This window comes from Blastococcus saxobsidens (genome assembly GCF_010682065.1).
GTDB lineage: Bacteria > Actinomycetota > Actinomycetes > Mycobacteriales > Geodermatophilaceae > Blastococcus > Blastococcus saxobsidens_B.
Window position 1 is genome coordinate 55223 of sequence record NZ_JAAGWG010000006.1, and the last position, 112130, is coordinate 167352.

A 112130-nucleotide genomic window follows, 5' to 3' on the forward strand; every position below is an offset into this window, starting at 1 on the left:
CACGGCCACGTCCGGCGGCTCGCCGCCCAGCACGTCCCCGACCGGCGTGATGCCGGCGACGCCGTTGCGCTCGGCGTTCACGGTGATCGCGGTCAGCGCGAACGGGTCCACGTCGCTGGCCAGCACCGAGGTGGCGCCGGCACGCACCGCCGCGACGGCCACCAGCCCGCTGCCCGCGCCGAGGTCCAGCACCGACCGCCCCGCCACCAGCCCGGGGTGGTCCAGGAGGTAGCGCGCCAGCGCCTGGCCGCCGGGCCAGGCCGCGGCCCAGAACGGCGGATCGGTGGAGGTGCGACCCTGCTCGGTCTCCATCGCCTCCCACAGGGCGACGACGTCGGCGGCGACGAGCAGCTCCACCTCGGGGACCAGCTCCGGGCGGACCGGGCGGGTGTGGGCGCGCACGAACTCGGGCGGCACGGGGCTCTCGGCGGGCACCCGGGCAGTCAACCGCACGGTCGGCGCGGGTGCGCGAGCCCAGGGTCAGAGCCGCAGCGACCAGGAGGAAAGGTGCCCCGCGGGCACGAACCCGAGGGCCTCGTTGACCGCCACCATGGGGGTGTTGCTGTCGGAGTTGTACGTGCTGATCCGGCGGACCTCGGGGAACTGCGCGGCCAGGTCGCGGAGCACCGCGGCCTTCACGCGGGCGCCCAGCCGGTGCCCGCGGTGCTCGCGCAGGACCAGCGTGCCGGCCTGCGAGGCACGCCCGGGCTGCGCCAGCGGGACCTGGAGGTCGGTGAAGGCGACCAGCCGGCCGTCGGCGGTCACCGCCCCGGCGGAGAGCACCGTCCGCCCGCGGGCGACGTGCGACCGCTCGTACTCGCGGATCCGCTCGCCGTCCCACTCCTCCTCCTCGACGGGCAGGTCGCCGTGCGGCGCATCGGTGGTCATCCGCCGCTCCAGGAGCGCGCGGTCCTCCAGCAGCTCGTCCGGCGTCCGGTCGCGCCAGGTGCGGATCTCGTAACCGGCGCCCGCCCGGGCGGACTCGGCCTCCAGGGCGGACAGCCGGTCGGCGTCCACCGGCAGGACCAGGTCCCGCCGGGTCTCCACCAGGTCGCAGGTCCAGCCGTGCCGTTCGGCGAAGGCCCGCCCCGGCGACGACGGGAGGGCCTCGTCCACCTCGCTGATGAACAGTGTGCGGCCGCGCTCCGCGGCGTACGCGCGCCCCTCCGCGAGCAGCCGGGTGCCGAGCCCGCGGCGGCGGTGCACGGGGTGCACCGCGACGTCGAGGAAGGCAACTGCCGGGTTGTCCCTGAGCGGGAGCAGCACCCGCAGCGCCCCCACGACGGCGTCGCCGGTCACCGCTGCCCGGTGCAGGCCGTCCCGCGAGCCGCCCGGCGCCACGAGTTCCCGCCCCAGGGCGACGTGCTCCTGCGCGGGACGCGGTGGGTCCTCGGGACGGTCGTCGCGCTGCACGGCCGCCCACACCTCGCACCAGGCTGGGAACAGGTCGTCGTCGGGGCCGAGGTCGACGATGCGGGCCGGCGGGGCGGTCACCCCCTGGTTCTACCGCCCGCCGCAACCGCTTTTCGCCTGCGCATGCGGGCGTCGAACGCCCGCATGCGCAGGCGGGCGGGAATCCGGACCCGGGTTCCCGCCCGCCTGCGCACCGGGGCGCGCGGCGAGGCCTACGCGGCGGTCGGCGGCTTCGCCGGGGCGGCCCGCCGGGCGATGAGCTTCCAGTAGCTGCCGGGCAGCAGCCGGACCAGGACGTCGGGCACCTTCGCGCTCCAGCCGATCAGCAGCCGCGGGCGCCGCTTCTCGATGGCCGTCACGATCTGCGCCGCGGCCTGCTCCGGCGGCATGCGCAGCAGCTTGGCGAACTGCTTGCGGCCCACCTCGTACTCCTCGGGCGAGACGCCGGAGCCGGTGCGCGCGCTCTCGGCGATCCGGGTCCGGATCCCGCCGGGGTGCACCACCGTCACGCCGACGTCGTCCTGGGCCAGCTCGTGCCGCAACGACTCGCTGAACCCGCGGACGGCGAACTTGCTGGCGGAGTAGGCCGCCTGCCCGGCGGGGGCGAAGATGCCGAAGACGCTGGAGACGTTGACGACGTGCGCCCCGGGGTGCCTCTTGAGCACCGGCACCAGCGCGTGGGTGAGGCGGACGACGGCGCGGAAGTTGATCGCCATCACCCAGTCGAACTCCTCGAGGGTGACCTGGTCGAACCGCCCGCCGAGGGCCACGCCCGCGTTGTTGACCAGCAGGGTCGTCTCGGGGTGCTCGGCGACCAGCGTCGCGGCCAGTGCCGCGGTGGCCTCGTCGTCGGAGAGGTCCACGACGTGGGTGGCGACCCGCAGCGCGGGCTGGGCGGCCCGGATGCGGCCGGCCACGTCGTCGAGCCGCTCGGCGTCCCGGTCGACGAGCACCAGGTTGCTGCCCCGCTGCGCCAGGTCGAGGGCCAGCGCCTCGCCGATGCCGCTCGCGGCCCCGGTGACGACGGCCGTCCCACCGGCGAACGTGTAGTCCCGCATCACGCCACCGCCTGCTGCGCGCCGGCGGCGGCGGGCTGCCGCTGGAAGGTCATGCCCTCGTCCTCCAGCGAGCCGCGCTTCATCATGCGGACGTCGAGGATGTAGTTCTGGTGCAGCTTCCACGGGGTGCGGCCGCCCTGCTTGGGCAGCCCGTCGAGGCTGCGCTGCACGTAGCCCGACGCCAGGTCGAGGAAGGGCGCGTCGGCGCCCTCCGGCGGGGCCACCGGGGTCGCCGTTCCGTAGCCGTGGGCGTCGAGGTGGTCCAGCAGCCGGCAGACGTAGCGGTTGACCAGGTCTGCCTTCAGCGTCCAGGAGGCGTTGGTGTAGCCGATGACCATGGAGAAGTTGGGGACGCCGGAGAGCATCATCCCCTTGTAGGAGACCGTCTCGGAGAGCTCCACCCGCTCGCCGTCCAGGGACAGCGTCATGCCGCCGGCGGGCAGCAGGTTCAGCCCGGTCGCGGCGACCACGACGTCGGCCTCGAGGGTCGCGCCCGACGCCAGCTCGATGCCGGTCTCGGTGAAGGTGGCGATCCGGTCGGTGACGATGTCCGCCCGGCCCTTGCGCAGGGTGCGGAACAGGTCGCCGTCGGGCACCAGGCAGAGCCGCTGGTCCCACGGGTCGTACGGCGGGTTGAAGTGCGTGTCGACGTCGAAACCGGGCAGCTGCTTGGCCGTCAGCCGGCGGATCAGGGCGCGCACCAGCGCCGGGCGCCGGCGGCTCAGCTGGTAGAGCGCGGTGGAGGTGAGCACGTTCTTCCAGCGCACGATCGGATACGAGATCCGGTCGGGCAGCCGGTTCCGCAGCGCCTTGGCCAGCGGGTCGCGGCCGGGCAGCGACAGGATGTAGCTGGGCGTCCGCTGCAGCATGGTGACCTTCTCGGCCTGCTCGGCCAGGTTGGGCACCAGGGTGACGGCGGTGGCCCCGCTGCCGATGACGACGACCTTCCTGCCGGTGAGGTCGAGGTCCTCGGGCCAGTGCTGCGGGTGGATCAGCTGCCCGCCGAAGCGCTCCTCGCCCTCGAACGTCGGGCGGAAGCCCTCGTCGTAGCGGTAGTAGCCGGCGCAGGTGTGCAGCCACGAGCAGGTGAGCGTGGACGTCTCGCCGGTGTCGGTGCGCTCGACCGTCACCGTCCAGCGGCTGTCCGCGCTCGACCAGTCCGCAGAGAGCACGCGGGAGTGGTAGCGGATCTTGTCGGTGACGCCGAACTCGCGGGCGGTGTCCTCGATGTAGCGGCGGATGTCGGCGCCGTCGGCGATGGACTTGGACTCCTTCCACGGCCGGAAGGAGTAGCCGAGGGTGAACATGTCGGAGTCCGAGCGGATGCCCGGGTAGCGGAACAGGTCCCAGGTGCCGCCCATCGCGGCGCGCGACTCCAGCACGGCGTAGGTGGTGCCAGGGCGCTCGGTCTCCAGGGAGCAGGCCGCCCCGATGCCGGAGAGCCCGGCACCGACGACCAGGACGTCCAGGTGCTCGCTCGTCATGTGCGCATGCTCCGCTTCGCTCGTCCGGCCGCGGCCGGTCTGGTCCGGGCCCGCAGCACTCTGCTCGCCCGACGTTATCGACACCGTGTTGAACGCGTCAACACAGTGTCGAGTTACGGCCGGCCAGCGGTTATCCTTCGCGCTGTGTCGACTGCGAGGGGTGACGTGCCCAGCGCCGGACGCGGCCGACGGCCCGCCCGGCCGTCCGGCGACGACCGCGAGCTGGCGATCCTCACCACGGCCGAACGGCTCCTCGGCGAGCGGCCGCTGAGCGCCATCTCCGTCGACGACCTGGCGCGCGGGGCGGGCATCTCCCGGCCGACGTTCTACTTCTACTTCTCCTCGAAGGACGCCGTCCTGCTCTCGCTGCTCGACCGCGTGGTCGGCGAGGCCGACGCCGCGATGGCCGAGGTGTTCGGCACGCCCGCGGCCACCTCCCGCGAGGGCTGGGAGCGGGCCATCGCCGCGTACTACAGGACGTTCCGCGCGCACCGGGCGCTCACCGTCGCGTGGGCCGAGGCGCGCTCGACCAGCGCGGAGGTGCGCGCCCTGTGGTCCTCGGTGTTCGAGCGCTGGGTGCAGCAGTGCGCCGCGGCCATCGACGCCGAACGGGCGCGTGGGGCCGCGCCCGCCGGCCTGCCCTCCCGCGACCTCGCCGTCGCCCTCACCTCGATGAACGAGCGCGTGCTCTACGCGACCTTCAGCGGTGACGGGCCCTCGGTGGCCGAGGCCGACGTCGTCGGTGTCCTCCTGGGCATCTGGCTGTCGGCCATCTACCGGAGCGCCCCGGCCGCCTGACGGGCGAGGTCAGAGCGCGATCACACCGCGAGAGTGGCCACCGTGCCGCCGGTGAGGCTGCCGAACCACAGCCGTCCGTCGGCCTCCCGGACGCCGGTGAGCATCTCGAAGCCGGGGATCTCCCCGCTGATCCGGTGCACCTCGCGGCCCGACCCGTCGACCGCGAGGACGCCCAGCGTGCGCCCGGGCCTGGGCTGCAGCCACCGCGGCAGCCGGCTGAGCAGGACCCGCAGCGGTGCCGGAAGACGGTGGATGGCGGCCAGCGAGGTCACCCGCGGGCTCGGCAGCGTGATCCACACCAGCCCGTCGGACCCCAGGGCGATGTTGTCCGGGTGCCCGGGGAGGTCGTCGACCAGGTCCTCCGCGACCCCCGACCGCTCCCCCGTCAGCCACACGCGCCGGACCCGGGCCGCGCCGGTCTCCGCCACGGCGACCCACGACCCGTCCGCGGCCAGCGCCACCCCGTTGGCGAATTCCAGGCCGTCGAGGAGCAGCGTCACCGCTCCCTCGGGAGTGCGGCGGAACAGCCGCCCGCTCGCCGTCCGCTGCACCAGGTCCGCCCGCCAGTCGGGGATGCGGAAGCGTTGCGAGGAGTCGGTGAAGTAGATCGTCCCGTCGGCGGCCACCGCGGCGTTGTTGACCGCCTCCAGCGGCGCGCCCGCGACCCGGTCCACCAGGGTGCGCACCGCGCCGTCGGCGAGCGTCACCGCCAGCAGGCCGGCGTCGGAGGCGCAGACCAGCAGCTCGTCCTCGCCCAGGAACTCCAGACCCAGGGGCCGGCCCGGCACGCGGGCGATCGTCTCGACCGGGCCCCCGGGACCGCCGACGCGCACGATCCGGCCGTCGGCGAGGCCGCTGTAGACCCGGCCCTCGCCGTCGACGAGGACGTCCTCGGGACCCTCCCCGACCGCGACCACCGTCGTCCCGCTGAAGTCCCGCACGTCGCTCCTCCGCCCCCCGCGGCCGCTCCGCAGGTCAGCGGCAGTGTGCACGACGCGCGCGACCCCCCTGCGGGGTCACTCTGCGGCGACCACCGGCTCGCCCTGCGCCTCGGTGAACTCGCGGCCGCCGTGGCCGCTGCGGATCACCGTCACCGGGCACGGCGCGTGGTGGACGAGCTGGTCGCTGACCGAGCCGAGCAGCAGCCCGGCGAAGCCGCCCTTGCCGCGCGCGCCCACGACGAGCAGGTTGGCCCCCTCGGCGGCGCCGAGCATGGCCTGCACCGGCGCGCGGTGGACCGCGTGACAGTGCACCCGCACGGCCGGGTCCAGCCCCGCGGCCGCCACGTGCGCGGTCAGCTCGTCAAGGACCGCCTTCTCCCAGTCGGCCAGCGGCGGCACGTAGCCGACCTCCCACGAACTCGGCTGCGGCGCCGTGGTCATGGACCAGGCGCGGACCACGTGCAGATCGAGGTCGGCACGCCGGGCCAGCCGCCCCGCCCACAGGAGTGCCTCCTGAGCGCACTTCGACCCGTCGTGCCCCACGACGACACCGCCGTCGATCTGCACGACCTCGCTGACCTCGTCCACAGCTGACCTCCTCGGAACCGTCCGCCGGCGCCGACCACCGGTGCGGTCAGCGTCTCATTCCCCCCCGGCGAGCGTGCCACCGGCCGCGCCGGGAATCCGGTCCCGGTCAGACCCGGGCGGACTCCGCACCGCCGGCGAGCGCGAAGTCGTCCGGGTCGGGCACGCCCACCGCGCGCAGCGCCTCACCCAGCCGGTCGGTCAGCTCGCGCAGCGCCGCCCGGGCCTCGTCGCGCCGGCGCTGCAGGTCGGCCACCTCCGCGGCCAACCGGTCCCGGTCGCGCACGGTCTCCGCCGCCGCCTGCTCGCGGAGCCCGACGGCCTCGGCGGCCAGCCGGTCCCGCTCCTCGGCCGCCTCGCTCAGCAGCGCGGCCGCACCCTCGCGGGCCTGGGCCAGCAGCGCGGCGGCCTGCGCCCGGTCGTGCTGCGCGGCAACCCGGAGCTGGTCGGCGGAGTGGACGGCCATCTCCTTGATCTCGTGCGCCTTGCGCAGCCGGGCGTCGGCCTCCAGCCGGGCGTCGGCGACCAGCCGGGCCGCCTCCGCGTCGGCGGCCTCCAGCACCTGCGTGGCCTGGGCCTCGGCCAGGCGCAGCACCTCCCCCACCCGGTCGGTCACCGAGGGGCGGGTGGCCGGCTGCTCGTCGAGCATCCGGCGGAAGATCGCCAGGTCCGCCGCGTAGGACGCCATCCGGTCCAGCAGGTGCTCGCGCTCCCGCTGCGCCGTCGCGAGCTCCGCCTCGGCCCAGGCGACGTAGTTGTCCACCTCGAGCCGGTCGTAGCCGCGCACCGCGCCGCGGAAGGCGGGTCGGTGGTCGAGCAGCGTGTCCAGGTCGCCGGTCAGCCGCGGGGGCACCGCGGGCGGCCGCCCGTCCGGTGGCGCCGCGCCGTCCACCACTCGGTTGTCGGCGAACTCGACCTGCCGGACCTTCCGCATGTGCCCCCCTGGGAAGTAGGTGCCTCCGAATCTGCCAGAGGCCGTACACCCAGTGAGCCGCCGTGACAGGTCCGTGACCATCCGACCCGGCCGCTGGGGGACGCCGCGTCGGCGCGTGCAAGATCCGCTACGGAACGCTGCCGTCGCCCTCCTCGCTCCGAGGGGCGCGGCTGGGGCATAGAACGGGACCCGGCCGAGTTCCATGAGATAGTTGCACTCTCAACTAGCCACGGAGGCGGACATGCAGTTCGGCATCTTCACGGTCAGCGACATCACCCAGGACCCGACCAACGGCCGCACGCCCACCGAGGCCGAGCGCCTCAAGGCGGTCCTGACCATCGCGCAGAAGGCCGAGGAGGTCGGGCTCGACGTCTTCGCGCTCGGCGAGCACCACAACCCCCCGTTCTTCTCCTCCTCCCCCACGACGACGCTCGCCTGGATCGCCGCCCGGACGGAGAAGCTCCACCTCTCCACGTCCACGACGCTGATCACCACCAACGACCCGGTGAAGATCGCCGAGGACTACGCGATGCTCCAGCACCTGGCCGAGGGCCGCGTCGACCTGATGATGGGCCGCGGCAACACCGGTCCGGTCTACCCGTGGTTCGGCCAGGACATCCGCAACGGCATCGAGCTCGCGGTGGAGAACTACGCGCTGCTGCGCCGGCTCTGGACCGAGGACGTCGTCGACTGGCAGGGCAAGTACCGCACCCCGCTGCAGGGCTTCACCTCCACCCCGCGCCCGCTCGACGGCGTGCCGCCGTTCGTCTGGCACGGGTCGATCCGCAGCCCGCAGATCGCCGAGCAGGCCGCGTACTACGGCGACGGCTTCTTCCACAACCACATCTTCTGGCCGAAGGAGCACACCCAGAAGATGGTCGAGTTCTACCGCCGCCGCTACGAGCACTACGGCCACGGCGCCGCCGACCAGGCCGTCGTCGGTCTGGGGGGTCAGGTGTTCATGCGGAAGAACAGCCAGGACGCCGTGGCCGAGTTCCGGCCGTACTTCGACAACGCGCCGGTCTACGGCCACGGCCCGTCGCTGGAGGACTTCAGCCGGGAGACGCCGCTGACCGTCGGCAGCCCGCAGCAGGTCATCGAGCGGACCCTGGGCTTCCGCGACTACGTCGGGGACTACCAGCGCCAGCTGTTCCTCATCGACCACGCCGGGCTGCCGCTGAAGACGGTCCTCGAGCAGCTCGACATCCTCGGCGAGGAGGTCGTCCCGGTGCTCCGCCGCGAGTTCGCCGCCCTCAAGCCGGCGCACGTGCCCGACGCCCCGACCCACGCCTCGCGGGTGGCCGCGGCCGGCGGCGCGAAGGACGCGACGGTCCACGCCGGCGGCGACGAGGTCACCGGCAGGACGGCGGAGGCGGCGGCCCGATGAGCACGCGGACCCTGGCCGTGGTGAGCGCCGGGCTCGGCGTCCCGTCGTCCACCCGGCTGCTCGCCGACCGGCTGACGGCGGCGACGGTGGACGCCCTGCGCGAGCGGGGCGTCACCGCCACCGTCGAGGTGGTGGAGCTGCGGCAGCACGCCCGAGACCTGGCCGACAACCTGCTGACCGGTTTCCCGGACGAGGCGCTGCGCGGGGCGGTCGACACCGTCGTGGGTGCCGACGGGCTGATCGCCGTCACACCGATCTTCTCGGCGTCCTACAGCGGCCTGTTCAAGACGTTCTTCGACGTGCTGGACAAGGACGCGCTCACCGGCAAGCCGGTGCTCCTGGGCGCGACGGCGGGCACCGCCCGGCACTCCCTGGCGCTGGAGCACGCGATGCGCCCGCTCTTCGCCTACCTGCGGGCGACGGTGGCACCCACCGCGGTGTTCGCCGCCTCCGAGGACTGGGCGGGCGGCGACGCCGGCACCCCGGCGCTCACCGGGCGGGTCCGGCGCGCCGCCGGCGAGCTGGCCGACCTCGTGGCCGCCCGCCCGCCGACGGCCCCGGCCGATCCGTTCGCCGACCCGACGACGTCCTTCGAGGACCTGCTGCGCGGCAACGGCGGCTGAGTCGCGGCGTCAGTCGTCCTCCTCCTCGCCGCCCTCGTCCTCGCCGCCCTCCTCCTGCTCCATGACCCCGCCCTCCTCGCCGGCCTCGCCGCCGCAGGCGGTCATGGTGAACGACGCGGCGGCGATGGCGACCGCGGCCACGCCCGTGCGCCAGCGTCGGGTGGGGAGGGAGGTGCGGTTCATGAGGACTCCTTCGACGACTCCGACCCACGGGTTGGACCGGAGGTGCTCCCCCGCTGTGCCCCGCAGGCGCCCGGCCCATCCGGATCCGGGACGACGACATCGATCCGATCCGTCGACGGCGCGCGCGGGCCGCCCCGACCTCACCCCACGGCGGTCGAGGACGGCGGGGCGGAGCCTCCGCCGGACTCCTCCCCGGTCATGAGCGCGACGACGGCGGCCCGGTCGGCCGCCGACGGCAGCCCCCAGCCCGCCTCGTAGCCGTACACCTCGCGCAGCGGGCTGGACGTCGTGCGCCCGGTGAGGATCTCCACCGAGTCGGGGTCGATCAGGCCGGGGTGCTCCACCCCGCACGCCTCGGCCACCTTCAGCAGGTCCCGGCGCAGGGTGCGCAGGTAGTTCGCTGCCCGGGTGGACTTCAGCGCCGGGTCGAGCCCGTGCGCCAGCCAGGAGTTCTGCGTCGCCACCCCGGTCGGGCAGGTGTCGGTGTGGCACTTCTGGGCCTGGATGCAGCCGATCGCCAGCATCGCCTCGCGGCCGACGTTGACCAGGTCGCAGCCGAGGGCGAAGGCGACCACCGCGTTGTCGGGCAGCCCGAGCTTCCCGGCGCCGACGAAGACGACGTCGTCGGCCAGGCCGGCCCGGGCGAACGTCGCGTGGACGCGCGCGAAGCCGAGCTGGAAGGGCAGCGACACCGAGTCGGTGAAGATCAGCGGCGCGGCACCGGTGCCGCCCTCGCCCCCGTCGATCGTCACGAAGTCCACCCCGCGACCGGTGCCGGCCATCAGCCCGGTGAGCTCGTCCCAGAACTCCATGTCGCCCACCGCGGACTTGATGCCGACCGGCAGCCCGGTCTCCGCGGCCAGCAGCTCGACCCAGTCCAGCAGGCTGTCGGCGTCGGAGAACTCGGCGTGCCGGGACGGGCTCACGCAGTCGACGCCCTCGGGCACGCCACGGGCCGCGGCGATCTCCGCCGACACCTTGGCCGCCGGCAGCACCCCGCCGAGGCCGGGCTTGGCACCCTGGCTGAGCTTGATCTCCAGGGCGCGCACCGGCGCACCCGCCACGAGGTCCTTCAGCCGGCCGAGGTCGAAGCGGCCGGAGGAGTCCCGGCAGCCGAAGTAGGCGGTGCCGATCTGGTAGACGAGCTCCCCGCCGTTGCGGTGGTACCGGGAGATGCCGCCCTCACCGGTGTTGTGCAGGCAGCCGGCCAGCGCGGCCCCCCGGTTGAGTGCCTCCACCGCCGCCCCGGACAGCGAGCCGAAGCTCATCGCGGAGATGTTGACCAGCGACGGCGGGCGGAAGGACCGAGCCCGGCCCCGGGCGGCGCCGAGCACCTTGGCGCACGGCAGCTCGACGTCCTGGCCGGCCTGCACGTGCGACGCGGGGACGGCGCGGCCGAAGGTGCGGTGCTTGATCACCGGGTAGCCGGCCGTGAACTCCAGATCGTTGTCGGTGCCGAACCCGAAGTAGTTGTTCTCCTGCTTGCTGGATGCGTAGACCCAGCGGCGCTGGTCCCGGGTGAAGGGCCGCTCCTCGTTGTTGCCGGCCACCAGGTACTGGCGCAGCTCGGGACCGATCGACTCCAGCAGGTAGCGGGCGCGGCCCACCACCGGGAAGTTGCGCAGCAGGGTGTGCTCACGTTGCAGGAGGTCGCGGACGGCGACGCCGGCCAGCGCGGTCAGACCGGCCGCGGCTGCCCGCGGGAGAAGCGACATGCCCCACTATCGCGCGGCCGGACCGGCCCTGCAGGCGAAGCCGCCACGGACGGCGTCAGCGATAGGCGGAGCTGCCGCGCAGCCGGGCGCGGACCGCCGTGTGCAGCGGCGCGAGCACGATCCCGTCGCGGGCCAGGCGCGCCCGCAGCTGCCGCCGGTGCCGCAGCACGCCCACCAGGCCGATCGCCCAGAACACGTACTGCACCGCGAAGGCTGCCCGGAACGCCGCGAGGTCGTAGTCGGCCGACGCCCCGGGCGTGCGCAGGTCGAGCACCACGCCGATGGCCAGGATCGTCAGCAGCGAGGCGACGAAGCCGCCGACGTTCACCACGCCGGTCGCGCTGCCCAGGCGCTCCACCGGGTTCTCCGTGCGCGCGTAGTCGAAGCCGATCATCGACCCCGGGCCGTTGGTGCCGAGGACGACGGCCAGCGCCACCAGCAGGGCCAGCGGCGCGGGACCCGGCCACAGCAGCACGACCGTCCACACCGTGACCGTGGCCGCCAGGATGGCGAAGACCAGGACCGACCGGCGCAGCGGCCACCGCCCGCAGAGGCGGCCCAGCAGCGGTCCGACGCCCATCCCGACGACGACCAGCAGGGTCAGCAGCGCCGCCGCCGTCCCGGGGGTGAGCCCCTGCCCGACCACCAGGAACGGGTAGCCCCACAACAGCGCGAAGACCGTGCCCGAGAACTGGGTGACCAGGTGCGTGTAGAGGCCCAGCCGGGTGCCCGGCTCCCGCCAGGTGTCGACGAGCCCGCGGCGCACGGCGGCCAGGCCGACCGCCGGGGCCCGGGTGTCGCCGGCCGGCGAGTCCCGGAGCGCCACCAGCACCAGCACGGCGACGAGCACGCCTGTGGCCGCCGCGCCCAGGAAGGTCGCTTCCCACGAGGTCCCGTGCAGCAGGGCGACCAGCGGGTAGGCCGCCACGACGGAGCCCAGCTGACCCAGGATGCCGGTCAGCTGGGTGACCAGCGGCACGGTGCGGCCGGGGAACCACAGGGACACGACCCGCAGCACGCTGATGAAGGTCATGGCGTCACCGGCGCCGACCAGCACCCGGGCGGCCACCGCGGTCGGCACGTCGACGGCCAGCGCCAGCGCCAGCTGCCCGGCGGCCATGGTGAGCGCCCCGGCGAGGATCATCCGCCGCGATCCGAACCGGTCCAGCGCCACGCCGACAGGCACCTGCAGCCCGGCGTACACGGCGAGCTGCAGCACCAGGAACAGCGACACCGCAGAAGCGCCGGCGGAGAACCGCTCCTGCGCGTCGACGGCCGCGACCCCGAGGGAGGAGCGGTGGAAGACCGCGACCGTGTAGGCCAGCAGACCGACCGCCCAGGCCACGTACGCGCGCGACGTCGTCCGGGCGGGTGTCGGCATGCTCACCCCTACTCCTACACCGGCGCCGCGCCGGTCCTTCCAGCACGGACAGGTGAGTTGAGCCACCTGGACCGTCTCCCGTGAGATTCTGCGCCTCGTGCACGCGCTCCTCGACCCGACCGGCGACCCGGCCGTCGACGACGGCCATCGCCGCGGACGGATCCTGTGGGCGCTGGCCGCGTGCATGGCCGAGAAGGGCTACCAGGCGACGACGATCGCCGACATCGCGCGAGCGGGCCGGGTCTCCAAGACGGTGGTGTACACGCACTTCCGGGACAAGGAGCACTGCCTCCTCGAGCTGTACTCGCGGGCCAACGACAAGGTGCTCGCGACCGTCCGTACCGCACAGGAGGAGGCCCGCGCCGCGGGTCTGCCGTGGCGGGAGCGGCTGCACGCCGGGATCGCCGCCTACATGGGCACGCTTGCGGCCGGGCCGGACGTCGCGTGGGCAGCGCTGGTGGAGGTGCAGGCAGCCGGGCGTTCCGCGCTGGCGCTGCGCCGGGAGGTGTTCGACCGCTACGTGGACCTCATCTGCTCGGTCGCGGCAGAGCTGGCCGAGCAGCACCCCGCCGAGGTACGGCCGGTGGACCGGCCACTGGTCCTGGCCGCCGTCGGGGGGATCAACGAGCTCATGCTCGCCCGCGTCGAGCGGGGCGAGGCCGTGCGGCTGCTGGAGGACGTGGACGCGGCCACCGCGTCGGTGGTGGGGCTGCTCGAGCGTCGCTGAGCGCCCCGGACGCACTGCGGCCCGCCTCCTTCCGGAGACGGGCCGCAGTGCTGTCGGAGTGACGACCCGTCGCCTCGCGGAAGGCGGGGCGACGGGTCGCCGGGCGGTGTCAGGGCGCGGCGTGACCGGCCCGGGAGGACCGGCGGACCCGCAGGGCCGCCATCACCAGGGCAGCGAGCGCGAACGCGAGACCCACGGGCAGGGCGAGCGTGCCGGGCGCGAACGCATCGACCCCCTCGTCGAGCTCCGTCGCACCGTCGGCCAGCTCCTCCTGGCCGGCAGTGAGCTTCAGCTGACCCGCGTCGAGCTGGTCCGCGCCGCCGGCCAGCTCCTGGGTACCGCTGGCGAGCTGCTCGATGCCGGCCTTGAGCTCGGAGCCGCCCGCGCTGAGCTTGGCGCCGCCCTCGGTCAGCTTCGGGCTGTTGGCGGTGAGCTGGCCCACGCCGTCGTCCAGCTTCCGGGTGCCGGCCGCGATCTCACCGACGCCGTCGGAGAGGTCCCCGGCGCCGGTGCGCAACGTGCCCGAGCCCTTCGCGGCGTCACCCAGACCGGCCGAGACCTGCCCGGCGCCGGCGCGGAGCGTGCCCGAGCCCTTGGCGGCGTCACCCAGACCGGCCGAGACCTGCCCGGCGCCGGCGGCGAGCGTGTTGGCGCCCGCGGCCGCCTGACCGATGCCGGCGTTCAGCTGACCGATGCCGTTGGACAGGTCCCGGCCACCGGCGGCGAGCCGGCCCGCGCCCGGCAGCAGCTGGGTGTCGACGCCAGCCTTGAGCTCCCCCAGCCCGTCGCGCAGGTCGGTCACGCCCGCGGCGGCGCCCTGGACGTAGCCCCGTGCCGTGCCCACGTCGAGGCCGACGGCGCTCAGCTTGGTCCCCGCGGCCTGGACGTCGCCCAGAGCCGCCGCATAGAGACCGAGCAGCTCCCCCTGCTCCGCCACGGTGAGCGGGGTCGCCCCGCCGTTGAACTGCGCCGCCAGTGCCTGGAGTCGCGCACCGCCGGCGCCGGCCGCCTGCAGGCTGCTGCCCAGTCCGCCTGGGCCGGTGATGCCGACCAGCGCCTCCGTGGCCTCGGTGTTGGCCGTCGCCAGCGCGGCGGCGAGGCCGTCCGTACCGGTCTGCGCCTCACCCAGCCCGCTGCTGACGGTCTGGGCCCCGTCGCGGAGCGCGGCCCCGCCTGCGGCGATGGCCGCGGCGCCCTGCCCCAGCTTGCTGTCCCTGGTGGTGCTCGCACCGAGCGTGCCCAGACCGGCGGCGACGTCCTGCGCGCCCTTGGTGACCGCACCCGACCCGGTGGAGAGCTTGCCGATGCCGGCGTCGAGATCGGCGGCCCCCTTGGCGACCGCACCCGAGCCGGCGGAGAGCTTGCCGATGCCGGCGTCGAGGTCCGACGCGCCCTTCTCCAGCTTGCTGGCGCCCGCGGCAGCCTCGCTCGAACCGTCGGCGAGCTGCTTCGAACCGTCGGCCAGCTGGCCGACGCCGTCGACGTAGGTGTTCACGCCGGCGCTGTACTCCTGGACGCCGGCCACGTACGTGCCGGCGCCGTCCTCGACCTTGGCCGCGCCGGCGTCGAGGTCCTCGACGCCGTTGGCCAGCCGGTCCCACCCGTCGGCGAACTCCGACTGCCCGGCGTTGAGGCGCAGCGCCCCGTCCCGGACGTCACCAGCTCCCTCGGACACCGTGCCCATGAGCAGCAGGAATGCGGTCGCGGCCGCGCCCGTGCCGAGCAGGACGGCTGGACCCGCGAAGCGACGCCCGCCCCTCTGATCACGATCTCTGTACACAGAACTCCCATCGAATGGCGCCGCGCGACCGTGCGCGGCGTCCCCGGAGCTGCCCGGCCCTCGAACGGGCCGCCAGACTCCCGGTGTCGCAGCCGGTACCGCGTGGTACCGGCAGGGAAAGCTAGATCACAGGGGGGCATGGCCACAAGGGAGGTGGTGTGGCTTCAGTCTCACGGGGCTGCTGGGACACCCCGCCGGAGCCCGCAACCGCCTCCGTCGACCGGCCGGGTGATCCACCAAGCGGTGAACCGAGGACTACTCGACCGCGCACGGGGGCAGGACCAGCGCAGACCCCGGGCGGCCGACACCGACCGCCCGACCTCGCAGCAGCCTCGAGACGAGAGGAGCGCCGCCCATGGCGTCCGTCATCCACTACACGATCGCTACCGAAGCCGAGAAGAGCCCCGACTTCCGTCGCGTGCTCTGGACCGGCAAGAAGACCCAGCTCGTCATCATGACCATCCCGCCGGGTGGCGAGATCGGCGAGGAGACGCACGAGGACATCGACCAGATCCTCACTTTCGTCAGCGGCATCGGGAAGGCCGTCATCTCCGGTTCGGAGAAGAACGTCGCCCAGGGCGACCTCGTCGTCGTCCCCGCCGGCACGAAGCACAACTTCCTCAACACCGGGGAGAACCCCCTGGTCCTCTACACCGTCTACGGGCCGCCGGAGCACGCCGACGGCGCGGTGCACAAGACCAAGGAAGAGGCCGACCGCCTCGAGGAAGAGGGCAAGGACGAGCCCCCGACGGAGTGATCCGCCGCTGACGGCCTCCGGTCGTCGACGCAGGTGTGGCCGGGCCCGACGGTGCCCGGCCACACGTGCGTCCGGGGCCGGATGGAACCGGCCGTCGGGCCCGGACCAGACTCGGTGGCATGAGCGCACCCGCTGCCCCCGCCTCGACCGAGCAGCGCGACGCCGGCCGCGCCGTCGCGGCGGAGCTCCGTCGCGCCGGGCTGACCGACGTCGACGACTCCGGCCTGGCCCGCGCCCTGTACTCCTCGGACGCCTCGCTGTACCGGGTGCTGCCCCGGGCGGTGGTGCGCCCGCGCGACACCGACGAGATCGTGGCGGCCCTGGAGGTCTGCCGGACCCTCGGTGTGCCGCTGACCGCGCGCGGCGCGGGCACCTCGATCGCCGGCAACGCGGTGGGCGCCGGCGTAGTCCTGGACACCAGCCGGTACCTGCACCGGGTGCACGCCGTCGACGCCGAGGCGCGGACCGCCACGGTGGACCCCGGCGTCGTGCAGGCCGCCCTGCAGACCGCCGCGAAGCCGCACGGGCTCCGCTTCGGCCCCGACCCGAGCACGCACAACCGCTGCACGGTGGGCGGGATGATCGGCAACAACGCCTGCGGCTCGCGGGCGCTGGGCTACGGGCGAACGTCGGACAACGTCGTCGGCCTGGACGTGGTGACCGGCTCCGGGGAACGGCTGACCCTCGGAACCGGGGCCGCAACGGCCGCGTCCGGCGGGGTGCTGGCGGACCTGCGGGCCCTGGTGGCCGGTGAGCTGGCCACCATCCGCACCGAGTTCGGCCGCTTCGGCCGGCAGGTGTCGGGCTACTCGCTGGAGCACCTGCTGCCCGAGCGCGGGTTCGACGTCGCCCGCGCGCTGGTGGGTAGCGAGGGGACGCTGGCGGTGGTCCTCGGCGCCACCGTCCGGCTGGTCACCGACGCCCCGGTCCGCGGCCTGGTGGTCCTCGGCTACCCGTCGATGGCCGACGCCGCCGACGCCACCCCGGGGCTGCTCCCCCACGAGCCGACGGCGGTCGAGGGGCTCGACGAGCGCATCGTGCAGCGGCTGCGGGACGTGCCGGCCGCGGTCGTCCCGGACCTGCCCCGGGGCGCGGGCTGGCTGATCGTCGAGCTGACCGGCGACACCGTCGCCGAGGTCGAGGGCAAGGCCCGCGGGGTGCTCGCCGATGCCGGCGCCGTCGACTCGATGGTGGTCACCGACCCGGCGCACGCGGCCGCGATCTGGCGAATCCGCGAGGACGGCGCCGGGCTGGCCAACCGCACGTCCGACGGCCGCCCGGCGCACGCCGGCTGGGAGGACGCCGCCGTCCCGGTGGAGCGGCTGGGCGACTACCTGCGCGGGTTCGAGGCCCTGCTCGGGAACCACGGGCTGCAGGGCGTCCCCTACGGCCACTTCGGCGACGGCTGCGTGCACGTGCGGATCGACTTCCCCTTCGGCACCGGCGACGACGGGGGCCGGAGCGCCTACCGGGCGTTCGTCGAGGACGCCGCACGCCTGGTCGCCGGCTACGGCGGATCGCTGTCCGGCGAGCACGGCGACGGCCGGGCGCGCAGCGCGCTGCTCCCGCTGATGTACCCGCAGGAGGTCCTGTCCCTCTTCGAGCGGGTCAAGGGGTTGTTCGACCCGGCCGACGTGCTCAACCCCGGCGTGCTCGTGCGCCCGGTGCCGGTCGAGGACGACATCCGCATGGCCGTCGCGCCGCGGCACCGCGAGCAGCTCGCCCTGGCCTACCGGCACGACGGCGGCGACTTCTCCGCCGCCGTGCACCGCTGCACGGGCGTCGGCAAGTGCCGTGCGGACCTGCAGTCGTCCGGCGGCGTCATGTGCCCGTCGTGGCCGGCGACCCGCGAGGAGAAGGACACCACCCGCGGCCGCGCCCGGGTGCTGCAGGAGATGCTCGCGCCCGGCGGGCCGGTGAAGGACTGGCGGTCACCGGAGGTCCACGACGCGCTCGACCTCTGCCTGTCCTGCAAGGGCTGCTCGAGCGACTGCCCGACCGGCGTGGACATGGCCTCCTACAAGGCAGAGGTGCTGCACCAGTCCTACCGGCGCCGGCTCCGGCCGATGTCGCACTACACGCTGGGCCGGCTGCCGTTCTGGGCCGACCTCGCCGCGCGGGCGCCGAAGCTGGTCAACGCCGTCCTCGCCTCCCGGCTGGGCGGCCGGCTGGCCAAGTGGGGCGCGGGCATGGACCAGCGCCGGGAGGTGCCGCCGTTCGCGCCGCGCACCTTCCGCCAGGAGTGGGCCGCCCGGGGCCGAAGTGGCGACAATGGCCCTGGGGGCGGTACCCCGGTCGCGCTGTGGGTGGACTCCTTCACCGACCACTTCGCCCCCGAGGTCGCGCACGCCAACGTGCGGGTGCTGGAGGCCGCCGGCTACGAGGTGCAGGTGCCCGGGGCCGACACCTGCTGCGGTCTGACCTGGATCACCACCGGCCAGCTGGACCGCGCCCGGGAGATCCTCTCCGCCACCGTCGAGGCGCTGGCCCCGCTGGCGGAGGCGGGCATCCCCATCGTCGGCGTCGAGCCGTCCTGCACCGCGGCCCTGCGCGGGGAGACGCTGGAACTGGTAGGCGGCCCCGCCGCGGAACGGGTCTCCGCGGGCACGCGGACGCTGGCCGAGCTGCTCGCCGCCACGCCGGGCTGGACGCCGCCGTCGCTGGCCGGGGTGCAGATCGTCGCGCAGCCGCACTGCCACCACACCTCGGTCATGGGCTGGTCGGCCGATGCCGCGCTGCTGGCGCAGGCCGGCGCGACCGTGACCCGGCTGGGCGGTTGCTGCGGGCTGGCCGGCAACTGGGGCGTGGAGAAGGGCCACCACGACGTCTCGGTGACCATCGCCGAGCAGCAGCTGCTGCCCGCGGTGCGCGACCTCGCGCCCGACGCCGTCGTCCTCGCCGACGGGTTCTCCTGCCGCACCCAGCTCGACCAGCTCACCGACCGGCGCGGCCGCCACCTCGCCGAGCTGCTGGCGGACCGGCTGGACTGACGGCGGGTCTGCGACGATGCCGGGCGTGGAGCTCGAGGAGACCCTGCTGCCCGGCGTCGGCGTGCGCTACCAGATGAGGACCCGGTCGGGTCAGCTGCTCGGCATCGTCGTGCAGCGCGAGGGCGGTGCGGAGATCGCGGTGTTCGACCGGCGCGACCCCGACCGCGCCCGGGAGACGTTCCGGCTCGACCCGGAGGAGGTCGACGCCCTGGCCGAGGTGCTGGGCGCCCCCCGCCTGACCCAGCGGTTCGCCGACCTCTCCCGCGAGGTCCCCGGGCTCGAGTCGGCCCGGATCACCGTCCGGGAGGGCTCTCCCTTCGCCGGCCGGACCCTGGGCGACACGCGGGCCCGCACGGTAACCGGCTGCTCGGTGGTGGCCATCGTGCGCGGCGCCGACGTCGTCCCCTCCCCCGCTCCCGCCGACGCGCTCTTCGCCGGCGACGTGCTCGTCGTCATCGGCTCCGCGGCCGGTCTGGAGCAGCTGGACCGGCGGATCGCCGGCCAGGTCTAGGCCCGCGGTGGACCACGTCGCCGCCCTGCTGGTCGAACTGGGCCTGCTCTTCCTCGGCCTCTCGCTGCTCGGGCTGCTCGCCCGGCGGCTGGGCCTCTCCCCCGTCCCGTTCATCCTGCTGGCCGCGCTGGCCCTCGGCGAGGGTGGGCTGGTGCCGGTGGAGAACGCCGCACCGTTCCTGGAGGCGGCCGCTGAGATCGGCGTGGTCCTGCTGCTGCTCACCCTGGGGCTGGAGTTCTCCGCCACGGAGCTGTTCGCGTCCTTCCGCCGGCACGCGCCGTCGGGGCTGGTGGACCTGGTGCTCAACGGCCCGCCCGGCTTCGTCGCCGGGCTGCTCCTGGGGCTGCCCTGGCAGGGGGCGCTCGCGCTGGGCGGGGTCACCTACATCTCGTCCTCGGGCATCGTCGCGCGGCTGCTCGGCGACCTGGGGCGGCTGGCCAACCGGGAGACCCCGGCGGTGCTCTCGGTCCTGGTCCTGGAGGACCTGGCGATGGCCCTCTTCCTGCCGCTGCTCGTGGTGGCGCTGGCCGGCGACGGGCCGGCGCAGGCCGCCGGGGGCATCGCGCTGGCCGTGGGCGCCGTCCTGCTGGTGCTCCTGGCCGCGCAGCGGCACGGGCACCGGCTGGGGCGGCTGCTCAGCCACGACGACGACGAGCAGGTCATGCTGCGGCTCATCGGGCTGACCCTGCTGGTGGCCGGGGCCGCCCAGGCGATGGGTGCCTCCGCGGCGGTCGGCGCGTTCCTCGTCGGGCTGGCGTTGCCGGCCTCCTTCGCCGAGCGCGCCCGGGCGATCCTGGGTCCGCTGCGGGACCTGTTCGCCGCCACCTTCTTCGTCGCCTTCGGACTGGCCACCGATCCGGGGGCCATCCTCCCGGTGCTGCCCGCCGCGCTGGCACTGGCCGCCGTCACCACCGTCACGAAGATCGCCACCGGCTGGTTCGCCGCCCGGCGCGACGGCGTCGCCGTGCCCGGCCGGCTGCGCGCCGGCACCGCCCTGGTCGCTCGCGGCGAGTTCTCGATCGTGATCGCCGGGCTGGCCGTCACCGCCGGGCTACCGGCCGTCGGTCCCGTCGCGACGGGCTACGTGCTGGTGCTCGCGGTCACCGGGCCCGTGCTCACCCGCTTCGTCGAGCCGCTGTCCGCCCGGCTGGTGCGCGCGCCGGCCGCTGCCTGACCGGTCAGGCAGCGGCGGCGTCCCGGCGGGCCCGGGCCGCGGTGAGCACGTAGGGCTCGAGCACCTCGGCGATCCGGGCGTAGCCGGCCGAGGACGGGTGGAACCGGTCGGCGGAGAACAGCGCCGGGTCGGCGACGAACGCGCGGGCGACCTCGCCCGCGACCGGCGCCACCGAGGCGCCGGCGGCCGCCGCCACCTGGGCCTGCCGACGCTGCAGCACCGCGCACGCGCCCTGCACCAGCGGCCGGAGCGCGGGCGGCACGAACGGGACCATCGACATGTCCGGCGCCGGCACCACGACGACGGCGGTACCTGCTGCGCGCAGGGCCCCCACCGCGTCGGCCAGGGCGGCCGTCGCCTGCTCGGCCGGGACGAAGCGGGCGAGGTCGTTGGCACCGACCACGACGACGGCGAGGTCGGGCAACAGCGGCGTCGTCCGCCGGACCTGCGCGGCCAGGCCGGCCGAGACCGCGCCGGGCACGGCGAGCACGTGCAGGTCGACGTCGAAGCCGGCGGCCGAGAGGGCACGGGTGAGGCGGGGACCCAGGGCGTCGGCGGGTCGGCCGGCGCCGGTGCCGAAGGCGAGGGAGTCACCGAGGACGGCGAGGCGGAGCGGCGTGCGGGTCACACCGGGTGCAACGGACCGCGCCCCGGGGCTATGCCGTGCCCCCCGGCGAGCGGAGCTCTCCGGGGGGCACGGCGGTGCGGTGGATCAGTGCAGCGGCAGGGTCTGCTGCTCCTCGGCCAGGCGCTGCGCCCCGGACGTCGTCTTCAGCGCCTTCTCCTTGATGAAGAGGACGACGACCAGCGCGAGTGCGGCCAGCGGCGTCGCGATGAGGAACAGCTCCGCCGTGGCGTCGGCGTAGGCGTTCCGGATCAGCTCACGCACCTGCTCCGGCAGCGCCGACATGTCCGGGGCCGCGGCCTCGCCGCCGCCCTCCATCGGGCCGAGCACGCTGAGGTCGTCGGCGACCCGGGTGGCCAGCAGCGCGCCCAGCACGCTGACGCCGACCGTGCCGCCCAGGCTGCGGAAGAACGAGACCACGCTGGTGGCCGCGCCCAGCTCGTGCGCCGGCACGTCGTTCTGCGCGGCCAGCACCAGGTTCTGCATGAGCGCACCGACACCGGCGCCCAGGACCACCATGAAGACGCCGAGCAGCCACGGGGACGTCTGCGCATCGATGGTGGAGAACAGGGCGAAGCCGACGGTCATCAGGACGCCGCCGGCGACCAGCCAGCCCTTCCAGCGGCCGGTCTTGGTGATCAGCGCACCGGCGACGGTGGAGGACACCAGCAGACCGCCCACCAGCGGGAGGGTCAGCAGCCCGGACTCGGTCGGCGAGTAGCCCAGCGACACCTGCAGGTACTGGGCCAGGAACACGGTGCCGCCGAACATCGCGACGCCGACGAGGGCGCTGGCCACCACCGAGAGGGTCACCGTGCGGCTGCGGAAGATGTCGAGCGGGATGACCGGCTCGGCCACCCTCGACTCGACGAGCACGGCCAGGCCCAGCAGGACGACGGTTCCGCCGACCATGAGGGCGGTCTCGGGAGAGAGCCAGTCGTACCTGTCACCGGCGAAGGTGATCCAGATGAGCAGCAGGCTCACGCCGCCGGTGATGAGCAGAGCTCCCCACCAGTCGATCATCGCCTTGCGGCGCGGGACGGCCGGCAGCTTCAGCGTGCGCTGCACCAGGACCATGGCCAGCAGGGTGAACGGCACCCCCAGCAGGAAGCAGAAGCGCCAGCCGAGCCAGTCGGTGTCGACGATGACGCCGCCGATCAGCGGGCCACCGACGGTGGCGACGGCGAAGATCGCGCCGAAGACACCGGCGTACCGGCCGAGCTCGCGCGGCGGGATCATCGCCGCCATCACGATCTGCACCAGCGCGGTGAGGCCACCGGCGCCCATGCCCTGCAGGACGCGGGCGACGATCAGCGTCGTCGTGTCCTGGGAGAACCCGGCGAGCAGCGAGCCGACCACGAACAGCCCGAAGGAGATCTGCAACAGCAGCTTCTGGCTGAACAGGTCGGCCAGCTTGCCCCACAGGGGGACGGTGACGGTCAGGGCGAGCAGCTCGGCGGTGACGACCCAGGTGTAGATCGACTGGCTGCCGCCGATCTCGGGGATGATCACCGGCAGCGCGTTGGACACGATGGTCGCGGCCAGGATGGCCACGAACATGCCCATGAACAGGCCGGACAGCGCCTGCAGCACCTCGCGCTGGGACATCGGCGCGAGCGCCGGTCCGCTCCCGCCCGGCGTGGCCGCGGGTTCGGCAGTGGTGGACACGGTTCTCCTCGGTTGGCGTGCGGAAAGTGGTGCCCGGGCGGACGTCGTCGTCCGCCCGGGGAGGTCAGCTGCCGGCGGGCCGGGCACCGGGCAGGCCGGCCGCGAGCGCGTCGAGCGCCTCGTCGAGCAGCCGCGGGAGCGGCGTGCGCCCCTCCAGGCGGTGCCAGCGGGTCAGCGTGACGCGGACGGCGCACCCGAGGACGGCACCGAGCAGCCCCGGGTAGAGGTCGCGCTCGACGTCCTGGCCGAGCCGGGTCGCGATGGCCTCGGCCATCTCCCGCTCGTTCGTGGCACCGAGCTGGACCAGGCGCGGGAGGAGCGTCTCGTCCTGGGCGATCACCGTCAGCCGGCGGTGCCAGGCGGCGCCGTCGTCCTCGAGCGCGCTCAGTTCCTCGTGCAGGGCCGCCCGGGCGGCGTCGAGCGGGGCCAGCGAGGCGTCCTGCGCGAGCAGGTGCGCCCCGAACGTGCTGCCCCCGCCGCCGGTGGGCCGCAGCAACGCCTCCTCCTTGGCGGAGAAGTAGTTGAAGAACGTGCGGTAGGAGACGCCGGCGCGGGCGGCGATCTGCTCGACGGTGACCGCGGCCAGACCGTGCTCCTCGGCGAGGTCGAGGGTCGCGGCCGCCAGGGCGGCGCGGGTGTCCTGCTTCTTGCGCTCGCGCAGGCCGGGTCCGGTCACGGAGCTACTTCAGCACAAAGGTGCACACCGTGCAATGTTGCTCGTTGTGCAACGCATCACCGAGGGTGTCGGGTGGTCAGCGCCCCCGCCACACCGGCGCCCGCCGCTCCGCGAACGCCGTCGACCCCTCGCGGGCGTCCTCGGAGCCGAAGACCGGGCGGACGATCTCCTCCTGCCGCTCCCAGGCCTCGTCGGCCGGCCACCCGGGCGCGGACCGCACGACCTCCTTGGTGGCCGCGACGGCCAGCGGGCCGTTCGCGGCGACGACACCGGCCAGCGCGACGGCGGCCTCCAGCGCCCCGCCCTCCTCGACCACCCGGTTCACCAGGCCTGCGGCGGCGGCCCGCTCGGCGTCCACCGGCTCCCCGGTCAGGAGCATCTCGAGGGCCACGGCGCGCGGCACGCGCTGCGGCAGCAGCAGCGCCGCCCCGCCGGCGGCCACCAGCGAGCGCTTCACCTCGGGGACGCCGAACCGGGCCGTCCGCGCGGCGACGACCAGGTCGCAGGCGAGGACCAGCTCGAACCCACCGGCGAGCGCCCAGCCCTCCACCGCGGCGATCAACGGCTTGCGCGGCGGGGTCCGGGTGATGCCGCACAGGCCGCGGCCCGGGATCGCCGGGCTCTCCCCGCGCAGGAACGCCTTGAGGTCCATGCCGGCGGAGAAGGTGCCGCCGGCGCCGGTGAGCACTCCAGCGCGCAGCTCGTCGTCGCCGTCGAGCTCGTCCATCGCGGCGGCCACCTCGCGGGCCACCGCGGCGTCCAGCGCGTTCTTGGCCTGCGGGCGGTTGATGGTGACGACCTGCACCGCACCGCGGCGCTCGACGAGGACTGGCTGCTCGGACACGGGACCTCCGGGACTGGAAAGACACGAGGCCGGGCAGCCTATGCGGCTGCCCGGCCCAGGTGACGTGCTGGAACGGCCCCGTCCCGGGTCCCGCCCTGAGCCTGCGAAGGGTGGGGAGGACGGGGTCCTTCGTCAGGCCTTGGGGCCGCCGGCCGCGTAGACGACCTGGCCGGACACGAAGCCCGCGCCCTCGGAGACGAAGAACGACACCAGGTGCGCGATGTCCTCGGGCTGGCCGACGCGGGCCACCGGGATCATCGAGGCCGCGCCCTTGATGAAGTCGTCGAAGGGGACGCCCATGCGGTCGGCGGTCGCCTTGGTCATCTCGGTCTGGATGAACCCGGGGGCGATGGCGTTGGCGGTGACGCCGAACTTGCCCAGCTCGATGGCGAGGGTCTTGGTGAAGCCCTGCAGACCGGCCTTGGCGGTGGAGTAGTTGGCCTGACCGCGGTTGCCCAGCGCCGAGGTGCTGGACAGGTTGACGATCCGGCCCCACTTATGGTCGATCATGTGCTTCTGGGCGGCGCGGGTCATGAGGAAGGCACCGCGCAGGTGCACGTTCATGACGATGTCCCAGTCGGAGTCGCTCATCTTGAAGAGCATGTTGTCGCGGAGCACACCGGCGTTGTTGACCAGGACGGTCGGGGCGCCGAGCTCGGTCGCGATCCGCTCGACGGCGGCCTCGACCTGCGCTGAGTCGCTGACGTCGGCGCCGACGGCCAGCGCCCGGCCGCCGGCGGCCTCGATCGCCTCGACGGTGCCCTTGGCCGCGCCCTCGTCCAGGTCGAGGACGGCGACGGCGAAGCCGTCCTGCGCCAGCCGCTGGGCCGTCGCCGCGCCGATACCGCGCGCCGCGCCGGTGACGATCGCCACGCGGGATGCCGTGGTGCCTGCCTCGCTCATGGGGGTTCCCTTCATGTCGGATGCCAGCGGTCACCGGGTGCCCGGTGCGCGGCGAGCTGCGCCCGACACGTTACGGCCGCCCTCTGCGGTGCCCGTCACTTGGTCGGCCCACGGCGGCCCGCCGCCTCCCGCCGGGCGACGGCCGGCCGCGCCGCCTGGTGCTCCGCGGCGGGATCGGTGGTGCCGGCGACGACGCTGCGACGCTCAGCCCTCGCGCGGCTCGTCGGCCGCTTGCGACTGCGCCGAGCGGCGGTGCGGGTGGTGCGGCAGCCGCCGCATGGACGCCAGCGCCGCGCGGCGGGCGTCCATCCGCCGCCGCGCCCGCATCGTGCGCGGCGCCCGGGGTTCCTCGCGGAGGAGGGCGTCGAGCCAGTGCCCGCGCGGGTCGACGTCGACCAGGAGCGCCTTGACCAGCAGGGTCAGCGGGATGGCCAGCAGCGCGCCGAGGGCGCCGAGCACCCAGCTCCAGAACAGCAGCGCGATGAAGGTGACGGTCATCGACAGCCCCACCGAGTCGCCCACGAAGCGCGGCTGGATCAAGGTCTGGACGACGAAGTTCAGCAGGGAGTAGACGACGAGGATCGCGACGAACTCGCCCCAGCCACCGGCGAGCAGCCCGAGCACCGCCGGCGGCGCGACACCGAGCACGAAGCCGATGTTGGGCACGTAGTTGGTGATGAAGGCCAGGAGCCCCCACAGCGGTGCGGCCGGCACCTCGAGCATGGCGAGCGCGATGGTGTCCCCCACCGCGACGATCGCGCCGAACACGGTGCTGACCAGCAGGTAGCTGCGGGTGCCGCGGGTGAACAGCGTCAGGGCGACCGGCAGGTGCGGCCGCTCGGAGGCGACCAGGGCCATCCGCCGGCTGAAGCCGCTGGACTCGATGGCCATGAAGACCAGGGCCGACAGCAGGAGGAGCAGGGTGCTGGCCGCGGAGGTGAGCCGGCTGAGCAGGTCGGTGGCCAGGCCGACCAGCGAGCCGTAGTCGATCTGCTCGACGAGGTCGGAGAGCTGCCCGGAGACGATCCCCCGACTGTTCAGGTCGGCGACGACCTCGTTGATGAGCAGCTGCGCCTGGCCCGCGTAGTCCGGCAGCAGGGCGGCGAACTGGGCCACCGACACCACGAGCAGGCCGACGAAGGCCAGGAGCACTGCCCAGACGAGGAGCAGCAGCACGGTGGTGGCCAGCCAGTGCGGCACACCCACCCGGCGCAGCCAGCTCTGCACGGGGGCCAGGGCGATGACGACCACCAGTGCGAGGAACACCGGAGCGACCAGCCAGGCCACCGCCTGCAGACCGGCGATGGCGATCGACGCCGCCGCGGCGCCACCGATGAGCAGCAACCAGCGCGGGATGGCCGACTGCGGCGGGTCGGTGTCCAGCGCCTGGATCGCGGCGGTCCCGACCGCAGCGTCCTCGGCCTCGGCGGCCTCGGCGGCCGGCGGATCCAGGGGCGGGTCCAGCGGCGGCTCGGGCGCGGCCGGTCCGGGCGCGGCCCGCTCGCGCCGGGCGAGCGCGCGGGGACCTGCGCCCGCCAGGTCACGTGGTGCTGCCATTCCCGCCCCTCCCCCTCCGGTGGCGCCTGCCGTCCCGTGCCGGTCGCCGTGGAGCGACCCCGGTGCTAGGCGGGCCCGTCCAGCAACGCCGCCATCGCGGGCAGGTCGAAGAAGGTGGCCATCTCGCGCGCGCTGGGTCCACCGGCGTCGGGGTCGGCACCGGCGGCGAGCAGCGCCTGCACGGTCTCGGCCGACTGCTTGAACACCGCGGCGGCCAGCGCCGTCTGCCCACGGTCGTTGGCCCGGGCGTGGTCGGCGCCCCGGGCCAGCAATGCGGCCACGGTCTCCGGGTGCCCGTGGTACGCCGCGAGGATCAGCAGCGTGTCGCCCTTGTCGTTGGTGAGGTTGGCGGGCACACCGGCGTCCACGTAGGCCGCCAGCTCGTCGGTGTAGCCCCCGCGGGCCAGGTCGAAGACCCGGCCGGCGAGCTCGATGACGTCGGGGTCGATCTGCTGGCCGCTCACGGGACCCAGCCTAGGAGACCGCCGCCCCGTCGGCCCGGTGCGGCCCGCCCGCCTCCAGCGGCAACTTGTAGCCGGCGTGCGAAGGGGTGAACCCCAGTCCCTCGTAGAAGCGGTGCGCCTCGGGCCGCGAGCGGTCGGTGGTGAGCTGGACCAGGGCGCACCCGCGGCGGCACGACTCCGCGATCGCCCACCGGAGGAGTGCGCCGCCGAGGCCGGCACCCCGCCGGTCGGCGCGGACCCGGACGCCCTCCACCTGGCCCCGCAGCGCGCCGCCCCGCGAGAGCCCGGGCACGAAGGAGAGCTGGAGGGTCGCCACGACGCCGTCGTCACCGGCGGCCACGACGAGCACGTGGGCCGGGTCGGTGTCGATCTGCCCGAAGGCCGCCCGGTACGGCCGCAGGTCGCCGGCCTGCTCCCGCCCGCTCCCCAGCCGGTCGTCGGCCAGCAGGGCCACGAGGGCGGGCAGGTCACCGGAGGTCGCCGCACGCACGGCGACGTCGGTGCCGGGCAGCGGCCCCCAGGCCGGCGCGTAGGGAGCGCTCACCGCGTCAGTCGCGGCCGACGCGGTCGGTCAGGGCGAGGACGTGCTCCCAGGCGTCCCGGCAGGCGTCGGCCCAGTCGGCGTGGGCCCGGTCGAAGAAGGAGTGCGGCGCGCCGTCGTAGACGACCGCGTCGACCTCCGCTCCCGCGGTCCGCATCCGCTCGGCCAGGGCGAGCTGGTCGGCCACCGGGGTGGCGGTGTCGGCACCGGCGATCAGCATCACCGTCGGCAGGCGCGCCCGGTCGGCGGCGTCGCCGACCAGCGACGGGCGCCCGTAGAAGCCCACGCACCCGGCCAGGTCGAGATCGCCACCGGCCTGCCGCCAGGAGATGCTGCCGCCGAGGCAGAACCCCACGGTCACCACCGGCAGGTCGCCGCCCACCCGCTCGCGCAGGTAACCGATCGCCGCGGCGACGTCGGCGTCGATCCCCTCGGCCGTCGCCGCCTGGACGTGCGGCTCCCACGCGAAGTCCGCGTCCCGGACCCCGCTCTCGGCCACCCCGGCGGTGCGGCCGAAGTAGTCGATCGCCACGGTGGGCAGGCCCGCCGTCGCGAACTGGTCGGCCAGGGCGACGTAGAAGGGGTGCAACCCGCGGACGTCCGGCAGGAGCACGACCCCGGTCCGGGCCGGCCCCGCCGGTGCGGCGTACGCCGCGGAGAAGTCGGTGCCGTCGGCAGCGGTCAGCGTGAGCACACCGCGTTCGGCGACGTCCCCGCTGCGCGGCGGGGCGGGCGGGCGGCTGTCGTGGTCGTGGCACATGGGGCGGCGCCGGCTCAGGTGTCGGCGGCGTCGCCGGCGGCCTCGGCGTCGCCGCCGAAGACCGACGCCGCGACGTCCCGCCGGGCGTCGGACAGCCAGTGGTGCTGCCGGTCGGCCTGGTCGATCAGCCGCTCGAAGAGGGCCGCGTCGATGCGGGGGTCGGCCGCGCCCAGCGCGCGCAGCGTCTCGAACCCGGCGCGCTTGGCCAGCACGGCGGTGGCGATGAACTCGAACTCCACCAGGTCGCTCAGCGGCGACCGCGAGACGAGCCGGCCGTTCAGCTTGGCCCGGCTGAGCTTCTCCGCGACCCAGCTGGCGACGAGCTTGTACTGCCGCACCGGCAGGTCGAGGTCGTCGATCGTCCTGCGGACCGCTGACCGCTCCTCGCGCAGCTCGTCGAGCAACTGCTCCAGCGGGGCCTCGTACCGGTTGCCGCGGTGCCGGCCCAGCATCCGGCTGACCAGCTCGATGCCGCCGGCGGCCGCCGCGAGGTGGTCGTTGCAGTAGATGGCGAGCAGGTCGGGGTTGCGGGGAGCACCAGTGGCGGGCGACTCGGGCACGAGGCCTCCAGGTAGGACGACGGGGTCGCCGCCATTGTCTCCGCCGGGTGATCACCCCGCTCGACGTGGCCTCAGCCGCGGAGCAGCACCGCCACTCCTGCGCACGACGCCGCCCAGAGCCCGCTGGCCAGGGTGCCGACGATGAACCGCTCGGCCGCGGCCGGGGCCCGGAGCTCGGAGAACCGGCCGAGGCCCTTGACGGCGAGGATGACTGCCAGCCCCTCCGGCCAGCCGGCCAGCAGCGTGCCGGCGATCGCGGCGCGTTCGAGCACGCCGATCCAGGCTCCGCCACGCAGGATGTCGGGGTCCTGCGGGCCGCCGGACACCCCGGCCGCCGCGGGGTCCGCCGCGTGCAGCACCGCCGTCGCCACCGGGCTGCCGCCGGTGACGGCGGCCAGCACGGCGAGCACGACGCCCGCCTGCAGCGCCGCTCCCGCGGCGCCGTCCTCCGCCCAGGCGAAGGCGGCGGCGACGGCCAGCGCGCCGACCAGCGCCACGGCGCCGCCGGTGACGATCGGTCGCCGCTCCCCCCGGACGGTCAGGACCGACCCGGCCAGCGCGGCCACGGCCAGCAGGACGAGCGCGGCGACGGTCATCCCGCCGCCCGCGCCAGCAGCCGGGCCGCGGTGGGGCGCAGCTCGCGCTCCAGCTCCCAGGAGGCGGCGGCGAGCCGCTGGCCCACCGCCTGCCGGGTGATCCCCAGCTCGGCGGCGGCCTCGGCCTGGGTGCGTCCGGCGTCGATCAACCCGATCGCCTCCCAGGCCTGCTCGCTGCGCCGGCCGAGGAGCACGGCGAGGGCGCTGAGCACCGCCTGGGCGTCGGCCGCGTCCGGTGGCACGCTGCCGCGGACGGCCAGGCGCACCGGTCGCTGCTTCGCGGCATCGACCGCGCGGCGGGCGCAGAGGAAGGCCGGCCCCGTCGCCGCCCGGGTGCTGGATGGCAGCGGGTGCTGGACGGGGCCGGCGCCGATGCCGATGCTCCAGCCACCGAGGCGGACCAGCCGCAGGGCGACGTCGACCACGGCCTCCGGCTCACCGAGCACTCCCTGGAACTCGTCGCCGGCGGTGCGCTCGAAGGTTAGGAGCGGGTGCACCCCGGTGCCCAGTTCGGCGAGGGCCTCGCCGACCCGGTCCGGACCACGGCGACTGGCTCGCTGGTCCACGGTGAGTACGTACGGCATTCGACAAGCCTGACAGCTTTCCCTGCCCAGAGCAAGGCTCAGAGCTTGTCGACAACCGGGGCCGGGAACCCGCCGGTGGCGATCGGCCCCCAGCCGGTGACGGTGATCCGCAGCAGCGACTTGCCCTGCCGCGTCATCGCCGCCCGGTACTCGTCCCAGTCAGGGTGCTCCCCGCTGATCGACCGGTAGTACTCCACCAGGGGCTCCAGCGCCTCGGGCAGATCGAGCACCTCCGCCTCCCCGTCGACCTGGACCCACGGCCCGTCCCAGTCGTCGGAGAGCACGCACAGCGATACGGCCGGGGACCGCCGGGCGTTGGCGACCTTCGCCCGCTGCGGATAGGTGGAGACGACGATGCGCCCCTCGGCGTCCACCCCGCAGGTGACCGGCGACAGCTGCGGCGCGCCGCTCCCCCGGCGGGTGACGAGCACGGCGCGGTGCCGTGGGCGGAGGAACCCCAGGAGTGCGTCGCGGTCGACCCGGTCGGCGGTGGCGATCTTCGGCATGACCCGAACGCTACGACTCGGGTGTGATGATCGTTTCCCAGCCGGTCCGCGACCGGCAACTGTGCTGTGATCGGTGCATGAGGATCCGCCTGCCCGGCCGCACCGACCCGCCGCCGGACGAGGGCACCCGCGACGTCGAGCCCGACCAGCCCACGCCGGAGGCCGGCGTCGTCCCGGCCACGCACGCGCCCGCCCCCACCAACGAGCGCGGGGTGCGTCTCAAGCGGGCCAGCCGCTCGCTGGCCGTCGCGTCGGCCGAGCTGCTGCTCATCGTCGGCGGGCTGATCATCGTCGGGTACGTCCTGGGCAAGCTCTGGATCATCCTGCTCCCGGTCGTCCTCGGGCTGCTGTTCACGACCGTCCTGTGGCCGCCCACGCGCTTCCTCCGCAACCACGGCTGGCCGGCCGCGCTCGCCGCGCTCACCGTCCTCATCACGTTCCTGGCGGCCTTCGGCGGCATCATCGCGCTGATCGCGCCGCCGGTCGTCCGGCAGGTCGAGGAACTCGCCGACGGCGTCAGCATCGGCCTCCAGCAGCTGCAGGACTGGCTGACCGGCCCGCCGTTCAACCTGGGTCAGGAGCAGATCGGCAGCGCCGTCGACCAGGCCATCGACTCCATCCAGGGGAACGCGCAGAACATCGCGCAGTACGCCGTCACCGGCGCCACGGCCATCGGTGGCCTGCTGATCAACCTGGTCCTCGCCCTGGTGCTGACCTTCTTCTTCCTCAAGGACGGCCCGCGCTGGGTGCCGTGGCTGGCCGCGCAGACCGGCCCAGCGGCCGCGCCGCACGTGGCGGCGCTGTCCTACAAGACGTGGTCGACGCTCTCGGAGTTCATCCGGCAGCAGGCCATCGTCGGCTTCGTCGACGCGTTCTTCATCGGCCTCGGGCTGTGGATCCTCGGGGTCCCACTGGTGCTGCCGCTGGCCGTGCTCACCTTCTTCGGTGCGTTCATCCCGATCATCGGCGCCTTCGTGGCCGGTGGTTTCGCGGTGCTGATCGCCCTGGTCGACAGCGGCTTCACGACGGCGCTGATCGTGCTGGGCATCGTGCTGGTCGTCCAGCAGATCGAGGGCAACGTCCTGCAGCCGATCCTGCAGGGCCGCGGGCTGAACCTGCACGCCGCCGTGGTCATCCTCGCGGTCACCGCCGGCAGCAGCCTCGCGGGCATCATCGGGGCCTTCCTCGCCGTGCCGGTGACCGCGCTCATCGCCGTCTCCTACCGGTATGCCCGCGACCAGCTCGACGGGAAGTCGCCGGAGATCCTCCCCGACGGCACGCGCGCGCAGATCTCCGCCGACGAGACCGGCGCCCACCTGGTCCGGGAGCCGGCCACCACGCCGGAGGGTGACGGGGAGGAAGCGGCGGCGCGCTGACCCACCCCGCCGGGAGGACGCCGGTGGTCGGTGGGAATGCGGCCGGGCTCGCCACGGCTGTACGGCAGGCGCGTGCGCGTGTCGCGTCCGCCGAACACCGACAGGAGGTCCCAGCGTGCCGCAGCGACCGGAGGAACTGGTCGAGCTGCTCCCCGCGGCGGATCCGTTCCTCGCCCGGGAATCAGCCGTCACCGACCCGTCGGAGCGCCGCGGGCTGGTGCTCGTGCACGACCTCGGCGGCGACTTCGACGCCGCGTCGGCGGGCAGCCTGGCCGGCGCCCACCTGCTCGACGCGCTGCCGTCGGAGGTGATCGCCCGCTTCGACTCCGACAGCCTGGTCGACTACCGGGCACGGCGCCCCCGCATGACGTTCAACAGCGACCACTACGAGGCCTTCGCCACCCCGGAGCTCCAGCTCCACGCCCTCGAGGACGACGCCGGCGAGACCTTCCTCCTGCTGCACGGGACCGAACCCGACTACGCCTGGGAGCGGTTCGTGGCCGCCGTCGCGCAGCTGGTCGAGCGGCTCGGCGTCACCTCCGTCGTGGCCCTGCAGGCGATCCCCATGCCGGTGCCGCACACCCGCCCGGTCACCGTCACCGCGCACGCGACCCGCCGCCAGCTGATCGAGCCCTATCCCGTGTACTGGGGCGAGATGCGCATCCCCGGCAGCGTCTCCGCGCTGCTCGAGCTGCGCCTGGGCGAGGCCGGCGTCGATGCGCTGGGCGTGGCCGCGCACGTGCCGCACTACCTGGCGCAGGCCACCTACCCGGCCGCCTCGCTGACGCTGATCGAGCACCTGGAGCGGCTGACCGGCCTGCGGCTGCCCGGCGAGGCGCTGCGCGAGGCCGCCGAGGCCAACCGCACGGAGATCGACGAGCAGATCGCCCGGTCCGCCGACAACACCGCCGTCGTCGCGGCGCTCGAGCAGCAGTACGACTCGTTCACCGCCGCGCGCGAGGGCAGCGACCTGCTGGGTTCGGGCGGCGAGGTGCCCAGCGCCGACGAGATCGGCGCGGAGTTCGAGCGCTTCCTGGCCGACCAGGACCGCAAGCGCGACTGAGCACATCGCGGTCCTCCGGACCGCACCGCGGCCACGTGCCGTCCCCCGCTGGGCGGAGCCGATGCGTCGTCCCTACGCGGACCCTCCGGGCCCACTCGGGACGACCGGACGAACGGCCAGCGGTCCGGAGGACCGCGAAGTAACGGTCACCGCCAGGGCGGCGGCGCCGAGCAGGCCGACGACGGCGAACATGTAGAAGCCCCACGGGAAGGCGATCCCGGCGCCGACCAGCAGCCCGGCGAGGATCGGGCCGACGATCGCGCCGATGCGGCCGGCTCCGGCCGACCAGCCGAGCGCCGTCGCCCGCACCTGCGGAGGGTGGTTGGCGCTGACCAGTGCGTACACCAGCACCTGCGCGCTGAACACGAAGCAGCCGGTCAGGAACACCATCACGTAGATGCCCGCGAGGGGCAGTTTGATCGACAGCAGCGCCAGCAGCAGCGCGGCGGCGGCGAACCAGGCCACCCCGGCCCTGCGAGCGCCGATCCGGTCCGCGACGCCACCGGCGACGAGCAGCCCCGCGACGGCCCCGACGTTGAGGACGGTCAGGAAGGTGAGCTGGGCGCCGAGGTCGTAGCCGGCCTCCCGCATGATCCCCGGCAGCCAGTTGTTCAGGCCGTAGACCAGCAGCAGGCCCATGAACGAGGTGACGCCGATGGCCACGGTGGTGCGCAGGTACCCGCTGCTGAACAGCGCCCGCAGGGTGGCGGTCGCCCCGCCCGTGCCGGCCTGCGCGTCGACGGGCGCGGCCGGCTGCTCCAGCTCCAGCCCGTAGCGACGGGCGACGTCCTCGGCCTCCGCGCGACGGCCGTGGGTGGCCAGGTAGGCGGCCGACTCGGGCAGGTGCCGGAGCATGAGCGGCACCAGGACGAGGGCCGGCAGGGCGCCGATGACGTACATCCAGCGCCAGCCGATCGACCCGACCACGACGATGCCGAGCGCCGAGGTGGCCACCGCGCCCACGTGGTAGCCGGTCATCATCGTCGTCGTCGCGCGCCCGCCGCGGGCACCGCGGCTGAACTCGTTGACCATGGCGATCGCCGTGGGGAGGGCGCCACCGAGCCCGAGGCCGGCCAGGAAGCGCAGCAGGCCGAAGACGAAGGGGTTCGGCGCCAGCGCGCACAGCGCCGTGAGCGCGGAGAACGCGATGACGGCACCGATCAGCGCCTTGCGGCGGCCCACCAGGTCGGTGAGCGTGCCGATGCTCAACGCGCCGACCATCATGCCGACCAGGCCGATGGTGATCAGCGCACTCGCCCCGCCGGCGTCCAGGTCCCAGTCCGCCGACAGGCCGCTGAGCGTGGTGGGCACGACGACGAGGTCGAAGCCGTCGAGCAGGACGGCGAACCAGCAGAGCGCGGCGACCCAGCCTGCGGCGCGGGCACTGGTGCCACCGGCGGTGGTGGAGGTGGAGCTCACGTCGTTCCCCTGCGGTTCAGCGATGGTTGCCCCGAAACGGTAGGGCCCCGCCGCCGTGCCGGCCCGCTCGGGCATCCGCTGGGTGGAACGACAGCGGGCCGCGACCGGGAGATCCCGGTCGCGGCCCGCCGCACGGTGCAGGTGCCGGCGGTCAGCCGGCGAGGTGTCCCCTGGAGGTCAGGCGACGACGACGTGCTCGTTCGGCACGCAGTGGGTCATGACCAGACCCGTGACGTCGCGCGGACCGTTCTTGCCGAGGTTGGCCGCGCGGGCCAGCTCCTCCTCGGACAGCGTCTGGCTCTGCAGCGGCTCGAGGCCACGCACGTCGTCGGCGGAGATGCCGAGCGCGTCGCCGACCCGCTGACCCCACTCGTCGTCGCACATGAAGAAGTGCCAGACCATCCGCTCCTGGATCTCGCGGCGGCACTGCTGCAGCGCCCCGACCAGGTTGGTCACCAGGTCGTCCTTCTCCCACTGGTCGGACAGCTGGTAGCGCTCGCCGGCCTGCTTGTAGTCGTTGGTGCGCGGGATCCGCTTGCGGGTGAGCCGGCCGGTGACGACCGGGCCCTGCTCGTCGTGCGTGGGGTAGGTCGCCTCACGCAGGCCACCGGTGATCGACGGCTCGTAGTTGACGTGCGGGTTGTCCCCGACGACGTCGCGGCCGTAGGACATCTGGCCGCCCTGCTGGTTGGTCCGGACGTCCACCTTGGGGCGGTTGACCGGCAGCTGCAGGTAGTTCGGGCCGACGCGGTAGCGCTGGGTGTCGGAGTAGGAGAACGTGCGCCCGACCAGCATCTTGTCGTCGGAGAAGTCCAGACCGTCCACCAGCACGCCGGTGCCGAAGGCGATCTGCTCGTTCTCGGAGAAGAAGTCCTCGGGCATCCGGTTCAGGGTCATCGTGCCGACCTTGCGGAGCGGGAAGACCTCCTCCGGCCACACCTTGGTGTCGTCCAGCGGGTCGAAGTCGAGCTCGGGGTGCTCGTCGTCGCTCATGATCTGCACGTGCAGGTCCCACGACGGGAAGTCGCCGTTGGCGATCGAGTCGTACAGGTCCTTGGTGTGGGCCCCGGTGGTCTGCCCCTGGATCACCGCGCCGTCGGCTGCGGTGTAGGACTTCACGCCCTGCTTGGGCAGCCAGTGGTACTTCACCAGGACGGTCTCGCCCTGGGCGTTGACCCACTTGTAGGTGTTCACGCCGAAGCCCTGCATGTGCCGGTAGGAGGCCGGCAGGCCACGGGGGCTGAAGACCAGCGAGACCATGTGCATGGCCTCGGGGGTCTGGCTGAAGAAGTCGAAGGCACGCTCGGCGACGTTGGCCTCGAAGGTGACCGGGTCCGGCTTCTGCGAGTGGATGAAGTCGGGGAACTTGATCGCGTCGCGGATGAAGAAGACACCGAGGTTGTTGCCGACGAGGTCCCAGTTGCCGTCCTCGGTGTAGAACTTCACCGCGAAGCCACGGGGGTCGCGGGCCATCTCCGAGGAGTCGCGGCCACCGGCCACGGTGGAGAACCGCAGCGCGACGTCGGTGCGCTTGCCCTTCTCCTGGAACAGCTTGGCGCGGGTGTACTTCGAGACCGGCTCGTCACCGACGGTGCCGTCGGCCTCGAAGTAGCCGTAGGCGGTCACGCCGCGGGCGTGCACCACGCGCTCCGGGATGCGCTCCCGGTCGAAGTGGCTGATCTTCTCGAGGAACTGGTAGTTCTCCAGCGTGGCGGGGCCACGGGCGCCCACGGTGCGCTGGTTCTGGTTGTCGTAGACCGGGTGGCCCTGACGGTTGGTCAGGACCGGCTTGCCGGCCTGGCTGGGCGCGGTGCCCTGCGATGCGACGTCGGTCATGCTCCTGCTCCTCCTCGGTTGTGGTGCTGTCCAACCTGCGCTGGTGCTGCGGCGCCGGCGACCCGGCGGTCACCGGCCCGGCAGTTCGAGCAGAGCCCCCAGAACACGACCTCGGCCTCGTCGACGACGAAGCCGGCCGTGTCCGACGGGCTCAGACATGGGGCCGCCCCGACGGCGCAGTCGACATCCGCGACCGCGCCGCAGGAACGGCAGACCAGGTGGTGGTGGTTGTCGCCCACCCGCAGCTCGAAGAGCGCGGGCGCCCCGGCGGGCTCGATGCGGCGGGCGATGCCCGCCGCGACGAAGGCCTTGAGGACCCCGTAGACCGCCTGCGGCGAGAGCGAGGGGTGCTGCTCCCGCGCGCCGGTGACGATGGCGTCGGCGTCGGCGTGGGGGTGGTCCGCCAGCACGCTCAGCACCGACAGCCGGGGCCGCGTCACGCGCAGCCCGGCCTCCCGCAGCTGGTGTGCCCAGGTGGTCTCCATCGGTGATCATCCAACGCTGCTTTCTTGACTGAGTCAAGAAAGCGACACGCGCGCGTGCTGCGGGTCACCTCTGCGGACCCGTGCGCTGACGCCCCGCACCCACGCCCGCCGGAGGCCTCAGACGGCGGGTAGTGCCGGGCGCCAGCGACGTCGAACGGCCGCCGCCGGTCTCGACGCGCTCCGGCGGCCAGCCGGGTGCGCTTCCCCGTCCCTGGCGGCAGCCCGTTCTTCCCGTCAGAAGGGTGGTGGGGAGTCGTCCGGTGGTGGTCTCGGGGGCGCCGACAGCGCCGGCTGGTCGTGCGGGTCACGCAGGCCTGGCGGCCGGGTGCTGCGGGTGATCCCGGACGGGGTGGTCACGGTGAGCGTCCCGTCGGAGGCGAGGACGAAGCGCCAGCCACGGGCGAAGGTCTTGAGCCGATGATGGGTGCGGCACAGGCAGCACAGGTTGTCGCAGCCGGTGCGCCCGCCGCAGTCGTAGGGAACGACGTGGGCCAGATCGGTCCGCCCGGCCCGCTGGGAGCAGCCGGGGTGGCGGCAGGTGCGGTCAGGCAGCCGGATGAACCGGTCCTGTGCGGCTGTCCGGTCGTAGCCGGCCACCTCGGGGGGGCATCGCGAGCACCGGGCAGGAGCAGTCGGACTGCGCGCCGTGGTCGGGGCAGTCACGGGCGACCAGGCGGGCCAGCTCGGCCGGGGTGGCGGTGGCCAGCAGCGCCCCCCTCTCGTCGGTGACCGCCACCGCCATGCTGCCCCCGGGCGGGGCCTGCAGCCCCAGCGCGCCGATCTGGGTCAGGAGCTCGCGCAGGTGACCTGCGGTGATCGGATGCCCGTCCACCGTCGGCCCGGACTCCGGTTCCGACATTCCCCCAGTGGCACCTGCGCCGGCGCCTGGGCTCCGCAGTGCCGGGAGCGGCGCCAGCACGGTGACGTGTCCGGTGAACCCCGCACCAGCCGCGCCACGGGGGTCGAGCACCAGAGCGGCGTGCGCCTCGGCGCGCAGCACCCCGATCGGCCGGTCGTCCCCGGCGGTACGGGCCAGCTGCGCGGCGTGGTCGACCACCGACCACATCGCCGCCGCCACCGCCACCGCCAGCTCGCTCACCAACGCCGACATGCCATCGGCGGTCGGATACGTGCGCACTCCCGCCCGGCGCTGCGCCTCCCGTCGGCGCCGCTCCGAGAACTCCTCGTCCGCCGCGATCGCCGCCGCCACCAACCGCTTCCGCAACCGCCCCGACGACAACCCCGGCGCCACCGGCAGCACCTGAGCCACCACCGCCGCGGCCACCTCGTCGGAGGCGGCCTCCAGCACGTCGGCGAACACCCGCGCCCGGAACCAGTCCAACCGGCCCTCGCCGCTGGCCTGCCACACCGCCGGCATCCGCTCGACCAGCTGATGGGCATCGGCCAGCACACCGGAGGCGAACGACCGCGAACAGTTCAGCAGCTCCGCCAGCTCGTCGGGCAGGAATTCCGACGTTCCCGGCACCGGCGACCCATCCCCGCGACGCCGTGCACCCGGATGACCCGGCGACGGATCATCGACATCGGGCCGCTGCGCCGCCAGGGCCATCACCAGCTCTGCCTCGTAGGCGGCATCCATCGCCCGCCGGGCCTGCACCCGCTCCAGCTCCGCGGCGATCTCCCCGTCGCTCAGCACCCCCACCGGCAACCGGATCACCGACGGCCTGCGCCCCTGCAGCCAGCTCACCAGCGCCCCCTCCCCCGGGGAACGCTCGGCCACCGCTGCTGACATGACCCGAACATACGTTCGAGGTGCGACGATTCCCGGCCAGGGATGCGCCCCTACCGACGCCGAGGACCCTGGGCTTCCCGCAGGGTCGGACGTCAGACCTCCGGCAGCGGGGCGCGCCGGGCACCCGCGACGTCGAACAGGTCGCCGTACTCCTCGACGCGGGCGAGCACGTCCTCGGTGGTGAAGCGCAGCGCGGCGGGATCCAGCGAACCCTCCCGCACGGCGTCGACCTCGTCCCAGCCGATCGGCGTGGAGACGGTCGCCCCCGCTCGCGCGCGCAGCGAGTACGGCGCCACCGTCGTCTTGGCCGGGTTGTTCTGGCTCCAGTCGATGAGCACCTTGCCGGGGCGCAGCACCTTCTCCATCCGCCAGACGACGTCGTCGGGGGTCTCGGCCGAGAGCTCCTGGGCCAGCTTCTTGGCGTACCGGCTCGGGTGGTCCCGGTCGGCGGCCTCGATCGGCGCGTAGACCTGCATGCCCTTGGACCCCGAGGTCTTGACCACCGGGTCCAGCCCGTCGGCCTCCAGCCGCTGCCCCAGCCGCTCGGCCACTGCACAGCACTCGGCGATGCCGGTCTCCGGACCCGGGTCGAGGTCGAGCACGAGCAGGTCGGGCAGCCCGGCCTCGCCGTCGGCGTCGACCCGCCACTGCGGGACGTGCACCTCCAGAGCGGCCAGGTTCGCCGCCCAGGCCAGGTCGGCGACGTGCTCCAGCAGCACCATGTCGAGGGTCTCGCGCCCGCGTGAGCTGCCGGGACTCGGGACGGTCACCCGACGCACCCACTGGGGGGCGTGCCGCGCGTTGTTCTTCTCGAAGAAGGTCTGGCCCTCCACGCCGTCGGGCCAGCGCGTGAAGGTGACCGGGCGGCCGGCGACGTGCGGCAGCAGCACCGGCGCGATGCGCACGTAGTAGTCGATGACCTGGGCCTTGGTGAACCCCACCTCGGGGAAGAGCACCTTGTCCAGGTTCGAGACCGCCAGCTGGCGGCCCGCGATCTCCACCCGCTGCCTGGCCGGGCTCATGGTTCGCTCCCTCGGAGCGCTCCGCTCCTCGCTCGTTCCTCGCTGCGATGCTCACTCGCCTGTCCGCTCACGGTGCTCACGGCTCGATCACCACGTCGTCGGGCTCCAGGTCGTCCCGCACGCCCCGCCACGCCGGGTGCCGCAGCCGGTTCTCCGCCGTCCACACGGCGTAGGCCACCTCGCCGACCAGGTCCGGCTCCACCCACTGCGCATCGCGGGTCACCTCGCGGGGCAGCGCGCCGTGGAACGGCGCGTCCCGTCGCGGGGTGAGCACCCGCTGCAGATCCCGCAGGTGCTGGTCGCTGAAGCCGGTACCGACGTGCCCCACGTAGACGAGCCGGCCCTCGTCGTCGGGCACGCCGACCAGGAGCGACCCGATCCCGCCGTCGCGCCGTCCCTGCCCCGGCCGCCAGCCACCCACGACGACGGCCTGGGTGCGGATGTTCTTGATCTTGCGCCAGTCGGGGCTGCGCACGCCCGGCCGGTACGGGGACTCCAGCCGCTTGGCGACGACTCCCTCGAGACCGTTCTCCTCGCTGGCGGCCAGCACCTCTGCCCCGCCTCCGGGGAACCACGGCGTCGCCACCCAGCGGTTCCCGGCCAGGCCCAGGGCTGTCAGCCGTTCGCGCCGCTCCGCGTAGGGGCGGGCGCGCAGGTCCTCGCCGTCCCAGGCCAGCAGGTCGAAGACCAGGTAGCTCACCGGCCGCGCCGCGGCCAGCCGGGGCACCTCCGGCCCGGTGCGGTGCATCCGGTTCTGCAGGGCGCCGAAGTCCGGTCGGCCGGCGGCGTCCATGAGCACGATCTCGCCGTCGACGACTGCGTCGTGCCCGGCCAGGACCGTGGGCAGCCGGCCGACCTCGGGGTACCGGACGGTGATGCCGGTGCCCTTGCGGGAGGTCAGTGTCAGCTCGCCCCCGCGCACGCCGGCGAGCGCGCGCACCCCGTCCCACTTGAACTCGTACCCCCAGCCGGCGTCCTCGCCGGCCTCGGGCAGCGCCCCGGGGGTGGCCAGCATCGGCAGCGGGAGGTCGGACGGCTCGAGAGCCGCCACCTCAGGCGCTGCGGCGGGCGCGCTTGGCCGGCGGCTTGTCGGCGCCCGCCGTCTTCTTCGCCGCCGTCGTCTTCTTCTCGGCGGCGGGGGCCTTCGCGGGGGCCTTCTTGGCCGGCGCCTTCTCCGCCGGGGCGGCCTTCTTCGCCGCCGCGCGCTTGGCCGGCGCCTTCTTGGCGGGTGCGGCCTCCGCCCCTGCGTCGGTCTTCGCGCCGGCCTCCGCCTCGTCGGCCGTGTCGCCGCCGGCGCTCCCCCGGGCCCGCTCCACGCTGCGCCGCAGGGCGCTCATCAGGTCGACCACGGCGGCGCCGTCGTCGGGGGCCTCGGGCACCTGCTGGACCTCGCCGCCGCTCTGCTTGGCCTCCAGCAGCGCGGTCATCGCCTCGCGGTAGTCGTCGGTGAACTGCGTGGCGTCGAACTCCGCGGTCATCGAGCCGATCAGCGCCTCGGCCATCTTCAGCTCCTGGGGGCGGACCGAGATGTCCTCGTCCAGGAACGCGAAGTCCGGACGCCGGATCTCGTCCGGCCAGCGCATGGTGTGCAGGACCAGCACCCCGTCGCGCACCCGCAGCGCGGCCAGGGACTCCCGCTGCCGGATCGCGATCTTGGTGATCGCGACCTGACCGGCGTTCTCCAGGGCGTCGCGGAGCAGGACGTAGGGGCGGGCGGCCGGGCCGTCGGGCTCGAGGTAGTAGGTCTTCTCGAACATGATCGGGTCGATCTGGTCCTGGTCGACGAACTCCAGCACCTCGATCTCGCGGCGGGTGGTCAGCGGGAGCTCGTCGAAGTCCTCGTCGGTGAGGATCACGACCTCGCCGCTGGGCAGCTCGTAGCCCTTGGCGATGTCGGAGTACTCGACCTCCTCGCCGTCGATCGAGCAGACCCGCTTGTACTTCACCCGGCCGCCGTCGGTGGCGTGCACCTGGTGGAAGCGGATGTCCTTGTCCTCGGTCGCGGAGTAGAGCTTCACGCCGATGCTGACCAGGCCGAACGACACGGCGCCGCGCCAGATCGATCGCATGACGCTCCTCCCTCGCGCCCGGCCACCGGGCGCTCCCGGACCCGTTCCCGGGTCAAGATCGCAGAATAGGTCCGGAGGCCTACCCGCGGCAGCCGGAACGACGCGCCCCGTCCCCCCTACGGAGGACGGCACCCGCGCTCAGGTCTGGACGCCCGCCTCGTCCTCGGCGGGCTCCGCCGGGGCCAGCGCGCCGTTCTGGATCGCGTCGTAGACGAACTGCAGGACGTCGGAGCCGGCCACCGTGGTCATGGTGAGCGCTGCCAGGCGGGTGGCCCGGGGCGCGGTCACGTAGCCGAACACGAAGGCGGTGCCCACCCACTGGGCCAGGCAGAACGGGCAGGTGAGCAGCTCGCCGACGGCGTGCTTGACCCCGCCGTGCTCGCGGACCTCCTCGGCGACCTCGGCGTGCCCGGACGGGCCCTCGAACTTCACGAACGGTGCCCGCACCGGAGCGGTCACCGGGTCCTTGGCGATCCGTCGGGCCAGCCGGAAGGTCGCGACGGTCAGCAGCGCGGCGTCCCCGAACGGGATCCGCTCCGGCAACTGCGTCCCCGAGGCCCGCACGGCGGCGGCACCACCCGCCACGAGGCTCATGTACACGCCCATCGCGCCCAGGTCGGCCCCCAGCGGACGGGCCTCCCCCTGGGTGTACTCGCGCTTCTGGGTCCGTGCCCAGCGGCGGATGGGAGCCCCGACCCGCTGCACCTCGTCTGCGATCGCCATGGCCCCCCGCTACCCCGCGCGCGCCGACCCATGCCGACCCCGCGCCGGAGTGCCGCGACCCACACCGGCGCATGCCCGCCGGGCACCCGGGTAGGGCCGAGGTCCGACGCCGGTCCACCGACCGGCTCCGGCGTCCACCCCGACGCCACTGCACGCACCGCGCGCACGCCGCGCAGAGACGGAGGCACCGCATGACGCAGCCCGAGGGCCAGACCGCGCGCGACGTCTTCCCCGAGGACGGGGGCATCCCCGAGACCGCACAGGACGACTCGCCCACCATGGAGCGCGCCGAGGACCCGCAGTTCGAGGCGCTGCCCGGCGAGCGGCCGGGCGCCAGCACCGACTTCGGCACCACCGCCTTCGAGCAGTCCGAGGGCGAGTCGCTGGCCGGGCGCCTCGACCGCGAGCTGCCCGACGACGCACCGGACGTGCGCCCCGCGGAGGACCCGCAGCGGGCCGACGCCCAGCTGGAGCAGGACACCTCGACGACGCCGTTCAGCGACTCGGGCACCAACCGCACGGCCGACGACGTCGAGGCCACGGCCGACCTGCCGGTGGGCGGCGATGGGCCGGAGGAGAGCGCGGTCCACGTCATCGACGGCTGACCGCCGATCCCGGGCACGGCGACCCGCTCCCCCACCACACCCCGCGAGGGTGGGTCCGCGGGGGGCGGGTTGGCGCGCGCGCGGGAGGTTGTCTACGTTGGGTCAGCGGTTCAGCAGGTAGCCGCACCGTGCCGGACCGGATGGTCCGGCGCGTGACACGTTCGACCACCCGTGCACCGGGGAGCCCGACCCCCCGGCGCGCACAGCGGTAGATTGTCCGGGCGGCCCGCCGTCCGGGTGCCGCCGAGAGGAGCCACTGTCCGTGACCACTTCCGACTTGCCCGCCGAGGGGCAGCCCGACGTGTCGACCGAGAACACGGAGGCACCCTTCGACGACGTGATCACGCTGTCGACCTCCACCGGTGAGGACGGCACGGTCACGGTCACGGTCGTCGGCGAGGTGGACACCTTCACCGCGCCGGTGCTCCGTTCGACGCTGGACAGCCAGCTCGAGCAGCAGCCCCGCGAACTCGTGATCGACCTGTCCGGCGTCCAGTTCCTGGGTTCGGCCGGTCTCGCCGTGCTGGTGGAGACGCAGAAGTCCGCCCGCAGCCGCGAGGTGGCGCTGCGTCTGATCGCCACGACCCGCGCCGTGACCCGCCCGCTCGAGGTCACCGGGCTGATCGACCTCTTCACGATCGCCGACAGCCCCGCACGCTGAAGGAGGACCTCGTCCCTCGCACCTCCGCACGCGCGGGGGTGAGAGGGACGAGGCCGACGACGAAGGCCCCGCCGGTCATCCGGCGGGGCCTTCGTCGTTCAGGCCGACAGGAGCTGGCAGACGGCTGACTCCAGCACCTTCTGGGTGTCCCGGTCGGCGTCCGCCTCCTCGGCGGTCCGCAGGGCGTGCGCGACCGTCTCCCCGTGCTCGAACCGGTCCACCACCCGGGGATCGACGTAGCTGGCCTTGCACACCGCCGGGGTGTTCCCGAGCTGCTCGCTCACCTGCTTGTAGGCGGCGCTGACGACCTTCTTGCGCGCGGTCCTCGACGCCGGCGGGGGCGACTCCGCCAGCGCGGCGGCCATGAGCACCGTGGCGGTCCAGGTTCGGAAGTCCTTGGCCGAGATCTCCGCCCCGCTGATCTCCTTGAGGTAGGCGTTGATCTCGGTGCTGGTCACGTCACGCCACTCGCCGTCGTCGGTCTGGTAGGCGAGCAGGTCATCCCCGGCGTCGGCGGGGCGCTCCAGCAGCTGCCGGACGACGGTGGCCGTGGGCCGGTCGGTGATCTCCACCTCCCGCTCGATGCCGCCCTTGGCCGTGTAGGAGTAGAACGTCCGCTCCCCGCGCACCGACACGTGCGCACGCTTGAGCGTCGCCAGGCCGAAGGTGCCGTTCTCCTCCTCGTACTGCTCGCTGCCGACGCGGAACGCGCCGAGGTCGAGCAGCCGGATGGCCGTGGCCAGGACCCGGTCCCGGTTGAGCCCACGGGTCCGCAGACCGGCCTTCACCGCGTCGCGCACGTCGGGCAGCTGCCGGGCGATCTCGAGCACCCGCTCGTGCTTCTCCGCGTCCCGCCGGGCCCGCCACTGGTCGTGGTAGCGGTACTGCCGGCGTCCGGCGGCGTCCAGTCCGGTGGCCTGGATGTGGCCGTTCGGCCACGGGCAGATCCAGACGTCCTTCCAGGCCGGGGGGATCGCCAGGGCCCGGATCCGGTCGAGCCGCTCGTCCCTGACGAGCGACCCGTCGGTGTCGTAGTACGCGAAGCCGCGCCCGGCCCGCCGCCGCCCGTAGCCGGGGCCGTGCACGTCGCTCCGCCGTAGTCTCACCGCCGTTGGATGGGCACCCGGGACGCTCCGCAAACGCTCGGCGGCACCCGGTCACACCTCAGCGCAGGTCGACCAGACCGTCGAGACCGCTGATCTCCAGCACGTGCCGGGTGACGCCACCCTCGGGCGCGTCGACCACCAGCCGCCAGCCCTCGTCCCGGGCGATACGGGCCATCGCCAGCACCACCCGCACGGCCGCGCTGCTGAACAGGCTGACCGCCGTCAGGTCCAGCTCCATGGGAGCCGCCCCGCCGTGACTGGCCTCCAGCAGCCGGATGCGCAGCTGCTCGGCGCACAGCCCGTCCACCGCGCCCCGCGCCCGCACCACCGGCCGGTCGCCCTCGCGGTCCACGACCACGTCGACGCTCTCGGTGGACCGCGGCGTCTCCAGGTCCGCGTCCGGCGTCGCCCGGAGCCGGAAGCTCAGCGTGACGGTCGTCCCGTGGTCCTCCTCCAGCGTCACGCCGTCCACCAGCTGCCGCATGATCAGCAGTCCGCGGCCACGGTCCCCCGGGTCGCGGTCCGGCGGGCGCCAGGTGCCCTCGTCGTGCACGGTCACGGTCAGCACGCCGTCGACGTCGACCCGCGCGGTCACCGACATGGGCCCGGGCTCGCTGCCGCGGTAGGCGTGCTCCGCCGCGTTCGCGCACGCCTCCCCGACGGCGACCATGACGCCGACGCGGTCCTGCTCCCCCATGCCCAGCTCGGTGAGCCAGGCGTTGATCCGCCGGCGCACGCCCGGCAACGCCTGGGGCACCGCGGTCAGGTCCAGCCGCAGCGCCTGCTGCGTCGTCGACCGCCGGTGCGCCACCAGGACGGCGACGTCGTCCAGCCAGCCCTGCGGACGGCGCACGCCCTCGGCGACGGCGTCGGCCAGGGCGCTCTGCCCGTCGGCGTCGCCGGCATCGGCGAGGACCTTGCGCGAGACCTCCGCCAGCCGCTCCAGCGACGCGGAGGGTGGCTCGTCGGTACCTGCCAGGGCCCCGTTGGAGAACAGGACCAGGGTCGCGCCCGGGGGCAGCACGTCCTCGTGGACCGGGGCGGGCGCGTCGGGCAGGCTGCCCAGCGGCGGCCGCGGGGTGACCTGGAGCCAGGCGGTGCTCCCGTCGGCACGGACGACGAGCGGTGCGGGGTGCCCGGCCGCGCTGTAGACCAGCCGCCCAGTGGCGGCGTCCAGCACGCCGTAGAACACCGACGTGCCCTCCACGTCGTCCATCTCGGCGGCGAACGCGTCGAGGCCGGCGAGGACGGCAGCGGGCTCGCTCTCCCGCAGGAGCGTCGAGCGCATGGCACCGCGCAGCCGGCTCATCGCCCCGGCCGCCGCCACGCCGTGCCCGACGGCGTCCCCGACGACCAGCGCCAGGCGCCCCTTGCCCAGCGGCACGGCATCGTACCAGTCACCCCCGGCCACCGAGCCGTCGGTCGCCCGGTGGTAGCTGCCCGAAAGCCGCAGGTCCGGCAGCATCGGCAGCGCGGCCGGCAGCAGGGCCAACTGGGCCCGGTGCAGGTCGTCGGCGCCGTCGGGACCCACGGCCTCGACGACGACGACTGCCCCCGGCTTCCCCCCGACGGTCATCGGCCGGGCGGTGACGGCGGTGGTCGGGCCGCCGCGGCCCAGGGAACCGAACATCGACTCGGCGCGACCGCTGCGCACCGCCGCCTCGACCAGTTCACCCAGCGGCCGGCCGGCCACCTCGGGCAGCCCTTCGGCATCGCCGCGCAGTTCCCGCGCCCGGGCGTTGAGCCACAGGGGCTCGGACGAGGACGACTGGAGGCAGAAGATCGCCTGCGGCGCCGACTCCAGCGCGCGCACGAGTTCGGCGGAACCCTCGTCGAGGGAACCGTCGGATGCGGGTGGCAGACTGCCGGAAGTGGCGCTCATGTCGGGCCCAGACAACAACAGGGTCCAGGCCGCGGCAACCGCGCCCTGGGTGGGAGAACCCGTGGTGAGACCCACGTTTCCCGGGGTGGGGCTGCCGGGTAACCAGCTTCCTTGGGCAGGTCGCGCCACCGGGCCGGCCCACCCGGCAGGATGCACCGCCGCGACTCGAGAGCCGAGCGCGCCGGCAACGAAGGAGCGGACGACGGATGGTCGACTCGAGGGGCACCCTCGCGCAGGACGGGCGACGCGCGGAACGACTGGAACTGCGCGTGCCCACCACGGCGACCCAGCTCCCCGCGGTCCGCGCGATGGCCGGTGACCTGGCCATGCGCATGGACTACGACCTCGACGCCGTCGAGGACCTCCGCCTTGCCGTCGACGAGGCCTGCGCCACGCTGACGACGATCGCCGAGGGCGACGCCCCGCTGACCGTCGTCTTCGAGACCACCCGCTCCGGTCTGCACATCGACGCGTGGGTGCCGACCGCCGACGGCACCGAGGTGCCCACCGACGGCTTCGGCTGGGTGGTCCTCGCCGCGCTCGTCGACTCCGTCGAGGGACGCCGCTCGACGCAGGGCGGGGTTCCGGCCGGCGACGGAAGCGACGCCTCGGTCGCCGTCATCTCGATGGACAAGTACCTGCCCGGCCAGCACCCGGTCGAGGTGGACAGCGGCTCCGGCGAGAACTATTCGGTGGCCCGGTGAGCCGGTCGGCTGCCACCGACTCGGTGGAGGAGCCGCTCGAAGCCCCCGCGGGCGTCGAGCCGACGTCACCGGCGCCCGCCGGTGACGAGCCCACTGCCGTACCGGTCGCCGACGCCCCGGCCGTCGAGCCCGACGCCCCGCCGCTGTCGGAGAACCGGAAGCGCGCCGAGCGCACCGCGCCGCTGTTCGTCGAGCTGGCCACGCTGGAGAAGGACGACCCCCGCCGGGAGCGGCTGCGGGAGATCCTGGTCGAGGAGCACCTGCCCCTCGTCCGGCACTTCGCCCGCCGGTTCAGCAATCGCGGCGAGCCGTTCGACGACCTGCTGCAGGTCGGCACCCTCGGCCTGATCGCCGCGATCGACCGGTTCGACCCGACCCGAGGCGTGGAGTTCCTGTCCTTCGCCGTGCCCACCATCACCGGTGAGATCAAGCGGCACTTCCGCGACCAGGGCTGGTCGGTGCGGGTGCCGCGCCGGCTGCAGGAGCTCCACCTGTCGCTGAACGCGGCGGTCGGCGAGCTGGCCCAGAAGAACGGCCGCGCGCCGACGCCGTCGGAGCTGGCCGAGCACCTGCGCATCCCGCGTGCCGAGGTGCTCGAGGGCCTCGCCGTGGCCAACGCCTACCGGAGCAGCTCCCTGGACGAGCGGCTCTCGGGCGAGGACGACTCCCCCACCCTGGCGGCGACGCTGGGCGAGGAGGACGCCGCGCTGGAGGGCGTGGAGTACCGGGAGTCGCTGCAGCCGCTGCTGGCCACCATCCCGGCCCGCGAGCGCCGCATCCTCATCCTGCGGTTCTTCGGCAACATGACGCAGTCGCAGATCGCCGCCGACATCGGCATCTCGCAGATGCACGTCTCCCGCCTGCTGAGCCAGACGCTGGCCAAGCTCCGCGAGGGCCTGCTCAAGGACTGAGACACTGCGGTCCTCCGGACCGCACCGCGGCCAGGAGCCGTTCCCGACCGGACATGAGCCGTAGCCCATGTCCCGGTCGGGAACCCTCCGGGCCCCGCGACCGGCCCACCGCGGCCAGGAGCCGTTCCCGGCCGGGCATGAGCCGTAGCCCATGTCCCGGTCGGGAACCCTCCGGGCCCCACGACCAGTCCACCGCGACCAGGAGCCGTTCCAGACCGGACATGAGCCGTAGCCCATGTCCCGGTCGGGAACCCTCCGGGCCCCGCGACCGGTCCGCCGATCTCAGTTCCTCGCCGGGGGCACCCCGTTGTTGTCCGGCTCGCGACCGGTCGAGATGGCGCGGGCCTCCTCGGTCACCTCGCTGAGCGGCGGCGGCGTGGGAACGTCCGGCGTCGGGATGGCGGGAGCGGTGTCGTTGATGCTCGACAGCTCGATCTTCGCCTCGGGCTGGTCGGCCGCCCGCGGCAGCTGGGACTCGAACCAGCTGCTGGTGTCGAGCCCGCCGTCCTTGGGCCCGGTCCGCCCGTCGCCCGAGGGCTCGACGTCCATCCAGGACTTGCTGCCCTCGGCGCCGCCGAGGTTGGCCAGCCCCTCCAACGCCTTGCTGAACTCGCTGGGGACGATCCACATCTTGTTGGCGTCGCCCTGCGCGATCTGCGGCAGCGTCTGCAGGTACTGGTAGGCCAGCAAGCCCTGGTCGGGCTTGCCGTCGTGGATGGCCTGGAACACCGTTTCGATGGACTTGGCCTGCCCCTGCGCCTGCAGGAAGAGGGCCGCGCGCTCACCCTCGGCGCGCAGGATCCGGCTCTGCCGCTCGGCCTCCGCCTCGAGGATCGCGGACTGCTTCTTGCCCTCCGCCGACAGGATGGCCGCGGCCTTCTCGCCCTCGGCCGTGGTGATGGCCGACTGCCGGGCGCCCTCGGCGGTCAGGATGATGGCGCGCTTGTCGCGGTCGGCGCGCATCTGCTTCTCCATCGAGTCCTGGATGGACGGCGGCGGGTCGATGGCCTTGATCTCCACGCGGGCCACCCGCAGTCCCCAGGGGCCGGTGGTGCCGTCCAGCACCGAGCGCAGCTGGCTGTTGATCCCGTCGCGGCCGGTGAGCGCGCCCTCCAGGTTCAGCCCACCGACGACGTTGCGCAGCGTCGTCGTGGTCAGCTGCTCCATGCCGGTGATGTAGTTCGCGATGCCGTAGACGGCCAGCCGCGGGTCGGTCACCTGGAAGTAGACGACCGTGTCGATGCCCACCTGCAGGTTGTCGGCGGTGATCACCGGCTGGGGCGGGAACGAGATGACCTGCTCGCGCAGGTCGATGGTCGCGCGGACACGGTCGATGAACGGCACCAGGAGCGACAGGCCCGGCGACAGCGTGCGGCTGTAGCGGCCGAGCCGTTCCACGACCTTCGCCTGGGCCTGCGGAACGATGGTCACGCTCTTGGCGATCACGAGAATCACCAGGGCGGCGATGACGAGCAGTGCGATGAGCGCCGGTTCCACGGCAGGCTCCCTTCCTCGAGGGTCGTACCGATCCTGCCCTGCCGGGTCCGCCGCGGTCAGCACCCCCGGCTGTCGTTCACTCCAGCGCGTCCCCCACGACCGCCGTCGCGCCCTCGACCTGGAGGATGCGGACGGTCGTGCCGACGGCGAAGGTCTCCCCGCCGTGCTGGCTGCGGGCGGTCCACTCGTCGGCCCCGAGCTGGATGCGCCCACCGGTGACGTCCACGTGCTGGGTGACCTTCGCCGTCCGACCGACGAGGGTGTCGACGCCGTCGAGCTGCAGCGGCGTGCGGTTGGTCAGGTGCTTGGTCGCGATGGGCCGGACCAGGACGAGGAGCAGGCCGGAGACGACGATGAAGGTGACGATCTGCAGGATGGCGGCGCCGCCCAGCAGGGCGACGGTCATCCCGCCGAGCGCGCCGCCGGCGAGCATGAGCAGCATCAGGTCGAGGGTGAGGACCTCCCCGACGGCGAGCAGACCCGCACCGATCAGCCAGAGCAGCCAGGCAGCCATGCCCGGAGTCTGGCAGACGAGTGGTCCTCGTCTCACCTCCCGTACGCCGACCTGCGGAAACAGCCATCGAGGTCCGCGGGCACGTGGCGTGCGGCCGTAGCCTCGCTGCCGTGCACGACTTCCCCGCCGGCCGGTTCGCGGTCTGGGCCACCGCCTGGCTCACCGGCCGCGTCTCCTTCGACGAGGCGCTCGACGGCATCACCGGCGACACCGCCCACCGGGTGAGCGGGCTGCCGGGCACCGACGGCGCCGTGCCTCTCGGCGAGGCGCTGGCCGGGCTGCGTGGACTCGGCGAGGGCCGGCTGCGCCTGGTGCTCCCCGCGCCCGGCGACGTCCGTGGTCTCCCCGCGGTGCCCGGCCTCGCGCCGGTGGCCCTGGAGGCAGGGCAGGCCGCCGTCGGCGACCGGATCGTCCTGGTGCCCGAACCGCTGGGGCCCGAGGTGGTGCAGTGGACGGCGTTCGCCCTGGACGGCGTCGCACCCCCGCCCCCGCCGGTCGAGGGCACCCTGCGCGCGGCGTCGGGCGCGCTGGACCTGGCGATCACCGACTCCGCCCGCACCCTGGCCGAGCTGGACCTGGCCCGGTGGCACCCCGAGGTCCCGGAGCTGCTGGCCGGGCTCGCCCGCCCACGGCCCGCGCCCGGCCTGCCCGACGGCCACGACCCGATCGCGCTGTCGATCCTCGGCCGGGCGCTGCGGGTGGCCGCCGTCCTGGACCTGGCGATGACCGATGCCCCGGGTGCGGCGGTCAACCATGCGCAGGCCGCACGGCGGGACGCGGCGCTGCGGCCCCTGGGCACGGCCGTCCGGGAGGCGGTGACGGCCGCGTACAACGCGGTCCCCCGCTGAGCGTCCGCACCCCGGTGCTGCATGGTCATGCATCGTCATGAATACTTGTGCTCGTGTCCAAGGTGCTCACTTCTCTCCCGGTCGGCGAACGCGTCGGCATCGCGTTCTCCGGCGGTCTCGACACGTCGGTCGCGGTCGCGTGGATGCGCGACAAGGGAGCGGTGCCCTGCACCTACACCGCTGACCTCGGGCAGTACGACGAGCCCGACATCGGCTCGGTGCCCGGCCGCGCCACCGCCTACGGCGCCGAGCTCGCCCGGCTGGTCGACTGCCGGGCGGCGCTGGTCGAGGAAGGCCTCGCCGCGCTGACCTGCGGCGCGTTCCACATCCGCTCCGGCGGGCGCAGCTACTTCAACACCACGCCGCTGGGCCGCGCCGTCACCGGCACCCTGCTGGTGCGGGCGATGCTCGAGGACGACGTCCAGATCTGGGGCGACGGGTCCACCTACAAGGGCAACGACATCGAGCGGTTCTACCGGTACGGGCTGCTCGCCAACCCGGGCCTGCGGATCTACAAGCCGTGGCTGGACGCGGACTTCGTCACCGAGCTCGGTGGGCGCAAGGAGATGTCGGAGTGGCTGGTCGCCCACGGCCTGCCCTACCGCGACAGCGCCGAGAAGGCCTACTCCACCGACGCCAACATCTGGGGCGCCACCCACGAGGCGAAGACGCTGGAGCACCTGGACACCGGCATCGAGACCGTCGACCCGATCATGGGCGTGCGGTTCTGGGACCCGGCGGTCGAGATCGACCCCGAGAACGTGACGATCGGCTTCTCCCAGGGCCGGCCGGTCAGCATCAACGGCCGCGAGTTCGACTCCGCCGTCGACCTGGTGAACGAGGCCAACGCCATCGGCGGCCGGCACGGCCTGGGCATGTCCGACCAGATCGAGAACCGGATCATCGAGGCCAAGAGCCGCGGCATCTACGAGGCGCCGGGCATGGCGCTGCTGCACATCGCCTACGAGCGGCTGGTCAACGCCATCCACAACGAGGACACCCTGGCCACCTACCACTCCGAGGGCCGCCGCCTCGGCCGGCTGATGTACGAGGGCCGCTGGCTGGACCCCCAGGCGCTCATGCTGAGGGAGTCCCTGCAGCGCTGGGTGGGCATGGCCGTCACCGGCGAGGTGACGTTGCGGCTGCGCCGGGGTGAGGACTACTCGATCCTCGACACCGCGGGCCCCGGGTTCAGCTACCACCCGGACAAGCTGTCGATGGAGCGCACGTCGGACTCCGCGTTCGGCCCGGTGGACCGGATCGGTCAGCTGACCATGCGCAACCTGGACATCGCCGACTCCCGCGCCCGGCTGGAGCTGTACGCGCGGATCGGCATGGTCGGCGGGGCGACGCAGGCCGCGATCGGCGCCGCGCAGGCGGCGTCCACCGGTCTCATCGACGCCTCGGAGCAGGGCGGCGCCGAGGCGATCGCCTCCCGCGGCACGGTCTCCAAGCACGACGAGCTGCTCGACCGCGCCGCGATGGAGTCCGGCACCGACTGAGCGAGGCACCGACCGGCGCGCTGCGGCGGACCGGGCGGCGGGGCCGAAAGCCCCTCCCGCTGTTCGCGGGAGTCGCTAGCGTTCCGGCATGACCGAGCAGATGACGATGAACCGGGTCATCCACGCCGCGGTTCGACGGGACCTGCAGCGGTTGTCCGCAGCGCTCGACGACTGGAGGGACGGCGACCGCGCCCGCGGCGGTGAGCTCGAGCGGGCCTTCGGCTACCTCCGGGCGGAGCTCACCCACCACCACGAGAGCGAGGACACCCACGTCTGGCCGATGCTGGCCTCGGTGGGCGTGGACCGGGAGCTGCTCGACACGATGGAGTCCGAGCACGAGGCGATGGCCGACGCCCTGGGCCGGACATCCGCGGCGCTGGGCGCGCTCGCGCGGACCGGCTCGGTCGCCGACGCCGCCGCGGCGAGCGCGAGCGTGGGCCGGACGCAGGAGATCACCGAGCAGCACCTCCGGCACGAGGAGGACGAGCTGGAGCCGCTGCTCGCACCGCACCACGACTCACCCGCGTGGAAGGCCGTGGAGAGGAGGCTGCGCAGCCGCCCGCTCGGCGAGACCGGGCGCTTCTTCGCCTGGCTCACCGACGGCATGGCCGAACCGGAGCGACAGTTTCTCCGGTCGACCGTCCCGCCACCGGTCATCTACGTGCTCAGTCAGGGGTTCGGGCGGGGCTACCGCCGCGAGGTGGCGCCGCTGTGGCGGACGCCTACCTCGCGGGGGTGACGCTCTGGGAGTCGAGCCCACGCACTACGGGCCGTGCAGCACTCGCGGAGCCCGGGGAGCACCCCCAGACCGCGCGGGCCCGTCAGGCGGTGGGGCGGGGCGGGCGCGGCGGGACGAAACAGCAGGACGCCGGGCAGTTGGTGCCCAGGCGCGGCTCGCCCCCGGCCCGGCGCTCGGCCAGCAGCCCGACCAGCGAGCGCACGAAGTCCGGGTGCGTGCCCGCCGTCGCCGCCCGCGCGAAGGCCAGTCCCAGCTCCTCGGCGGTCTCCTTGGCCTCGTTGTCGAGGTCCCAGATGACCTCGAGGTGGTCGCTGACGAAGCCGACCGGGAACAGGACGACGGCCCGCTCCCCCGCCCGCGCCAGCGCCTTGAGGTGGTCGTTGACGTCGGGCTCCAGCCACGGCACCGACGGCGGGCCCGACCGGCTCTGCCACACCAGGTCGAAGTCGCGGCCATGCGCCACGAGGTCGACGACCTGGCGGGCGGCAGCCTGCAGCTCCAGCTCGTAGGCGTGCCCCTCGGGCCCGGCGACGGCGGCCATCGAGTCGGGGATGCTGTGCGCGGTGGCGACAAGCCGGGCGCCGTCCCGCAGGCCCTCAGGCAGCTCGGCGAGCGCGGCCGCGAGCGCGTCGGCGTTGGCCCGCACGAAGCCCTCGGCGTCGAAGTAGTGCGGCAGCTTCTCGGCGGTCGGCCCGCCCGCGGCACCGGCGTCGCCGGTCATCGCGGCCCGCGCCCGGGCGATGTCCTCGTGGTACTGCCGGCAGCCGGAGAACGAGGCGTACGCCGAGGTCGCGAGGACGTAGGCGTGCTGGATGCCGTCGCCGGCCATCTGCTGCCAGACGTCCTCGACGTAGGGCGCCCAGTTGCGGTTGCCCCAGTAGACCGGCAGGTCTACCCCGGCCGCCCGGAGCTGCCCCTCCAGCGCGGCGAGCAGCGCCTTGTTCTGGTCGTTGATCGGACTGACGCCGCCGAAGTGGTGGTAGTGCTCGGCCACCTCCTCCAGCCGCTCCCGAGGGATGCCGCGACCACGGGTGACGTTCTCCAGGAACGGCATGACGTCCTCGTGACCCTCGGGACCGCCGAAGGACAGCAGGAGCAGCGCCTCACGGCGCCCGGCCGGGGCGGGGGCGGACGACGGCTCGAGGCCGCCGTTGTTGCGGACTGCGAGCGAAGGGTCCTCGTCGGGACGCTGACCGGCAGGGGTGATGTCGACGATGGCGCGGGGCACGTGTGTTCTTCCTGTTGCGGGGCGTTGCTGGATGCACTCACACGCCGACGGCGTGGCTCTACGACCTTCACACGCCTACGGCGTGGAATCCCCCGTCGACGTGGAGGATCTCGCCGGTGGTGGCCGGGAACCAGTCTGACAAGAGCGCGACCACGGCCTTGCCGGCGGGCTCGGTGTCGGTCACCGACCAGCCGAGCGGTGCGCGCCCCTCCCAGGCCTCCTCGAACTGCTTGCTGCCGGGGATGGACTTCATGGCCATGCTGCGCAGCGGGCCGGCGGCGACGATGTTGGACCGGACGCCCTCGGGCCCGAGCTCACGCGCCACGTAGCGGGAGGTCGACTCCAGCGCGGCCTTGGCCGCGCCCATCCAGCCGTAGACGGGCCAGGCGACGGAGGCGTCGAAGGTGAGCCCGACGACCGACGAGGGGTTGGCGAGCAGCGGCCGGCAGGCCTGGGTGAGCGAGGCGTAGGACCAGGCCGACACCTGGAAGGCGGTGGCGGCGTGCTCCCAGGCCACCTCGGGGAACCCCTCCCCCATCGCCTCCTGCGGCGCGAAGCCGATGGAGTGCACGACGCCGTCCAGCGAGTCGAAGCCCTGCTCGCGCAGCCGGTCGGCCAGCGAAGCCAGGTGCTCGGTGTTCGTGACGTCCAGCTCGACGACGGCGGCCTCCTGCGGCAACCGCTTGGCGATCCGCGTGCACAGCGACAGCGCACGGCCGAAGTTCGAGAGGACGACGGTGGCGCCCTGCTCCTGGGCCAGCCGGGCGGTCGCGTACGCGATCGACGCCTCCGTCAGGACGCCGGTGATCAGGACCTTCTTGCCGTCGAGAATCCCGCCACTCATCAGTGCCCCATCCCCAGTCCGCCGTCGACCGGGACGACCGCCCCGGTGATGTAGCCGGCCGCGTCGCTCGCCAGGAAGCGGACGACACCGGCGATCTCCTCCGCCGAGGCGTACCGCCCCAGCGGCACCTGCCCCAGGATCTCCTTCTGCCGGGCCTCCGGCAGCTCCGCGGTCATGTCCGTCGTCACGAAGCCCGGTGCCACCACGTTCGCGGTGATGTTCCGGCTGCCCAGCTCCCGGGCGATGGACCGCGCCAGCCCGACCAGCCCCGACTTGCTCGCCGCGTAGTTCGCCTGACCGGCCGAGCCCAGCAGGCCGACGACCGAGGACACGAACAGCATCCGCCCGCTGCGGGCCCGCACCATCTTCGCCGTGGCCCGCTTGGCCACCCGGTAGGCGGCGGTCAGGTTGGCGTCGACGACGTCGGTGAAGTCCTCTTCCTTCATCCGCATCAGGAGGCCGTCCCGGGTGATCCCGGCGTTGCTGACCAGGACCTCGACCGGGCCCTGGTGCTCCTCGACCTCGCTGAACGCGCGGTCGACGTCCTCGCTGCTGGTGACGTCGCACCGCACCCCGAACAGCCCGTCGGGCGCGCCGCTGCCGCGGTGGGTGACGGCCACCGAGTCGCCCTGCTCGGCGAAGGAGCGGGCGATCGCCAGTCCGATCCCCCGGTTGCCACCGGTCACCAGAACCGATCTGCCCACGTGCCACTCCCCTGCGCCGACGACCCGGTGTCCCGTCGAACCTATCCCCTGGTCGCAGGTCACACCGCCTACCGGCCAGTACGGCCGGCGCGCACGGGCGGTCCCCTCGCGTCAGGAGGCGACGGGGGTGAAGTCCAGCTCGAACCAGACCGTCTTCTCGTCGGCGTGCCGGCGGCGTCGCGCCCCCCACCGGTCGGCCAGCAGGCTGACCAGCTGCATCCCGCGGCCGCTCTCGGCCGTGACGGCGGGCGTCCGCAGCACCGGCAGCCCGGAGCTGGTGTCGGTCACCCCGACCCACAGCCGGCCCTCCTCCGGGAAGGTCTGCACCTCCACCACGAACTCGTTCCCGCCGGCGTGCCGCACGGCGTTCGTGGCCAGCTCGGAGACCAGCAGGCCGGCCGTCTCGCACAGCCCGGCCGGCGCGCTGTCGAGCTCGGCGGTCACGTAGCTGCGAGCGGCCGGGATCGAGTCGGGGAAGGAGCCGAACCTGCGGGAGGGCACGGCCCTCACCCCTCGCCCAGCCCGAAGCGGCCGGCGAGGCCGAGGACCTCCAGCACCCGCCGGACCGGCTCGGCGGCCCCTCGGGTCCGCACCGTGCCGAAGTGGTTGGCGATGCGGATCAGCAGGGAGACGCCGGTGGAGTCCAGGAACGTCAGATCATCCAGCGCCAGGACGACCGGCTGCCGCGGTAGCGCGAAGACGTCGTCGAGGGCGGGTGCCAGACCGGGCAGGCCGGCCAGATCGAGCTCGCCGCGCAGCACGAGCACCAGCCCGCCCTCGGGCTCGTGGGTGATCGCGAGCGCGGCCCGCGCAGGATCAGTCATCCCCACCGCACCCCCAGCAGCACCGTGTCGTCCTTGTTGCCGGGGCTCACGAGCGCTCCCAGCAGGTCGTCCAGCATCCCGTCCAGCGGCCGGGACACGACCCCACCGGCAGCGGTGCGCAGCCGGTCCAGGCCCGTGTCGATCGTCTCCCCGCGCCGCTCCACAGCGCCATCGGTGAAGGCGAGCATCGTGGCCGCGGACGTCACCGGGACGGTCACGGCGGAGTCGGCGACCGACGGCGAGACGCCGACCGGCGTCCCGACGGGGCAGTCCACCAGCATGACCTCGCCGTCGGCGAGCAGGGCGGGCGGGAAGTGCCCGGCCGACACCAGCCGCAGCCGTCCCGCGGGCACGTCCAGGTCGCCCAGCAGCACGGTGGCGAACTGGTGGTCGGTCTCGATGTCGAGCAGGCCGCGCAGCCGGGCCAGCACGTCCTCGATGGTGTGCCCCTCGGCCAGGTAGGCGCGGACGGCGAAGCGGAGGGCGGCCATCGTGGTGGCGGCGGGCAGGCCACGTCCGGAGATGTCGCCGACGACGAAGACGCAGCTGCCCGGTCCGCGGCCGATGACGTCGAACCAGTCGCCACCGACCTGCAGCTCGTCCTCACCCGCCACGTAACGGGCGGCGACCTCGAGCCCGGGGAGCTCGGGCACCGCGGGCAGCAGCGCGTGCTGCAGGGTGCCGGCGATGCCGCGCTGCTGGCGGTAGAGCCGGTCGTTCTCGGCGGCCAGCCGCTCGGCCTCGGCGCGCCGGCGGGAGACGAACTCGAACGTCGCCGCGCCACCGAGGGCCAGCAGGCCGCCGACGCCGAGCACGACCCAGGGCAGCGCGGCCGACTGGATCCCGGTCAGGGGGCCCTGCGACGCGCCGACGATGGTCAGCGTGCTGTTCCCGAACGGCACGGACGTGGTCTCGGTGCGGCCCTCGATCGGGACGGGCGCCGTCGCCTGCAGCAGTTGCTCCGGGGCGGCGTCCTCCCCCAGGTAGAGCCCGAGGTCCAGGCCCGCCAGCGGCGACCCCTCTGCAGGCTCCACGCGGCCGTTCGGGGCGAGGGGCGCCTCGCCGTAGACGACGAAGTCGGTGTTGTCCTCCCCCGGCATGAGCCCGTAGGCCAGCCGCCTCGGCTCACCGGGCAGGATCCCGAACATCACCAGCCGGCCGTCGGGCTCCAGCTCGGTCAGCCGGTCCGCCCCACCGTCGGGCAGGAGCGGCGGGACACCCTGCAGGGCGACCTGCTCCATGTCGTCGCCGTCGACCCGCCACAGCGAGAGCGACTGCCCCGTCTCGGTCAGCTGCCGGTCGGCGAACGCGGCGAACGCCGACGGGTTCCCGTCGGTGGCGACCGCCACCTGCCCGATGTCGGCCAGCTGCACCTGCAGGACGGTGGCCTGGCTGCCCAGCAGGGTGCCGACCTGGGCCAGCTGCCGCCGCAGCAGGTTCTCCTCGCTCTCGGCGTGCGCCAGCCACGCGAGAAAGCTGAGGGCCGCGGTGATCAGCAGGAGCACGACCCCGACGAGGATGCTGAGCCTGCGCGGCGCCGAGGTGACCATGACCGGGTCAAGCTAGCCCGACTCGGCAGGGACCGCCCGGGACGCGCCGCGCTCGTGCCGGGCGACCCGGCCCGCGGGCCGGCGCACCCGCGGCCCCGGCCTGCCGGCGCGGTCACCGGGACGAGTCGTCCTCAGGGGGTGTAGGTGACCTGCTCGGCGATGGCGAGCAGTTGCTCCTGCGTCACGTCCTGCGGCGCCACCAGCAGGAACATGGGCCCGTCGGGGAACTGCCCGACGAGACGCCAGAAGTCGGGGTCCCCCTCCACGAGCGCCAGCCGGGCCTCCAGCCCCTTCACCGTCACCGGCACCGCGGGGCCCACCGAATCCTCCCCGAGGAGTGCCGTGTCGATCGTCAGACCGCCTTCCCGGCCGATCAGGCTGAGTCGCAGCAGCTGCTGAGGATCGGTGTCGCTGACCAGGTCGAGGCTGCGGCTCTCCTCGTAGCCGCCGATCGACCACCCCGCCGGCGCCAGACCGAACTGCAGGCCCACCGGCTGCGGTCGGTCGACGATCGACTCCGCCACGGCCCGCGCCGCCTCGGTCCCGCCGTAGGCGCCCTCGCCCAGCACCTGCGACCACCGGCCGTCCGGGCGTTCCCACAGCAGGGTCACGTACCCGTCGCCCTGACGGACCTCGGCTGTCGCGCCGTCGACGCCCACGGTTCCGGTCACCGGCCCGTCCACCGACCACCCGGAGTCGGGCCACGCACGCGGGTCGTCCGGGAACAGACGCACGAGGAACCGGTCGCCGTCCTCGGACGAGTAGTCGGCGGAGAAGACCAGCGGCTGCCCCGGGTAGAAGGCCACGCCGCCCCACCGGCTGAACGTGGGCGTGAGTCCCTCCGGAACCGGGTCGACCGACAACGGGAAGGTGACCGCCTCGGCGGCGACCAGCCTGATGCCCTCGACCGGTGCCTCGATGCCCACGCTGGGCGTCGGACTCGCCTGTCGCGGGCCCGGCCGGTCGGGTGTGTCGACCACGACGGCTGCGGTCCACGCCGCGGCGATCACGAGCAGGCCGGCGCCGGCACGGGCGAGGAGCTTCCGGCTCGGGCGCCGACGCCGTGGACGCACGCGGGCGCCCCGCGCGTCGGCCACCAGCTGCCGGGCGGCGACGACGGACGCCGGCTCGTCGGCGTCGACCCGCAGTACCGCGAGGAAGTCGTCGGGCAGGGCCGGCAGATCGGCGTCCCGGACCCCGGCGGCAGCCGCGAGGCGGTCGTCCAGCTCTCGGTCAGTGCTCATCGGAGGTCTCCTCGGGGGATGCAGGGGTGTCGAGTGCCGCGCGGAGGCGGCCGCGGGCGCGGTGCAGGCGCACGCGCGCGGTGCCGGCGGTCAGGCCGAGGGCAGCGGCCACCTGTGCGGGCGTCAGGCCCTCCCAGGCGATGAGGGCGAGGAGTTCGCGGTCCTCCTCCGACAGCGTCGCGAGCGCCGCGCGTACCCGCCGGGCGTCGGCCGACTGCTCGTGCAGGGCGGCGGGGTCCGGCACGGCGCCAGGGGTGAACGCGCCGGCCAGCCGCTCGCCCAGCCGGCCGGCCCGGTCGCTGCTGCGCAGGGAGTTGGCCAGGCAGTTGCGGGCGATGCCGAACAGCCACGGGCGGGCGTCGCCGGGATCCGGCGGCATGTCGGCGCGGCGCCGCCAGGCGGTCGCGAAGGTCTCGGCGACGACGTCCATCGCGTCCTCCCGGGACGCCGCCCGCCGCAGCGCGTAGCCCAGCACCGCGGTGCCCGAGCTCCGGTAGACCTCCTCGAAGAGGTCGCCCCTCCCCGGGGCACCGGTCATGGGTTGCGGCCCTTGCATCGCGATCACGTGGAGTACATGTCCGGTCGCGGCCGATCGTTACAGGACGACCGGGCACCCGCGGCTCAGCGCACCCCGCGGACGTCAGTCGTGCCGGGTGCGGCGGCGCAGCCAGCCTCCGCCGTACAGCGCCCAGAGCACCAGCAGCGGCTGGAAGAACAGCCGGACCAGGCGCTTGCGGTCGGTGTCGAGACCGAAGGCGTCGGTGCCCTCCAGGTACTGCGCGACGTTGCCGGGGAAGATCAGCACGAAGAACGCCGCCAGCAGCGCGCCGATCAGCCGACGCTTCCTCGGCAGCGCGAGGAACGACGCGCCCAGCGCGATCTCGACGACCCCCGAGCCGAGCACCGTGAGGTCCTCGTCGAGGGGGAACCAGGCCGGCACCTGCGCCCGGAACTCCTCCCGCTGGACCGTGAGGTGCAGCGTGCCCGCCCCCACCATGGCTGCGCCCAGGAGCAGGCGGGCGGCGGTACGGGCGGCGGCGGGCATACCGGCACCGTAGACGGCCGGTCCGGTGCCGGACGGGGACCGCCGGTCGGGCAGAGTGGGCCGGCCGCGACTCCCGCGTCCGGCAGGGAGGAACCCAGAAGTCACATGCCCACCACGGCGCTGCTGATCCTGGATCTCGTGGGCACGTTCGCCTTCGCGCTCAACGGGGCCCTGATCGCCGTCCGGTCGACCCGGCTCGACATCGTCGGCGTCATCACGCTCGGCATGATCACCGCGCTCGGCGGCGGCACGATCCGCGACGTCCTGCTCGGGGCCCTGCCACCGGCCACCTTCGTGGACTGGCGGTACCTGGCGGTGGCTGCCGCCGGCGGGCTGATCGCCTTCTTCACCGGGCACTACCTGGAGCGGATCTACGGCGCGATCAACGTCCTGGACGCCGCCGGGCTGGGCCTGTTCGCCGTCACCGGCGCGCTCAAGGCGCTCGACCTCGGCTTCGGCCCGGCCCAGGCGGTCGTCGTCGGCGGGATCACCGGGGTGGGCGGCGGCACGCTGCGCGACGTGCTCATCCGCCAGGTCCCGTCGGTGCTGAGCAGCGGGTTGTACGCGGTGCCGGCGATCGTCGGGGCGACCGCCGTCGTCGTCGTCGAACTGCTCGACGTCCGTGGCGCGATCGCCACGGTGGGGGCCGCCGTCCTGTGCTTCGCCATCCGGATGCTGGGGGTGCACTTCGACGTGAACGCGCCCTTCCCGCCGGGCCGCAGGTGGCACGAGCAGGAGTGAGCGCTCAACCGAGCGCGCCGGTCACCCTCGTCCGGCGCCTGCCCGCCGCGCCCGGGACGCCGCGGCGAGCTCGGCGAACAGCGCCTCGGTGGTCGGCAGGTCGACGCAGGCGTCGGTGACGCTCTTGCCGTACTCGAGCGCCTCCGGGTGCCGCTGGTCGAGGTCCTGCCGCCCGGCGACCAGGTTGCTCTCGATCATCACGCCGCGGATCGCCCGCTCGCCGCCGGCGATCTGCCCCGCGAGGTCGCGCACGACGTCGATCTGGCGCAGGTGGTTCTTCTGGCTGTTGCCGTGCGAGGCGTCGACCACCAGCACCTCGGGCAGCCCGCGCGCGGCCAGCTTCTGCCGGGTCTCGGCGATGTGCGCCGCGGAGTAGTTGGGCCCGTCCTTGGTGCCGCGCAGGATCACGTGCCCGGTCTCGTTGCCCGTCGTCGACAACTGGGCGCTCACGCCGTGCTGGTCGACGCCGAGGAACTCGTGCGGCGCCCGCGCGGCGACGACCGCCTGGATCGCGGAGTCGACGCTGCCCTCCGGCGAGTTCTTGAAGCCGACGACGGAGGAGAAGCCCGACACCCGCTCGCGCGCGGTCTGGTCGGTGACGTTGCGGGCGCCGACACCGTTGTAGGTGATCAGCCCGTCGACGTACTGCGGGGTGAGCGCGTTGAGCGGTTCGGCCGCCACGGGCACGCCCTGCTCGGTGATCCGGCACATGAGCATCCGGGTGGCCACCAGCCCGACGCTGATCCGGCTGGAGCCGTCGAGGAACGGGTCGTAGGCGAAGCCCTTCCAGTCGACCTCGGTGCGCGGCTTCTCGGTGTAGGTCCGCATGAGGATCTCGAGGTCCTCGCCGTGCCGCTCGCGCATGCGCGCGAGGAAGCCGGCGTACTCCAGCGCCGCGGCCGGGTCGTGGATCGAGCACGGGCCGGCGATGACGGCCAGCCGCTCGTCGGCGCCGGCCACGATGTCGGCCGCGGCCTGCCGCCCCGCCTGGGTCGTGCCCAGCGACTCCTTCGACAGCGGCACGACGGTGGCGACGGCGGCCGGCGTGACGACGACGCTCAGCCCCGTGATCCGGGTGTTCGCCAGGCCCGGGAGCTCGGCCGGCTCCGGCTGCGCGACACCGAGCCGTTCCCGGACCTCCGGCAGAAGCTCGGTCAGCGTGGCGTCGATCTGCGCGTTCACCCGGGTCTGCACCTCGACCAGCAGGTCGGCGATCTGCGTCGCGGTCCCGAGGATGTCGTCCACGGGAGCGGTCGGCTCGTCCATCGTCACGGTTCTCCAGCAGCTCGGCGGTGCCGGTCCCGGTCGGGATCCCGGCCCGCACAGCATGGCCGGGGCGGTTGCCCGGGACGCCACGCACCCCCCCGGCCGCGCCTCCCGGAGACCTCGGCCGGGCAGTTCCGGACCGGGCCGGCCCCGCACGCGCGGTGCCGGCCCGGTCCGGTGCCTCAGGACGCGGGCGCCGTCTTCGCCAGGTGCAGCCAGGTGTCGACGACCGTGTCGGGGTTCAGCGACATCGACTCGATCCCCTGCTCCACCAGCCACTGGGCGAGGTCGGGGTGGTCGCTCGGGCCCTGACCGCAGATGCCGACGTACTTGCCCCGCTCCAGGCAAGCCTTGATCGCCATTTCGAGCAGGGCGAGCACCGCCGGGTCGCGCTCGTCGAAGCCACCGGCGACCAGGGCGGAGTCGCGGTCGAGCCCCAGCGTCAGCTGGGTCATGTCGTTCGAGCCGATGGAGAAGCCGTCGACGTGCTCCAGGAAGTCACCGGCCAGCAGCGCGTTGGACGGCAGCTCGCACATCATGACCACGGAGAGGTCGTTCTCCCCGCGGCGCAGGCCGTGCTCGCCGAGCAGCCGGACGACGCCCTCGATCTCGGCCACGGTACGGACGAACGGGATCATGATCTTGACGTTGGTCAGGCCCATCTCGTCGCGGACGTAGCGCAGCGCCTCGCACTCCATGGCGAAGCACTCGGCGAAGTCGGCCGACAGGTACCGCGAGGCGCCGCGGTAGCCGATCATCGGGTTCTCCTCGTGCGGCTCGTAGGCCTCACCGCCCAGGAGGTTGGCGTACTCGTTGGATTTGAAGTCGCTCATCCGCACGATCACCGGCTCGGGCGCGAACGCCGCGGCGATCATCGAGACGCCCTCGGCGACCCGCTGCACGAAGAAGTCCCGCGGCGAGGGGTAGGCGACGATCCGCTCCTCGATCTGCCGCTTGAGCTTCCCCTCGAGCTGGTCGAGCTCGAGCAGCGCGCGCGGGTGGATCCCGATCTGCCGGTTGATGATGAACTCCAGCCGGGCGAGCCCCACCCCGGCGTGCGGCAGCCGGGAGAAGGCGAAGGCCTGCTCCGGCGTCCCGACGTTCATCATGATCTTGGTGGGGATCTCCGGCATCGAGTCCAGCTCCGTCTCGGCCACCTCGAAGCCGACCTCGCCGGCGTAGACGAAGCCGGTGTCGCCCTCCGCGCAGGAGACGGTGACCGGGTCGCCGTCGGACAGCGCCCGCGTGGCGGTCCCGGTCCCGACGACGGCGGGGATGCCGAGCTCCCGGGCGATGATCGCCGCGTGGCAGGTCCGCCCGCCGCGGTTGGTGACGATGGCCGAGGCCCGCTTCATGATCGGTTCCCAGTCGGGGTCGGTCATGTCGGCGACGAGGACGTCCCCGGCGGTGAAGGAGTCCATCTGGTCGATGTCGTCGAGCACCCGGACGGTGCCGGCGCCGATCTTCTGGCCGATCGCCCGCCCCTCGACGACGACGTCGCCGCTGCCGGTCAGCCGGTACCGCTCGGTGGTGTTGCCGGAGCGGGACTGCACGGTCTCCGGGCGCGCCTGGAGGACGTACAGCTGACCGGTCAGCCCGTCCTTGCCCCACTCGATGTCCATCGGGCGGCCGTAGTGCTCCTCGATCCGCAGCGCCTGGCGGGCGAGCTCGAGGACCTCGGCGTCGGTCAGCGAGAGGAGCCGGCGCTGCGCGGGGTCGACGTCGACGAACTCCGTCGTCCGGCCCACCTCGGCGTGCTCGGTGTAGACCATCTTGGTGGCCTTCTCCCCCACGCCCCGCTTGAGGATCGCCGGGCGCCCGGCGGCCAGCGCGGGCTTGTAGACGTAGAACTCGTCGGGGTTGACCGCGCCCTGCACGACGCCCTCGCCGAGGCCGTAGGCCGAGGTGATGAAGACGGCGTCGCGGAACCCGGACTCGGTGTCCATGGTGAACATGACGCCCGAGGCGCCGACGTCGGAGCGCACCATCCGCTGCACCCCCGCCGACAGGGACACCGCCTCGTGGTCGAAGCCGTGGTGCACCCGGTAGGCGATCGCCCGGTCGTTGTAGAGCGAGGCGTAGACCTCGCGGACGGCCTGCAGCACCGCGTCGATGCCGCGCACGTTGAGGAACGTCTCCTGCTGCCCGGCGAAGGAGGCGTCCGGCAGGTCCTCGGCGGTGGCGCTGGAGCGGACGGCGAAGGAGGCCTCCGCGTCGTTCCCGGCAAGCGTCTCGTAGGCCTTGCGGATGTCGGCCTCCAGGGCCGGCGGGAAGGGCTGCTCGACCACCTCGCGGCGGATCTCCTCACCGGCGGCGGACAGCGCCCGGACGTCGTCGGTGTCCAGCCCGCGCAGCCGCTCGGCGATCCGTCCCGCCAGGCCCGTGTCGCCCAGGAAGCGCTGGTAGGCCGCGGCCGTGGTCGCGAAGCCGTCGGGCACGCTCACCCCGGCGTCGGCGAGGTGGGAGATCATCTCGCCGAGCGAGGAGTTCTTCCCGCCCACCACCTCGAGGTCCGCCAGCCCGAGCTCCGCGAACCAGCGGACGTTGTCGCCGTCGTCGGGCGTGCCCCCGGTCGGTACCCCGGACGCGGTGTCGGTGCTCATCAGCGGTTGGTCCTTCCTCGGTGGAGGTCGTGGCCGGACTGCGCGCGCGCGAGGCTGCGCCGTTGCCGGGCCAGGGTCTGGATCACGACGGCGGCGATCTCCTCCACGGAGGCCGCCGAGGTGTCCACGGTGGGCAGATCATGCCTGTCGTACATCGCCGACGCCCGGCGCAGCTCGAAGCGGCACTGCTCTTCCGAGGCATACCGGGAGTCCGGGCGCCGCTCCTGCCGGACCCGGCTGAGGCGGGCCACCGTGGTGGTCAGCCCGAAGCAGCGGTCGGCCAGGTCGCGGACCGGGCGCGGCAGGTCGGTGGTCTCCAGGTCCTCGTCGACGAGCGGGTAGTTGGCCACGAACAGGCCGTGCTGCAGGGCCAGGTACATGGCGGTCGGCGTCTTGCCGCACCGCGACGGCGCCAGCAGGACGACGTCGGCCCGGTCCAGGCCGCGGGGGCTCAGCCCGTCGTCGTGCTCGATGGCGAACTCGATCGCCGCCATCCGGTCGTTGTAGCGGCGCACGTCACCCAGCCCGTGCAGCCGCCGGGCCTCACGCAGGCCGCGGGCGCCGAGCTGGGCCTCCACGCGGTCCATGTGCAGCCCGAAGAAGTCGATGATCGGGGCCTTGGTCCTCATCAGCTCCGCCCGCACCTCGTCGACGGCGGCGGTGGTGAAGACCAGCGGGGCGACCGGCCCGGCCATCACCTCGTCGAGCTGGGCCACCACCTCGCGCGCCTCCTCGACCGAGGAGATGAACGGGATCACGGTGCGCTCGAAGCGCACGTCCGGGAACTGGATGAGCAGCGCGTTGCCCATCGTCTCGGCGCTGATCCCGGTGCTGTCGGACAGGAAGAACACCGGGACGACGACCTCGTCGTCGCCCTCGGTCGCGGGACCCGGGGGGCGCTCGGTCAACGGGCGCCCCCCGCGGGGTTCCCGGCGTCCCGCCGTCGTGGATCGGTCGTCATGTCAGCACCTCGGGATTCCTGCGTCGTCGTCCCCGCGTCGTCGCAGAGCGGCTCGGGCGGAGAGTGTCCCCCGAGCGCGGCGTCCCGGGCACCTCCGGCGCCCGGTCAGCGGCCCGCCGCCTCCGGGGGCCCGGAGCGGACGGTGAGCACCATGGCGGTGGCGGCCACCCCGAGCAGCAGGGCCGCCACGATCACCGCCAGGTACTCGCCCGTCGCGCCGATCACCACGCCCGCGGCGGGCGGCCCGATCGCCGAGCCCACGGCGGCGGACGTGTAGAGGATCCCGAGCAGCCCACCGAGACCGCGCAGGCCGAACAGCTCGGCGACCAGGGTCGGGCCGAGCGCGACGAAGCCCCCGTAGCCGATCCCGAGCAGCGCGGCGAAGACGACCAGGCGGGGATAGCCGGGCTCGCCGAGCCAGAGCAGGAAGCTCCCGGCCATCAGCGCGAAGCAGGCCTGGTAGGTGCGGAGCACGCCGGTGCGGGCGGCGGCGGCGCCGAGGGCCAGGCGCCCGAGGATGCTGGCCGCCCCGATGACCCCGACCAGGGCGGCCGCGGCCACGTCCCCCGTCCCCCGGCTCACGGCGTACGCCGGCAGGTGCACGAACGGGACGAACAGCCCGATGGAGATCAGCAGGCCGCTGGCGTAGAGGCGCCGGTACGTCGGGGTGCGCAGCCGGGGGCCCAGCGGTGCGCGGTCGGCCTGCGCGGCTCCGGGGGCCGGGCGGACGAGGAACGCGCACCCGACGAGCGCGACCGTGCCGACGGCGGCGAGGACGAGGTAGGCGTCGCGCCACCCGTGGCGGGCGATGAGGTCGGCAGCCAGCGGCGCGACGAGCAGCGTGCCGAGACCGATGCCGGACACCGCGATGCCGACGGCCAGGGTGCGCCGCCGGGTGAACCACCCGCCCACGACGGCGACCAGCGGCACGTAGCTGCAGGCCACCGCGAGCCCGACGCCGAGGCCGTGCCCCACGTAGGCGTGCCACAGCGCCGTCGCCCGGGAGGTGAGCACCAGTCCCAGACCCAGGGCGAGGGCGCCGACGAGCACCACCCGCCGGGGACCGAACCGGTCGACGGCCGGCCCGGAGAGCGCACCGAGACCGAACAGGGCGATCAGGGTCAGCGAGAAGACGCCGGCGGTCGCTCCCGGGCCGGAGCCGAGCGCGTCGCTCACCGGCAGCAGGAAGGCCCCGAAGCTGTAGGCCACCCCGAAGCTGACGAACATCGCGACGAAGGCCGCGGCGAGCACCGACCAGGCCCGCCGGCCGTCCTGCACGTCGAGCGGGGACGGTGTCCGAGCGCGGTCGGGGCCTGTCGTCACGTCGTCGTCCGGACCTTCCACCTCGTCACCGGATGGCCGTCGGCGTGGTCAGGGGCGGTGGTGCGACGTCACCAGCCGGACGGTCTCCGGCAGCGCGCGCAGCTGCGCCAGCAGTTCCGCCGGCAGCGCCCCGTTCACGTCGGTCACGACGTAGCCGAAGGGGCCGCGGGTGGACAGCATCTGGCCGTCCACGTTGAGCCCGTGCTCCCCGACCAGCGCGTCGACGCGGGCGAGGACGCCCGGCACGTTGCGGTGCAGCAGCGCGAACCGGGAGACCGAGGAGCCGTGCAGTGCCACGGCGGGCATGTTCACGCTGAGCGTCGTGGTCCCGGTGCGGGAGTAGTCCACCAGCTTGCCGGCGACGAAGCGCCCGATGTCGTACTGCGCCTCCTGGGTCGACCCGCCGACGTGCGGGGTGAGGATCACGTTGGGCAGGCCGCGCAGGACGGAGCCGAACTCGTCGCCCTGCTTCTTCGGCTCGTCGGGGAACACGTCGACCGCCGCACCGGCGATGTGGCCGCTGAGGATGTGGTCGCGCAGCGCCTCGTGGTCGACGACGAATCCGCGGGAGAGGTTGAGGAAGAGGCTGCGCCGGCGCATCTTGGCGAACTGCTCCGCGCCGAACAGCCCGGCGTTGCCGCCCCGGCCGTCCACGTGCAGCGTCACGGCCTCCGCCCGCTCGAGCAGCTCGTCGAGGCTGTCGCAGCGCTGCGCGTTGCCCAGCGCCAGCTTGTCCTCCAGGTCGTAGAAGACCACGCGCATGCCGAGGGCCTCGGCCAGCACCGACAGCTGGCTGCCGATGTTGCCGTAGCCCACGATGCCGAGCGTCCGGCCCCGGATCTCGTGGCTGCCGGTCGCCGACTTGTCCCAGATCCCCGCGTGCAGCGCGCGGTCCCGGTCGGTGAGCCGCCGCGCCAGGCTGATGATCTCCGCGATCGCCAGCTCCACCACGCTGCGGGTGTTGGAGTACGGCGCGTTGAAGACCGCGACCCCGGCCTCGGCCGCCGCGGTGAGATCGATCTGGTTGGTGCCGATGCAGAACGCACCCACCGCGGACAGCGCCGGCCGGCGCGCCAGCACCTCCGCGGTCACCTGCGTCTTGGACCGGATGCCGAGCACGTCGACGCCGTCCAGCGCGGCGATCAGGTCGGCCTCGTCCAGCGCCCCGTGCAGCGACTCGACCTCGAAGCCCGCCGAGGACAGCAGCTCGACCGCGACCGGGTCGATGTTCTCGAGCAGCAGAGCTCTGGGCATGTCGGGTCCGTCTCCCTCGGGTAGCCAGTCGCGGGCCATCCTCTCAGTCGCGCCCCCGGCCCCGACCAGGCGTGGGGGCGACCGGCCTCAGCGCCCCTGCCCGGCCGGTGACGGCGGGCGGGTCGCGACGGCGTCGCGTACGGGGGCGGTGAGGGTGTGCAGGGCCGCTCCCAACGTCGCGACGTCCTCCAGCGGGGTGGCCGAGCTGCAGCTCACGCGCACCGCGCCGGGCACCCGGTCGGTCCGGCCCGATCGGGCGTCGTCGTGGAACCGCGCCACCTCGTCCGGGCCGAGACCGAGCAGCCGGCCGAGGTAGGGGTGGGCGCAGAAGCACCCGCTGCGGACCCCGATGCCGTGCTCCCGGGCCAACCGCTCCGCGACGTCGGCGTGGTGCATGCCGTCGAGGACGAAGGTGGCCACGGGGAGGCGGTCGCCGGACACCGGGCCCAGGCGGCGCAGCCCGGGAACGGTGGCCAGCTCGTCGTCCAGCGCGCGGACGAGTGCCTCCTCGTGGAGCCGGCGCCGCGCACCTGCGCTGAGGAGTTCCTCGGCGGCGGCGGCGAGCGCCACGGCGCCGACGACGTTGGGCGTGCCCGCGTCGTCCCGGTCGGGGGTGTCGGCCCAGATGACCTCGTCGTGCGAGACCGCCTTCACCGCTCCGCCCCCGACGAGGAAGGGCTCACCCTCGGCGAGCAGTCGCCGGTCGACGACCAGGCCGCTCGCCCCGAAGGGCGCGAACATCTTGTGGCCGGACCACACGAGCACGTCGATGCCGAGCGCGGTCATGTCCACCGGGCGGTGCGGCACCAGCTGCGCCCCGTCGACCACCACCAGCACGCCGCGCTGGCGCGCCGCCGCGGCGATCCCGGCGAGGTCGGGCAGCCAGCCGGTGACGTTGGACGCGCCGGACACCGCCAGCACGCGCGGGGTGGGGCGCTCGTCGAGGGCGGCGACCACGGCGGCGACGTCGTAGGTCCCGGACCGGTCGACGTCGACGATCCGCACCTGCGCGTGGCGCTGCCAGGGCAGCAGGTTGGCGTGGTGCTCGACCGCGGTGGTGACGACGACGTCGTCCCGGGTCAGACCGAGCCGGAAGGCGATCTGGTTGAGGCCCTCGGTGGTGTTGCGGGGGAACAGGGCCACGTGCGTCGCCGGATCGGCGCCCACGAAGCGGACGAGGGTCTCGCGGGCCTGCTCGTACCGGGCGCTGGAGTACTGCGACTTCGCCCCGGCCCCCCGGTGGACGCTGGAGTACCAGGGCAGGAAGTCCTGCACGGCGCGGACGACCGCCTCCGAGGGCGACGTGGTGGCCGCGGCGTCGAGGTCCACGTAGCGCCGGGGCTCCCCGGCGACGGAGACCTGCAGGTCCGCGCCGACCAGTGGTTCCTGCCTGGCGGAGATCCCGGTTCCGAACAAGGACGTCATGGTCACCGCACTCCCGTCACGACGCGTTACCGTCCGGTGACACTTCGCCAGCTTCTTACCGCCAAGGCGGTACGACGGCGGACGACACCGCACGTCCTGGCATCGGGCCGGTGAACGTCGCCGACGGCCGGGGTGGCCGCGGCCGCTCTCCGCCCGGCGACCGCTCCGGAGGGGGTGCACCATGGGCGCCGGGCCCGTGAGCGACGCGATCCGGTCCCCCGGCAGCGGCTTCCCGGGCGGGGACCGCCCGCCACGGCCCGCCACGAGATCCCCACGGAGCGGAGCACCCATGAAGGTCGGGGAGATCGACATCCACCCCATCGCCGACGGCACCTTCCGGGCGAGCCCCGGCTACTTCGGCGACCACGTCACCGCGCACGGCCATGAGGACTTCTTCGACCGGCACGGGCAGGCGTGGATGCCGATCGGCACGTTCCTCGTCCGGACCGGTTCCTCCGTGGTCCTGGTCGACACCGGCCTCGGGCCGGATCTGCACGACGACGGTCCCGAGCGGATGCTCGTCGGCGGGCAGCTGCCGGTGGGGCTGCGTGCCGCCGGGGTGCGCCCCGACGAGATCGACGTGGTCATCTGCACCCACCTGCACCTCGACCACTGCGGCTGGCTGTTCGACCTCGCCGGCCGGCCGGTCTTCCCGCGGGCCGACATCTGGTTCGGCGCGGCCGACTGGGAGCACTTCGTCCTCGATCCGCGCAGCAGGATGCTCGACCACATCCGGCACGGTCTGCTGGGAACCGACGCCGCCCGGCTCCGCCTGGTCAGCCGCGACACCACCGTCGTCCCCGGGATCGACGTCACCATGACCCCGGGGCACACCCCCGGGCACCTGTCGGTCGTCGTCTCCTCCGGCGTGCACCGGGCGCTGCTGCTCGGCGACGCGATCACCTGCCCCCTGCAGCTGGAGGAACCCACGTGGCACGCCATGGGCGACATCGACCCGCAGCTCGCCGCCCAGGTGCGCGAGCGGCTGTTCCGGGAGCTCGAGGGAGACACCACCTACGGGGCCGGCGCGCACTTCCCCGAGCTCCAGTTCGGCCGGGTCATGGCCGGCGAGATGCGCCGGTGGATCGGCTGACACGTCGGCCGGACGACGCGGGGTCGGGACCGCACCGACCCGGACGCGCCGGGCGCACGGTCAACATCTGACGAACCGGACCAGTCCGTCTCGTCCTCGGTACACCTCGCGGGCGCAGCCACCTCCGCCTACCGTCGGTGACAGCACGGGCGCGCACCGTCGCCGGCGATGAGCCGGCTCCGCGACCCGAGAGTCCCCACCGAGGAGTTCGACGTGCCCCTGACCCACCGCTCCCCCGCTCCTGTCCAGGCCCGTCCGGTCGCCTACGGCCAGCGCCCCGCCACCCGCTTCGCCGCCCAGCCGGTCCCCGCGGCCCGGGGCCCCGTGGGCGGGCACCCCGCCCCCGGCCGCCCGGCGCCCGGGCACCCGATGGGGGCTGTCCCGTCGATCCAGCGACCTGCTCCTCGCCCGACCGTCTCGTTCCTGACCGTCACCGAGGTCGCGGCGATCATGCGGGTCTCGAAGATGACCGTGTACCGCCTCGTGCACGGCGGGGAACTGGCCGCGGTGCGTGTCGGCCGGTCCTTCCGGGTTCCCGAGCCGGCGGTGCGCGACTACCTGACCGGCGCCCGCACCGACGTCGCCTGACGCCTCCGCTCACCCGCGGCCGCGGGTCTCGCCCGAAGCGGGTCGGCAGTGGTCATCGAGGCGCGATGACCAGCTCTGCGACGAGATCGCCCGCCAGGGCGAAGCGGTAGGCGAGGTCCACGGCCCCACCCGGGAAGTTCCCCTCCAGGTGGTTGACCGCCACCCAGTGCTCCTCGTCGATCCGCTCGGCTCCGGTCAGCTCGGTGGTGTAGCTGAACTCCGAGCCCGAGTGCCGGAGGAAGCCGAGGATCTCCTCGGTCCCGCGGAAGGTGCGCCCCTCGTCGGTCACCACGGCGTCGGGGGTGAAGGCGCCGATGGCGGTGTCGGCGTCACGAGCGGTGTGCGCGGCGAGGAAGCCCTGGATGAGGGCCGGGAGCCGGCTGGGCTGGATCGTGGTCGGGATCGTCATGCCCCGACCGTGGGCCGTCCCGCCGCGGGAGGGTCAAGCGCTGGACCCTCTCCCGGGGAGAGGGTGCAGAGTGCACCCGTGCTGTCGATCGGGGAGTTCTCGCGGCTGACCCACCTCAGCGTCCGCACGCTGCGCCGCTACCACGACGCCGGCCTGCTCGAGCCCGAGGACGTGGACCCCGTGACGGGCTACCGCTACTACGGCGGGGAGCAGATCCCGACCGCGCAGGTCATCCACCGGCTGCGCGAGCTCGACGTCCCGCTGCCCGACGTCCGGCGCATCCTGGACTCCCCCGACCCGGGGACGCGTGCCGCCCTCGTCGCCGATCACCTGCAACGGCTGGAGTCCGAGCTCGACCGGACCCGCACCGCGGTCGCCTCGCTGCGCCGGCTGCTGCACCCCGAGCCGGCGACGCTGGACGTCGAGCTGCGGGCGGTGCCGGCGACTCCGGTGGCCGCCGTGGAGGACGACGTCGACCTCGACTCCGTCCTCACCTGGTACGCCGGCGCCATGGCCGAACTGGACGCCGCGGTGCCCGACCCGACCGGGCCACCGGGCGGCCTGTACGACAACGCGCTGTTCGAGGCCGGCCGCGGGCACGTGCTGGTGTACCGGGCGACGGACCAGCCACCGCGCAGCGGTCGGGTGCATGCCGCGACCCTGCCGGCCGTCGAGCTGGCCGTCACCACCCACGTCGGTGGGCACGACGACATCGACGTCACCTACGGCGAGCTCGGCGCGTGGGTGGTCGCCAACGCGCTCGTGGTGAGCGGGCCGGTACGGGAGACGTACCTGGTCGGTCCCCGCGACACGGCCGACCCGGCGGCGTGGCGCACCGAGATCGGCTGGCCGGTCTTCCGGGTGGCCCCGCACTGACCTGACGGGGACCCAGGTGGGCTGGTGCTCCCCGGGCGGTCCGTGGGCCGTCCCGCAGCGGTGAGTACGTCGTCGCGCTCAGCAGGGGGCCCGTTCCGGGCCGTCACGCCCCCGGTGCCGGGAACACCACCCGCACGCACAGCCCGCCCGCCGACGGGGCGGAGAGCTCCAGGGTTGCGCCGTGGACCTGGGCCACCCGGGCCACGATCGCCAGCCCGAGCCCGCTCCCGCCCGGCCCCGGGTCGTGCCCTCCGGAGCTCCGGCCGGTCGTCCGCGCGTCGACCCGGACGAAGGGCTCGGTGAGCGTGGCCAGCAGGTGCGCCGGGACCACCGGGCCGGTGTTGACCACCCGCAGCTCGGCCCGGCCGTCGGAGGTCGAGCCGGTGGCGACGTGGACGGAGCCGCCCGCGCCGATGTTGTGGCGCAGCCCGTTGACCACCAGGTTGGTCACCAGCTGCCGGACCAGGGGCTCGACACCGTCGAGGTCGCCCTCGCCCAGGTCGGCGGAGAGGGTCGGCCCGCCGTGGTCGGCCAGCGGGCTCAGATCCGAGACGACACCGGCGGTGAGCTCGGCCAGGTCCACCGGGGTGCGGGGCGGGGTCCGGCCCTGGTCGAGGGCGGCCAGCGCGAGCAGCGCCTCCACGGTCTCGGTGCCGCGGCGGTTGGTCTCGTCGAGCCGGCGCAGCAGCCGGCCGACGTCCACGCCGGCCGGATCGGCGAGCGCCACGTCGAGCATCGCCCGTTCGACCGCGTAGGGGGTGCGCAGTTCGTGGGAGGCGTTCGCGGCGAACCGGCGGTGCTCGTCGAGGGAGGCCTGGAGCCGGTCGAGCATGGTGTCGAAGGTGTCCGCGAGTTCCCGGAACTCGTCGCGGGTGCCGTCCAGGCGCACCCGGTGCTCCAGCGAGCCACCCGCGACCTGCTGGGCGACGGCATGGATGTGGGTCAGCGGGCGGAGCATGTGGCCGGCCAGGAGCCAGCCACCGACCAGCCCGATCACCGCGAGCACGGCGAGCACCACCTGCAGCTTCGGCAGCAGGGCATCGATGAGGTCGCTCCGGTCCGGGACCGGAGCACCGACGTCGTCGTAGAGGTTTCCCTCGGGGACGAAGCGCAGCACGTACCAGAGCAGCGCGATGGTTCCCATGCCGGCGACGACGAGGAAGCCGGCGTAGCTGAGGGTCAGCCGCAGCCGGGCACTCACCGGAGGTCGGTACCGCTCGTGCCGTCGCGGGCGGTCGTCGGTTCGCCCACCCGGTAGCCGGTGCCGGGCACGGTGTGGATGAGCCAGGGATCGCCCAGGCGCTTGCGCAGGGAGGAGATGGTGATCCGGACGGCGTTGGTGAACGGATCGGCTTTCTCGTCCCAGGCCCGCTCGAGCAGCGACTCCGCGCTGACCACCCCGCCGCGGGCGGCCATCAGCACCTCCAGGACCGCGAACTGCTTGCGCGTCACCCCCACGTACCGGCCGTCCCGGAACACCTCCCGGCGGAAGGGGTCGAGGGTGAGTCCGGCGAACTCCACCACCGGGGGCGCCCCGTCGACCGGACGGCGGCCCAGTGCGCGCAGCCGCACCACCAGCTCCCGCATCGCGAAGGGCTTGGTGAGGTAGTCGTCGGCGCCGAGCTCGAAGCCGGCGACCTTCTCCTCCAGCCGGTCGGCCGCGGTCAGCATGAGGATCCGGCACGGCCGGCCGTCGGCGATCATCCGCCGGGCGACGTCGTCGCCGGAGGTGCCGGGCAGATCGCGGTCGAGCACGACGACGTCGTAGCCGTTGACCGCCAGGTTCTCCAGCGCGCTGTCCCCGTCGTGGACCACGTCGGCGGCGATGGCCTCCAGGCGGAGGCCGTCCCGGATGGCGTCGGCCAGGTAGGGCTCGTCCTCGGCGATCAGCACCCGCATGGGGCGAGGGTAGGGATGCCGACGTATCGGCGGCGTATCGCCGCGCCCTCCCGGGGGACGGGCGAGCGGCCGGCGACGCTCGTGCGCCTCTGCGGCGAGCTGCCGGGCCGCGACGACGCTGGCCGGCTCGCGGGTGGCCGTCACGCGGTCAGCCGACGCTGGGGTCGGTGGACGGCGCGGGGCACCGGCCGCCGCGCTCGACGGCGAGCTCGAAGTGCCACATCTCGTTGCCGTAGGTCTGGCACAGTCCGTAGTCCGACCCGTGCTGGGCCAGCCAGCTCATGGCGTCCGTGGGGCCGATGTCGACCGCGTCGCCGGTGACGTGGGCGGACTCGTCGGGGCGGAGCACCCATTCCCGGGCCGCCTCGGGGCTGCCGTACCGGTCCACCGCGGCGTCGAAGAGCGCCTGCTGGTAGGCGGCGCTGCGCCATCCGCTGGACACGTGGAAGTCGACGCCGTCGGCGGTCGCGTCCCGGGCGGCGTCCTGCACGGCGGTGCGCAGCGCGCGGTCCAGGCCGGTGATGGCCGGGACGTCGGCGAACGCCGAGAGCTCCTCGCCGTCGGCGACGTGCCCGTTCTCGGCGGTCATGACCTCACCGGTCGCGGCGTTCAGCGGCGGTGCGTCGGCGCCGCGGACCGGCCCGGGAGAACCGGCCGACGAGCACCCGGCCACCCCGGCGACGAGCACGGGCGCGGCGACCAGCGCGGCGAGGTGCCACCGGCGGGGACGGCGCGCCCGGCCCCGGCGCCGGGCGGTCCGCCGCGATGCCACCCGGCACAGGGTGGCGAGCGCGACCCCTCCGACCGTGCCCGCCGTGTTGGCCGCCACGTCGACGAGGTCGGGCACGCGCCCGGGCAGCACGGTCTGCGCCAGCTCGATCCCCAGAGACAGCGCGGTCCCCAGCGCCAAGGGCAGTGCGGGGCCGGAGCGCCGCAGGACGAGGACGGCCAGCGCACCCACGGGGACGAAGAGCAGCGCGTTCGCCACGGCCTCGACCTGGGCCCGGTGCACGGTGCCCGGCCACGGCGCGGCCAGCGCCTCGACCCCGGCCACCGCGGCGCGCCGGGCGTCGGCGACGAACTCCGCCGGCCCGAGCGTGATGCACCCGACTCCGAGCAGCACGGCGAGCGCGACCGGGAGGAGCACCCCCGATCGCCCGGGGACCGGCGAGTCGGGGACGGCGGCCTGCGCTGTCCTCCTCGCCCGGGCGGCGGACGGGTGGCGCGTGCTGGTCATGGGGAACTCCTCCCCGCTCGGCGGAGCCGGTGCGGCAGACGGAACTGGCGGACGGGTGCCAGTGCACGCGGCCGGCGGTTGCACCGGCGTCTCCGATTCCGCATACGCCCACGACATCCCCGGGCCGCACCGGGCGTGGAGCCACTGCCCCACGGCAGCGCCGGACCGTGGACGTGAGGCCTGTTTTCCCGGGCGTGGTGTCAACCAGAGGTTGACACCACCCGGCAGAGCCCTGTGACATGAGGGCATGCGCCATCACCTGCCGACGGCCGCCGTCGCTGCCGCTGTCACCGTCGCGGTGGGGCTGCTCACCGACGCGGGATGGCCCGGCTTCGTCATCGGCGCGGGGCTCGCGCTGGCCCTGTGGATCATGCTCTTCCTGGGCCCGTTCGAGGCCACGCAGCGCGGTGCTGCCCCGTGGGCGACGTACGCGGGGGCGGCCGTGCTCGCGGTCGCGCTCGGCTACGCGTTCTTCCGGCTCGGGAACGGCAACGGCGCTTGGTGGGCACCGGCGTTCATCATGGCCGGGGTGATCATGGCCCGGACCTCGCCCGGTGCCGGCGAGACCGACAGGTCAGGGGCGACCGACGACCGGGGATGAGGCCGGCCTCGACGACGTCGCCATCGCCCAGCAGCGGCTCGAGCAGGCGCGGGCCGACCTGCAGGCAGCTGTCGCCCGGGCGCACGCGAGCGGCCACACGTGGAGCGAGCTCGGCAGGGTCCTGGGCATCACCCGGCAGGCGGCGTTCAAGCGGTTCGGGTCGCCTCGCGACCCGCGGACAGGAGGAACCATGCGCCCGGCGACGACGACCGACGACGTGGCCGCGCTGACCGAACGGGTCTTCCGCCTGGTCGACGCCGGCGACCACGACACGTTGCGCACCCTCATGACCGAGGAGACCGCCGCAGTCCTGACCGCCGACCTGGTGCTCGGCACCTGGGCGCGGGCGGTGGCCGACACCGGCAACCTCATGGGCTGCCGCGGGACCGGGGTCGAGCTGCTCGACGGCACGCCGGTGGAGGCCGGCGAGACGGTGCTCGGCTCGCTCGTCGGCCACACGGTGCTGGAGTGCGAGGCCGGGCACTGGCTCGGCCGCGTCGCGCTCGACCCCGAGCGCCGCATCGTCGGACTGCTCGTCGTGCCGCCCGACCACGGCGAGCTGCCGTTCTAGGCCTGCTCACAGGACCTCGAGGGCGGCATCGGCTCACCCCCGCCGTCCCGTCGGGTGATCACCACCCCTGGCACGAGGGCGCCGGCGGGCTCAGACGGTCGGATCGCCCTCCGGCACCTCGGTCGCGACCACCTCGGCCACCTTCGCGTCCTCCCCGGACAGCCCCTCGGCCTCCTCGTGCTCGTCGTGGAAGGCCAGCCAGCGCATCCCGAGGGCCTCGCGCTGCTCGTCGTCGACGGCCTCCTTGAACGACGGGAAGAAGTCCGTCTCCTCCTCCGCCATGTGGTCGGCGTTGACCTGGCGCGCGTTGCGCACGGCCTCCCACCAGTCGTCGCTGCCGACCTCGTGCTCCTCGACGGCAGCTGCGGCGTGCCGGATCTCGTTGTGGTCGTGCACACCTTCCGCCGTCTCCTCCTCGCCCCCGGGCGCCTCCTGGGCGAGCAACGGGTAGAACAGCTCCTCCTCGGCGACGGCGTGCACCTCCAGCCTGGCGTGCAGCGCCTCCCAGGCGGCGCCGAGCTCCTGGCCGGACAGATCCTCGAGCGTCGAGAACTCCCGCCGGAAGACCTCGTGCTCGGCCAGAACCAGGGCGGTGATCTCGAAGTCGGACATGCCGGGGCACCTACCCGCCCCGAGGGGATGTAGGCGGACGGAGCGGGCACCGGACCATTGCCCACCGCGCCGACCGGTCACGGCCGGTCCGGGTCGCCCGGGGCGGCAGTGGCGGCGGTGGCGAATCGCTCGGACAGCGTCCGGAAGGCCTCGGCGAGGGCCGGCGGGTCGACGGTGAGGACGTCGGTGTCGTAGCGGGCGACGGCAGCGGCGAGGCCCACCCAGGACCAGGCGCCGAGCGTGAGCCGGCAGCGGTCGGGGCCGAGGGCCTCGACGACGCCGTCGGAGGCGAACGGGGCCACCCGGGCGGCAGGCAGACCGAGCTCGACCGTGCCGGTGCACGGCCAGGCGTCCACACCGCCGGTGCTGCCCTTGAAGACGGCGTTGACGAACGTCGTCAGGTCGCCGCCCGGCAGTGCCCGGGGGGTGAAGCGAGGTCCGGTCGGCACGCGGGGAGTGATCCGGTCGCAGCGGTAGGTCCGCCAGTCGGCCCGGTCGAGATCGAAGGCGACCAGGTACCAGCGTCCGCCCCGGGCGACCAGGGAGTGCGGTTCGGCTCGCCGGGGCGGGACGATCTCCTCCCGCCCCGGGACCCGCCCATCGACGGTGGCGTACTCGAAGCGCAGGATCTCGCGGGCCCGGATCGCTGCCGTCAGCGCCATCAGCACCGCCGGGTCCACCTCGACGGTCGCGCCGGAGGCGACCGGAGCGACCTGGACGGCGTCGATCCGGTGCCGGAGCCGAGCGGGCATCACCTGGCGGACCGTGGTGAGCGCCCGGGCGGCGGCCTCGCCGATCCCGGCGCCGCTGGTGGTGGCCAGCCGCAGTGCCACGGCGAGGGCGACGGCCTGGTCGTCGTCGAAAAGAAGCGGCGGCAGCTGGGTGCCGGCGTCGAGGCGGTAGCCCCCGTCCGGGCCCTTGAACGCCCGGACGGGATAACCGAGTTCCCGCAGCCGGTCGACGTCGCGGCGCACGGTGCGCGGGTGGACGTCGAGCCGCTCGGCCAGGGTGGCTCCGGGCCAGTCCCGGCGGGCCTGCAGCAGCGACAGCAGGGTGAGCAACCTGGACGAGGTGCCGTTCTTCTCTGGCATGCCCGTCATGCTGTCCACGATAGAGGACCCAACCTGTCCGCTACCATCGACATGCTCCTCCCATCGCCACCACGGGGTGGCGGACGAGCGAGGAGCGCGACATGAGCATCACCACCACGACGCACCTGAACTTCCGCGGCAAGGCCCGCCAGGCACTGGACTTCTATGCCTCGGTGTTCGGCGGTGAAGTGCTGGCCTTCACCTTCGCCCAGGGCGGCGACGAGCAGGACACCGCCGACGGCGCGGTGGCCGAGCAGATCAAGTGGGGCGGCATCCAGGCGCCCAACGGCTTCGCCGTCATGGCCTTCGACGTGCCGCCGGGGCGGGCGTACGACGCCGGCACCGACGCCGTCTACGTCTCGGTGCGTGGCGACGATCCTGCGGAGATCACCCGGTACTGGCAGGCGCTGGTCGTGGGTGGGACGGTCCGGGCCGAGCTCGCCCCCGCCGGGTATGCGCCGCTCTACGGGATGGTGACCGACCGCTTCGGCGTCACCTGGGTGCTCGACGTCCTCCCGCCCCACAACGGCTGACATCTGCTCCGGGGGCGGTCGTCGCACCGTCCACCCCGCCCCCGGAGCCTTCGTCGACGGCGACCCCTCAGGCGGTGCCGGCAGCCTCGGACGTCGCGCGATGGGCGAGGACGTCGTCCATGTGCGCCTCGGCCCAGGCCTTCACGCCCCGGACCATCCGGTGCAGCGAGAGACCGAGGTCGGTGAGCTCGTAGGTCACCGTGACCGGCACGGTCGGCGTCACCGTGCGGGTGAGCAGACCGTCCCGCTCCAGGGAGCGCAGGGTCTGGGTGAGCATCTTCTGGCTGACCCCGGCCAGCGCACGGGACAGCTCCGAGTAGCGCATCGGCCGGGGGCCGGCCGGGCCGTCGGCGCCCGGACCGCCGCTGCCCAGCGCGCAGAGGATCAGCGCGACCCACTTGTCCGAGATCCGGTCGAGCAGCTGACGGCTCGGACAGGCCGCGAAGAAGGCGTCGTACTCGGCCTTCGCCTGCGCCCGCTGCTGCGCCGCGGTCGTCGTCGCCATGCCGTCCTCGTTCCCTGGCGGAGAGCTACGCACTCTCAGGTTCCTACTTCCCGTCGGGAAGTAACCCGGTCAGAGTAGCGGTCGGCCGCCAGGCCATCCCCCTTCGACCACGGGCAGGACCATGACGACGATCCCCACCACGCTCCCCGGCGGCACCTGGAGCCTGGGCGACCTGACGGTCTCCCGCTTCGGCTACGGGGCCATGCAGCTCGCCGGCCCCTGGGTCATGGGACCGCCGGCCGACCGGGACGGCGCTCTCGCCGTCCTCCGCGAGGCCGTCGAGCTCGGCATCACCCACATCGACACCAGCGAGGCCTACGGGCCGCACATCACCAACCAGCTGATCCGCGAGGCGCTGCACCCCTACCCGGGCTCGCTGCACCTCGCCACCAAGGTCGGCGCAAACCGCGACGCCCAGGGCGGCTGGCCGACCGCGCGCCGGCCGGAGGACATCCGCCGCCAGGTCCAGGAGACCTCGAGACGCTCGGACTGGACGTCCTCGACCTGGTCGACCTGCGGCTGGGCGACGCCGGGGGGACGCAGGCCGGTTCGCTCGCCGAGCCGTTCGAGGCGCTCGTCGAGCTCCAGCGGGAGGGCCTGGTCCGGCAGCTCGGGGTCAGCAATGCGACGGCGGAGCAGGTCGCCGAGGCGCGGTCGATCGCCCCGATCGTCTGCGTGCAGAACATGTACAACCTCGCGCATCGCCAGGACGACGAGCTGATCGACGCGCTCGCCGCCGACGGGATCGCCTACGTGCCCTTCTTCCCCCTCGGCGGGTTCACCCCGCTGCAGTCCTCAGCACTGTCGACCGTGGCCACCCGGCTGGGGTCGGCGCCGATGTCGGTCGCCCTGGCCTGGCTGCTGCAGCGCTCGCCCAACGTGCTGCTCATCCCAGGGACGTCCTCGGTGGCCCACCTGCGGGAGAACATCGCCGGAGCGGGCCTGTCCCTCTCCCCCGCCGACGTCGCCGAGCTGGACCGGATCGGCCGGTAGGCGGCGGGCCCCGGCGACGGGCACCCCCGCTCAGACGGAGGGATCGCCCTCCGGCACCTCGGTCGCGACCACCTCGGCCACCACAGCGTCCTCGCCGGAGAGGCCCTCGGCTTCCTCGTGCTCGTCGTGGAAGGCCAGCCAGCGCATCCCGAGGGCCTCGCGCTGCTCGTCGTCGACGGCCTCCTTGAACGACGGGAAGAAGTCCGTCTCCTCCTCCGCCATGTGGTCGGCGTTGACCTGGCGCGCGTTGCGCACGGCCTCCCACCAGTCGTCGCTGCCGACCTCGTGCTGCTCGACGGCAGCTGCGGCGTGCCGGATCTCGTTGTGGTCGTGCACGCCCTCCGCCGTCTCCTCCTCGCCCCCCGGCGCCTCCTGGGCGAGCAACGGGTAGAACAGCTCCTCCTCGGCGACGGCGTGCACCTCCAGCCTGGCGTGCAGCGCCTGCCACGCGGCGGCGAGTTCCTGGCCGGACAGGTCCTCGAGCGTCGAGAACTCCCGCCGGAAGACCTCGTGCTCGGCCAGGACGAGGGCGGTGATCTCGAAGTCGGACATGCCGGGCACCTACCCGCGCGGAGGGGAGGTAGGCGGGCGTGCCTGCCCGGCTTCTGAACCGCCCACCCCGTCCGCTCCGGCGGGTCGGGAGTCAGCCGCCGGTCGCGCCGATCGGCCGGTAGCGGAGGTTGATCTCCTCGACCGGGTCACCGTTGACGAACTCCAGCGACACCGGTGAGCCGCCCGGGTTGTCGTAGAGCCGCACACCGTCGCCGAGCAGCACGGGCAGGACGTGCAGATCCATCTCGTCGAGCAGGCCGCGCTCGAGCAGTTGCCGGCCGATGCTCGGGGACAGGACCTCGACGTTCTTGCCTGCGGCGGCGCGCCGGGCGATCTCCACGGCCTCGGCGACGTCACAGCTGAGGAAGGTGACCCTGTCCGCGGGCTCGGCATCCTCGGGGTGGGAGGTGAGGACGAAGACGGGCCCGCTCCACGCACCGCTGTACACCGCCCCCGCGTGCGGGAACGCGTCCCATCCGTCGCGGCCGCCGAGGACGGCTCCGGTCGTCGCCACGTACTCCTCGATGAGTCCTGGCCGGTTGGTGGCCTCGGGCATCCAGTCCATGGCGTGCCCGGGGCCGGCGACGAACCCGTCGAGCGACATGGAGAAGTGCCACAGCACCTTGCCGTCGGCCGTTCGGGGGCTGGTGTCGTGCATGGCGTCCTCCTCGGGTCTGTGGTGAGTCGCTCGACTCACCACTTCGAGGTTATGGGTGGGTCAGAGGTGAGTCAAGCGTCTCACCTCTGTGTCAGACTGGCCTCATGTCCCGCGAGCTGACCGATTACCACCGGCGCGTGGCCGACGAGAATCGCGCGGCCGTCCTCGCCGCCGCCGAGGCCCTGTTCCTCGAGAGCGGGTACGACCGGACGTCGCTGGCCCGTGTCGCCGAGCGCGCCGGCGTCTCCAAGGCGACCCTGTTCAAGCAGTTCCCGACGAAGGCCGCACTGTTCGAGGCGGTCGTGCTCGCGGTCGGCCCGGCCCCTGGCAGCGAGGTGCCCGCTCCCCTCCCCGGCGATCTGCACGCCGGCCTGCTGGCGCTGGGACGGCAGTACGCCGAGGTGCTCGTGCACCCCCGCACGGCCGAGGTGATGCGACTCCTGATCGCCGAGGGGGCCCGCTTCCCCGAACTGCGCGAGCGGACCTTCGACTTCGGGACGCTTCCCGCCGTGGTCGCCCTCCACCGCTACCTGCGGGCCGAGCAGGACGCGGGATCGGTGACGGTTGACTCCTCCGAGACCGCAGCCGCGCAGTTCCTCGGCATGATCGCGAGCGCCATCTTCTGGCCCCGGCTGGTCCGCCCCGGCTCGTCGATCGACGACGAGGGGATACAGCACGCGATCGAGGAGGCCGTGCGGACGATGGTCGCGCGCTACTCCGCGTAGTCCTGCCGCCCCAGCACCGCTGCCGAGGCCCGGAAGCTCGCGCTCGGGCGACCCGCTCGTCCCTCCCTCGGTGGTCAGGTCGACCAGGCGTTCGACCTCGGGGCCGACCGGCTCGTCGACGGTCCCGGAGGACACCGTGAGACAGCGCCCCCGGTCACACCAGCGAGCGGTAGAGCCCTCGGTGCGCCGTCGCAGCGGCGTCCCAGGTGTGGCGCGCGGCAAGCCGTCGTCCGGCGGACCGGCGGGCCGGGTCGGGCCGGTCCGCAGCGGTCAGCAGCACCCGTCCCAGCTCCCCCGCGTCGCCGGCGAAGACCGCCGCACCGCCGAAGACCTCCCGCAGCACCGGCAGGTCGCGGGTGACCACCGGCACCCCCGCGGCGAGGGCCTCCATCGCAGCCAGCCCGAAGCCCTCCTTGGTCGACGGGAAGGCGAAGACGTCGGCCGCGGCCACGAGGGCCGGCAGCGCGTCGTCGGGCACCGGGCCGAGCACGACCGGGTCCACGCCCAGGTCGGCGGCGCGGGCCTCGACGAGGGCCCGGTAGTCGCGGTAGTCGAACAGGGTCTCGCCACCGGCGACCACGAGCGAGAGGTCCGGTCGCCCGGCCCGGACGGCGGCCATCGCCTCGACCAGGTCCAGGGTGCCCTTGCGTGGCTCGATGCCGCCGACGGCCAGCACGTAGCGGCCGAGCCGGTTGCGCCACTCCCGCCGGCCCGGCTCCCCCGCGGAGCCGGCGGCGTCGGCGAACCGGGCGGCGTCCACGCCGTTGGGGATGACGGTGGCGGTCCTCCCCCAGCCGGCTGAGACCTCGGCGGCCACCGCCGCGGAGACGCACACCAGCGCCCGCGGACGCGTGATCGCGCGCTCGTGGCAGGCAGCCAGCGCCGGCGTGGTGAAGGTGTCCAGGTGGTGCACCGTGCGCACGCAGCCCGGGACGGCGTTGGCGCTGATGCAGTCCTGGGCGTGCACGACGTCGTAGTCCTCGTCCCGGAACGCTGCCCCGAGGACCTCGATGGATCGCAGGATGCGTGCTCCGACGTCCTCCCCCGCGCCGTCGGCGAACGGCACCAGCCGCAGCGTCACCGCGCTGTCGACCGGCCGGAAGAAGGCGGCGTCGCCCCCGCGGCCGAGCGACCACACGGTGACCTCCTCCCCCGCGCGCGCCAGCGCCTCGGCCAGCGCGAGCGTGTGCACCACCCCGCCCCGCGGCTTGGTCGAGTAGGTCAGCAGGGCGATCCTCACCGGTAGGCCTCCGGGCGTCGTTCGGTCAGGTGCGACAGCACGAGCCGGGCCCGGCCCACCTCGGCGGCCGGATCCACGTCGGCCACCGCCAGCCCCGCCTTGGCCCAGGTGCGAGCGAGCACCTCGCCGCCGGGGCCGACCACCTTGGACTGCCCCAGGAACCGCAGCCGGCCCATCGACCCGGTCTGGTTGGCCGACACCCACACCACCTGGTTCTCCGCAGCCCGAGCGCAGTCGTAGAGGTCGAACAGGCGGGACTGGCGGTCCTGCACCAGCCGCGGCGCCCGGTTGGTGAGGCTGGCCGGCCACGCGGACAGGCAGGCGATCAGCTGCGCGCCGTCCTCCGCGAGCGTCCGGGCGGCCTCGGGGAAGGTCTTGTCGTAGTCGATGAGCAGGCCCATCCGGCCCACCGGGGTGTCGAAGGCGTCGAACCTGCTCCCCGCCCGGTAGGCCCGCTGCTCCCCCGCGGGCTGGTGCACCTTGCGGTGCCGCCCGAGCACGCCGTCCCCGGTCAGGCAGACCGCCGCGTTGAAGTGCCGGCCGTCGTCGTCCGTCTCGCGGTAGCCGAGGCAGACCACCATGTCGCCTGCCATGGCGGCGACCCGGCCCAGTTCGGGGGCGTCGGCCGGCAGCGACGGCGGCAGCCCGGTGCGGTCGACGTCGGCGAAGGTGCCGAGGTACCCGCCGATGGTGGCGTCGGGGAAGACGAGCAGGGCCACCTCCCGGCTGCGGGCGGCCTCGATGATCGCCTCGATCCGGGACAGGCACTGCTCCAGGTCGCGGCCGAAGTGGGCCGAGACCGCGGCGACGTTCACCGGCACACGGTCACGCCACTGCCCGGCCGTGACCGCGCACGCTCCGCTCCGCTCGCGTTGCTCACTGCGCCGCGGTCATGCGATCCGGGCCGCCGACGAGGCGGCCGCCACGGCGAGCGTCCGGCTCAGGCCGGTCGGCGCGCCGGCCGAGGTGAGCTCGGTGATCCGGTCGGCGAGGAACTCGGCGTCGCGGGCGATGCCGGCGAACCGACCGGACCCCCACGTGTGCAGCCACGGCAGGCCCAGCACGTACATCCCGGGCGCCGCGGTGACCCCGCGCGCGTGCGTCGGGTAGCCGGCGCCGTCGAACACCGGCACCTTCACCCAGCTCCAGTCGGCGCGGAAGCCGATCGCCCAGACCACCGCGGCGATCCGGTCGACGTCCAGCGACTCCGGTTCGGTCTGCGGGGCCCACACCGGCGTGTAGCGGGGTTCGGCCGGGGCGTCGGCGCCGGTGCGCTCGATGTGCGCGTCGACCAGGTCCTTGGCGTTGTCGTCCACCCGGTCGGCCCGGTCGAGGTTGGCCGTCAGCTCGGGCGCGAAGGTGAACCGCCCGCCCCGTACCCCGGTCAGCGGACCGTAGAGCTGCATGCCCTCCAGCGCGAACCGGCGCAGGTCGATGTCCCGCCCGCCGTCTCGGCCCGTGACGTAGTGGTTGGTGCCCATCCGGGCTGCCTCGCCGTCCCGGTGCTGCTCGACCGGCATGTCGTAGTGGCCCATGTCGTGCAGCCAGTCGACCATGTCCCGGCCGCGGTAGCGGCGCGCGATGCGCGGCGCGCTCCCGACGGCGAGGTGCACCCGGCGTCCGGCGAGGTGCAGGTCCTCGGCGATCTGCGCGCCCGACTGCCCGGTGCCCACGACCAGCACGTCCCCGGCCGGGAGCCGGCCGGGACTGCGGTACTGCTGGCTGTGGACCTGGACGACGGTGTCGGGCAGCGCGGTCGCGTAGGGCGGGACGACGGGCAGGTGGTAACCGCCGACGGCCAGCACGACCTGGTCGGCGGCGATCTGCCCGGCGCTGGTGGTGAGCGTGTAGCCGCCGTCGGTGGACGGCGTCAGCTTCGTGACCGCGACCCCCTCGTGCACCGGCGGGCGGAAGGACGCGGCGTAGTCGCGCACGTACTCGACGACCTCGTCCTTCAGCATGAAGCCGTCGGGGTCCTCGCCGCGGTAGGGCCAGCCGGGCAGCCGGCACTGCCAGTTCGGCGTGACCAGGCAGAAGCTGTCCCACCGGGCGTGCTGCCACTCGTGCGCGATGGTGTGACGCTCGAGGACCACGTGCTCGATGCCGCGCTGCACCAGGTGCCAGGAGATCGACAGCCCGGCCTGGCCGCCGCCGACGACGGCGACGGGCACGCGGGCAGGCAGGGCGCGGGACCTGCTGGGAGCAGTCGAGGGAAGCGTCATGGTCAGACCCCCGCCAGCACGCCGTAGGTGTCGGGCCGACGGTCGCGGAGGTGCGCCATCGACCGCCGAGCCCCGTCCAGGAGCGCACGGACGTCGACGTCGGCGATGGCCAGGCCCGGCTGCACGCCGGTGGTCGCCAGCACGTCGCCGCCGGGCCCGACGATCTTGGCGCTGCAGACGAAGCGCAGGGAGCCGAACGTGCCGGCCTGGTTCGCCGAGACCCACACGACCTGGTTCTCCAGCGCCCGCGCCTGGTCGAACAGGTCGAAGCGGCGGGTCCACCGGTCCTCGGCCAGGTCGGCAGCGGCACCCGTGCGGGAGCCGGGCCAGGCCGACATGCAGACCACGACCTCGGCGCCGTCCATGGCCAGGGTGCGGGCGGCCTCGGGGAAGGCCTTGTCGTAGCAGATCAGCATGCCCATCCGGCCGATCGGCGAGTCGAAGGCGCGGAACCCGTCCCCGGCCGCATAGGAGTTGTTCTCCCCCAGCGGCTGGTGCACCTTGCGGTGCACGCCGAGCACGCCGTCGCCGCAGACGGCGACCGCGGTGTTGTAGCGCTCGGCGCCGTCGGACTCGCAGAAGCCGGCGGTGACGACCATGTCGCCGGCCAGCGCGGCCAGCCGGGCGACCTCCGGGCCGTCGACGTCGAGGGCGGGCGGCAGGGCGTGCTGGTGCAGCACCTGCTCGACGCCGTGCTCCCCGAGATCTGCCAGGTAACCGCCGAGCGCGGCCTCCGGGAGCGCCAGGAGCGAGGCGCCGCGCGCCCGGGCCAGGCCGACCAGGTCGGCGATCAGGGCGAAGGTCTGGTCGAGGTCGCGCCCGAAGGGGGCGGCGGCCGCGGCGAGGGTGAGGGTCACGGGTGGTCTCCGGGGGTCGGGCGGCTGGGGAGGCCGGCGGTGCCCAGCCCGGTGACGGAGCCGGGCAGGGCGGGGGTCAGGGATCCGTCGGGCCAGCGCAGCCGCACGCCGGTTCCGGGCACGAGCTCGCCGCAGGCGGCGGTGGTGGCGGGGCCGGCGTCCGCGACGGAGGCGCCGGGGACGTCGGTGGTGAGGAAGGCGGTGCCGGGGAAGCAGCTGAACCAGTCGCCGACGCTCGCGCCGGCGGGGCGCGGGACGGCGGCCACGTCAAGGACGGCCCCGCAGCCGCTGGCCTCGGCGAGCATGCCGAGGGTGCCGACGAGGCCGGCCATGCTCACGTCCTTGGCCGCGGCCGGGGCGGTGCGGGCCACGACCGAGCCCATGTGCTGCAGCTGTGCACGGGTCCGGCTGCTGGTGGAGTCCCACTGCCGGCCGGTGTGCCCCCGCCGCCAGCCACCACCGAGGTCGGCGGTGAGCGAGACGACGTGCCCGGGGCGTCCACCCCCGGCCGGGACCGGCCGGTCGGTGCGGCCCAGCGCGGTCACGCTCAGCGCGGCCGGAACGCCGAACTGGGTGTGCCCACCCAGTACCGGCACGCCCCACGCGCTGCTGGCGGCCTTCAGGCCGGCGAGGACACGGGCGGCGAAGGATTCGTCCCGGGCGCCGACGGCGTCGAGCAGCCCGAGCGGCGTGGCGCCCATCGCGGAGAGGTCGTTGACGTTGACCAGCACCCCGCACCAGCCGGCCCACTCGGGGTCGCGCTCGACCATCGAGGGCAGGATCGCGTCGCAGGCGGCGACGACGTCGGTGCCGGGCACCGGCGCACCGTCGTCTCCGACGAACCCGCTGCCGCCCAGGTGCAGCCCGGCGAGCAGCCCGCCGAGCGGGGCCTTGGTCGCCCGGGCCAGGGCGGCCAGCCGGCCGACCGGCCAGGTCATCGTGGTGTGACCGACCCCGGCCACCTGCGCCGTCCCCGTCGGCTGCCAGCCCAGGCGGGAGAACAGCCGGGCGTGGCGGTCCTGCACGGTGGCGTCGAAGCGCAGCACACCGGCCTCCTCCGCGCGGGCGCACGCCGCCGTCACGAGGGCCGGCCCGACGCCCGGCGGGGTGCCCGGGGCGGCGACCAGCCGGGAACCGGTCCACCACCCCACGTCGGCCGCGCCCGGATCGACGGGGCCGAGCCGCACACCGCCGAACACCTCCCCGGTCGCCGCCCGGGCGACCAGCACGACGGTGCGCGGGTCGTCGTCGGCGTCGTCCCGGTCGCTGCCGGCGAACAGGCCCTGGTCGTGGACGAAGGCGCCGTGCCGCAGCTCGCGGTGGGCGGCCACGCCGGCGGCGTCGGCCTCCTCGATCTGCCAGGTTCCGGGGCGGGGTGGAACGCGGAAGTCCACCAGCAGGACGCTGCGCTCGAGGCTCGCCCGGTCCGCGGCCTCCTCCTCCCGTACGGGCGCCGCGGTCATGCGCCGGCCGCCTGGAGCGCGCTGCAGGCGCCGCAGGCCGCGCAGCCGGCGCCCTGGTCGGCGCCGCGCATGCCCAGCCGGCGCAACCCGGCGGCGACCCGGTGGGTCACGTCGCCGAGCAGCTGCGGGTCCGGGGCGCCGACGCCGTCGGCCATGGCCAGCGTGCCGGCGAGCGGACGGTAGGGGACGACGAAGGGGTAGACGCCCCGCTCGGCCAGCCGCAGCGCACCGGCGACCAGTCCGTCGGGGTCCTCCCCCAGCCCGACCAGCAGGTAGGTGGAGACCCTGTTCGGGCCGAAGACGCGCACCGCCTCGTCCCAGGCGGCGTCGTACTGGCTCATCGGCACGCTCGCCTTGCCCGGCATCCAGCGCGCCCGGACCGCGTCGTCCAGGGACTCGACGTGGATGCCGACGGCGGTGGCCCCGGCATCCCGGAGCTCGGTGAGGGCATCGAGGTCCTCGGGGGCCGGCGGCTCGCACTGAACCTGGATCGGCAGCCCCGGCACCGCGGCCGTGACCGCTCGCACACACCGCGCGAGGTGCCGGGCTCCGCGGTCGCGGCCGTTCGTCGTCCCGGTGGTCATGACCATCTGCGTCACGCCGTCCAACCGGACCGCGGCCTCGGCGACCTCCGCGAGCTGCGCCGGGGTCTTCACCGCGGTGGTGGTCCCGGCGGCCAGCGACGCCTCGATCGCGCAGAACCGGCAGCGGTCGGCCTCGGCGTACCGGATGCAGGTCTGCACCACGGTGGTGGCCAGCACGTCCCTGCCGTGCAGCCGGGCGAGCTGCTCGTAGGGCACGCCGTCGGCGGTGGTCAGGTCGTAGAAGCGGGGGCGCTCGATCGCCTCCGCCTCCAGACCGAGGTCGGCGCCGTCGAGCAGCAACCGGCCGTTGCTGATCGAGTAGGGCGAGTCCGGGTTGAGCGGCAGGGCGGCACCGGAGCCGCCGAGCAGCACGTGCCCGTCGTCGCTGGGACCCGCCCCGGCCCGTCTCCGGACCGGGGCGTCGACCCGGACCCCGAGGATCGCGACGTCCACGCGGGTGGACGTGCGTCCGGGGGCCCCTGTCGGTGAACTCGCTCTCTCCGGGGCCTGGGTCACGATCGGGCCCTCAGAGGTTGTAGGTGGAGTTGATGATGGCGCCCTTGCGGGCGTAGTGGATCAGCGCGTCCTGCACGTCGAGCGGGTGGCAGGGGATGCAGCCGGCGATCAGGTCCTCCTCGCGCAGACCGTGCAGGCTCAGCCCGAAGCGGCAGACGTAGACCGTGCCGCCCTCCTCGATGAACCGCTCGATCTGGGTGTTGATGTTGTGCTCACCGGGGAAGGCGGAGTCGCCGGTCGTCGGGAAGCCCCGGGTGGCCATCGCGTTCATGGCGGCCGGGCCGTAGAAGTAGAGGACCGACTCGTAGCCCTTGCGCAGCGCCCGCAGCGCCTGGAGGCAGGCGACGAAGCTGACCGAGGACTCGTGCGCGATGCCGTGCACGAGGGTGAAGTACGACTCGCCCTCGCCGGCCTGGTAGTCGGGGAAGATCTTGGTCGAGCCGTAGAGGTTGCTGCCCGGGGGCAGCGAGGGGTGCGGGATCTCCCCCAGGCTCTGCAGCTGCCTGGCCTTGAGGTCCTCGTCGTCGATCAGCGGGGTGCCGGTGGTGGCGGGCATGGTCTGGGTCACGGGAGTGCTCCTTCTTCTCGGTGGGTCGGGCTGGTCGGGTACGGGGTCAGAGGCCGTGCAGGGCCTCGAAGTTGCGACGGAAGACCAGGTCGGTGAGCTCGGTCCCGGCGGTGGCGGCGAGCAGCCGGGCGTGCTCGCCCTCGAAGTCACCCCAGGGCTGGTCGGAGGCGAAGAGCACGCGGTCGTGGCCCATGCCGTGCCGCTCGATCTCGGCGGCGAGCCAGCGCGGCGCGAAGCCGATCGCCCAGCTGGTGTCGGTGTAGACGCGCTTGCCGGCGGCGATCCACTCGAAGAACCGCTGACCGATGAGCTTGATGTGGCCGCTCATCCCCCCACCCATGTGGACGAGGTGGACGGCGACGTCGTCGGCGTACCGGTCGACCAGGCGGCCCACCTGGTCGATGTCGCTGGCCGCACCGGGACTCGTGTGCACGTGCACCACGAGGCCCCGTTCGCGGGCGGTGGTGAAGACGGCGTCCAGCTGCGGGCGGCAGGCCTCGTCGTCGACCCCACCACCGAGCAGGAAGGAGAGCTTGAGCGCGGTGACGCCGTCCTCCTCGGCCAGCGCGAGCGCCCGGGCCGTCGCCGCGGCGTCCTGCGGCCGGGGGCTGGTCCAGATCCCGGCGCGGATCCGGTCGTCCTTCTGCGCCGCCTCGACGACCAGCTCGTTGAGCGCGAAGGATGCGCTCACGTCGGGAACGCCGTAGTTCGGGATGACCAGGGCGCGCTCGGTGCCCTCGCGGTCGAGGTCGGCGATCAGCTCGGCGATGGTGGCCCGGGCAGTGGTGTCCGGGTTGACCGGCGGGCCGCCGTAGAAGGGGTGCGCGGGAAGCACGCCGAGGTGCCGGTGCGCGTCGTGCACCCGAGCCGGACCCCGCGTCGTCATGCGAGAAGGCTCGTGCCGGCGTGTGTCCCCGTGGTGACGACCGGAAACAGTTCCCGTTGCGTTATCCGGCCCGTCGGGGTGCTGCGTTTCAGCGCAGTTGCCCGGGGTGCCCGGAGTCACCCGGGGCCGGCCCGTCCATCGACCAGACTGACGGGATGCCCGAGGTGCTGATGGACGTGGAGTGGCCCGACGGCGGCCGGGAGTGGTTGTACTCGCCGTCGACGGTGGTGGAGGACGTCTTCGCCGCCGGCGCCGAGTACCCCCTGCCCGTGTTCCTCGAGCTGACCCGGCAGGCGATGACCGAGGCGAGCGACCGGGTGCAGGCCCGGTTCGGATTCCGGTGCCCGCGGGCGGCGGCCACCCTGGCCGGCGTCGAGGCGACCGCGGCCCGCCTCACGGACGGGTCGACCGACGGAGTCGTCCGGGTGGCCGGTTTCCGCCGCTGAGCACGGCGCCGACGCCCCGCCTCGCCGTCCTGTCGCGCGTCCACCGAACCGCCGATACGGGGGCACGTCCGGCCCGCCTTCTCCGGCTCCACTGACACCAGCCGGCGACCGGTCGACGTCGCCGGGATCCAGCAGCCGCCGCCCGGACCGCGTAGGTCGTCGCCCGGGCCGACCGGCGGGTCCAGGAGACGCCGGCCGTCCTCACCATCACCATGGCACCCGCCCCGCCGTCGGCACCGCCGGCTGACGGCACCGTCGGACACGAGGAGTTGCCGTGCGCGTTCGCCGCTGGGCAGAACTGAGCAGCCGCCAGCAGACCGCCGTCCTGGTCGCCGTCTCGGTGCAGCTGTCGCTCGCCGCCACCGCATACGCCGACCTGATCACCCGTCCGGCCGAGCAGGTCAACGGGCCCAAGGGACGGTGGGCCCTGGTCATCGCGGTCACCGGCATCGGGCCGCTGGCGTGGTTCAGGCGGGGCCGCCGGACTGCGGGCCGGTGAGGCAGGCGAGACCGGCGCGCGGCACGTGCGCGGGGCGTTGGAGCGGCTGTCGACGGCGAGCCCGTCGACGGCCACCGATCAGCCGGGACCGGGCCCGACGCTGCCCGACCCAGAGGTGCCGCGGACCCGACGGTGAGGGCAGTGCAGATCACCCGCTTCCTCGGGCCCGAGGTCCTGGACGTCGTCGACGTCCCCGAGCCGGAGGCCGGGCCCGGTGAGCAGGTCCACGACGTCTCCACCGCCGGCGTGACCACGCCGACACCCACCACCCGCTGTCGTGAGAACCGCCTGGGTGGCGAGGGTCGGGCAACAGCGCTGGTGCTCGCGCAGCGATCGCGCCCACGCACGACAGTCACGCCGCGCCTGCGGCCCCGGCCGACCGGAGAAGCGGGTAGGCGTCTCGTCGGTCAGGCCCGCAATCGGGTCAGTCGGTGGGCGGGAGCGGCTCCGACAGGTCCCAGATCCCCTCGAAATGGGCGGCGACCAGTGGCCAGACCAGGCGACGACCGTCCTCGATCGAGCAGACCTCGTCAGCCAGTGGCGGGAGGACGACGAAATGGTGAGGGATCACCCGGCCTGCGCGATCCTGCCGCCCCAGCGGATCCGGGAATCGCAACGCCACCACCTCGGGCAACTCCGCCGTCCCGGAGACCCGGGCCCAGACTTCCGGACCGTCGTCGATCTCGGAGAAGGCGACGTCGTAGACCCGGAGCGGCTCCTCGAAGCCTCCGTCCCGGAGGAACCGGAAGCCCCAGGTCCGCCCGCGGGTGGCCCAGATCAGGGTCATCGCAGGCTCCGGAGGAAGATCTTCTGCTCCTCGCCCCGGTCCAGGTCCAGCCTGAAGCCGGTCAGCGTGGCCTTGAGGTTCTCCCCCTTCGCGCGCGCCTTCTCGTTCATCTCCTTCAGCGCGTCCCCCGCCATGCCGGCCACGAGCTGCAGGCTGGGACCGGCGGCACCGAAGAAGTAGCCGAGCGGGCCCGGCAGACCGGACAGCCGCTTGAACAGCACGTCCACCACCGGGGTGATCCCGCCCAGCAGGTTCTCCGCCACCTGGGCCGGCAGCTGCTGCGACTCGGCCCAGTCGATGTGCCGCTCGAGGGGGAGCATGGCGGCCAGCGGCAGGATCAGGTCCAGGCCGACCCGATCCGTGAGCTCGATCCGCCCCGCCTCGAAGCGTGCCGACGAGAGGAGGGCGAAGTCCTCACCGACGGACAGCGCGGCGCGCCCCTCCACCATGTCCGCGATGACCTCGCGCAGCAGACCGATGTCGTCGCTGGCCTTCTCGATGAGCAGATCCCGGAAGGCGAAGACGTCCAGGTCCGGCAGCAGGTCCGACTTCGACAGCGCCAGCACCCAGATGCGCGGGAACTCCACGAGGGGCTTCCCGTCGTCGAGCAGGTCGTCCCGAAGGCTCAGCAGGCCGTTCTTGAGGTTGGCGAACAGCGACTTGAGGTAGCGCTCCTCCTCACCGGCGTTGTCCAGCAACCGCTGCGCGTCGACCAGCAGCAGGGCGACGTCGGACCGCACCAGGGATCTGAAGGTGTCGACCCGGCGCTGTCCCTCCTCCGGCCCGCTCACGTCCTGCTCGAACCACTCCCCCGGGTAGTCGTGCCAGACGAGGCGGAGCGCGTTGGGCCCCGCCTCCGCATCGGGCCCCGGCTTCAGCTTGACGGAGAAGGCGTAGGACGTGGCCGCGAAGTGGTTCGCCGCCGGTACGCGTGCCGAGCTCTTCATGCCGAGGTAGTTCCGGTGCAGCCGGCTGCCCTGCCCGATGTCGTCGGCCACCACGTGGAAGAGGCTGTCCTTCAGGTACTGGGGTTCCTGCGTCGCCCCGTAGAACGAGGACAGCAGCACGGTCTTGCCGCTGCCGCTCTCGCCGAACACCGCGATGTGCTGTTCCAGCGCTGCGCTTAGTTGCATTCGAGGACGATAAGGCGGGCGGGGCCGAGCGGCCCGATCTCCGGAAGGCGCCTCCCGACGTCCGCTCCGATGCCGACGACCGCGCCCGCTGCGGACCGGCGCCGTGGGCGTCGCCACGCAGCTGCGCACCGAAGGGAAGCACCTGCCCGGGTTGCGGTGTTCACCCGTCGTACTGGACAGAGAGGGAGGCACACGTGACCACTGAGACCGCGATCCTCGCCGGGGGCTGCTTCTGGGGCGCCCAGGACCTGCTGCGCAAGCGCCCGGGAGTGCTCTCCACCCGAGTCGGCTACTCCGGCGGCGACACGCCCAACGCCACCTACCGCAACCACGGTGACCACGCGGAGGCGGTCGAGATCGTCTTCGATCCCGACGTGATCTCGTTCCGCGAGGTGCTCGAGTTCTTCTTCCAGATCCACGACCCCTCGACCCGGGACCGGCAGGGCAACGACGTGGGGCGCAGCTACCGCTCGGCGATCTTCTACCTCAGCGAAGAGCAGAAGCGCGTCGCCGAGGACACGATCGCCGACGTCGACGCCTCGGGGCTGTGGCCGGGCAAGGTCGTGACCGAGGTGACGGCGGCCGGCCCGTTCTGGGAGGCCGAGCCGGAGCACCAGGACTACCTGCAGCGGATCCCCTTCGGGTACACGTGCCACTACGTGCGGCCCGACTGGGTGCTCCCCCGCCGGGAGACCCGGACCGCCTGAGGGTCCGAGGTCCGCGACAGCGGACCCCGCTGCGAGGGGACGCCGACGCCGACGGGTCGCCCATCCCTCGTCGGCTCGGCCCCGACCGTGGGATCGGATGGTGTTCCGCTCGGCGCGGCGTCAGTCGCCGGGTCGACGCCGCCCGACCCTCACCACGGGTCCCGGTTGCCCCGGCTGGTCGGCTCGAGCCTGTGCCGGGACTTCCCCGGGGGTCACCCGGTTCGGATTCGGACGCCGCCGCTGGGGCGCAGATCCTGGCCCCAGCCTCGCAGGCATGCGTGCTGGGCAGATCACCCGCTCCGGCGGTCCCGAGGTCCCCGACGTCGTCGACGTCCCCGAGCCGGGGGCCGGTCCCGGCCAGAAGGCCTACGACGTCTCCACCGCGGGCATGAACTACGCCGACACCCACCACCGGCTGTCCCGGAACTGACCTGGCCGCCTACGGGCGGGCGTCCGGCGGGACGCTGCGCCTGCGGCGCGTCGGTGTCGTCACGGTCCCGCGGAGCTGGTCCATGTCTTCGCGTTCGTCCATCCGGGAAACGGCCGGCCAGTGGAACGGCGCTCATCCGAGCGACCTCGGGCAGGGTCACGCGCACACGCCAGGCCGATCCGACGGGACGAGGCCTGACGAGGTGCGAGGCAGGGCAAGCTGACCCCGTGCATCACATCGGGATCGATCTCGCCTGGGGGCTCAAGCAACCCACCGGCCTCGCCGTGCTGGACGACGCCGGCCGGCTGGTGCACGTCAGCGCGGTGCGCACCGACGAGCAGATCGAGACCGCGCTGGCCCCGTTCACCGCCGGCCCGTGCATCGTGGCGATCGACGCCCCGCTGGTGGTCACCAACGCCACCGGGAACCGGGCCGCCGAGCGGGCGCTCAACGCCGACTTCGCGAAGTTCCAGGCCGGGGCGCACCCGACGAACACCGGCAAACCGGAGTTCACCGATGGTGACACGCGCGGCGGGCGGATCAGCCGGCGCCTGAAGCTGGACCTCGACCCCCGCTCGGGCCGCGACCGCCGGGCGATCGAGGTCTACCCGCACGCCGCGACGGTGGCGCTGTTCCGGCTGGGCCGCACGCTGAAGTACAAGAACAAGCCGGGCCGGACGCTCGAGCAGATGCGCGCGGAGCTGCTGCTGCTCGTCGACCTGCTGGGCGCGGTGGTCGAGCTCGAGCTCGGGGCACCGTTCGCCGCGCTGCGCGAGCAGGTGCAGACCGCCACCCGCAAGAGCGAGCTGCGGGTGGCGGAGGACCAGGTCGACGCCGTGGTGTGCGCCTACGTGGGATGGATCGCCGTCCGGCGCCCGGACGAGGTGACCACCTACGGCGACGCGGCCGGCGGCGCCATCGTGACCCCGACCCTGCCGCCGGACCTGCAGCCCGGCCCCCGGGTCGCCGCCCCCTCACCCGACCCGGTGCAGCAGGCCATCCAGGCGTACGCCGACGGCCGGCCCGAGACCCTGGTGGCCGGGGCGCAGGCGCTCGCGCTCGTCACCGCGGTGCTCGACGACGCCGGGATCAACTACCTGTCGGTGACCGGGCGGACCAAGACCATCGCCTCGTTCGCGGAGAAGGCCGCGCGCACGGTGGACGGCGTGCCTGCCTACCCGGACCCGGCGCGGGACATCACCGACCAGATCGGCGTGCGGGTGATCACCTACGTGCAGAGCGACGTCGAGGCGGTCGCCGACCTGCTGGCCGCGCAGGTGCGGGTGATCGACGACCGCGACATGGGTCGGCGGACCGCGCAGCAGGGTCGGTTCGGTTACTCTAGCCGGCACCTGCTGATCGGCGTGGACCCGGACCGGGCGGCCGAGCTGCCGGAGTTGGTCGGGCGCGTGGTGCAGGTGCAGGTGCGCACGGTGCTGCAGCACGCGTGGGCCGAGTTCGAGCACGACATCCGCTACAAGGGCACGGTGCCGGACGAGCACGCCTCCGAGTTCGACCGCCGGTTCACCCTGGCCGCCGGGCTGCTGGAGCTGGCCGACAAGGAATTCACCGCGATCCGCGAGCGCCTCCGGGCACCAGTTCCCGGCGACGAGGCCGAGGACACCGACCCCGACGATCCTCGGATCGCGCCCCGGGAGCTGGCTGCGTTCCTGGCCGGGCAGTACGCCGACGCCGGCTGGTCGCGCCCGGACCACTACACCTGGATCTCCGGTCTGCTGCTCGAACTGGGCGTGACGAGCCTGGTGGAGCTGGGCGACGTGCTGCGCGGCGCCGACGACAGCGGCATCACCGCCCGGATGGACTACCGCTATCCCCCGGGTGCCGTGCGCCGGCTGGACGACACGCTGCTGGCCGGCTTCGGGCAGCGGTACGTGGACCTGCACGGCAACGCCGACCGGCGGACCGCGCTGACCACCCGGCTGCAGCGGCTCGCCGGCGGCTGACCCGCGGCCGAGCACCCGGCGACCGGCGGGGCTGGCCGGAACGACGCTCGGGCGTGAGCAGGTCATAGCCTCACCGCATGCGTGCTGTGCAGATCACCCGCTTCGGCGGCCCCGAGGTCCTCGACGTCGTCGACGTCCCCGAGCCGGAGGCCGGTCCCGGCCAGAAGGTCTACGACGTCTCCACCGCCGGCTTCCTCAGCAGCCTCAGCCGTGCCGCGACCAAGCCACCCTGTCCGCCTCTTGCGCCCCGCCACCGGGCAGCGGCCCCTGGCATTTCCGATGCGTGAGTTGCTGCGCCGCCGGCCGGCCGGCTGCTGGCCGTACGGGAGCACGGCAGCAAACGCTGCTGTCGACCGCGCCGCGCCGACGGCAGGTTGCCCGGGCCGCCGACCGCGTCGCCCGCCACAACGGGCCACCGACGAACAGTTTGCCCGAAGCGCTCAAGGCACTTGATAGCAAGAGCCTTCGGAGTGTCCGTAGAGACTAGACCCTCGCCGCAACATGAGAATGGAGATGCGTTGCCACCCACATATGACCCGAATGACTGGGTAAGGACCGACGTCGAAGGTCTTCCTGCCGTGCCACGACAAGCTCAACGAGTGTTCTTCGGTGAACTGATCGTCCGCGACCAAGAGACGCGCAACTACTTCTCGCGACAGGTCCACGAGCGGACCGATATCGCGAAGATGATGGTCGCCTCAGACCTCGTCTGGGTACGAACTGACGAGTGGACCGGACTCGCCGGGTGGTCGATTATCGCAGGAATGGCCTGGGAGGCTGCCGCAGACCTTCCGGCGGAAGCGTCCATACCAGCGGGTGTCGTTACTGGCGCTCTGGCTCAGTTCAAGCGATTCGTCCCCCTTAGCCGAGAACAGCGCGACGTCATTATTGCTTGGCGCGTTTGGTTGGGCCACAAGAGCATCTACACCACGACTGTCGACGCGGACGGAATCGCCGAGATCGACAAGCGGCGGGCAATAAGGTCAAGCACGATCGACGACGTACTGTACGAACTGAGGAAGAAGGGCATTGTGGATGAGAAACCCAGCGGGTGGCACGTCGTAAAATGAAGCAATAGTGACTGCTATTGGAATGCGTCGACTTGCGCTACTGGCCGCAGACATCAGTTCCCGGCTGACGCAACCCACACCGGCCGGCATGACCGACCCCAGTTGAGCCCGCTCCGACCGCCGCACCTCGCCACCGATAGCTCGGCCGCCAACGACCCAAGGTGCTGTGGGCCGAACGCCTACCCGGCTCCAGTGGGCGCGAGTCCAAGAGGTCGACCGGGCCGGCCGACGGCTTACCAGGTTTGCTACTGAGTGCTACCTTCCAGTCTTCACTGTCGTGGAGGCTACCTTGCGCGTTCGCACGCTTTACGTACGTTTCTTCAGAAGCTTCAACTTCGACTATGAGAGAAAGTTCCACCCAGACGCAGACATCCGTCCGTGGGAAAATTACGAAGGATCCCACTACCCGCACGTCTCAGTTCGGCTCGACCCAGACGTGACAGCCATCGTAGGTGCCAACGAGTCGGGTAAGAGCCAACTTCTTGATGCGCTCGAGATACTGATCAGCGGTACCGAGCTTAAGCGGCAGGACTTTTGCCGCTACTCGGCGCTATTCTCGGTCGAGCGGGGCGAGCTTCGCACGCCGGAAGTGGGCGGGAAGTTTGCATGCACTACGAGTGACGAGGAGGCTGCATTGCAGAATGCAGGTATTCCTCTAGAGTCCCCCGAGTTCTACTATTTTCGACCGGGCACGAAGACGCCCTATTTCTTGGGAAGCAAGAAGTCAGTACCACACGAACTAACTCCGGCACAGGTTTCCACCCTCTCCTCCCTCTTCCCTCGCGTTTACCGCCTCGAGACTGAGGTGGCCCTACCCAACTCCATTCCTATCGCCGAACTGGCTGGGCGTGAGATCGGGCCATTGTCAGACCGGAAGCGTCGCGCCGGGGCTATGGCGATTCTTGACCGGGCATGGACTGCCGCCTCCGAGTTGTCCCCACATCTTCCGGATCTTTACTCGACCATCACGTCAACGATCGACGCTACCGAAGCTGCCGAGACGGGGCTAGCAAAACAATTACTGCTGGACGTGGCCCAGATTGAACCGGTCTACTTCGCCGACCTGATGGACGCCATGGACGACGGCAGAGACGGGCAAGCGAATGGCATAATCGAACGCATGAACTCCAGTCTCGCGCGGCACCTGAATCTCCGGCGGTGGTGGGCGCAGGACAAAGAGTTCAAGCTGCGCTTAACGTCACGCGAGCGCGACCTCGTCTTCACCATCAGCGATAGAACTGGGACAGACTACTCCTTCAAGGAAAGATCTAGAGGTCTTCGCTACTTTCTTAGCTACTACGTACAACTGAAGGCGCACTACAGCTCCGTGAGTCGCCCCGAGATTCTTCTCATGGATGAACCAGACGCGTACCTGTCTAGTGCCGGTCAGCGAGACCTACTCCGCATTCTCGAAGACTTTGCACTGCCGGAGGACGGATCAACACCCAATCAGGTCGTTTACGTGACTCATAGTCCTTTCTTGCTTAATCGCAATGCTGGCCAGCGCATTCGGGTTCTAGACAAGGGCAACGAGGATGAGGGTACGCGCGTCGTCCATGATGCAACCCGTAATCACTACGAACCCCTGCGATCATCCCTGGGGGCTTACGTAGCGGAGACAGCATTCATTGGAGGGTCCAACTTGTTCGTGGAGGGCCTCGCCGACCAAGTGATACTTTCTGGCACGTCGGTGCACCTACGAGCCACCGGCTCGGCGCCCAGCGGCACCTTGGACCTAAATAGTGTGACCATTGTTCCGGCGGGATCGGCGGACAGCATCCCATATCTCGTCTACCTGGCTCGCGGACGGGACCAGTACAAGCCGCCCTGTGTTGCACTACTCGACGGCGACCAGGCCGGGATTCAGGCCGAAAAGAAATTGCGGCGAGGCGAAGCCTCCAATAAGAGGGTTCTGTTGGACGAAAACATCGTTCGACTGGATATATGGGGCGCGAGTCAATCGATCCTCGAACTGGAACCAGGGATCGAGCTGCGCGAGACGGAGGATATGATCCCGGCCGAGATCGCGACCAGCTCGGCTCGTTATTATGCGAACGAGATTCTCGAGCCGTTCAATTCTACCGCCTTCGATGAAGTCTTCACGGTGCAACGGCTCCGAACCGAGATTCCGCTACGCGGTGGCTCCATGTGGGACGCCGTAGAGGCGCTATTTGAGCGAGCCACTGGTGGCGGGCATATCGACAAGGTCGGTTTCGCCAAGGCGGTAGTTGCACAAATGGAGCATGCGCGCCGAGTGGGCCTCGATAAGGTTCCAGCAGTGAATGCTTTGTCAGTAAACTTCAGCGCGTTGCTGAGCGACCTAAGTCGACGACTACGATTCGCGGAGACATACGAGGAGCGACAGCGTCGAGACAACCGTCTTCGCCGCGTCGTTAAGGGTTTCCTTGACGACTATACAGATGCTCCAAGCCGGGATACCGCCCTCTCTTTTCTCGAGCAGGTGGAGTCGGCTTTAGACGACAGCGACGCGAGCGACACACCTCGGGCGCTTGTGGCGAAACTGCGTCGGCAATTCGAGTTGACTAGTGAGCCACTGGAACCGGTACACCAGTACAGCAAGTTCAGGGACGAGTTGCAGGGTCTCCTTTACCAGGAGCGGCTCGAAGATCAGGCGCGCGCGGATCACGCCTTGGTCAACACCCTCGCAGCCGTGACTACTGATGGCGGAGCGACGCAGGCGACCGGGAAGCCCAGACGCTCGCGGCGAGCTCAGGGCCCTGGAGAAGCGACCCAGACGGCATCTCAAGCCCCCCGTCGGAAGAAGCCAGCCGGACAGCGTGAGACAGGGCCGACGGACTCGCCTGGCGCGGAGTGACACCGCTACTGCAAGTGGCGGGCACCCAACACTGTCGCCGTGCGGCTCACGTCGAGCGTTTCCCAGGCGCGCGGCGACGAGGCATTACGGAGCCGAGCGCCGCGTCTCCCGGCCTGACCAGCCGGCCAGCGGAATGCCGCTCGGGGTGCGATGGCCAGGCAGCCACCACACCCCGAGCGACGCTCACACGGGAACGCGCAGCAGTTGACCTACCTGGATGACATCGGGGTTGGCCAGGCTATTGGCGGCCACAATCCGTTCTACGGCGGACCCCAGGCGGTCTGCGATCGAAGTTAGCGTGTCGCCGGCCGCGACCTGGTGCGGGATGTAGCCAGTGGCGCCGGGGATGCTGATCACCGGCACGCTGACAGTGTCCAGCCCGTCGCTCTGACCCGACGGGTCGTCACCGAAGAGCTCGAAAGTGGCAGGACCCAGGTAGTCCGTCCCCACGGTCGCTTCATGAACGAAGGCTTCGACCGTCCCCATGGAGCCAGCTTGGAACCAGTCGCTCGCGACGACGGAACCGTCGGCGACGAGCCGCCAGCCGTAGCTTGCCTCGAAGGCAGTCCCAGTCGCCGCGATGGCCAGTCGTTGACCGACGAGATCACCGACGACCGGCTGGCGGACGGATATGCCGTATGGATTCATTGACCTGTCCCCTTGCGCTGAGCGCCGACCATGAAGTTGACGCCGTCGATTCGAACCTTCGCGACGACCATGGCACCGAGCACTGACACTTTCGGGATGTCGACGAGCCACGTGGGGACATAGCTGGTGCGCGCTTGACCGGAAGGCTGCTCAGGGCGTTGGACTCAACCGTCCGCCGCCCGAGGGACGAGGCCCTAGCCTGACCTGCATGCGCGCTGTCCAGATCACCCGCTTCGGAGGACCCGAAGTCCTCGACGTCGTCGATCTCCCTGACCCCGTCCCCGGTGAGGGCCAGAAGGTCTACGACGTCTCCACCGCCGGCGTGAACTACGCCGACACCCACCAGATCGAGAACAGCTATCTCGCCGCCCAGCAGCTGCCGCTGATCCCGGGCGCGGAGTTCGTCGGCACCCCGGTCGGTGGCGGCCAGCGCGTCGTCGGCCTGCTCGACGGCGGCGGCTACGCCGAGAAGGTCGTCGCGAACGACGTCCTCACCTGGGCGGTGCCCGACGGCGTCAGCGACGAGCAGGCGCTGGCCACGGTTCTGCAGGGCTCGACCGCCTGGCACCTGCTGCGCACCAGCGCGCACCTGGCCGAGGGCGAGTCCGTCGTCGTCATCGCCGGCGCCGGCGGCGTCGGCTCGCTGGCCGTGCAGCTCGCCCGCCGCTGGGGCGCCGGCCGGGTGATCGCCACCGCCTCGAGCCCGGAGAAGCGGGCACTGGCCGAGGAGCTCGGCGCGCACGCCACCGTCGACCCGGCACTGGCCGACGACGACCCGAAGCAGTTCACCGGCGCGCTGCGCGAGGCCAACGGCGGCAAGCCGGTGGACATCGTGCTCGAGATGACCGGCGGCAACGTCTTCAGCGGCTCGCTGTCCGCGCTCGCCCCGTTCGGCCGGCTGGTCACCTACGGCATGGCCGCACGGCAGGAGACGCCGTCGGTCCCGCCGGGCATGCTCATGCAGAAGAGCCGCGCGGTCATCGGCTTCTGGCTGGCCCACTGCATGGCCCGTCCGCAGATGATGGACGCCGCGATGAACGACCTGCTGGCCATGGTCGACGCCGGCGAGCTGAAGCCCGTCGTCGGCGGCCGCTACCCGATGTCCAACGTCAAGGACGCCCACCAGGACCTGCTGGCCCGCCGCACCACCGGCAAGCTCGTCCTCGACCCCGCGCGCTGAGCGTCCCGGGGGCTGTCGCGCGTCCGCTCAGGAACGAAGCCGCGACAGCTCCCGGGCCTTCACGGCCAGCCACAGCTCCGCGCGCACGTGCGCGGACTCGAGGTCCTTGCCCAGCAGCGACTCCGCCCTGCTGATCCGGTTCCGGACGGTGTGCCGGTGGACGCCCAGTGCCACCGCCGCGGTCTCCCACTGGCCGTTGTGCGCCAGGAACGCCTCGAGCGTGGCCACGAGTTCGCCGCCGCGCGCGGCGTCGTACTCGTCGAGCGGCCGGAGCGCCGCCGAGGCGACGGCGCTGAGCGCCTCCTGGCTCTGCCCGCCCAGCAGGACGTCGTAGGTCCCGAGCTCGTCGAACCGGTTCAGGGCCCGCCCGCTGGTCCGGCTCACCCGCGCGGCCGCCTCGGCCTGACGCCGGCTGACCGCCGCGCGGCCGAGCGGCACCGGGCCGCCCAGCCCGGCACTGACACCGCGCCGCAGACCCGCCCGCAGCGCCGACTGGATGCGCTCGGGCAGCCCGGCGTCCGCCTGCGCGGGGAGCAGCACGGTCACCGTGTCCTCCTCGGCCGCGCTCAGGTGCGGCACCCCGGCGCTGCCCAGCGCCTCCGCCAGCACGCGATCGGCGGTGAGCACGGAGCCGGTCTCGGTCAGCACGAGGACGACGACCTCGCCGTCCGGTGCGAATCCGAAGTGGCGGAGCTGCCCGAGGTCGTCGTCCAGGACCCCGGACAGCAGCGCCTCCAGCAGACGGGCCTGCAGCCGGCGCTCCACGGTCACCAGCTCGGCCGGCTTCTCCAGCTCGATCGAGATGAGCGAGACGGCGTGGCTGACCAGCAGCCGCTGCGTCGAGGTGAGCGGCGCCGGCGTCGCCACCAGGATCCGCCCCAGCCGCACCGTGCTCACGCCCAGCGCCTGGCTGGTCAGGCACCCGGTCGCGTCGACGTGCACGCCGTTGGCCCCGGAGCGCCGGGCGCGCGCGAGCAGCGCCTGCTGGCGCTGCGCCACCTGGCGCCCGGCGGATGCCAGGACGTGCTCGCGGACGTCGAGGACCAGCACGTCCGCGCCGAGCGTGACCGCCAGCGCATCGACGAGTGCCGGGATACCGCCCTCCAGCGTCGCCCGGGCATGCCGCTGCTGCTGGTCCACCACCCGCTTGGCCGCGGCCTCGTCGTCGGCGGCCAGCGCCTCGGCGACGGCCCGGCCGATCGCGATGAACGGCACCTGCGCGTCGACGGCCAGGACCGGGAGGTCCAGCCGATCGGCCTCGGCGACCAGCTCCTCGGGAACGACGTGTGGCGGGTGCCGGTGTCCAGCGCGAGGGCGGTGACACCCCGGGCGTGCAGCCGCCGCACGTAGGCACGCTGCTCGGCGGGGTCCGCCGACAGGCGCAGGCCCGTCGTCATCACCAGCTCCCCGCCGCCGAGCCAGGGAGTGGGGTCCTCCAGCTCGATGGCGTGCGCCCAGGTGATCGGACGGTCGGCGCCGCGCGCCCCGGCGACCAGCGTGAGCCCCAGCCGGCGGTCGGTGAGCAGCCGGCCGACGGTCACCGCCATGTCGCCTCCCGTTGGACGCCGTGGCCACTGTCCGCGGCCGACCGGGACACAGCGTAGAGCCGCAGATGGCCGGGGACGGCGCACTCCGCGACAGCGGACCTGATCGGGCGACCGGGGCGCGGCGGAGTCAGGACCCGAGCGCGGGCGGCGGGAGGCGGTACGTCGCCGGCGTGGCCGACATCCGCACCGGGTGCGCCGTTCCGGGCACCGGCGAGCCGGGGACCGTCACGGTCGGCTCCAGCCCCAGCCGGGCGGCGAGCGCGAACGCGTCCGCGAGGTCGTTGATCGGACCGGCCGGCACGCCCGCGGCGGTCAGCCGGTCGAACCACTCGTCCGCCCCGGCCCGCTGCAGCAGACCGCTCAGCTCGTCGGCCAGCGCGGCGCGGTGCTGCACGCGCGTCGTGTTCGTCGCGAACCGGTCGTCCGTCGCCAGCTCCGGCGCACCGAGGACGGCGGCCAGCGCGGCGAACTGCCGGTCGTTGCCGACCGCGAGGACCAGCGGGCGGTCGGCGGTCGGGAACACCTCGTACGGGGCGATGCTCGGGTGCCGGTTGCCCATGATGGTGGGCACCACCCCGGCACCGAGGTAGCCGCTGGACTGGTTGGTGAGCGCCGACAGCAGGCTGCTCAGCAGGTTGACCTCGACGTGCTGCCCCTGGCCGGTCCGCTCGCGGTGCCGCAGCGCCGCGAGGATCCCGACGCCCGCGTGCAGCCCGGTGATGACGTCGACCAGGGCCACGCCCACCTTGGTCGGCTCGCCGGGGTGCGGACCGGTGATGCTCATCAGTCCCCCGACGGCCTGCACCAGCAGGTCGTAGCCCGGCATCGCGGCGCCGTCACCGCTGCCGAACCCGGTGATCGAGCAGTAGACGAGCTCCGGGCGCTCCGCCAGCAACGTCTCCGGCCCCAGCCCCAGCCGCGCCATCGACCCGGTGCGGAAGTTCTCCACCACCACGTCCGCCCGGGAGACCAGCTCGCGGGCCGCCCAGGCCCCTTCGGGCGTCCGCAGGTCGAGCGAGACGGAGCGCTTGTTGCGGTTGACCCCGGCGAAGTACGTGGCCGTCCCGTCCGGTCCGAACGGCGGCCCCCAGGCGCGGGTGTCGTCACCGGAGGGGTGCTCCACCTTGACCACCTCGGCGCCGAGGTCGCCCAGCAGCATGGTGACGTACGGGCCCGCCAGCACCCGGCTGAAGTCGGCGATGAGCAGCGAGTCCAGCGCTCCCGGCGTCACGCCGGGCCACCACCGCGCAGGTAGACCGTCGTGGTGTGCGTGAAGAACTCGCGCGAGGCCCGCCCCTGCTCCTTGGGTCCGTAGCCGCTCTGCTTCGTCCCGCCGAAGGGCACGTGCGGGTCGGCGCCGGCCGTCTCGGAGTTCACGTGCAGCATGCCGACGTCGATCTCGTCGACGGCGTCCAGCGCCCGCGCCAGGTCGTTGGTGAAGACCGCGGCGGACAGGCCGAAGGCGCTGTCGTTGGCCAGCTCGAACGCCTCGGCGGTGTCGCGGGCCCGCACGACCCCGACGACGGGACCGAACAGCTCCTCCCGCCACAGCTCCAGGTCGGTCGACGGCAGCTCGAGCACCGTGGGTGCCATGAACCAGCCGTCGGCGAGCGAGCCGCCGGGGAACGCGCTGCCGCCGGCCAGCGGAACCGCCCCCTGGGCCAGCGCCGCCTCGACGCCGGAGTGCACGGTGGCGCGCGCGTCGGCGCTGACCAGCGGGCCCATCTGCGTCCCCTCGGCCACCGCGTCCCCGACCACGAGCGACCGGGCGCGGCGCGCGAAGGCGTCGACGAAGGCGTCGGCGATCCCGTCGGTGACGATGAGCCGGGACGTCGCGGTGCACTTCTGGCCGGTCGACCGGAAGGCGCCGAGCAGCACCTGCTCCACCGCCAGGTCGAGGTCGGCGTCGTCCAGCACGACGGCGGCGTTCTTGCCGCCCATCTCGGCCTGGATCGGCACCCCGCGGGCCGCACAGGCGGCCGCGATGGAGCGGCCGACGCCGGTCGAGCCGGTGAAGGTGACGGCGTGCACGCCGGGATGGTCGACGAGGTGCCCGCCCGTCGCGCCGCCGCCGAGAACCAGGTTGAGCACCCCCGGAGGCAACCCGGCGTCGTGCAGCGCCTGCGCCAGGCGGAGCGCCAGAACCGGCACGAGGCTCGCCGGCTTCCAGACGACGGTGTTGCCGTACGACAGCGCCGGGGCGATCTTCCAGGCCGGGATCGCGATCGGGAAGTTGAACGGCGTGATGACGGCGACGACGCCGACCGGGCGCCGGGTCACCAGGATCCGCTCCCCACGGCGCGGCGACGCGTACGTCTCCCCCGCCTCGCGGTCGGCCTCACCCGCGAAGAAGCGCAGGATCTGCGCCGCCCGGAGCACCTCCCCGATGCCCTCGGGCCGGGTCTTGCCCTCCTCCGCGGCCAGCTCGTGCCCCCACGTCTGGGCGTTCTGCTCCACGATCGCCGCCGCCCGGGAGAGCACACCGGCCCGCTCGTGGTGCGGCGTGCGCCGCCAGGAGGCGGCCGCGCGGGTGGCGGCGGCGACGGCCTGGTCCACCTCGTCGGTGCCCGCGAGGGCGCCGGTGCCGACCGCCTGGTCGGGGCGGGACGGGTTGGTGGACACCAGGTCCTCCCCGTGCCCGTCCTGCCACCGGCCGTCGATGAGGTTCTGCAGCGCGACCGTTGGCGTGGGGGTGGTGGTGGCGGTCAAGGTTCCGGCTCCCGGGTCCGTCGTCGGCGTCAGAGGGCGGCGAAGGCCTCGGACAGGATGTCCAGGCCCTCCGCCAGCAGGTGGTCGGGCATAACCAGCGGCGGCAGGAAGCGCAGCACGTTGCCGTAGGTGCCGGCGGTGAGCACCAGCAGCCCGCGCTCCTGGCAGTACTTCACGACGGCGGCGACGGCGGCCGGGTCGGGCTCGGTCGTACCGGGGCGGACGAGCTCCACCGCGATCATCGCGCCGCGGCCCCGGACGTCGCCGACGACAGGCGAGGAGGCGGCGATCTCGCGCAGCCGGCCGAGGAAGGCGGTGCCGATCTGGCGGGCCCGCTCGACCAGCCCCTCCTGCTCGATCGACTCGATCACGCCGAGGGCGGCCGCGCAGGACACCGGGTTGCCGCTGTAGGTGCCGCCGATCCCGCCGGGGTGCACGGTGTCCATGATCTCGGCCCGACCCGTGACGGCGGCCAGCGGGAGACCGCCGGCCAGCCCCTTCGCGGTGGTGATCAGGTCCGGGACGACGCCCTCGTGCTCGCAGGCGAACATGTCGCCGGTGCGGGCGAAGCCGGTCTGCACCTCGTCGGCGACGAAGAGGATCCCGCGCTCGCGGCAGAGCTCCGCGACGGCCGGGAAGAAGCCGGGCGAGGGGACGATGAAGCCGCCCTCCCCCTGGATGGGCTCCAGCACCACGCAGGCGATCTGGTCGGCGCCCACCTGCACGTCGATGAGGTCGCGCAGCGCGGCGAGGGCGTCGGCGGTGGCCCGCTCGGCACCACCGGGCGCGCGGTAGGGGTAGGCCATCGGCGAGCGGTAGACCTCGCCGGCCAGCGGACCGAAGCCCTTCTTGTAGGGCGTGTTCTTCGCCGTCATGGCCATCGTGAGCATGCTGCGGCCGTGGTATGCGTGGTCGAAGACGACCACGCCGGTCCGGCCGGTGGCCATCCGGGCGTACTTCACGGCGTTCTCCAGCGCCTCGGCGCCGGTGTTGAACAGCGCCGTCCGCTTCTCGTGGTCGCCGGGCGTCAGCCGGTTGAGCGCCTCGCACACCTCGACGTAGCCCTCGTAGGGGTTCACCAGGAAGCAGGTGTGGGTGAACTGCTGGAGCTGCTCCGTGGCCCGCGCGACGACCCGCGCCGCGCTGTTCCCGACGCTGGTCACCGCGATGCCGCTGCCGAAGTCGATGAAGCTGTTGCCGTCGACGTCGACGAGGACGCCACCGCCACCGGCCGCCGCGAAGACGGGCTGGGCGCTGGTGAGGCCGGCGGGGAGGGCCGCGGCGCGGCGCGCGGCCAGTTCGCGGCTGCGCGGGCCGGGGATCTCGGTGACCAGCCGGCGCACCTGCTCCAGCTCGGGTCCACCCACGGCAACTGCCTGCTCGACGACGCTCACGGTTCCTCCTCGATGTGCGGTGCTCGAACGGTAGGCGCGGGTTCCGTTGCCGGGTGATGGACGGCGCGTCCAGCGCGCCCGGCCCGGCTGGACGGGATGTCGAGGAGCGGCGGCGCCATGGCGGCGTGCGGGCTCCTCCGTCGGCGGGTCACTCCTGCGGGTCCGGCTCGGGTGCGGGGACCAGCACGATGCGGTGCCCGAGGTGCTCCAGCACCCGCTCCCGGCTGTAGAGCAGCGGGAACGACTCGTCCCGTCCCCACGGGCCGAGGAGGTCCTGGTAGTGCTCGCTCGTGGGCACGCCGGACTGGCCCGGCGAGTTCATCGCCACGCTGTCGTCCCAGCCGCCGACGTCGACGACCAGCCGGAAGCTCGCCCCCACGGTCTGGGTGAAGTGCCGGTCGTAGGTGCAGCAGCCGACCGTGTCACCGCTGCCGCCGCGGGGCACCGTCTCGAGTTCGCTCCAGGCGGCGTGCTCGGGACCGAGCAGGTCGGCCTGCGGGTGGCGCAGCCGGGCACGGTGCACCGCGCCCCACTCCCACGCCGCCGGGTCCTCCCCCAGCAGTTCCCGCACCTCGCCCCACGCCGACGCGAGCGAGCGCGCCAGCACGTCGGCGAGGACCCGGTCCGGGTCCGGCCCGAGCCGGTCGCCCGGACGCAGCAGCAGGTCCAGGTCCACCCGGCAGTCCGCCGAGGTGTCCTCGACCGGCGAGATCCGCGCCAGCGCCTCCGCCCGCCGGTCCTCCGGCAGCAGCCGGGCCAGCGCCGCGCCCAGCAGGCCCGGACGCAGGTGCCGGCGGTACCAGATCTCGAACAGCGCGGCCGCCGCCGACCGGGGCCCCTCCTCGCCGTCCCAGCCCAGCAGCAGGTCCAGGGCTCGCTGCACGACGTCCTCGCTGCTGGACGGCACCAGCCGCGCCAGCTCGGCCACGATGCGCCGGGCCGGCACGCTCACGTAGTCGGTCTGCAGCTCCACGCAGTCCTGCACCGACCAGGCGTCCCGCGAACCGAGCCGCTCGGCGATGCGCTCGTGGCGCACGGCCGCGTACCAGTCGTAGCTGACCGTCCGCTCCGCGTTGGGGTGGTCGGCCGGCAGGTTCATCTCGTTGGCGGTGGCGAACCAGCCTTCCTCGGGGTTCCTCGCCGAGGGCAGCTGGTCACCGTCGTAGAAGCCGTCCCACTCGTACCTGCCGTCGCCGGGCACCGGCAGGGTGCCGTCCCAGTTCGGCCGGACCGGGACGAGCCCGGCGGGCTGCCAGCCGATCGTGCCGTCCGGTGCGGCGTAGATCTGGTTCTCCCCGGGGGCACCCCAGCGGTTCATCGCGGTGACGAACGCGTCCGGGTCCGGCGCGCCCATGTAGTCCATGCTGCCGAGGTAGGGCGCCATGCCCGGCTGCAGCCAGGCCGCCCGGACGGCGAAGGCCGTGTGCCGGTCGGGATCCTCGAACACGACCGGGCCATGCTGGGTGAACACCAGCTCCACCGGCTGCTCGTCGTCGGGGCCCGATCGCACCGTCTCGCGCACCACGCGCATGCGGGACCAGCCGCCGTCGTACCAGTACTCCCGCGGGTCGTCCGGGTTGGTGCGGTAGACGTAGAGGTCCTCCTGGTCGATCGCGAAGATCGTCAGCCCGAAGGCGATCCGGCCGTTGTGACCGATGGAGATCCCCGGCAGGGCCGGCTCTCCCCCGCCGATGACGTCCAGGCCGGGTGCGGACAGGTGGGCCAGGTAGCGCAGCGCCGGCAGGGTCAGCGCGCGGTGCGGGTCGTTGGCCAGGATCGGCCGCCCCGTCGCCGTCCGGGACGCGGCCAGCACCCAGTTGTTGCTGCCCTCCGGGTCGTACCGCGGGCCGGGGTCCGCGACGACCTCCGAGAGCACCGGCGGGGTCGTGGCCAGCCGGTAGACGCGCAGCACGTCGTCCGGGATCAGCGAGAGGTCCAGGCCGTCGGGGACGACGAGCGGTGCGGCGGGCTCGCGCACCCGGCGCAGCTCCTCCACCTCGGGGCCGAAGTCGCGCAGCGTGCGGGCGCGCGCCACCTCCTGCTCCAGGTTGTAGAACAGCCCGTGGCTGCGGATCCGCGCGACGTCGGCCGGCTCCCACAGTGCGGGCAGGTAGCCGAGCTCGACGAACTCGGGCGGCAGGTGGGCCGGATCCGCCCGCGCCAGGCGCACGAACGCGTTGATCCCGGCGACGAAGGCGCTGACGACCCGCTTGGTGTCCGAGCCGTAGGAGAGCCACTCCGCGCGCATGTCCCCCCGGTAGAGGAACAGCCGCGCGGCACGGTCGCGCTCCACGTGCTCGGCGCCGAAGACCTCGGACAGCTGCCCGAGACCGCGGCGGCGCCACAGATCGATCTGGAACAGCCGGTCCCGGGCGGCGTTGAAGCCCTGCGCCAGGAAGACGTCGTCCCGCGAGCCGGCGTACAGGTGCGGGACGCCCCACTCGTCGACGAGGATCTCCACCGGCTCGGACAGGCCGGGGACCGGGTACTCCACGCCGTCGGCCACGTCTGGTGCTCCTGCCGTGCTCAGTCGTCGGTCCACACGTCGTAGATGTCGCTCAGCGCGGCGAACCACACGCCGTCGTGCCCCGCCATGTGCTCCAGCAGCCGCTCGAGCATGAGGATGTGGTGCGCCCGGCCGATCGTCTGCGGGTGCACGGTGAGGGCCAGCACGGCGTTCGGGACCCGCTCGTAGGCGTAGTCGAAGTGGTCCTTCCAGCGCTGGAACAGCACCTCGGTCGACCCCAGCCCCGGGCTCACCCGGGGTACGTACTCCGTGGGCGGGAAGTCGTCGAGGAACCAGGAGACCGGGAACTCCAGCAGCCGGCTCGGCGGGCCGAAGACGTTCCCCTCCTCCCAGCGGACCTCCACCGGACGCGGGTGGTACGGCTCGAAGTCCCGACCCATCAGGGAGGAGTCCCAGTCGAAGCCGTTCCCGCGTCGCTACCCCAGAGGTCATCCATGTCGCTCCTCCCGGTCGAGCACCTCCGCCGCTACTACGACGGGCTGGTGGCTGACGAACCGGACGCCAAGCGCCACGCGCTCTCCC

At 73.4% G+C, this 112130-nt stretch carries 113 protein-coding genes and 2 pseudogenes (2 of these 115 running past the window's edge); 36 read left to right on the forward strand and 79 right to left on the reverse strand.

The window, feature by feature from the left end:
- The 4 genes from GCU60_RS04440 to GCU60_RS04455 all read right to left on the reverse strand — a co-directional run.
- A protein-coding gene (locus GCU60_RS04440) for a class I SAM-dependent methyltransferase (protein WP_345770389.1) crosses the window boundary here: on the reverse strand, window positions 1–435 show its 5' portion. 213 nt of this gene lie to the left of the window's left edge; only the first 435 of its 648 coding nucleotides appear in the window; it begins with the start codon at window positions 433–435; its stop codon lies beyond the left edge, outside the window.
- A gap of 45 nt (window positions 436–480) precedes the next feature.
- The gene (locus GCU60_RS04445) at window positions 481–1494 is read right to left on the reverse strand and encodes a GNAT family N-acetyltransferase (RefSeq protein ID WP_163202640.1); all 1014 of its coding nucleotides are present in this window, start codon (window positions 1492–1494) and stop codon (window positions 481–483) included.
- A 131-nt stretch (window positions 1495–1625) separates the two neighbouring features.
- Window positions 1626–2471 (reverse strand): SDR family NAD(P)-dependent oxidoreductase, encoded by an 846-nt coding sequence (locus tag GCU60_RS04450; RefSeq protein ID WP_163202643.1) that lies wholly within the window; start codon window positions 2469–2471, stop codon window positions 1626–1628.
- Complete coding sequence (locus tag GCU60_RS04455) at window positions 2471–3955, reverse strand: flavin-containing monooxygenase (protein ID WP_163202645.1); 1485 nt, start codon at window positions 3953–3955, stop codon at window positions 2471–2473. Before GCU60_RS04455 ends, GCU60_RS04450 begins: the two co-directional genes overlap by 1 nt.
- Before the next feature lie 144 nt (window positions 3956–4099).
- On the opposite strand from GCU60_RS04455, the gene GCU60_RS04460 reads away from it, so the two are divergent.
- A complete protein-coding gene (locus tag GCU60_RS04460; protein ID WP_163202648.1) occupies window positions 4100–4753 on the forward strand; it encodes a TetR family transcriptional regulator in 654 nt (217 codons plus the stop codon).
- A 20-nt stretch (window positions 4754–4773) separates the two neighbouring features.
- Here the strand turns inward: GCU60_RS04460 and GCU60_RS04465 are convergent, their stop codons facing one another.
- The 3 genes from GCU60_RS04465 to GCU60_RS04475 all read right to left on the reverse strand — a co-directional run bounded on the left by GCU60_RS04465 (window position 4774) and on the right by GCU60_RS04475 (window position 7213).
- Entirely contained in the window at window positions 4774–5694 is a 921-nt protein-coding gene (locus GCU60_RS04465) for an SMP-30/gluconolactonase/LRE family protein (protein ID WP_163202650.1), read from the reverse strand.
- A 75-nt stretch (window positions 5695–5769) separates the two neighbouring features.
- A complete protein-coding gene (locus tag GCU60_RS04470) occupies window positions 5770–6282 on the reverse strand; it encodes a universal stress protein (RefSeq protein ID WP_163202653.1) in 513 nt (170 codons plus the stop codon).
- A gap of 106 nt (window positions 6283–6388) precedes the next feature.
- A complete protein-coding gene (locus tag GCU60_RS04475; RefSeq protein ID WP_163202655.1) occupies window positions 6389–7213 on the reverse strand; it encodes a DivIVA domain-containing protein in 825 nt (274 codons plus the stop codon).
- A gap of 241 nt (window positions 7214–7454) precedes the next feature.
- Here GCU60_RS04475 and GCU60_RS04480 point away from each other — a divergent pair, with 241 nt between their 5' ends.
- Complete coding sequence (locus tag GCU60_RS04480; protein ID WP_163202657.1) at window positions 7455–8600, forward strand: LLM class flavin-dependent oxidoreductase; 1146 nt, start codon at window positions 7455–7457, stop codon at window positions 8598–8600.
- Complete coding sequence (locus GCU60_RS04485; RefSeq protein WP_163202659.1) at window positions 8597–9223, forward strand: FMN reductase; 627 nt, start codon at window positions 8597–8599, stop codon at window positions 9221–9223. Before GCU60_RS04480 ends, GCU60_RS04485 begins: the two co-directional genes overlap by 4 nt.
- A 9-nt stretch (window positions 9224–9232) precedes the next feature.
- Here GCU60_RS04485 and GCU60_RS04490 read toward each other — a convergent pair whose 3' ends face one another.
- The 3 genes from GCU60_RS04490 to GCU60_RS04500 all read right to left on the reverse strand — a co-directional run bounded on the left by GCU60_RS04490 (window position 9233) and on the right by GCU60_RS04500 (window position 12502).
- Window positions 9233–9406, reverse strand: a complete 174-nt coding sequence (locus GCU60_RS04490; RefSeq protein ID WP_163202662.1) for a hypothetical protein — start codon at window positions 9404–9406, stop codon at window positions 9233–9235.
- A 140-nt stretch (window positions 9407–9546) separates the two neighbouring features.
- Window positions 9547–11121 carry an FMN-binding glutamate synthase family protein gene (locus GCU60_RS04495; RefSeq protein WP_163202664.1) on the reverse strand — a complete coding sequence of 525 codons (1575 nt, stop codon included), beginning with the start codon at window positions 11119–11121 and terminating at the stop codon, window positions 9547–9549.
- Window positions 11122–11176: 55 nt separating this feature from the next.
- Window positions 11177–12502, reverse strand: a complete 1326-nt coding sequence (locus GCU60_RS04500; protein WP_163202909.1) for an MFS transporter — start codon at window positions 12500–12502, stop codon at window positions 11177–11179.
- 97 nt (window positions 12503–12599) lie between these two features.
- Here GCU60_RS04500 and GCU60_RS04505 point away from each other — a divergent pair, with 97 nt between their 5' ends.
- On the forward strand, window positions 12600–13229 hold the full coding sequence (locus GCU60_RS04505) for a TetR family transcriptional regulator (protein ID WP_163202666.1): 630 nt from the start codon (window positions 12600–12602) through the stop codon (window positions 13227–13229).
- 109 nt (window positions 13230–13338) lie between these two features.
- Here the strand turns inward: GCU60_RS04505 and GCU60_RS04510 are convergent, their stop codons facing one another.
- The gene (locus GCU60_RS04510) at window positions 13339–14904 is read right to left on the reverse strand and encodes a hypothetical protein (RefSeq protein ID WP_163202668.1); all 1566 of its coding nucleotides are present in this window, start codon (window positions 14902–14904) and stop codon (window positions 13339–13341) included.
- Window positions 14905–15364: 460 nt separating this feature from the next.
- On the opposite strand from GCU60_RS04510, the gene GCU60_RS04515 reads away from it, so the two are divergent.
- From GCU60_RS04515 to GCU60_RS04530, 4 genes are all read left to right on the forward strand, one after another.
- On the forward strand, window positions 15365–15766 hold the full coding sequence (locus GCU60_RS04515) for a cupin domain-containing protein (protein ID WP_104529322.1): 402 nt from the start codon (window positions 15365–15367) through the stop codon (window positions 15764–15766).
- A gap of 119 nt (window positions 15767–15885) precedes the next feature.
- Complete coding sequence (locus GCU60_RS04520) at window positions 15886–18756, forward strand: FAD-binding and (Fe-S)-binding domain-containing protein (protein ID WP_163202670.1); 2871 nt, start codon at window positions 15886–15888, stop codon at window positions 18754–18756.
- A gap of 25 nt (window positions 18757–18781) precedes the next feature.
- Window positions 18782–19267 (forward strand): cation:proton antiporter regulatory subunit, encoded by a 486-nt coding sequence (locus GCU60_RS04525; protein ID WP_163202673.1) that lies wholly within the window; start codon window positions 18782–18784, stop codon window positions 19265–19267.
- A 7-nt stretch (window positions 19268–19274) separates the two neighbouring features.
- On the forward strand, window positions 19275–20441 hold the full coding sequence (locus GCU60_RS04530; RefSeq protein WP_163202675.1) for a cation:proton antiporter: 1167 nt from the start codon (window positions 19275–19277) through the stop codon (window positions 20439–20441).
- Between the two features lie 4 nt (window positions 20442–20445).
- Here the strand turns inward: GCU60_RS04530 and GCU60_RS04535 are convergent, their stop codons facing one another.
- The 13 genes from GCU60_RS04535 to GCU60_RS04595 all read right to left on the reverse strand — a co-directional run bounded on the left by GCU60_RS04535 (window position 20446) and on the right by GCU60_RS04595 (window position 30725).
- Complete coding sequence (locus GCU60_RS04535; RefSeq protein WP_163202677.1) at window positions 20446–21069, reverse strand: GDSL-type esterase/lipase family protein; 624 nt, start codon at window positions 21067–21069, stop codon at window positions 20446–20448.
- 84 nt (window positions 21070–21153) lie between these two features.
- Window positions 21154–22734 (reverse strand): MDR family MFS transporter, encoded by a 1581-nt coding sequence (locus GCU60_RS04540; protein ID WP_345770390.1) that lies wholly within the window; start codon window positions 22732–22734, stop codon window positions 21154–21156.
- A 64-nt stretch (window positions 22735–22798) separates the two neighbouring features.
- On the reverse strand, window positions 22799–23410 hold the full coding sequence (locus tag GCU60_RS04545) for a TetR family transcriptional regulator (protein WP_163202680.1): 612 nt from the start codon (window positions 23408–23410) through the stop codon (window positions 22799–22801).
- Window positions 23411–23486: 76 nt separating this feature from the next.
- Window positions 23487–24254: a crotonase/enoyl-CoA hydratase family protein gene (locus GCU60_RS04550; RefSeq protein WP_163202682.1), complete on the reverse strand. Its 768-nt coding sequence runs from the start codon at window positions 24252–24254 to the stop codon at window positions 23487–23489.
- A gap of 132 nt (window positions 24255–24386) precedes the next feature.
- The gene (gene fabG, locus GCU60_RS04555) at window positions 24387–25157 is read right to left on the reverse strand and encodes a 3-oxoacyl-ACP reductase FabG (RefSeq protein WP_163202684.1); all 771 of its coding nucleotides are present in this window, start codon (window positions 25155–25157) and stop codon (window positions 24387–24389) included.
- A 204-nt stretch (window positions 25158–25361) separates the two neighbouring features.
- Window positions 25362–26714, reverse strand: a complete 1353-nt coding sequence (locus tag GCU60_RS04560; protein WP_239520434.1) for an AI-2E family transporter — start codon at window positions 26712–26714, stop codon at window positions 25362–25364.
- Window positions 26715–26779: 65 nt separating this feature from the next.
- Window positions 26780–27178 carry an ankyrin repeat domain-containing protein gene (locus GCU60_RS04565; protein WP_163202686.1) on the reverse strand — a complete coding sequence of 133 codons (399 nt, stop codon included), beginning with the start codon at window positions 27176–27178 and terminating at the stop codon, window positions 26780–26782.
- 10 nt (window positions 27179–27188) lie between these two features.
- Entirely contained in the window at window positions 27189–27722 is a 534-nt protein-coding gene (locus GCU60_RS04570; RefSeq protein ID WP_345770391.1) for a GNAT family N-acetyltransferase, read from the reverse strand.
- A gap of 4 nt (window positions 27723–27726) precedes the next feature.
- Entirely contained in the window at window positions 27727–28479 is a 753-nt protein-coding gene (locus GCU60_RS04575) for a dienelactone hydrolase family protein (RefSeq protein WP_163202688.1), read from the reverse strand.
- A gap of 14 nt (window positions 28480–28493) precedes the next feature.
- Window positions 28494–29039 (reverse strand): hypothetical protein, encoded by a 546-nt coding sequence (locus GCU60_RS04580; protein ID WP_163202690.1) that lies wholly within the window; start codon window positions 29037–29039, stop codon window positions 28494–28496.
- A gap of 71 nt (window positions 29040–29110) precedes the next feature.
- A complete protein-coding gene (locus GCU60_RS04585; protein ID WP_163202692.1) occupies window positions 29111–29635 on the reverse strand; it encodes a hypothetical protein in 525 nt (174 codons plus the stop codon).
- Window positions 29632–30219 (reverse strand): hypothetical protein, encoded by a 588-nt coding sequence (locus GCU60_RS04590; protein WP_163202693.1) that lies wholly within the window; start codon window positions 30217–30219, stop codon window positions 29632–29634. Before GCU60_RS04590 ends, GCU60_RS04585 begins: the two co-directional genes overlap by 4 nt.
- A gap of 38 nt (window positions 30220–30257) precedes the next feature.
- Window positions 30258–30725, reverse strand: coding sequence for a PPOX class F420-dependent oxidoreductase (locus GCU60_RS04595; RefSeq protein ID WP_163202695.1), 468 nt, complete (start codon window positions 30723–30725; stop codon window positions 30258–30260).
- Between the two features lie 77 nt (window positions 30726–30802).
- On the opposite strand from GCU60_RS04595, the gene GCU60_RS04600 reads away from it, so the two are divergent.
- Window positions 30803–32101 (forward strand): AI-2E family transporter, encoded by a 1299-nt coding sequence (locus tag GCU60_RS04600; RefSeq protein WP_204261449.1) that lies wholly within the window; start codon window positions 30803–30805, stop codon window positions 32099–32101.
- A gap of 115 nt (window positions 32102–32216) precedes the next feature.
- Window positions 32217–33164 (forward strand): PAC2 family protein, encoded by a 948-nt coding sequence (locus GCU60_RS04605; protein ID WP_163202697.1) that lies wholly within the window; start codon window positions 32217–32219, stop codon window positions 33162–33164.
- A gap of 72 nt (window positions 33165–33236) precedes the next feature.
- Here GCU60_RS04605 and GCU60_RS04610 read toward each other — a convergent pair whose 3' ends face one another.
- From GCU60_RS04610 to GCU60_RS04650, 9 genes are all read right to left on the reverse strand, one after another.
- Complete coding sequence (locus GCU60_RS04610) at window positions 33237–34583, reverse strand: MFS transporter (protein WP_345770392.1); 1347 nt, start codon at window positions 34581–34583, stop codon at window positions 33237–33239.
- A gap of 177 nt (window positions 34584–34760) precedes the next feature.
- Window positions 34761–36419, reverse strand: coding sequence for a catalase (locus GCU60_RS04615; protein WP_163202714.1), 1659 nt, complete (start codon window positions 36417–36419; stop codon window positions 34761–34763).
- Complete coding sequence (locus tag GCU60_RS04620) at window positions 36416–36904, reverse strand: Fur family transcriptional regulator (protein WP_163202716.1); 489 nt, start codon at window positions 36902–36904, stop codon at window positions 36416–36418. The genes GCU60_RS04615 and GCU60_RS04620 overlap by 4 nt, the downstream gene beginning before the upstream one ends.
- A gap of 234 nt (window positions 36905–37138) precedes the next feature.
- Window positions 37139–37501, reverse strand: coding sequence for an HNH endonuclease signature motif containing protein (locus tag GCU60_RS04625; RefSeq protein WP_163202718.1), 363 nt, complete (start codon window positions 37499–37501; stop codon window positions 37139–37141).
- Entirely contained in the window at window positions 37449–38657 is a 1209-nt protein-coding gene (locus GCU60_RS04630; protein ID WP_163202720.1) for a DUF222 domain-containing protein, read from the reverse strand. Before GCU60_RS04630 ends, GCU60_RS04625 begins: the two co-directional genes overlap by 53 nt.
- Window positions 38658–38749: 92 nt before the next feature.
- A complete protein-coding gene (ligD, locus tag GCU60_RS04635; protein WP_163202722.1) occupies window positions 38750–39679 on the reverse strand; it encodes a non-homologous end-joining DNA ligase in 930 nt (309 codons plus the stop codon).
- A 76-nt stretch (window positions 39680–39755) separates the two neighbouring features.
- Window positions 39756–40730 (reverse strand): non-homologous end-joining DNA ligase, encoded by a 975-nt coding sequence (gene ligD, locus GCU60_RS04640; protein WP_345770393.1) that lies wholly within the window; start codon window positions 40728–40730, stop codon window positions 39756–39758.
- Between the two features lies 1 nt (window position 40731).
- Entirely contained in the window at window positions 40732–41748 is a 1017-nt protein-coding gene (locus GCU60_RS04645; protein WP_163202724.1) for a Ku protein, read from the reverse strand.
- Between the two features lie 138 nt (window positions 41749–41886).
- A complete protein-coding gene (locus tag GCU60_RS04650) occupies window positions 41887–42471 on the reverse strand; it encodes a DUF1360 domain-containing protein (protein ID WP_163202726.1) in 585 nt (194 codons plus the stop codon).
- A 191-nt stretch (window positions 42472–42662) separates the two neighbouring features.
- On the opposite strand from GCU60_RS04650, the gene GCU60_RS04655 reads away from it, so the two are divergent.
- Together GCU60_RS04655 and GCU60_RS04660 are read left to right on the forward strand one after the other, a co-directional pair.
- Window positions 42663–43076, forward strand: coding sequence for a hypothetical protein (locus GCU60_RS04655; RefSeq protein ID WP_163202728.1), 414 nt, complete (start codon window positions 42663–42665; stop codon window positions 43074–43076).
- A gap of 262 nt (window positions 43077–43338) precedes the next feature.
- Window positions 43339–43737: an anti-sigma factor antagonist gene (locus GCU60_RS04660; RefSeq protein WP_163202730.1), complete on the forward strand. Its 399-nt coding sequence runs from the start codon at window positions 43339–43341 to the stop codon at window positions 43735–43737.
- A gap of 98 nt (window positions 43738–43835) precedes the next feature.
- Here GCU60_RS04660 and GCU60_RS04665 read toward each other — a convergent pair whose 3' ends face one another.
- The gene (locus GCU60_RS04665) at window positions 43836–44843 is read right to left on the reverse strand and encodes a DNA topoisomerase IB (RefSeq protein WP_345770394.1); all 1008 of its coding nucleotides are present in this window, start codon (window positions 44841–44843) and stop codon (window positions 43836–43838) included.
- Between the two features lie 58 nt (window positions 44844–44901).
- Window positions 44902–46725 carry a SpoIIE family protein phosphatase gene (locus GCU60_RS04670; protein WP_163202732.1) on the reverse strand — a complete coding sequence of 608 codons (1824 nt, stop codon included), beginning with the start codon at window positions 46723–46725 and terminating at the stop codon, window positions 44902–44904.
- Between the two features lie 206 nt (window positions 46726–46931).
- Here GCU60_RS04670 and GCU60_RS04675 point away from each other — a divergent pair, with 206 nt between their 5' ends.
- Both GCU60_RS04675 and GCU60_RS04680 read left to right on the forward strand, forming a co-directional pair.
- The gene (locus GCU60_RS04675; protein ID WP_163202734.1) at window positions 46932–47429 is read left to right on the forward strand and encodes an ATP-binding protein; all 498 of its coding nucleotides are present in this window, start codon (window positions 46932–46934) and stop codon (window positions 47427–47429) included.
- The gene (locus GCU60_RS04680; protein ID WP_163202736.1) at window positions 47426–48340 is read left to right on the forward strand and encodes a SigB/SigF/SigG family RNA polymerase sigma factor; all 915 of its coding nucleotides are present in this window, start codon (window positions 47426–47428) and stop codon (window positions 48338–48340) included. The genes GCU60_RS04675 and GCU60_RS04680 overlap by 4 nt, the downstream gene beginning before the upstream one ends.
- 282 nt (window positions 48341–48622) lie before the next feature.
- Here the strand turns inward: GCU60_RS04680 and GCU60_RS04685 are convergent, their stop codons facing one another.
- Together GCU60_RS04685 and GCU60_RS04690 are read right to left on the reverse strand one after the other, a co-directional pair.
- Entirely contained in the window at window positions 48623–49837 is a 1215-nt protein-coding gene (locus GCU60_RS04685) for an SPFH domain-containing protein (RefSeq protein ID WP_163202738.1), read from the reverse strand.
- A 76-nt stretch (window positions 49838–49913) separates the two neighbouring features.
- Window positions 49914–50351: an NfeD family protein gene (locus GCU60_RS04690; protein WP_163202740.1), complete on the reverse strand. Its 438-nt coding sequence runs from the start codon at window positions 50349–50351 to the stop codon at window positions 49914–49916.
- Between the two features lie 110 nt (window positions 50352–50461).
- On the opposite strand from GCU60_RS04690, the gene GCU60_RS04695 reads away from it, so the two are divergent.
- The 3 genes from GCU60_RS04695 to GCU60_RS04705 all read left to right on the forward strand — a co-directional run bounded on the left by GCU60_RS04695 (window position 50462) and on the right by GCU60_RS04705 (window position 53440).
- Complete coding sequence (locus GCU60_RS04695) at window positions 50462–51199, forward strand: hypothetical protein (RefSeq protein ID WP_163202742.1); 738 nt, start codon at window positions 50462–50464, stop codon at window positions 51197–51199.
- A 53-nt stretch (window positions 51200–51252) separates the two neighbouring features.
- The gene (gene argG, locus GCU60_RS04700) at window positions 51253–52701 is read left to right on the forward strand and encodes an argininosuccinate synthase (RefSeq protein WP_163202744.1); all 1449 of its coding nucleotides are present in this window, start codon (window positions 51253–51255) and stop codon (window positions 52699–52701) included.
- 88 nt (window positions 52702–52789) lie between these two features.
- Window positions 52790–53440 carry a hemerythrin domain-containing protein gene (locus GCU60_RS04705; protein WP_163202746.1) on the forward strand — a complete coding sequence of 217 codons (651 nt, stop codon included), beginning with the start codon at window positions 52790–52792 and terminating at the stop codon, window positions 53438–53440.
- A gap of 82 nt (window positions 53441–53522) precedes the next feature.
- On the opposite strand, the gene GCU60_RS04710 is transcribed toward GCU60_RS04705, so the two are convergent.
- From GCU60_RS04710 to GCU60_RS04750, 9 genes are all read right to left on the reverse strand, one after another.
- A complete protein-coding gene (locus tag GCU60_RS04710; protein WP_163202748.1) occupies window positions 53523–54668 on the reverse strand; it encodes a ferrochelatase in 1146 nt (381 codons plus the stop codon).
- Window positions 54669–54735: 67 nt separating this feature from the next.
- On the reverse strand, window positions 54736–55512 hold the full coding sequence (gene fabI, locus GCU60_RS04715; RefSeq protein ID WP_163202750.1) for an enoyl-ACP reductase FabI: 777 nt from the start codon (window positions 55510–55512) through the stop codon (window positions 54736–54738).
- Window positions 55512–56216 carry a 3-oxoacyl-ACP reductase FabG gene (gene fabG / locus GCU60_RS04720; RefSeq protein ID WP_163202752.1) on the reverse strand — a complete coding sequence of 235 codons (705 nt, stop codon included), beginning with the start codon at window positions 56214–56216 and terminating at the stop codon, window positions 55512–55514. The genes fabI and fabG (GCU60_RS04720) overlap by 1 nt, the downstream gene beginning before the upstream one ends.
- A 111-nt stretch (window positions 56217–56327) precedes the next feature.
- Window positions 56328–56717 carry an ATP-binding protein gene (locus GCU60_RS04725; RefSeq protein WP_163202754.1) on the reverse strand — a complete coding sequence of 130 codons (390 nt, stop codon included), beginning with the start codon at window positions 56715–56717 and terminating at the stop codon, window positions 56328–56330.
- Between the two features lie 5 nt (window positions 56718–56722).
- Window positions 56723–57040: an STAS domain-containing protein gene (locus GCU60_RS04730; protein ID WP_163202756.1), complete on the reverse strand. Its 318-nt coding sequence runs from the start codon at window positions 57038–57040 to the stop codon at window positions 56723–56725.
- Window positions 57037–58590: a PP2C family protein-serine/threonine phosphatase gene (locus tag GCU60_RS04735; RefSeq protein WP_163202757.1), complete on the reverse strand. Its 1554-nt coding sequence runs from the start codon at window positions 58588–58590 to the stop codon at window positions 57037–57039. Before GCU60_RS04735 ends, GCU60_RS04730 begins: the two co-directional genes overlap by 4 nt.
- A gap of 131 nt (window positions 58591–58721) precedes the next feature.
- The gene (locus tag GCU60_RS04740) at window positions 58722–59834 is read right to left on the reverse strand and encodes a hypothetical protein (protein WP_163202758.1); all 1113 of its coding nucleotides are present in this window, start codon (window positions 59832–59834) and stop codon (window positions 58722–58724) included.
- Window positions 59824–60372, reverse strand: a complete 549-nt coding sequence (locus GCU60_RS04745) for an RNA polymerase sigma factor (RefSeq protein ID WP_163202759.1) — start codon at window positions 60370–60372, stop codon at window positions 59824–59826. Before GCU60_RS04745 ends, GCU60_RS04740 begins: the two co-directional genes overlap by 11 nt.
- Window positions 60373–60474: 102 nt before the next feature.
- The gene (locus GCU60_RS04750; protein ID WP_163202760.1) at window positions 60475–60879 is read right to left on the reverse strand and encodes a DoxX family protein; all 405 of its coding nucleotides are present in this window, start codon (window positions 60877–60879) and stop codon (window positions 60475–60477) included.
- A 105-nt stretch (window positions 60880–60984) separates the two neighbouring features.
- On the opposite strand from GCU60_RS04750, the gene GCU60_RS04755 reads away from it, so the two are divergent.
- On the forward strand, window positions 60985–61620 hold the full coding sequence (locus GCU60_RS04755; RefSeq protein WP_163202761.1) for a trimeric intracellular cation channel family protein: 636 nt from the start codon (window positions 60985–60987) through the stop codon (window positions 61618–61620).
- A 21-nt stretch (window positions 61621–61641) separates the two neighbouring features.
- Here GCU60_RS04755 and GCU60_RS04760 read toward each other — a convergent pair whose 3' ends face one another.
- From GCU60_RS04760 to GCU60_RS04785, 6 genes are all read right to left on the reverse strand, one after another.
- Entirely contained in the window at window positions 61642–62886 is a 1245-nt protein-coding gene (locus tag GCU60_RS04760) for a 3-deoxy-7-phosphoheptulonate synthase (protein WP_163202762.1), read from the reverse strand.
- 182 nt (window positions 62887–63068) lie between these two features.
- On the reverse strand, window positions 63069–65489 hold the full coding sequence (ppsA, locus tag GCU60_RS04765; protein WP_163202763.1) for a phosphoenolpyruvate synthase: 2421 nt from the start codon (window positions 65487–65489) through the stop codon (window positions 63069–63071).
- On the reverse strand, window positions 65489–66397 hold the full coding sequence (locus tag GCU60_RS04770; RefSeq protein ID WP_163202764.1) for a pyruvate, water dikinase regulatory protein: 909 nt from the start codon (window positions 66395–66397) through the stop codon (window positions 65489–65491). The genes ppsA and GCU60_RS04770 overlap by 1 nt, the downstream gene beginning before the upstream one ends.
- A 158-nt stretch (window positions 66398–66555) precedes the next feature.
- Window positions 66556–67773 (reverse strand): MFS transporter, encoded by a 1218-nt coding sequence (locus GCU60_RS04775; protein ID WP_163202765.1) that lies wholly within the window; start codon window positions 67771–67773, stop codon window positions 66556–66558.
- A gap of 48 nt (window positions 67774–67821) precedes the next feature.
- Window positions 67822–69027 carry a phosphoglycerate dehydrogenase gene (serA, locus tag GCU60_RS04780; protein WP_163202766.1) on the reverse strand — a complete coding sequence of 402 codons (1206 nt, stop codon included), beginning with the start codon at window positions 69025–69027 and terminating at the stop codon, window positions 67822–67824.
- 87 nt (window positions 69028–69114) lie between these two features.
- Window positions 69115–70452: an aminotransferase class V-fold PLP-dependent enzyme gene (locus GCU60_RS04785; RefSeq protein WP_163202767.1), complete on the reverse strand. Its 1338-nt coding sequence runs from the start codon at window positions 70450–70452 to the stop codon at window positions 69115–69117.
- A gap of 289 nt (window positions 70453–70741) precedes the next feature.
- On the opposite strand from GCU60_RS04785, the gene GCU60_RS04790 reads away from it, so the two are divergent.
- Entirely contained in the window at window positions 70742–71545 is an 804-nt protein-coding gene (locus tag GCU60_RS04790; protein ID WP_163202768.1) for an MBL fold metallo-hydrolase, read from the forward strand.
- Between the two features lie 168 nt (window positions 71546–71713).
- Window positions 71714–72133, forward strand: coding sequence for a helix-turn-helix domain-containing protein (locus tag GCU60_RS22015; RefSeq protein WP_239520435.1), 420 nt, complete (start codon window positions 71714–71716; stop codon window positions 72131–72133).
- A gap of 52 nt (window positions 72134–72185) precedes the next feature.
- On the opposite strand, the gene GCU60_RS04800 is transcribed toward GCU60_RS22015, so the two are convergent.
- On the reverse strand, window positions 72186–72542 hold the full coding sequence (locus tag GCU60_RS04800) for a nuclear transport factor 2 family protein (RefSeq protein ID WP_163202769.1): 357 nt from the start codon (window positions 72540–72542) through the stop codon (window positions 72186–72188).
- A gap of 78 nt (window positions 72543–72620) precedes the next feature.
- Between GCU60_RS04800 and GCU60_RS04805 the strand changes: the two genes are divergently transcribed.
- Complete coding sequence (locus tag GCU60_RS04805) at window positions 72621–73418, forward strand: MerR family transcriptional regulator (protein WP_163202770.1); 798 nt, start codon at window positions 72621–72623, stop codon at window positions 73416–73418.
- A 103-nt stretch (window positions 73419–73521) separates the two neighbouring features.
- On the opposite strand, the gene GCU60_RS04810 is transcribed toward GCU60_RS04805, so the two are convergent.
- From GCU60_RS04810 to GCU60_RS04820, 3 genes are all read right to left on the reverse strand, one after another.
- The gene (locus tag GCU60_RS04810) at window positions 73522–74619 is read right to left on the reverse strand and encodes an ATP-binding protein (protein WP_204261451.1); all 1098 of its coding nucleotides are present in this window, start codon (window positions 74617–74619) and stop codon (window positions 73522–73524) included.
- Window positions 74616–75317: a response regulator transcription factor gene (locus GCU60_RS04815; RefSeq protein WP_163202771.1), complete on the reverse strand. Its 702-nt coding sequence runs from the start codon at window positions 75315–75317 to the stop codon at window positions 74616–74618. Before GCU60_RS04815 ends, GCU60_RS04810 begins: the two co-directional genes overlap by 4 nt.
- Before the next feature lie 148 nt (window positions 75318–75465).
- Window positions 75466–76554, reverse strand: coding sequence for a VanZ family protein (locus GCU60_RS04820; RefSeq protein ID WP_163202772.1), 1089 nt, complete (start codon window positions 76552–76554; stop codon window positions 75466–75468).
- A 247-nt stretch (window positions 76555–76801) separates the two neighbouring features.
- On the opposite strand from GCU60_RS04820, the gene GCU60_RS04825 reads away from it, so the two are divergent.
- Window positions 76802–77155 carry a hypothetical protein gene (locus tag GCU60_RS04825; RefSeq protein ID WP_163202773.1) on the forward strand — a complete coding sequence of 118 codons (354 nt, stop codon included), beginning with the start codon at window positions 76802–76804 and terminating at the stop codon, window positions 77153–77155.
- The gene (locus GCU60_RS04830) at window positions 77109–77726 is read left to right on the forward strand and encodes a hypothetical protein (RefSeq protein WP_163202774.1); all 618 of its coding nucleotides are present in this window, start codon (window positions 77109–77111) and stop codon (window positions 77724–77726) included. The genes GCU60_RS04825 and GCU60_RS04830 overlap by 47 nt, the downstream gene beginning before the upstream one ends.
- A 90-nt stretch (window positions 77727–77816) precedes the next feature.
- On the opposite strand, the gene GCU60_RS04835 is transcribed toward GCU60_RS04830, so the two are convergent.
- Complete coding sequence (locus GCU60_RS04835) at window positions 77817–78338, reverse strand: hemerythrin domain-containing protein (RefSeq protein ID WP_163202775.1); 522 nt, start codon at window positions 78336–78338, stop codon at window positions 77817–77819.
- Between the two features lie 77 nt (window positions 78339–78415).
- Entirely contained in the window at window positions 78416–79438 is a 1023-nt protein-coding gene (locus GCU60_RS04840; protein ID WP_239520436.1) for a helix-turn-helix transcriptional regulator, read from the reverse strand.
- A 92-nt stretch (window positions 79439–79530) separates the two neighbouring features.
- On the opposite strand from GCU60_RS04840, the gene GCU60_RS04845 reads away from it, so the two are divergent.
- Window positions 79531–79962, forward strand: coding sequence for a VOC family protein (locus GCU60_RS04845; RefSeq protein ID WP_163202776.1), 432 nt, complete (start codon window positions 79531–79533; stop codon window positions 79960–79962).
- Window positions 79963–80029: 67 nt separating this feature from the next.
- On the opposite strand, the gene GCU60_RS04850 is transcribed toward GCU60_RS04845, so the two are convergent.
- Window positions 80030–80467 (reverse strand): winged helix-turn-helix transcriptional regulator, encoded by a 438-nt coding sequence (locus GCU60_RS04850; protein WP_163202777.1) that lies wholly within the window; start codon window positions 80465–80467, stop codon window positions 80030–80032.
- A gap of 226 nt (window positions 80468–80693) precedes the next feature.
- On the opposite strand from GCU60_RS04850, the pseudogene GCU60_RS04855 reads away from it, so the two are divergent.
- Window positions 80694–81460 (forward strand): annotated as a pseudogene (locus GCU60_RS04855) (oxidoreductase).
- A gap of 30 nt (window positions 81461–81490) precedes the next feature.
- Here the strand turns inward: GCU60_RS04855 and GCU60_RS04860 are convergent.
- On the reverse strand, window positions 81491–82012 hold the full coding sequence (locus GCU60_RS04860; protein ID WP_163202778.1) for a hemerythrin domain-containing protein: 522 nt from the start codon (window positions 82010–82012) through the stop codon (window positions 81491–81493).
- A gap of 91 nt (window positions 82013–82103) precedes the next feature.
- Window positions 82104–82670: a dihydrofolate reductase family protein gene (locus GCU60_RS04865; RefSeq protein WP_163202779.1), complete on the reverse strand. Its 567-nt coding sequence runs from the start codon at window positions 82668–82670 to the stop codon at window positions 82104–82106.
- Between the two features lie 137 nt (window positions 82671–82807).
- Here GCU60_RS04865 and GCU60_RS04870 point away from each other — a divergent pair, with 137 nt between their 5' ends.
- Window positions 82808–83395 (forward strand): TetR/AcrR family transcriptional regulator C-terminal domain-containing protein, encoded by a 588-nt coding sequence (locus GCU60_RS04870; protein WP_204261452.1) that lies wholly within the window; start codon window positions 82808–82810, stop codon window positions 83393–83395.
- A 154-nt stretch (window positions 83396–83549) separates the two neighbouring features.
- Here the strand turns inward: GCU60_RS04870 and GCU60_RS04875 are convergent, their stop codons facing one another.
- From GCU60_RS04875 to GCU60_RS04910, 8 genes are all read right to left on the reverse strand, one after another.
- Window positions 83550–84635 carry an MSMEG_0565 family glycosyltransferase gene (locus tag GCU60_RS04875; RefSeq protein WP_163202781.1) on the reverse strand — a complete coding sequence of 362 codons (1086 nt, stop codon included), beginning with the start codon at window positions 84633–84635 and terminating at the stop codon, window positions 83550–83552.
- Window positions 84632–85450 carry a nitrilase-related carbon-nitrogen hydrolase gene (locus GCU60_RS04880; protein WP_163202782.1) on the reverse strand — a complete coding sequence of 273 codons (819 nt, stop codon included), beginning with the start codon at window positions 85448–85450 and terminating at the stop codon, window positions 84632–84634. The genes GCU60_RS04875 and GCU60_RS04880 overlap by 4 nt, the downstream gene beginning before the upstream one ends.
- A gap of 75 nt (window positions 85451–85525) precedes the next feature.
- On the reverse strand, window positions 85526–86806 hold the full coding sequence (locus GCU60_RS04885) for an MSMEG_0569 family flavin-dependent oxidoreductase (protein WP_345770395.1): 1281 nt from the start codon (window positions 86804–86806) through the stop codon (window positions 85526–85528).
- 53 nt (window positions 86807–86859) lie between these two features.
- Window positions 86860–87714 (reverse strand): nitrilase-related carbon-nitrogen hydrolase, encoded by an 855-nt coding sequence (locus tag GCU60_RS04890; RefSeq protein WP_163202784.1) that lies wholly within the window; start codon window positions 87712–87714, stop codon window positions 86860–86862.
- A complete protein-coding gene (locus tag GCU60_RS04895) occupies window positions 87711–89177 on the reverse strand; it encodes an MSMEG_0567/sll0787 family protein (RefSeq protein ID WP_163202785.1) in 1467 nt (488 codons plus the stop codon). Before GCU60_RS04895 ends, GCU60_RS04890 begins: the two co-directional genes overlap by 4 nt.
- Complete coding sequence (locus GCU60_RS04900; protein ID WP_345770396.1) at window positions 89174–90214, reverse strand: MSMEG_0568 family radical SAM protein; 1041 nt, start codon at window positions 90212–90214, stop codon at window positions 89174–89176. Before GCU60_RS04900 ends, GCU60_RS04895 begins: the two co-directional genes overlap by 4 nt.
- A 73-nt stretch (window positions 90215–90287) precedes the next feature.
- Window positions 90288–90845, reverse strand: a complete 558-nt coding sequence (locus tag GCU60_RS04905; protein ID WP_345770397.1) for an MSMEG_0572/Sll0783 family nitrogen starvation response protein — start codon at window positions 90843–90845, stop codon at window positions 90288–90290.
- A gap of 46 nt (window positions 90846–90891) precedes the next feature.
- The gene (locus GCU60_RS04910) at window positions 90892–91731 is read right to left on the reverse strand and encodes an amidohydrolase family protein (RefSeq protein ID WP_163202787.1); all 840 of its coding nucleotides are present in this window, start codon (window positions 91729–91731) and stop codon (window positions 90892–90894) included.
- A 155-nt stretch (window positions 91732–91886) separates the two neighbouring features.
- Here GCU60_RS04910 and GCU60_RS04915 point away from each other — a divergent pair, with 155 nt between their 5' ends.
- Both GCU60_RS04915 and GCU60_RS04920 read left to right on the forward strand, forming a co-directional pair.
- Complete coding sequence (locus GCU60_RS04915) at window positions 91887–92177, forward strand: MSMEG_0570 family nitrogen starvation response protein (protein ID WP_163202788.1); 291 nt, start codon at window positions 91887–91889, stop codon at window positions 92175–92177.
- A 274-nt stretch (window positions 92178–92451) separates the two neighbouring features.
- The gene (locus GCU60_RS04920; RefSeq protein ID WP_163202789.1) at window positions 92452–92676 is read left to right on the forward strand and encodes a hypothetical protein; all 225 of its coding nucleotides are present in this window, start codon (window positions 92452–92454) and stop codon (window positions 92674–92676) included.
- Window positions 92677–93100: 424 nt separating this feature from the next.
- On the opposite strand, the gene GCU60_RS04925 is transcribed toward GCU60_RS04920, so the two are convergent.
- Both GCU60_RS04925 and GCU60_RS04930 read right to left on the reverse strand, forming a co-directional pair.
- Entirely contained in the window at window positions 93101–93463 is a 363-nt protein-coding gene (locus tag GCU60_RS04925; RefSeq protein ID WP_163202790.1) for a hypothetical protein, read from the reverse strand.
- Entirely contained in the window at window positions 93460–94596 is a 1137-nt protein-coding gene (locus GCU60_RS04930; RefSeq protein ID WP_163202791.1) for a TRAFAC clade GTPase domain-containing protein, read from the reverse strand. Before GCU60_RS04930 ends, GCU60_RS04925 begins: the two co-directional genes overlap by 4 nt.
- A gap of 194 nt (window positions 94597–94790) precedes the next feature.
- On the opposite strand from GCU60_RS04930, the gene msrA reads away from it, so the two are divergent.
- From msrA to GCU60_RS04960, 6 genes are all read left to right on the forward strand, one after another.
- Window positions 94791–95303, forward strand: coding sequence for a peptide-methionine (S)-S-oxide reductase MsrA (gene msrA, locus GCU60_RS20910; RefSeq protein ID WP_163202792.1), 513 nt, complete (start codon window positions 94791–94793; stop codon window positions 95301–95303).
- Between the two features lie 274 nt (window positions 95304–95577).
- Window positions 95578–95733: a Zn-dependent oxidoreductase gene (locus tag GCU60_RS04940; protein WP_163202793.1), complete on the forward strand. Its 156-nt coding sequence runs from the start codon at window positions 95578–95580 to the stop codon at window positions 95731–95733.
- Window positions 95734–95960: 227 nt separating this feature from the next.
- The gene (locus tag GCU60_RS04945) at window positions 95961–97697 is read left to right on the forward strand and encodes a DUF429 domain-containing protein (protein WP_163202794.1); all 1737 of its coding nucleotides are present in this window, start codon (window positions 95961–95963) and stop codon (window positions 97695–97697) included.
- 77 nt (window positions 97698–97774) lie between these two features.
- The gene (locus GCU60_RS22020) at window positions 97775–97984 is read left to right on the forward strand and encodes a hypothetical protein (RefSeq protein ID WP_239520437.1); all 210 of its coding nucleotides are present in this window, start codon (window positions 97775–97777) and stop codon (window positions 97982–97984) included.
- A gap of 312 nt (window positions 97985–98296) precedes the next feature.
- Window positions 98297–98767, forward strand: coding sequence for a hypothetical protein (locus GCU60_RS04955; RefSeq protein ID WP_163202795.1), 471 nt, complete (start codon window positions 98297–98299; stop codon window positions 98765–98767).
- Window positions 98768–99044: 277 nt separating this feature from the next.
- Window positions 99045–101603, forward strand: a complete 2559-nt coding sequence (locus GCU60_RS04960) for an AAA family ATPase (protein WP_163202796.1) — start codon at window positions 99045–99047, stop codon at window positions 101601–101603.
- 183 nt (window positions 101604–101786) lie between these two features.
- On the opposite strand, the gene GCU60_RS04965 is transcribed toward GCU60_RS04960, so the two are convergent.
- Complete coding sequence (locus GCU60_RS04965; RefSeq protein ID WP_163202797.1) at window positions 101787–102251, reverse strand: LysM peptidoglycan-binding domain-containing protein; 465 nt, start codon at window positions 102249–102251, stop codon at window positions 101787–101789.
- Window positions 102252–102459: 208 nt separating this feature from the next.
- On the opposite strand from GCU60_RS04965, the gene GCU60_RS04970 reads away from it, so the two are divergent.
- Window positions 102460–103431: a quinone oxidoreductase family protein gene (locus GCU60_RS04970; RefSeq protein WP_163202798.1), complete on the forward strand. Its 972-nt coding sequence runs from the start codon at window positions 102460–102462 to the stop codon at window positions 103429–103431.
- 27 nt (window positions 103432–103458) lie between these two features.
- Here the strand turns inward: GCU60_RS04970 and GCU60_RS21480 are convergent, their stop codons facing one another.
- The 7 genes and pseudogenes from GCU60_RS21480 to GCU60_RS05000 all read right to left on the reverse strand — a co-directional run bounded on the left by GCU60_RS21480 (window position 103459) and on the right by GCU60_RS05000 (window position 111988).
- A complete protein-coding gene (locus GCU60_RS21480; RefSeq protein ID WP_345770398.1) occupies window positions 103459–104646 on the reverse strand; it encodes a PucR family transcriptional regulator in 1188 nt (395 codons plus the stop codon).
- 71 nt (window positions 104647–104717) lie between these two features.
- Window positions 104718–104978 (reverse strand): annotated as a pseudogene (locus tag GCU60_RS22025) (PucR family transcriptional regulator ligand-binding domain-containing protein); the annotation flags it as partial.
- A gap of 127 nt (window positions 104979–105105) precedes the next feature.
- A complete protein-coding gene (locus GCU60_RS04980; protein WP_163202799.1) occupies window positions 105106–106209 on the reverse strand; it encodes a CoA transferase in 1104 nt (367 codons plus the stop codon).
- Complete coding sequence (locus tag GCU60_RS04985; RefSeq protein WP_163202800.1) at window positions 106206–107687, reverse strand: aldehyde dehydrogenase family protein; 1482 nt, start codon at window positions 107685–107687, stop codon at window positions 106206–106208. Before GCU60_RS04985 ends, GCU60_RS04980 begins: the two co-directional genes overlap by 4 nt.
- A 29-nt stretch (window positions 107688–107716) precedes the next feature.
- Window positions 107717–109081 carry a 4-aminobutyrate--2-oxoglutarate transaminase gene (gene gabT / locus GCU60_RS04990; RefSeq protein ID WP_163202801.1) on the reverse strand — a complete coding sequence of 455 codons (1365 nt, stop codon included), beginning with the start codon at window positions 109079–109081 and terminating at the stop codon, window positions 107717–107719.
- 148 nt (window positions 109082–109229) lie between these two features.
- A complete protein-coding gene (locus GCU60_RS04995) occupies window positions 109230–111587 on the reverse strand; it encodes a penicillin acylase family protein (RefSeq protein WP_204261454.1) in 2358 nt (785 codons plus the stop codon).
- Window positions 111588–111607: 20 nt separating this feature from the next.
- Window positions 111608–111988, reverse strand: a complete 381-nt coding sequence (locus GCU60_RS05000) for a hypothetical protein (RefSeq protein WP_163202802.1) — start codon at window positions 111986–111988, stop codon at window positions 111608–111610.
- Window positions 111989–112042: 54 nt separating this feature from the next.
- Here GCU60_RS05000 and GCU60_RS05005 point away from each other — a divergent pair, with 54 nt between their 5' ends.
- Window positions 112043–112130 carry the 5' end (the start) of a hypothetical protein gene (locus tag GCU60_RS05005; RefSeq protein ID WP_163202803.1) on the forward strand. It continues 350 nt past the right edge of the window, so only the first 88 of its 438 coding nucleotides appear in the window; the start codon lies at window positions 112043–112045; its stop codon lies beyond the right edge, outside the window.

What these genes read in the sequence shown, in the direction of transcription:
- GCU60_RS04450 (WP_163202643.1), bottom strand. Translation starts at nt 2,471, where the DNA reads ATGCGGGACTACACGTTCGCCGGTGGGACGGCCGTCGTCACCGGGGCC.
- GCU60_RS04455 (WP_163202645.1), bottom strand. Translation starts at nt 3,955, where the DNA reads ATGACGAGCGAGCACCTGGACGTCCTGGTCGTCGGTGCCGGGCTCTCC.
- GCU60_RS04475 (WP_163202655.1), bottom strand. Translation starts at nt 7,213, where the DNA reads ATGCGGAAGGTCCGGCAGGTCGAGTTCGCCGACAACCGAGTGGTGGAC.
- GCU60_RS04480 (WP_163202657.1), top strand. Translation starts at nt 7,455, where the DNA reads ATGCAGTTCGGCATCTTCACGGTCAGCGACATCACCCAGGACCCGACC.
- GCU60_RS04485 (WP_163202659.1), top strand. Translation starts at nt 8,597, where the DNA reads ATGAGCACGCGGACCCTGGCCGTGGTGAGCGCCGGGCTCGGCGTCCCG.
- GCU60_RS04490 (WP_163202662.1), bottom strand. Translation starts at nt 9,406, where the DNA reads ATGAACCGCACCTCCCTCCCCACCCGACGCTGGCGCACGGGCGTGGCC.
- GCU60_RS04495 (WP_163202664.1), bottom strand. Translation starts at nt 11,121, where the DNA reads ATGTCGCTTCTCCCGCGGGCAGCCGCGGCCGGTCTGACCGCGCTGGCC.
- GCU60_RS04500 (WP_163202909.1), bottom strand. Translation starts at nt 12,502, where the DNA reads ATGCCGACACCCGCCCGGACGACGTCGCGCGCGTACGTGGCCTGGGCG.
- GCU60_RS04515 (WP_104529322.1), top strand. Translation starts at nt 15,365, where the DNA reads ATGGCGTCCGTCATCCACTACACGATCGCTACCGAAGCCGAGAAGAGC.
- GCU60_RS04520 (WP_163202670.1), top strand. Translation starts at nt 15,886, where the DNA reads ATGAGCGCACCCGCTGCCCCCGCCTCGACCGAGCAGCGCGACGCCGGC.
- fabG (WP_163202684.1), bottom strand. Translation starts at nt 25,157, where the DNA reads ATGAGCGAGGCAGGCACCACGGCATCCCGCGTGGCGATCGTCACCGGC.
- GCU60_RS04560 (WP_239520434.1), bottom strand. Translation starts at nt 26,714, where the DNA reads ATGGCAGCACCACGTGACCTGGCGGGCGCAGGTCCCCGCGCGCTCGCC.
- GCU60_RS04575 (WP_163202688.1), bottom strand. Translation starts at nt 28,479, where the DNA reads ATGTGCCACGACCACGACAGCCGCCCGCCCGCCCCGCCGCGCAGCGGG.
- GCU60_RS04585 (WP_163202692.1), bottom strand. Translation starts at nt 29,635, where the DNA reads ATGACCGTCGCCGCGCTCGTCCTGCTGGCCGTGGCCGCGCTGGCCGGG.
- GCU60_RS04590 (WP_163202693.1), bottom strand. Translation starts at nt 30,219, where the DNA reads ATGCCGTACGTACTCACCGTGGACCAGCGAGCCAGTCGCCGTGGTCCG.
- GCU60_RS04595 (WP_163202695.1), bottom strand. Translation starts at nt 30,725, where the DNA reads ATGCCGAAGATCGCCACCGCCGACCGGGTCGACCGCGACGCACTCCTG.
- GCU60_RS04600 (WP_204261449.1), top strand. Translation starts at nt 30,803, where the DNA reads ATGAGGATCCGCCTGCCCGGCCGCACCGACCCGCCGCCGGACGAGGGC.
- GCU60_RS04615 (WP_163202714.1), bottom strand. Translation starts at nt 36,419, where the DNA reads ATGACCGACGTCGCATCGCAGGGCACCGCGCCCAGCCAGGCCGGCAAG.
- GCU60_RS04620 (WP_163202716.1), bottom strand. Translation starts at nt 36,904, where the DNA reads ATGGAGACCACCTGGGCACACCAGCTGCGGGAGGCCGGGCTGCGCGTG.
- GCU60_RS04630 (WP_163202720.1), bottom strand. Translation starts at nt 38,657, where the DNA reads ATGTCAGCAGCGGTGGCCGAGCGTTCCCCGGGGGAGGGGGCGCTGGTG.
- ligD (WP_163202722.1), bottom strand. Translation starts at nt 39,679, where the DNA reads ATGAGCCCGGCCAGGCAGCGGGTGGAGATCGCGGGCCGCCAGCTGGCG.
- GCU60_RS04645 (WP_163202724.1), bottom strand. Translation starts at nt 41,748, where the DNA reads ATGCGATCGATCTGGCGCGGCGCCGTGTCGTTCGGCCTGGTCAGCATC.
- GCU60_RS04650 (WP_163202726.1), bottom strand. Translation starts at nt 42,471, where the DNA reads ATGGCGATCGCAGACGAGGTGCAGCGGGTCGGGGCTCCCATCCGCCGC.
- GCU60_RS04655 (WP_163202728.1), top strand. Translation starts at nt 42,663, where the DNA reads ATGACGCAGCCCGAGGGCCAGACCGCGCGCGACGTCTTCCCCGAGGAC.
- GCU60_RS04670 (WP_163202732.1), bottom strand. Translation starts at nt 46,725, where the DNA reads ATGAGCGCCACTTCCGGCAGTCTGCCACCCGCATCCGACGGTTCCCTC.
- GCU60_RS04675 (WP_163202734.1), top strand. Translation starts at nt 46,932, where the DNA reads ATGGTCGACTCGAGGGGCACCCTCGCGCAGGACGGGCGACGCGCGGAA.
- GCU60_RS04690 (WP_163202740.1), bottom strand. Translation starts at nt 50,351, where the DNA reads ATGGCTGCCTGGCTGCTCTGGCTGATCGGTGCGGGTCTGCTCGCCGTC.
- GCU60_RS04705 (WP_163202746.1), top strand. Translation starts at nt 52,790, where the DNA reads ATGACCGAGCAGATGACGATGAACCGGGTCATCCACGCCGCGGTTCGA.
- fabI (WP_163202750.1), bottom strand. Translation starts at nt 55,512, where the DNA reads ATGAGTGGCGGGATTCTCGACGGCAAGAAGGTCCTGATCACCGGCGTC.
- GCU60_RS04730 (WP_163202756.1), bottom strand. Translation starts at nt 57,040, where the DNA reads ATGACTGATCCTGCGCGGGCCGCGCTCGCGATCACCCACGAGCCCGAG.
- GCU60_RS04735 (WP_163202757.1), bottom strand. Translation starts at nt 58,590, where the DNA reads ATGGTCACCTCGGCGCCGCGCAGGCTCAGCATCCTCGTCGGGGTCGTG.
- GCU60_RS04740 (WP_163202758.1), bottom strand. Translation starts at nt 59,834, where the DNA reads ATGAGCACTGACCGAGAGCTGGACGACCGCCTCGCGGCTGCCGCCGGG.
- GCU60_RS04745 (WP_163202759.1), bottom strand. Translation starts at nt 60,372, where the DNA reads ATGACCGGTGCCCCGGGGAGGGGCGACCTCTTCGAGGAGGTCTACCGG.
- GCU60_RS04750 (WP_163202760.1), bottom strand. Translation starts at nt 60,879, where the DNA reads ATGCCCGCCGCCGCCCGTACCGCCGCCCGCCTGCTCCTGGGCGCAGCC.
- GCU60_RS04755 (WP_163202761.1), top strand. Translation starts at nt 60,985, where the DNA reads ATGCCCACCACGGCGCTGCTGATCCTGGATCTCGTGGGCACGTTCGCC.
- GCU60_RS04760 (WP_163202762.1), bottom strand. Translation starts at nt 62,886, where the DNA reads ATGGACGAGCCGACCGCTCCCGTGGACGACATCCTCGGGACCGCGACG.
- ppsA (WP_163202763.1), bottom strand. Translation starts at nt 65,489, where the DNA reads ATGAGCACCGACACCGCGTCCGGGGTACCGACCGGGGGCACGCCCGAC.
- serA (WP_163202766.1), bottom strand. Translation starts at nt 69,027, where the DNA reads ATGCCCAGAGCTCTGCTGCTCGAGAACATCGACCCGGTCGCGGTCGAG.
- GCU60_RS04785 (WP_163202767.1), bottom strand. Translation starts at nt 70,452, where the DNA reads ATGACGTCCTTGTTCGGAACCGGGATCTCCGCCAGGCAGGAACCACTG.
- GCU60_RS04790 (WP_163202768.1), top strand. Translation starts at nt 70,742, where the DNA reads ATGAAGGTCGGGGAGATCGACATCCACCCCATCGCCGACGGCACCTTC.
- GCU60_RS22015 (WP_239520435.1), top strand. Translation starts at nt 71,714, where the DNA reads ATGAGCCGGCTCCGCGACCCGAGAGTCCCCACCGAGGAGTTCGACGTG.
- GCU60_RS04800 (WP_163202769.1), bottom strand. Translation starts at nt 72,542, where the DNA reads ATGACGATCCCGACCACGATCCAGCCCAGCCGGCTCCCGGCCCTCATC.
- GCU60_RS04815 (WP_163202771.1), bottom strand. Translation starts at nt 75,317, where the DNA reads ATGCGGGTGCTGATCGCCGAGGACGAGCCCTACCTGGCCGACGCCATC.
- GCU60_RS04820 (WP_163202772.1), bottom strand. Translation starts at nt 76,554, where the DNA reads ATGACCAGCACGCGCCACCCGTCCGCCGCCCGGGCGAGGAGGACAGCG.
- GCU60_RS04825 (WP_163202773.1), top strand. Translation starts at nt 76,802, where the DNA reads ATGCGCCATCACCTGCCGACGGCCGCCGTCGCTGCCGCTGTCACCGTC.
- GCU60_RS04835 (WP_163202775.1), bottom strand. Translation starts at nt 78,338, where the DNA reads ATGTCCGACTTCGAGATCACCGCCCTGGTTCTGGCCGAGCACGAGGTC.
- GCU60_RS04840 (WP_239520436.1), bottom strand. Translation starts at nt 79,438, where the DNA reads ATGACGGGCATGCCAGAGAAGAACGGCACCTCGTCCAGGTTGCTCACC.
- GCU60_RS04845 (WP_163202776.1), top strand. Translation starts at nt 79,531, where the DNA reads ATGAGCATCACCACCACGACGCACCTGAACTTCCGCGGCAAGGCCCGC.
- GCU60_RS04850 (WP_163202777.1), bottom strand. Translation starts at nt 80,467, where the DNA reads ATGGCGACGACGACCGCGGCGCAGCAGCGGGCGCAGGCGAAGGCCGAG.
- GCU60_RS04860 (WP_163202778.1), bottom strand. Translation starts at nt 82,012, where the DNA reads ATGTCCGACTTCGAGATCACCGCCCTCGTCCTGGCCGAGCACGAGGTC.
- GCU60_RS04865 (WP_163202779.1), bottom strand. Translation starts at nt 82,670, where the DNA reads ATGCACGACACCAGCCCCCGAACGGCCGACGGCAAGGTGCTGTGGCAC.
- GCU60_RS04895 (WP_163202785.1), bottom strand. Translation starts at nt 89,177, where the DNA reads ATGACCGCGGCGCCCGTACGGGAGGAGGAGGCCGCGGACCGGGCGAGC.
- GCU60_RS04910 (WP_163202787.1), bottom strand. Translation starts at nt 91,731, where the DNA reads ATGACGACGCGGGGTCCGGCTCGGGTGCACGACGCGCACCGGCACCTC.
- GCU60_RS04915 (WP_163202788.1), top strand. Translation starts at nt 91,887, where the DNA reads ATGCCCGAGGTGCTGATGGACGTGGAGTGGCCCGACGGCGGCCGGGAG.
- GCU60_RS04925 (WP_163202790.1), bottom strand. Translation starts at nt 93,463, where the DNA reads ATGACCCTGATCTGGGCCACCCGCGGGCGGACCTGGGGCTTCCGGTTC.
- GCU60_RS04930 (WP_163202791.1), bottom strand. Translation starts at nt 94,596, where the DNA reads ATGCAACTAAGCGCAGCGCTGGAACAGCACATCGCGGTGTTCGGCGAG.
- GCU60_RS04940 (WP_163202793.1), top strand. Translation starts at nt 95,578, where the DNA reads ATGCGTGCTGGGCAGATCACCCGCTCCGGCGGTCCCGAGGTCCCCGAC.
- GCU60_RS22020 (WP_239520437.1), top strand. Translation starts at nt 97,775, where the DNA reads ATGCGTGCTGTGCAGATCACCCGCTTCGGCGGCCCCGAGGTCCTCGAC.
- GCU60_RS04965 (WP_163202797.1), bottom strand. Translation starts at nt 102,251, where the DNA reads ATGAATCCATACGGCATATCCGTCCGCCAGCCGGTCGTCGGTGATCTC.
- GCU60_RS04970 (WP_163202798.1), top strand. Translation starts at nt 102,460, where the DNA reads ATGCGCGCTGTCCAGATCACCCGCTTCGGAGGACCCGAAGTCCTCGAC.
- GCU60_RS05000 (WP_163202802.1), bottom strand. Translation starts at nt 111,988, where the DNA reads ATGGGTCGGGACTTCGAGCCGTACCACCCGCGTCCGGTGGAGGTCCGC.